Annotated in this window: 101 protein-coding genes and 3 pseudogenes (1 of these 104 only partly in view); 52 read left to right on the forward strand and 52 right to left on the reverse strand. The window is 62.3% G+C overall.

Annotation, left to right across the window (positions count from 1 at the left end; all coding sequences use genetic code 11):
• Positions 1-36: 36 nt before the first annotated feature.
• The 3 genes from CCOS864_RS27380 to moaA all read right to left on the reverse strand — a co-directional run bounded on the left by CCOS864_RS27380 (position 37) and on the right by moaA (position 3406).
• Positions 37-1238 (reverse strand): IS3 family transposase gene (locus CCOS864_RS27380; RefSeq protein WP_244211909.1). Its coding sequence is split into 2 segments (ribosomal slippage): positions 37-932 and positions 932-1238, totalling 1203 coding nucleotides; the frame shifts between segments, so codons are not numbered across the junction.
• A gap of 259 nt (positions 1239-1497) precedes the next feature.
• The gene (locus CCOS864_RS27385) at positions 1498-2397 is read right to left on the reverse strand and encodes a bestrophin family protein (protein ID WP_115089527.1); all 900 of its coding nucleotides are present in this window, start codon (positions 2395-2397) and stop codon (positions 1498-1500) included.
• A 4-nt stretch (positions 2398-2401) separates the two neighbouring features.
• Positions 2402-3406 (reverse strand): GTP 3',8-cyclase MoaA, encoded by a 1005-nt coding sequence (gene moaA, locus CCOS864_RS27390; protein WP_115089528.1) that lies wholly within the window; start codon positions 3404-3406, stop codon positions 2402-2404.
• A 342-nt stretch (positions 3407-3748) separates the two neighbouring features.
• Between moaA and CCOS864_RS27395 the strand changes: the two genes are divergently transcribed.
• The 10 genes from CCOS864_RS27395 to CCOS864_RS27440 all read left to right on the forward strand — a co-directional run bounded on the left by CCOS864_RS27395 (position 3749) and on the right by CCOS864_RS27440 (position 15555).
• Complete coding sequence (locus CCOS864_RS27395; protein ID WP_115089529.1) at positions 3749-6073, forward strand: FdhF/YdeP family oxidoreductase; 2325 nt, start codon at positions 3749-3751, stop codon at positions 6071-6073.
• Positions 6074-6172: 99 nt separating this feature from the next.
• Complete coding sequence (locus CCOS864_RS27400) at positions 6173-7549, forward strand: cytochrome ubiquinol oxidase subunit I (protein ID WP_115089530.1); 1377 nt, start codon at positions 6173-6175, stop codon at positions 7547-7549.
• 14 nt (positions 7550-7563) lie between these two features.
• Positions 7564-8580: a cytochrome d ubiquinol oxidase subunit II gene (gene cydB, locus CCOS864_RS27405; RefSeq protein ID WP_115089531.1), complete on the forward strand. Its 1017-nt coding sequence runs from the start codon at positions 7564-7566 to the stop codon at positions 8578-8580.
• Between the two features lie 102 nt (positions 8581-8682).
• The gene (locus CCOS864_RS27410) at positions 8683-9429 is read left to right on the forward strand and encodes a hypothetical protein (protein WP_115089532.1); all 747 of its coding nucleotides are present in this window, start codon (positions 8683-8685) and stop codon (positions 9427-9429) included.
• A 69-nt stretch (positions 9430-9498) separates the two neighbouring features.
• Positions 9499-9816 carry a DUF2388 domain-containing protein gene (locus CCOS864_RS27415; protein ID WP_115089533.1) on the forward strand — a complete coding sequence of 106 codons (318 nt, stop codon included), beginning with the start codon at positions 9499-9501 and terminating at the stop codon, positions 9814-9816.
• 132 nt (positions 9817-9948) lie between these two features.
• Positions 9949-12207: a sigma 54-interacting transcriptional regulator gene (locus CCOS864_RS27420; protein ID WP_115089534.1), complete on the forward strand. Its 2259-nt coding sequence runs from the start codon at positions 9949-9951 to the stop codon at positions 12205-12207.
• A gap of 45 nt (positions 12208-12252) precedes the next feature.
• Positions 12253-13458 carry an S-methyl thiohydantoin desulfurase domain-containing protein gene (locus CCOS864_RS27425; protein ID WP_115089535.1) on the forward strand — a complete coding sequence of 402 codons (1206 nt, stop codon included), beginning with the start codon at positions 12253-12255 and terminating at the stop codon, positions 13456-13458.
• Positions 13455-14171, forward strand: coding sequence for an aspartate/glutamate racemase family protein (locus CCOS864_RS27430; protein WP_115089536.1), 717 nt, complete (start codon positions 13455-13457; stop codon positions 14169-14171). Before CCOS864_RS27425 ends, CCOS864_RS27430 begins: the two co-directional genes overlap by 4 nt.
• 178 nt (positions 14172-14349) lie before the next feature.
• Positions 14350-15036 (forward strand): hypothetical protein, encoded by a 687-nt coding sequence (locus tag CCOS864_RS27435; RefSeq protein WP_115089537.1) that lies wholly within the window; start codon positions 14350-14352, stop codon positions 15034-15036.
• 75 nt (positions 15037-15111) lie between these two features.
• The gene (locus CCOS864_RS27440; protein ID WP_115089538.1) at positions 15112-15555 is read left to right on the forward strand and encodes a hypothetical protein; all 444 of its coding nucleotides are present in this window, start codon (positions 15112-15114) and stop codon (positions 15553-15555) included.
• A 29-nt stretch (positions 15556-15584) separates the two neighbouring features.
• Here the strand turns inward: CCOS864_RS27440 and CCOS864_RS27445 are convergent, their stop codons facing one another.
• The gene (locus tag CCOS864_RS27445) at positions 15585-16208 is read right to left on the reverse strand and encodes an FMN-dependent NADH-azoreductase (RefSeq protein WP_115089539.1); all 624 of its coding nucleotides are present in this window, start codon (positions 16206-16208) and stop codon (positions 15585-15587) included.
• Positions 16201-16662, reverse strand: a complete 462-nt coding sequence (locus CCOS864_RS27450) for a GNAT family N-acetyltransferase (RefSeq protein WP_115089540.1) — start codon at positions 16660-16662, stop codon at positions 16201-16203. The genes CCOS864_RS27445 and CCOS864_RS27450 overlap by 8 nt, the downstream gene beginning before the upstream one ends.
• Before the next feature lie 87 nt (positions 16663-16749).
• Here CCOS864_RS27450 and pdxR (CCOS864_RS27455) point away from each other — a divergent pair, with 87 nt between their 5' ends.
• Positions 16750-18162: a MocR-like pyridoxine biosynthesis transcription factor PdxR gene (pdxR, locus tag CCOS864_RS27455; protein WP_115089541.1), complete on the forward strand. Its 1413-nt coding sequence runs from the start codon at positions 16750-16752 to the stop codon at positions 18160-18162.
• A gap of 12 nt (positions 18163-18174) precedes the next feature.
• Here the strand turns inward: pdxR (CCOS864_RS27455) and CCOS864_RS27460 are convergent, their stop codons facing one another.
• A complete protein-coding gene (locus CCOS864_RS27460; RefSeq protein ID WP_115089542.1) occupies positions 18175-19566 on the reverse strand; it encodes an aldehyde dehydrogenase family protein in 1392 nt (463 codons plus the stop codon).
• Positions 19567-19669: 103 nt separating this feature from the next.
• Between CCOS864_RS27460 and ptrR the strand changes: the two genes are divergently transcribed.
• Complete coding sequence (ptrR, locus tag CCOS864_RS27465) at positions 19670-20557, forward strand: putrescine utilization regulator PtrR (protein WP_115089543.1); 888 nt, start codon at positions 19670-19672, stop codon at positions 20555-20557.
• Here the strand turns inward: ptrR and CCOS864_RS27470 are convergent.
• Positions 20535-20837, reverse strand: a complete 303-nt coding sequence (locus CCOS864_RS27470; protein ID WP_115089544.1) for a hypothetical protein — start codon at positions 20835-20837, stop codon at positions 20535-20537. The genes ptrR and CCOS864_RS27470 overlap by 23 nt on opposite strands.
• Before the next feature lie 138 nt (positions 20838-20975).
• Here CCOS864_RS27470 and CCOS864_RS27475 point away from each other — a divergent pair, with 138 nt between their 5' ends.
• Positions 20976-21707 carry a TraX family protein gene (locus CCOS864_RS27475; RefSeq protein ID WP_325175825.1) on the forward strand — a complete coding sequence of 244 codons (732 nt, stop codon included), beginning with the start codon at positions 20976-20978 and terminating at the stop codon, positions 21705-21707.
• An 88-nt stretch (positions 21708-21795) separates the two neighbouring features.
• A complete protein-coding gene (locus tag CCOS864_RS28305) occupies positions 21796-21942 on the forward strand; it encodes a hypothetical protein (RefSeq protein WP_166675683.1) in 147 nt (48 codons plus the stop codon).
• Here CCOS864_RS28305 and CCOS864_RS27480 read toward each other — a convergent pair whose 3' ends face one another.
• Positions 21943-23271, reverse strand: a complete 1329-nt coding sequence (locus tag CCOS864_RS27480) for a cation:proton antiporter (RefSeq protein WP_115089546.1) — start codon at positions 23269-23271, stop codon at positions 21943-21945.
• Positions 23272-23491: 220 nt separating this feature from the next.
• Here CCOS864_RS27480 and CCOS864_RS27485 point away from each other — a divergent pair, with 220 nt between their 5' ends.
• Entirely contained in the window at positions 23492-24058 is a 567-nt protein-coding gene (locus CCOS864_RS27485; RefSeq protein ID WP_115089547.1) for a cupin domain-containing protein, read from the forward strand.
• A 106-nt stretch (positions 24059-24164) separates the two neighbouring features.
• On the opposite strand, the gene CCOS864_RS27490 is transcribed toward CCOS864_RS27485, so the two are convergent.
• From CCOS864_RS27490 to CCOS864_RS27525, 8 genes are all read right to left on the reverse strand, one after another.
• Entirely contained in the window at positions 24165-26552 is a 2388-nt protein-coding gene (locus CCOS864_RS27490; RefSeq protein WP_115089548.1) for a DUF3772 domain-containing protein, read from the reverse strand.
• Between the two features lie 128 nt (positions 26553-26680).
• A complete protein-coding gene (locus CCOS864_RS27495; protein WP_115089549.1) occupies positions 26681-26869 on the reverse strand; it encodes a hypothetical protein in 189 nt (62 codons plus the stop codon).
• A gap of 233 nt (positions 26870-27102) precedes the next feature.
• Positions 27103-28014, reverse strand: a complete 912-nt coding sequence (locus CCOS864_RS27500) for a class I SAM-dependent methyltransferase (protein ID WP_115089624.1) — start codon at positions 28012-28014, stop codon at positions 27103-27105.
• 122 nt (positions 28015-28136) lie between these two features.
• On the reverse strand, positions 28137-29390 hold the full coding sequence (locus tag CCOS864_RS27505) for an OprD family porin (RefSeq protein WP_115089550.1): 1254 nt from the start codon (positions 29388-29390) through the stop codon (positions 28137-28139).
• Between the two features lie 92 nt (positions 29391-29482).
• Positions 29483-30871 (reverse strand): tripartite tricarboxylate transporter permease, encoded by a 1389-nt coding sequence (locus tag CCOS864_RS27510; protein WP_115089551.1) that lies wholly within the window; start codon positions 30869-30871, stop codon positions 29483-29485.
• Entirely contained in the window at positions 30868-31344 is a 477-nt protein-coding gene (locus tag CCOS864_RS27515) for a hypothetical protein (RefSeq protein ID WP_115089552.1), read from the reverse strand. Before CCOS864_RS27515 ends, CCOS864_RS27510 begins: the two co-directional genes overlap by 4 nt.
• A gap of 58 nt (positions 31345-31402) precedes the next feature.
• Positions 31403-32314, reverse strand: a complete 912-nt coding sequence (locus CCOS864_RS27520) for a hydroxymethylglutaryl-CoA lyase (protein WP_115089553.1) — start codon at positions 32312-32314, stop codon at positions 31403-31405.
• Positions 32314-33600, reverse strand: coding sequence for a hydroxymethylglutaryl-CoA reductase, degradative (locus CCOS864_RS27525; protein WP_115089554.1), 1287 nt, complete (start codon positions 33598-33600; stop codon positions 32314-32316). Before CCOS864_RS27525 ends, CCOS864_RS27520 begins: the two co-directional genes overlap by 1 nt.
• A 137-nt stretch (positions 33601-33737) precedes the next feature.
• Here CCOS864_RS27525 and CCOS864_RS27530 point away from each other — a divergent pair, with 137 nt between their 5' ends.
• Both CCOS864_RS27530 and CCOS864_RS27535 read left to right on the forward strand, forming a co-directional pair.
• Positions 33738-35108 (forward strand): aminotransferase-like domain-containing protein, encoded by a 1371-nt coding sequence (locus CCOS864_RS27530; protein WP_115089555.1) that lies wholly within the window; start codon positions 33738-33740, stop codon positions 35106-35108.
• A gap of 74 nt (positions 35109-35182) precedes the next feature.
• Positions 35183-35770, forward strand: a complete 588-nt coding sequence (locus CCOS864_RS27535) for a hypothetical protein (RefSeq protein WP_115089556.1) — start codon at positions 35183-35185, stop codon at positions 35768-35770.
• 42 nt (positions 35771-35812) lie between these two features.
• On the opposite strand, the gene scpB is transcribed toward CCOS864_RS27535, so the two are convergent.
• On the reverse strand, positions 35813-36616 hold the full coding sequence (gene scpB / locus CCOS864_RS27540) for a methylmalonyl-CoA decarboxylase (RefSeq protein WP_115089557.1): 804 nt from the start codon (positions 36614-36616) through the stop codon (positions 35813-35815).
• Positions 36617-36743: 127 nt separating this feature from the next.
• Here scpB and CCOS864_RS27545 point away from each other — a divergent pair, with 127 nt between their 5' ends.
• On the forward strand, positions 36744-37679 hold the full coding sequence (locus CCOS864_RS27545) for a LysR substrate-binding domain-containing protein (RefSeq protein WP_115089558.1): 936 nt from the start codon (positions 36744-36746) through the stop codon (positions 37677-37679).
• Here CCOS864_RS27545 and CCOS864_RS27550 read toward each other — a convergent pair whose 3' ends face one another.
• Both CCOS864_RS27550 and CCOS864_RS27555 read right to left on the reverse strand, forming a co-directional pair.
• Positions 37680-39032 (reverse strand): SLC13 family permease, encoded by a 1353-nt coding sequence (locus CCOS864_RS27550; RefSeq protein ID WP_115089559.1) that lies wholly within the window; start codon positions 39030-39032, stop codon positions 37680-37682. It abuts the gene before it with no gap.
• 80 nt (positions 39033-39112) lie between these two features.
• A complete protein-coding gene (locus CCOS864_RS27555) occupies positions 39113-40636 on the reverse strand; it encodes a malonate--CoA ligase (protein ID WP_115089560.1) in 1524 nt (507 codons plus the stop codon).
• Between the two features lie 249 nt (positions 40637-40885).
• On the opposite strand from CCOS864_RS27555, the gene CCOS864_RS27560 reads away from it, so the two are divergent.
• Entirely contained in the window at positions 40886-41977 is a 1092-nt protein-coding gene (locus CCOS864_RS27560; protein ID WP_115089561.1) for a bifunctional transcriptional activator/DNA repair enzyme AdaA, read from the forward strand.
• A 35-nt stretch (positions 41978-42012) separates the two neighbouring features.
• On the opposite strand, the gene CCOS864_RS27565 is transcribed toward CCOS864_RS27560, so the two are convergent.
• Positions 42013-43200 (reverse strand): MFS transporter, encoded by a 1188-nt coding sequence (locus CCOS864_RS27565; RefSeq protein WP_115089562.1) that lies wholly within the window; start codon positions 43198-43200, stop codon positions 42013-42015.
• A gap of 134 nt (positions 43201-43334) precedes the next feature.
• Between CCOS864_RS27565 and CCOS864_RS27570 the strand changes: the two genes are divergently transcribed.
• A complete protein-coding gene (locus CCOS864_RS27570; RefSeq protein ID WP_208644397.1) occupies positions 43335-44246 on the forward strand; it encodes a LysR family transcriptional regulator in 912 nt (303 codons plus the stop codon).
• A 141-nt stretch (positions 44247-44387) separates the two neighbouring features.
• The gene (locus CCOS864_RS27575; RefSeq protein ID WP_115089564.1) at positions 44388-44972 is read left to right on the forward strand and encodes an SAM-dependent methyltransferase; all 585 of its coding nucleotides are present in this window, start codon (positions 44388-44390) and stop codon (positions 44970-44972) included.
• A 32-nt stretch (positions 44973-45004) separates the two neighbouring features.
• Here CCOS864_RS27575 and pdxR (CCOS864_RS27580) read toward each other — a convergent pair whose 3' ends face one another.
• Both pdxR (CCOS864_RS27580) and CCOS864_RS27585 read right to left on the reverse strand, forming a co-directional pair.
• The gene (gene pdxR, locus CCOS864_RS27580; protein WP_115089565.1) at positions 45005-46438 is read right to left on the reverse strand and encodes a MocR-like pyridoxine biosynthesis transcription factor PdxR; all 1434 of its coding nucleotides are present in this window, start codon (positions 46436-46438) and stop codon (positions 45005-45007) included.
• A 398-nt stretch (positions 46439-46836) separates the two neighbouring features.
• Entirely contained in the window at positions 46837-47079 is a 243-nt protein-coding gene (locus CCOS864_RS27585) for a DUF2790 domain-containing protein (RefSeq protein WP_115089566.1), read from the reverse strand.
• 252 nt (positions 47080-47331) lie between these two features.
• Here CCOS864_RS27585 and CCOS864_RS27590 point away from each other — a divergent pair, with 252 nt between their 5' ends.
• The 4 genes from CCOS864_RS27590 to CCOS864_RS27605 all read left to right on the forward strand — a co-directional run bounded on the left by CCOS864_RS27590 (position 47332) and on the right by CCOS864_RS27605 (position 53781).
• On the forward strand, positions 47332-48531 hold the full coding sequence (locus CCOS864_RS27590; protein ID WP_244211955.1) for an efflux RND transporter periplasmic adaptor subunit: 1200 nt from the start codon (positions 47332-47334) through the stop codon (positions 48529-48531).
• Between the two features lie 23 nt (positions 48532-48554).
• Positions 48555-51764, forward strand: coding sequence for an efflux RND transporter permease subunit (locus CCOS864_RS27595; RefSeq protein WP_115089567.1), 3210 nt, complete (start codon positions 48555-48557; stop codon positions 51762-51764).
• 3 nt (positions 51765-51767) lie between these two features.
• A complete protein-coding gene (locus CCOS864_RS27600; RefSeq protein WP_115089568.1) occupies positions 51768-53219 on the forward strand; it encodes an efflux transporter outer membrane subunit in 1452 nt (483 codons plus the stop codon).
• Between the two features lie 121 nt (positions 53220-53340).
• Entirely contained in the window at positions 53341-53781 is a 441-nt protein-coding gene (locus tag CCOS864_RS27605) for a carboxymuconolactone decarboxylase family protein (RefSeq protein WP_115089569.1), read from the forward strand.
• 99 nt (positions 53782-53880) lie between these two features.
• Here the strand turns inward: CCOS864_RS27605 and CCOS864_RS28625 are convergent, their stop codons facing one another.
• Together CCOS864_RS28625 and CCOS864_RS27615 are read right to left on the reverse strand one after the other, a co-directional pair.
• Positions 53881-54006, reverse strand: a complete 126-nt coding sequence (locus CCOS864_RS28625) for a hypothetical protein (RefSeq protein WP_258579265.1) — start codon at positions 54004-54006, stop codon at positions 53881-53883.
• 68 nt (positions 54007-54074) lie between these two features.
• Entirely contained in the window at positions 54075-54464 is a 390-nt protein-coding gene (locus CCOS864_RS27615; RefSeq protein ID WP_115089570.1) for a MerR family transcriptional regulator, read from the reverse strand.
• A 73-nt stretch (positions 54465-54537) separates the two neighbouring features.
• Here CCOS864_RS27615 and CCOS864_RS27620 point away from each other — a divergent pair, with 73 nt between their 5' ends.
• The gene (locus CCOS864_RS27620) at positions 54538-55668 is read left to right on the forward strand and encodes an SDR family oxidoreductase (protein ID WP_115089571.1); all 1131 of its coding nucleotides are present in this window, start codon (positions 54538-54540) and stop codon (positions 55666-55668) included.
• On the opposite strand, the gene CCOS864_RS27625 is transcribed toward CCOS864_RS27620, so the two are convergent.
• The 5 genes from CCOS864_RS27625 to CCOS864_RS27650 all read right to left on the reverse strand — a co-directional run bounded on the left by CCOS864_RS27625 (position 55609) and on the right by CCOS864_RS27650 (position 61390).
• Complete coding sequence (locus CCOS864_RS27625) at positions 55609-57480, reverse strand: hypothetical protein (protein ID WP_115089572.1); 1872 nt, start codon at positions 57478-57480, stop codon at positions 55609-55611. The two genes, CCOS864_RS27620 and CCOS864_RS27625, sit on opposite strands and share 60 nt — an antisense overlap.
• A complete protein-coding gene (locus CCOS864_RS27630; protein ID WP_115089573.1) occupies positions 57473-58249 on the reverse strand; it encodes a copper chaperone in 777 nt (258 codons plus the stop codon). Before CCOS864_RS27630 ends, CCOS864_RS27625 begins: the two co-directional genes overlap by 8 nt.
• 12 nt (positions 58250-58261) lie before the next feature.
• Positions 58262-59725 carry a DUF7868 domain-containing protein gene (locus CCOS864_RS27635; RefSeq protein ID WP_115089574.1) on the reverse strand — a complete coding sequence of 488 codons (1464 nt, stop codon included), beginning with the start codon at positions 59723-59725 and terminating at the stop codon, positions 58262-58264.
• A 101-nt stretch (positions 59726-59826) separates the two neighbouring features.
• Positions 59827-60057, reverse strand: a complete 231-nt coding sequence (locus CCOS864_RS27640; protein ID WP_115089575.1) for a type 1 glutamine amidotransferase family protein — start codon at positions 60055-60057, stop codon at positions 59827-59829.
• 607 nt (positions 60058-60664) lie between these two features.
• The gene (locus CCOS864_RS27650; protein WP_115089576.1) at positions 60665-61390 is read right to left on the reverse strand and encodes a hypothetical protein; all 726 of its coding nucleotides are present in this window, start codon (positions 61388-61390) and stop codon (positions 60665-60667) included.
• 270 nt (positions 61391-61660) lie between these two features.
• Here CCOS864_RS27650 and eprS point away from each other — a divergent pair, with 270 nt between their 5' ends.
• Both eprS and CCOS864_RS27660 read left to right on the forward strand, forming a co-directional pair.
• Positions 61661-64660, forward strand: a complete 3000-nt coding sequence (eprS, locus tag CCOS864_RS27655; RefSeq protein ID WP_115089577.1) for an autotransporter serine peptidase EprS — start codon at positions 61661-61663, stop codon at positions 64658-64660.
• 173 nt (positions 64661-64833) lie between these two features.
• Complete coding sequence (locus CCOS864_RS27660) at positions 64834-67851, forward strand: autotransporter serine protease (RefSeq protein WP_115089626.1); 3018 nt, start codon at positions 64834-64836, stop codon at positions 67849-67851.
• Between the two features lie 164 nt (positions 67852-68015).
• Here the strand turns inward: CCOS864_RS27660 and CCOS864_RS27665 are convergent, their stop codons facing one another.
• Complete coding sequence (locus CCOS864_RS27665; RefSeq protein WP_115089578.1) at positions 68016-69047, reverse strand: hypothetical protein; 1032 nt, start codon at positions 69045-69047, stop codon at positions 68016-68018.
• Between the two features lie 582 nt (positions 69048-69629).
• Between CCOS864_RS27665 and CCOS864_RS27670 the strand changes: the two genes are divergently transcribed.
• Together CCOS864_RS27670 and CCOS864_RS27675 are read left to right on the forward strand one after the other, a co-directional pair.
• Complete coding sequence (locus tag CCOS864_RS27670) at positions 69630-70271, forward strand: dTMP kinase (protein WP_115089579.1); 642 nt, start codon at positions 69630-69632, stop codon at positions 70269-70271.
• Positions 70272-70348: 77 nt separating this feature from the next.
• Complete coding sequence (locus tag CCOS864_RS27675) at positions 70349-70858, forward strand: GNAT family N-acetyltransferase (protein WP_244211956.1); 510 nt, start codon at positions 70349-70351, stop codon at positions 70856-70858.
• Between the two features lie 18 nt (positions 70859-70876).
• Here CCOS864_RS27675 and CCOS864_RS27680 read toward each other — a convergent pair whose 3' ends face one another.
• Positions 70877-72145: a peptidase MATCAP family protein gene (locus tag CCOS864_RS27680; RefSeq protein WP_115089581.1), complete on the reverse strand. Its 1269-nt coding sequence runs from the start codon at positions 72143-72145 to the stop codon at positions 70877-70879.
• Between the two features lie 145 nt (positions 72146-72290).
• On the opposite strand from CCOS864_RS27680, the gene CCOS864_RS27685 reads away from it, so the two are divergent.
• Positions 72291-72767 carry a nuclear transport factor 2 family protein gene (locus CCOS864_RS27685; RefSeq protein ID WP_115089582.1) on the forward strand — a complete coding sequence of 159 codons (477 nt, stop codon included), beginning with the start codon at positions 72291-72293 and terminating at the stop codon, positions 72765-72767.
• Here the strand turns inward: CCOS864_RS27685 and CCOS864_RS27690 are convergent.
• Positions 72764-73465: an EthD domain-containing protein gene (locus CCOS864_RS27690; RefSeq protein WP_115089583.1), complete on the reverse strand. Its 702-nt coding sequence runs from the start codon at positions 73463-73465 to the stop codon at positions 72764-72766. The genes CCOS864_RS27685 and CCOS864_RS27690 overlap by 4 nt on opposite strands.
• Before the next feature lie 220 nt (positions 73466-73685).
• Between CCOS864_RS27690 and CCOS864_RS27695 the strand changes: the two genes are divergently transcribed.
• Both CCOS864_RS27695 and CCOS864_RS27700 read left to right on the forward strand, forming a co-directional pair.
• Complete coding sequence (locus CCOS864_RS27695; protein ID WP_115089584.1) at positions 73686-74129, forward strand: nuclear transport factor 2 family protein; 444 nt, start codon at positions 73686-73688, stop codon at positions 74127-74129.
• A gap of 82 nt (positions 74130-74211) precedes the next feature.
• On the forward strand, positions 74212-74697 hold the full coding sequence (locus CCOS864_RS27700) for an adenosine-specific kinase (RefSeq protein WP_115089585.1): 486 nt from the start codon (positions 74212-74214) through the stop codon (positions 74695-74697).
• 129 nt (positions 74698-74826) lie between these two features.
• On the opposite strand, the gene CCOS864_RS27705 is transcribed toward CCOS864_RS27700, so the two are convergent.
• Both CCOS864_RS27705 and CCOS864_RS27710 read right to left on the reverse strand, forming a co-directional pair.
• Positions 74827-75738, reverse strand: a complete 912-nt coding sequence (locus tag CCOS864_RS27705; protein ID WP_115089586.1) for a magnesium transporter CorA family protein — start codon at positions 75736-75738, stop codon at positions 74827-74829.
• Positions 75739-75741: 3 nt separating this feature from the next.
• Complete coding sequence (locus tag CCOS864_RS27710; RefSeq protein WP_115089587.1) at positions 75742-77322, reverse strand: RimK family protein; 1581 nt, start codon at positions 77320-77322, stop codon at positions 75742-75744.
• Between the two features lie 94 nt (positions 77323-77416).
• Between CCOS864_RS27710 and CCOS864_RS27715 the strand changes: the two genes are divergently transcribed.
• Entirely contained in the window at positions 77417-78514 is a 1098-nt protein-coding gene (locus CCOS864_RS27715; RefSeq protein ID WP_115089588.1) for a GNAT family N-acetyltransferase/peptidase C39 family protein, read from the forward strand.
• A gap of 21 nt (positions 78515-78535) precedes the next feature.
• Here the strand turns inward: CCOS864_RS27715 and CCOS864_RS27720 are convergent, their stop codons facing one another.
• Positions 78536-79840 carry an MFS transporter gene (locus tag CCOS864_RS27720; RefSeq protein WP_115089589.1) on the reverse strand — a complete coding sequence of 435 codons (1305 nt, stop codon included), beginning with the start codon at positions 79838-79840 and terminating at the stop codon, positions 78536-78538.
• Positions 79841-80016: 176 nt separating this feature from the next.
• On the opposite strand from CCOS864_RS27720, the gene CCOS864_RS27725 reads away from it, so the two are divergent.
• Positions 80017-82854, forward strand: a complete 2838-nt coding sequence (locus CCOS864_RS27725) for an AMP-binding protein (RefSeq protein ID WP_167458923.1) — start codon at positions 80017-80019, stop codon at positions 82852-82854.
• 221 nt (positions 82855-83075) lie between these two features.
• On the opposite strand, the gene CCOS864_RS27735 is transcribed toward CCOS864_RS27725, so the two are convergent.
• From CCOS864_RS27735 to CCOS864_RS27760, 6 genes are read right to left on the reverse strand one after another with little or no spacing between them, the layout of a single operon-like run.
• The gene (locus CCOS864_RS27735; protein ID WP_115089591.1) at positions 83076-84617 is read right to left on the reverse strand and encodes an ABC transporter substrate-binding protein; all 1542 of its coding nucleotides are present in this window, start codon (positions 84615-84617) and stop codon (positions 83076-83078) included.
• Positions 84618-84651: 34 nt separating this feature from the next.
• Positions 84652-85626, reverse strand: a complete 975-nt coding sequence (locus CCOS864_RS27740; protein WP_115089592.1) for an ABC transporter ATP-binding protein — start codon at positions 85624-85626, stop codon at positions 84652-84654.
• Complete coding sequence (locus CCOS864_RS27745) at positions 85623-86609, reverse strand: ABC transporter ATP-binding protein (RefSeq protein ID WP_115089593.1); 987 nt, start codon at positions 86607-86609, stop codon at positions 85623-85625. The genes CCOS864_RS27740 and CCOS864_RS27745 overlap by 4 nt, the downstream gene beginning before the upstream one ends.
• The gene (locus CCOS864_RS27750; protein ID WP_115089594.1) at positions 86606-87466 is read right to left on the reverse strand and encodes an ABC transporter permease; all 861 of its coding nucleotides are present in this window, start codon (positions 87464-87466) and stop codon (positions 86606-86608) included. The genes CCOS864_RS27745 and CCOS864_RS27750 overlap by 4 nt, the downstream gene beginning before the upstream one ends.
• Positions 87463-88410, reverse strand: a complete 948-nt coding sequence (locus CCOS864_RS27755; protein ID WP_115089595.1) for an ABC transporter permease — start codon at positions 88408-88410, stop codon at positions 87463-87465. Before CCOS864_RS27755 ends, CCOS864_RS27750 begins: the two co-directional genes overlap by 4 nt.
• Positions 88411-88413: 3 nt before the next feature.
• A complete protein-coding gene (locus CCOS864_RS27760; RefSeq protein WP_115089596.1) occupies positions 88414-89304 on the reverse strand; it encodes a proline iminopeptidase-family hydrolase in 891 nt (296 codons plus the stop codon).
• A gap of 174 nt (positions 89305-89478) precedes the next feature.
• Here CCOS864_RS27760 and CCOS864_RS27765 point away from each other — a divergent pair, with 174 nt between their 5' ends.
• The 6 genes and pseudogenes from CCOS864_RS27765 (at position 89479) to CCOS864_RS27790 (ending at position 95714) form a co-directional block, all read left to right on the forward strand.
• Entirely contained in the window at positions 89479-90240 is a 762-nt protein-coding gene (locus CCOS864_RS27765) for a LuxR family transcriptional regulator (protein ID WP_115089597.1), read from the forward strand.
• Positions 90241-90336: 96 nt separating this feature from the next.
• Positions 90337-91236, forward strand: coding sequence for a proline iminopeptidase-family hydrolase (locus tag CCOS864_RS27770; protein ID WP_115089598.1), 900 nt, complete (start codon positions 90337-90339; stop codon positions 91234-91236).
• Positions 91237-91398: 162 nt separating this feature from the next.
• Positions 91399-92259 carry a CAP domain-containing protein gene (locus tag CCOS864_RS27775; RefSeq protein WP_115089599.1) on the forward strand — a complete coding sequence of 287 codons (861 nt, stop codon included), beginning with the start codon at positions 91399-91401 and terminating at the stop codon, positions 92257-92259.
• A gap of 130 nt (positions 92260-92389) precedes the next feature.
• Positions 92390-93856: a glycosyl hydrolase family 18 protein gene (locus tag CCOS864_RS27780; protein WP_115089600.1), complete on the forward strand. Its 1467-nt coding sequence runs from the start codon at positions 92390-92392 to the stop codon at positions 93854-93856.
• 209 nt (positions 93857-94065) lie between these two features.
• A pseudogene (locus tag CCOS864_RS27785) lies at positions 94066-94242 on the forward strand (RraA family protein); the annotation flags it as partial.
• A 341-nt stretch (positions 94243-94583) separates the two neighbouring features.
• Complete coding sequence (locus CCOS864_RS27790) at positions 94584-95714, forward strand: MFS transporter (protein WP_115089601.1); 1131 nt, start codon at positions 94584-94586, stop codon at positions 95712-95714.
• A gap of 803 nt (positions 95715-96517) precedes the next feature.
• Here the strand turns inward: CCOS864_RS27790 and arsJ are convergent.
• From arsJ to CCOS864_RS28635, 6 genes and pseudogenes are all read right to left on the reverse strand, one after another.
• Entirely contained in the window at positions 96518-97750 is a 1233-nt protein-coding gene (gene arsJ / locus CCOS864_RS27800; protein ID WP_115089602.1) for an organoarsenical effux MFS transporter ArsJ, read from the reverse strand.
• 9 nt (positions 97751-97759) lie between these two features.
• Positions 97760-98764: an ArsJ-associated glyceraldehyde-3-phosphate dehydrogenase gene (locus CCOS864_RS27805; RefSeq protein WP_115089603.1), complete on the reverse strand. Its 1005-nt coding sequence runs from the start codon at positions 98762-98764 to the stop codon at positions 97760-97762.
• A 32-nt stretch (positions 98765-98796) separates the two neighbouring features.
• Entirely contained in the window at positions 98797-99300 is a 504-nt protein-coding gene (locus CCOS864_RS27810) for a cyclin-dependent kinase inhibitor 3 family protein (protein ID WP_115089604.1), read from the reverse strand.
• Between the two features lie 11 nt (positions 99301-99311).
• Positions 99312-100028 carry an arsenical resistance protein ArsH gene (arsH, locus tag CCOS864_RS27815; RefSeq protein WP_115089605.1) on the reverse strand — a complete coding sequence of 239 codons (717 nt, stop codon included), beginning with the start codon at positions 100026-100028 and terminating at the stop codon, positions 99312-99314.
• Positions 100029-100032: 4 nt separating this feature from the next.
• On the reverse strand, positions 100033-101094 hold the full coding sequence (arsB, locus tag CCOS864_RS27820) for an ACR3 family arsenite efflux transporter (protein ID WP_075046325.1): 1062 nt from the start codon (positions 101092-101094) through the stop codon (positions 100033-100035).
• A gap of 128 nt (positions 101095-101222) precedes the next feature.
• Positions 101223-101405, reverse strand: a pseudogene (locus CCOS864_RS28635) (arsenate reductase/protein-tyrosine-phosphatase family protein); the annotation flags it as partial.
• A 115-nt stretch (positions 101406-101520) separates the two neighbouring features.
• Between CCOS864_RS28635 and CCOS864_RS27830 the strand changes: the two are divergent.
• The 6 genes and pseudogenes from CCOS864_RS27830 (at position 101521) to CCOS864_RS27855 (ending at position 105403) form a co-directional block, all read left to right on the forward strand.
• Positions 101521-101859: an ArsR/SmtB family transcription factor gene (locus CCOS864_RS27830; protein WP_115089606.1), complete on the forward strand. Its 339-nt coding sequence runs from the start codon at positions 101521-101523 to the stop codon at positions 101857-101859.
• A gap of 40 nt (positions 101860-101899) precedes the next feature.
• Complete coding sequence (locus CCOS864_RS27835) at positions 101900-102991, forward strand: flavin-containing monooxygenase (protein WP_115089607.1); 1092 nt, start codon at positions 101900-101902, stop codon at positions 102989-102991.
• Between the two features lie 129 nt (positions 102992-103120).
• A pseudogene (locus tag CCOS864_RS28895) lies at positions 103121-103258 on the forward strand (hypothetical protein); the annotation flags it as partial.
• 203 nt (positions 103259-103461) lie between these two features.
• On the forward strand, positions 103462-104004 hold the full coding sequence (locus tag CCOS864_RS27845) for a DUF3455 domain-containing protein (protein ID WP_115089609.1): 543 nt from the start codon (positions 103462-103464) through the stop codon (positions 104002-104004).
• Positions 104005-104114: 110 nt separating this feature from the next.
• The gene (locus CCOS864_RS27850) at positions 104115-104675 is read left to right on the forward strand and encodes a sigma-70 family RNA polymerase sigma factor (protein WP_115089628.1); all 561 of its coding nucleotides are present in this window, start codon (positions 104115-104117) and stop codon (positions 104673-104675) included.
• Positions 104672-105403, forward strand: coding sequence for an anti-sigma factor (locus tag CCOS864_RS27855; RefSeq protein WP_115089610.1), 732 nt, complete (start codon positions 104672-104674; stop codon positions 105401-105403). Before CCOS864_RS27850 ends, CCOS864_RS27855 begins: the two co-directional genes overlap by 4 nt.
• Positions 105404-105587: 184 nt before the next feature.
• Here CCOS864_RS27855 and CCOS864_RS27860 read toward each other — a convergent pair whose 3' ends face one another.
• Positions 105588-106358, reverse strand: coding sequence for an SDR family NAD(P)-dependent oxidoreductase (locus CCOS864_RS27860; protein WP_115089611.1), 771 nt, complete (start codon positions 106356-106358; stop codon positions 105588-105590).
• 137 nt (positions 106359-106495) lie between these two features.
• Between CCOS864_RS27860 and CCOS864_RS27865 the strand changes: the two genes are divergently transcribed.
• The 5 genes from CCOS864_RS27865 to CCOS864_RS27885 are packed head-to-tail and all read left to right on the forward strand — an operon-like array spanning position 106496 to position 109597.
• Positions 106496-107044 (forward strand): chalcone isomerase family protein, encoded by a 549-nt coding sequence (locus tag CCOS864_RS27865; RefSeq protein ID WP_115089612.1) that lies wholly within the window; start codon positions 106496-106498, stop codon positions 107042-107044.
• 3 nt (positions 107045-107047) lie between these two features.
• Positions 107048-107584 (forward strand): DUF3833 domain-containing protein, encoded by a 537-nt coding sequence (locus CCOS864_RS27870; RefSeq protein ID WP_115089613.1) that lies wholly within the window; start codon positions 107048-107050, stop codon positions 107582-107584.
• The gene (locus tag CCOS864_RS27875) at positions 107581-107886 is read left to right on the forward strand and encodes a DUF6482 family protein (protein WP_115089614.1); all 306 of its coding nucleotides are present in this window, start codon (positions 107581-107583) and stop codon (positions 107884-107886) included. The genes CCOS864_RS27870 and CCOS864_RS27875 overlap by 4 nt, the downstream gene beginning before the upstream one ends.
• A gap of 20 nt (positions 107887-107906) precedes the next feature.
• Complete coding sequence (locus tag CCOS864_RS27880) at positions 107907-109421, forward strand: cryptochrome/photolyase family protein (protein ID WP_236042856.1); 1515 nt, start codon at positions 107907-107909, stop codon at positions 109419-109421.
• Positions 109418-109597: a DUF2256 domain-containing protein gene (locus CCOS864_RS27885; RefSeq protein ID WP_115089615.1), complete on the forward strand. Its 180-nt coding sequence runs from the start codon at positions 109418-109420 to the stop codon at positions 109595-109597. Before CCOS864_RS27880 ends, CCOS864_RS27885 begins: the two co-directional genes overlap by 4 nt.
• Here the strand turns inward: CCOS864_RS27885 and CCOS864_RS27890 are convergent.
• The 4 genes in view from CCOS864_RS27890 to CCOS864_RS27905 are tightly spaced (at most 17 nt apart) and all read right to left on the reverse strand, a layout consistent with a single transcriptional unit that may run on beyond the window.
• The gene (locus CCOS864_RS27890) at positions 109538-110011 is read right to left on the reverse strand and encodes a DUF2878 domain-containing protein (RefSeq protein WP_401293958.1); all 474 of its coding nucleotides are present in this window, start codon (positions 110009-110011) and stop codon (positions 109538-109540) included. The two genes, CCOS864_RS27885 and CCOS864_RS27890, sit on opposite strands and share 60 nt — an antisense overlap.
• Before the next feature lie 17 nt (positions 110012-110028).
• Positions 110029-111288: an SAM-dependent methyltransferase gene (locus tag CCOS864_RS27895; RefSeq protein ID WP_115089616.1), complete on the reverse strand. Its 1260-nt coding sequence runs from the start codon at positions 111286-111288 to the stop codon at positions 110029-110031.
• Positions 111263-112072, reverse strand: coding sequence for a DUF1365 domain-containing protein (locus tag CCOS864_RS27900; protein ID WP_115089617.1), 810 nt, complete (start codon positions 112070-112072; stop codon positions 111263-111265). Before CCOS864_RS27900 ends, CCOS864_RS27895 begins: the two co-directional genes overlap by 26 nt.
• Positions 112069-112362: the end of an NAD(P)/FAD-dependent oxidoreductase gene (locus CCOS864_RS27905; RefSeq protein ID WP_115089618.1), read on the reverse strand. The gene runs 954 nt beyond the window's last position; 294 of the gene's 1248 nt are visible here — the last part of the coding sequence; its start codon lies beyond the right edge, outside the window; its stop codon occupies positions 112069-112071. The genes CCOS864_RS27900 and CCOS864_RS27905 overlap by 4 nt, the downstream gene beginning before the upstream one ends.

Below are 112362 nucleotides of genomic sequence, written 5' to 3' on the forward strand. Positions count from 1 at the left end.
TGAACTGGTCAACAGATTTTGGACACCGGTTTAGGTTCATGCCGCAACCTTGAGCTTTTTCTCCATGGCTACCGGGGTTTCATAGCCGTTGTAGCTGTGGAGACGCTTAAGGTTGTAACGCATCAGATAAGCCTGGATGTCTAACTGTGCTTGCGCTTCGGTTTCGTAACCCTCTGCTGGTATCCACTCAGACTTCAATGCACCGAAGAAGCGCTCCATGACGGCGTTATCCCAGCACTGGCCTCGGTGACTCATGCTCTGTTCCAGACCGTACTCCTCAAGAGCAGCCCTGAATTTATGGCTGGTGTACTGACAGCCCTGATCCGAGTGGAACATCACTCCAGCCGGTCTACCTCTAGATTCGGCCGCCATTCGTAGCGCCTCGCAGGCAAGCCGGGCATCGGCGATCATTGAGAAAGCCCAGCCCACCACTCGGCGAGCATACAAGTCGATCACAGCCGCCAAGTACAGCCAACGCTTGCCTACCTGGATGTAGGTGACATCGCCGCACCACACCTGGTTGACCGTCGAGACGTTGAAGTTTCGCTTGAGCTGGTTACTCGCGATCAATGCTTCTGTGCCCGATGATCGGTAACGATGCGGCCTGCGTTGCTTGCATTGCAGACCGGCTTCCTTCATCAGCATACGTACCTTGTATCGCCCGGCTTTATGGCCAGCACGACGCAATTCCCGAACCAGCGTTCGCGACCCAGCAGAGCTACGAGAGGCCTTGAAAAGGCTGGCCATCGTTGAACGCAGATCCTCTCTGACCGGATCCTTTCGTCCCTGGCGTTTTCGCCATGCGTAGAAACTGCTGCGCCGAACTCCAAGGACGCGACAGCAGTCGAAAACACCAAATTGCTCACTCAGTTCGTTGATCAACGAGAACGATCCTTGGAGTCCCGAAGCAGGAGAGCACTGGCCTTTTTTAGGATTTCGATATCCCGGTCCTTTTGCCGGACTAGCGCTTCCAGCTCCTGGATTCGCTGCTGCTCTGGAGTGATGGCCTTGGCGCCGACTGGTGTTTGACCTTCTCGTTCCTGGCGCAGTTGCTCGACCCAGCGACGAAGCGCGGTCCGCCCTAGGCCAAGGCTCTCGCAGACATCAGGGACTGACTCACCATCGTCCAGCACCATCTCGGCAGCTTTGATTTTGAATTCGTTCGAGTAAGATTTTCGCACTGATTTTGCCTCCAATTGGGCGCCATAATAGCGCCCGACGAAGGTGTCCAAAATCATTAGGCCAGTTCAGTCTTGCCGGCGATCGAGCGCGAAGCGGTCGTAACTCAACCCACAGCTGATGTGCTGGTTTCAGTGGCCTCATCGCTGGCAAGCCAGCTCCCACAGGTATTGCGCCGACCTTGTGGGAGCCGGTCTTGCCGGCGATCGAGCGCGAAGCGGTCGTAGCTCAACCCACAGCTGATGTGCTGGTTTCAGTGGCCCCATCGCTGGCAAGCCAGCTAGCACAGGTATTGCGCCAACCCCGCGATGGGGCGCTTCAGCTCAAGACAAAATCCACCGGCAACAGCGGCGGCGGCAGGTCCTTGCGCCCGGTCGCACCCAGCAGCTCGCGCTCCAGCGTACGCACCATGGCATCGGTTGGCAGGTCGTTCTCGTCGCGGCCAAACGGGTCCTCGAGCTCGTCGCTGATCGCATCCAGGCCGAAGAAGGTGTAGCTGACGATCAAGGTGAAGATCGGTGCCAGCCAGCCCAGCGGCTCGGCCATGGCGAACGGCAGCAGGATGCAGAAGATGTAGATGGTGCGGTGCAGCAGCAGGGTGTAAGGGAAGGGCAGCGGTGTGGTCTTGATCCGCTCGCACACCGCCTGCGCCTCCGACAACCCACGCAATCGCTGCTCCAGGTTGAGGTAACGCCATTCGCTGATCTGCTGTTGCTCGGCCAGTTGCGAACAGCGCTTGCCGATGCTTTGCAGGATCCCGTCGCTGATGTTGTGCAGCGGCAAGTTCGAAGACTCTGCCACCCAGGGTTGCGCCGCTTGCAGCTCATCTTCGCCACGCAACCTGGCATTGAGCGCATGGGCATAGCCACACAGCGCCAGCAACAAGCTATCGCGGGTCTTGCGGTCGGCAATCACCACGCTCTCGCGAATGAACGAGCGCACCTCGATGATCATCTGCCCCCAGGCCTTGCGCCCCTCCCACCAGCGGTCGTAGCAGGCGTTGTTGCGAAAGCTCATGAAGATCGACAGGGAAATACCCAGCAGGGTGAAGGGTGTGGCGTTGACCTTGGCGAAGAACGCCGGATGCAGGTTCTCCACCAGCACGATCAGCGATGCCAGGGCGGTGACCATCACGCTGCGCCGGGCAATGCGTTTGGCGATCGAGCCTTTGAGGGAAACCAGGACGTTGAGCAGGTTGGGTTTGGGATGGACGATCATCGGGCTAGCCGCCAGTCATGTTCATGAAGCGCAGGATCTGCACCTCACCGTTGATATCGAAGGTGTGGCTGTAAGGTTTGAGGGTCATGGCCTGGCGGATGGCCTTGTCCAGGCGTTCAGTGTCACCCGGGTGGGCACGCAGCACCTGCTTGAGGTCGGCGGAATGTTCATTGCCCAGGCACAGCAGCAGCCGCCCTTCGACGGTCAGCCGCACACGGTTGCAGGTGCCGCAGAAATTGTGGCTGTGGGGCGAAATGAAGCCGATACGGATGTCCGGTGCTTCGGCCAGGCGCCAGTAACGCGACGGGCCCTGGGTCGATTCGGCCGATTCGAGCAGGGTGAAGTGCTCGGCGATACGCGCACGCACCTCGTCGCTTGAGCAATAGGACTCGCTGCGCTGGTGCTCGCTGATCACGCCCAAGGGCATTTCTTCGATAAACGAGATGTCCAGTTGGCGGTCGATGGCAAAGCGCACCAGGTCGACCACTTCATCATCGTTGCGGCCCTTGAGCACCACGCAATTGAGCTTGGTGCGGCGAAAGCCTGCGGCATGGGCGGCATCGATGCCGGCAATCACCTGGGCCAGGTCGCCGGTACGGGTCAGGGCCTTGAAGCGCTGGGCATCGAGGCTGTCGAGGCTGATGTTCAGGCGCGACAGGCCGGCATCGAACAGCGGCTGGGCCAGGCGGGTGAGCTGCGAGCCATTGCTGGTCATGCACAGCTCGCGCAGGCCAGGCAGGGCGGCAACCCGGGCGCACAGCTCGACGATGCCCGCGCGCACCAGCGGCTCGCCGCCGGTCAGGCGGATCTTGCGGGTGCCCATGGCGACAAAGCGTTCAGCAAGCTGATACAGCTCTTCAAGGGTGAGGATGCGCTGGCGCGGCAGGAACTGCATGTCTTCGGCCATGCAATAGACGCAGCGAAAGTCGCAGCGATCGGTGACCGACATGCGCAGGTAATCGATTTTCCGACTGTAGCCGTCGACCAGTTGTTTGCCGTTTGCACTCATGATGGGCAGGGCCTCTTATATCGCGGCAGAGATGCTGTTTGGAGAATAAACCTTTGATAGTTGTTGAGGGTAAATAGCCCATGCAAGTCGGTCAAATCACTAATAATGACCACGTGATAAGGTTCATCTATCGGTGGCTTGAGAGGCCAGTATTCAGGGACTTTCGGCGCGGTGATAGAGGGTTTTGATCGGTTCGTCATTTCTTTTGATTAGACGCAAAAGTCCACGCTCAATAGCCTGAAAGGGTAGAAAACGAAGTTCGCCATTAACTGCGATGTAACTATCAAGTTGTTAGATGGCGAAACGTTAAAGTTGTCCTGCGTGCCAAGCGAGGAAGCCCCGATGAGCCAAGATGAACATATAAAAAACTATGACGCCCCCGCCGCCGGTTGGGGCGCGCTGAAGAGCGTGACCAAGAGCTGGCTGGGCAGTGAAAACGCCTTCAAGAACCTGCGGGTGATGCTCAAGACCAACCAGAACGGCGGTTTCGACTGCCCGGGCTGTGCCTGGGGCGAGTCGCCGGAAAGCGGCATGGTCAAGTTCTGCGAGAACGGTGCCAAGGCGGTCAACTGGGAGTCCACCGGGCGCCTGGTCGATCCGGATTTCTTTGCCCGCTACAGCGTCACCGAGCTGGCCCGGCAGAGCGACTACTGGCTTGAGTACCAGGGCCGCCTGACCCACCCGATGCGCTACGACGCCGCCACCGATCACTACGTCGAAACCAGCTGGGAAGACGCCTTCGCGCTGATCGCCAAGCACCTCAACAGCCTCGAATCCCCCGACCAGGCCGAGTTCTACACCTCGGGCCGGGCCAGCAACGAGGCGGCCTTCCTCTACCAGTTGTTCGTGCGCGCCTATGGCACCAACAACTTTCCTGACTGTTCGAACATGTGCCATGAGGCCAGCGGCGTCGGCATGTCGGAAACCCTCGGGGTCGGCAAGGGCACCGTGGTGTTCGACGACCTGGAGCACGCCGACGCAATCTTCGTCATCGGCCAGAACCCTGGCACCAACCACCCGCGCATGCTCGAACCGCTGCGCGAGGCGGTCAAACGCGGTGCCCAGGTGATCTGCCTGAACCCGCTCAAGGAGCGTGGCCTGGAGCGTTTCCAGCACCCGCAACACCCGTTCGAGATGCTCAGCAACGGCTCGGAACCGACCAACACCGCGTACTTCCGCCCGGCCCTGGGCGGCGACATGGCGGTGATGCGCGGCATCGCCAAGTTCCTCCTGCAATGGGAACGCGAAGCCCAGGCCAAGGGCGAGCCCGCGGTGTTCGACCATGCCTTCATCGCCGAGCACACCTCGGGGCTGGAGGCCTACCTGGCCGAAGTCGATGCCACCCCTTGGGCGCACATCGTCGAGCAGTCGGGCCTGAACCTGGCCGAGCTGGAGCTGGCCGCGCGCATGTATCGCCGCGCCGAACGGGTGATCATGTGCTGGGCCATGGGCGTGACCCAGCACCGCCACTCGGTACCGACCGTGCAGGAAATCATCAACCTGCAACTGCTGCGCGGCAACGTCGGCAAGCCGGGTGCCGGGCTGTCGCCGGTGCGTGGCCACAGTAATGTGCAAGGTGACCGCACCATGGGCATCGATGAGCAGCCGCCGGCACGCCTGCTCGATGCCCTGGAAGCGCGCTTCGCCTTCAAGGCCCCGCGCCTGCACGGGCACAACGCGGTGCTGGCGATCCAGGCCATGGAAGAGCAGCGCGCCAAGGTGTTCATCGCCCTGGGCGGCAACTTCGCCCAGGCCACCCCGGATACCCCGCGCACCCACGATGCCCTGCGCAACTGCGAGCTGACCGCGCACATCGCCACCAAGCTCAACCGCTCGCACCTGGTGACTGGCCGGGATGCGCTGATTCTGCCGTGCCTGGGCCGTACCGAAATCGACGTGCAGGCCGAAGGGCCGCAAGGCATCACCGTCGAAGACACCTTCAGCATGGTGCATATCTCCCATGGCCAGCTCAAACCCTGCTCGGCGCTGCTGCGTTCGGAGCCGTCGATCGTCGCCGGCATCGCCAAGGCCACCCTCGGTGACCGGCCGATCGACTGGGAGTGGACCGTGGCCGACTACAGCCGCATCCGCGACCTGATTGCCGACGTCATCCCGGGCTTTGCCGACTTCAATGCGCGCCTGCAGCACCCCGGCGGCTTCCACCTGGGCAACACCGCCTCGCAGCGCGAATGGCTGACGCAAAGCGGCAAGGCGCAGTTCACCGCGAGCATGCTGCCGGCGCAACTGGTCAACGAAGAGGTGCTGGCCCGTGGCGACACCCCGGACCTGATCCTGCAGACCCTGCGTTCGCACGATCAGTACAACACCACCCTGTACGGCCTCGATGACCGCTACCGTGGGGTGTTCGGCCTGCGCGACGTGGTCTTCGTCAACGAGCAGGACATTCGCCGCCTGGGCTTCGAGCCCAACGAAAAAGTCGACATGGTCTCGCTCTGGGAAGACGGCCGCGAGCGCCGGGTCAGCGGGTTTACCCTGGTGGCCTACGACATCCCGCCAGGACAGGCGGCGGCCTACTACCCGGAAACCAACCCGCTGGTGCCGCTGGAAAGCTATGGCGATCGCACCTTTACCCCGACCTCGAAGTTCATCGCGATCAAACTCGAGAAAGCCAGTGCAGACAACCTGATTCCATCAGCGCACATCTGACACTTCACTCGACTTCCACCTACTGACTGAAACCCTGGAGCCTGCAGCCGCCATTTACTGGCGGCCGCAGGTGGGCCAGCGGTTTCTCGGGATACTGTCATGTTCAATCTGGATGCGTTGGATCTGGCGCGGATTCAGTTCGCCTTCACGGTCTCGTTTCACATCATCTTTCCGGCGATCACCATCGGCCTGGCCAGCTTTCTGGCCGTGCTCGAAGGTTGCTGGCTGAAAACCCACAATCAGGTCTACAAGGACCTCTATCACTTCTGGTCCAAGCTGTTCGCGGTCAACTTCGGCATGGGCGTGGTCTCCGGCCTGGTCATGGCCTATGAGTTCGGCACCAACTGGGCGAGGTTCTCCGACTTTGCCGGGAGCATCACCGGGCCCTTGCTCACTTACGAGGTACTCACCGCGTTCTTCCTCGAAGCCGGTTTCCTGGGGGTGATGCTGTTTGGCTGGGACCGGGTAGGGCGGCGCCTGCACTTTTTTGCCACGATCATGGTGGCGATCGGCACGCTGATCTCGATGTTCTGGATCCTCTCGTCCAACAGCTGGATGCAGACCCCGCAAGGCATCGAGATCGTCGACGGCCGCGTGGCGCCGGTGGACTGGTTCAAGATCGTCTTCAACCCGTCGTTCCCCTACCGATTGATGCACATGGCGCTGGCGGCGTTTCTCTCCACCGCGTTCTTCGTCGGTGCCTCGGCGGCCTGGCACTTGCTGCGGGGCAACGACACGCCGCAAATCCGCAAGATGCTATCGATGGCCATGTGGATGATCCTGGTGGCCACGCCCGTGCAGATCGCGGTCGGCGATGCCCATGGCCTGAACACCCTGGAGCACCAGCCGGCGAAAATCGCCGCCATCGAGGGCCACTGGGACAACAAACCCGGTGAGCCATCGCCGCTGGTGTTGTTCGGCCTGCCGGACATGCAGGCCGAAACCACCCGCTACAGCCTCGAAGTGCCGTACCTGGGCAGCCTGATCCTGACCCACAGCCTGGACAAGCAGATCCCGGCGCTCAAGAGCTTTGCCAAGGAAGACCGGCCCAACTCGACCATCATCTTCTGGAGTTTCCGGGTCATGGCCGGGCTGGGCATGTTGATGCTGCTGTGTGCCCTGGCCGCCCTGGTACTGCGCCGCAACGGCGCGCTGTACCGCAACAAGGCCTTTTTGTGGCTGGCCTTGCTGATGGGCCCCTCCGGGTTGATCGCCTTGCTGGCCGGCTGGTTCACCACCGAGATCGGCCGCCAGCCCTGGGTAGTCTACGGCTTGCTGCGCACCACCCAGGCCGCCTCGAACCATGGCGCCTTGCAGATGAGCGTGACCCTGGCGTTGTTCGTGGTCATTTACTTCTCGGTATTCACCGTCGGCATCGGCTACATGATGCGCCTGGTGCGCAAGGGCCCGAACGCCGCCGATGCACGGCACACCGATGACGCCACCGCGCGCAGACCGCTGTCTGCGGCTGATTGAGAGAGGATTTGAACATGGCAATTCAAGGCATCGACCTGTCGATCATCTGGGGCGTGATCATCGCCTTCGGGCTGATGATGTACGTGATCATGGATGGCTTCGACCTGGGCCTGGGCATCCTCTTTGCGCTGATCGAGGACTCCCGCGAGCGTGACGTGATGATGAACACCGTGGCGCCGGTGTGGGATGGCAACGAAACCTGGCTGATCCTCGGCGGCGCGGCGCTTTATGGCGCCTTTCCGCTGGCTTATGCGGTGATCCTCGAAGCGCTGTACCTGCCGCTGGTGCTGGTGCTGGCCGGGCTGATCTTTCGCGGCGTGGCGTTCGAGTTCCGCTTCAAGGCCGAGGCGCACCGGCGTCATGTGTGGGACAAGGCGTTCATTGGCGGTTCGATCGTCGCCACCTTCTTCCAGGGCGTGGCGATCGGTACCTATATCTCCGGTATTCCGGTGGTTGACCGCCAGTTCGCCGGCGGCGCCCTCGACTGGCTGGCGCCGTTCCCGCTGCTGTGCGGCGTCGGCTTGCTGCTGACCTATGCCTTGCTCGGCAGCACCTGGCTGCTGATCAAGACCGAGGGCATGCTTGAGTCGCGCATGCGCCATTACAGCCGACCGCTGACCTACCTGCTGGCCCTGGTGATTGTACTGATTTGCGCCTGGACCGCCTGGATTCACGCTGATATCGCCCAGCGCTGGCTGGCCGGTAGCCACTGGATGCGTTCGCTGCTGCTTGCTGTGCTGGCCGTCGGTGCGGTGGTGATGATCCAGAAGGCCCTGCGCAAACGCCATTCGCACCTGCCGTTCATCGGCGTGGCGGGGCTGGTGTTCCTCGGTTACCTGGGCCTGGCCATCAGCATCTGGCCGAACATCGTGCCGCCCGGCATCAGCCTCTGGCAGGCCGCTTCGCCGCCGTCCAGCCAGCTGTTTGCCCTGATCGGCGCGCTGTTCATCATCCCGGTGATCCTGGTCTACACCTTCTGGAGCTACCACGTGTTCCGCGGCAAAGTGAAAGTCGGCGACGCCTACCACTGAGGCAATATCGCCCGTCATCGCACTTTTTCGGATTTGTCGGCTCTATTCATGGCCAGGCGGCGCTGATCCCCAGCACCGCCAGAGATTTCCGACCCGGTGCCGATGGTTGATCCGTTCCTCGTCCGTTTACTGCGAAACGTGCGCCTGCCATTGATGGCGGGCGCCTTGCTTGCCAGCCTCAGCGCCTGCACCCAGCAACAGGGCCGCGACATCGCCAGCCAGTTCAGCGAAGGCCGCCCCCAGGAACTGTTCCAGACCAGCGTCGACCGCATGGCCACGCTGTCGATGCGCGACAACCTGCGCAGCCTGTACCTGCTGATGAACAAGTTGTACCTGCGCAACCCCAACCAGTGGCGCCTGTCCGGCTATGTCGACGCCACCACCGCCGAGCGGCAGATCCGCCAGGCCATCGAGCAACGCCAACCCTTGCCGCAACTGGGCGAGCGCCGCGACCTGGCAGCGCTCAGCTATGCCCTGAGCCCGGAGTTTCGCGGCGACCGGGTCGGCGCCTTCATTTATGCCATCGGCAGCATGCTGGTCACCGCCCATGGCGGGCGCAGCGAATTCTTCATGACCGATACCATCGACCCGCAGTTCGTCAGCAACGCCGCGCGCAACATCGAAAAGGCCACCTGGCTGCTCAGCCAGCGCCAGGACGCCAATGGCGTGCTGCTGTTGTTTTCCAACGAGATATCGGAGGAGGGCAGCAACCTGAGCTTTGCCGTGGAGTTCGGCAAGATCGTCGCGCGCCTGGACCTGCTGGCGCAGATGCTCGACGAGCGCTACCGGCGCATTGGCCTCAATTATGCGCAGAGCCTGTTGCTGATGAATTTCCTGCCGGTGCAGTAGGGCAGGGAACTCAGGGTGACTTGCGGCAATCCTAGTTGATGTAGGCACTCTTTATCCGGAGGCATCATCATGCGCCGTTTACTGCTCGTTTCCTCGCTTGTGTTCTGTCTGCCCTTCGGCTCGGCCCTGGCCAAAGTCGACGCCGGTGATGTCGCCACCTCGGCCGGGGTATCCGCGTCGCTGTACTCGACCTTCAAGGATGACAAACGGATCATTCCGGCGCGGGACGATGCCTCGTCGTTCATCGCCAGCGGCGGTGCAATCCGTGGGGTTTACCTGGAGTCGATGCTGCAGAGCATCCGCGCGCAGAATCCGGACCTCAACGCCAGCGATGAAGAGTTGGCCCGGGCGATTTTGCTCCAGGATGAGTTTGGCGCCGGGCAGTAACGGCGACTGCTGCGGTCGATCGCGATAGGCCTGACGCTCGCCGCACGTCTAAATCCCCCGTATAATGGCCACCTGCTACTGCGCTTCTGCTATACCTCTACCCCTGCCAATACCACTTCAGGAAGGATTCCGATGGGGGCATCCAGCAGGGAGCAGGGCGCCGCAAGCAATGGCGTAATGGGGCCTTCGCGGGCCATGCAGGCATTGCACGCACTGATGGAGCGGGTAGCGGCAAGCGACCGTCCGGTGCTGATCTGCGGCCCCACCGGGGCCGGCAAGGAAGTCATCGCCCAGCAACTGCATCGTCTTGGTGCGCCTGGCAAGCCGTTCATCGACCTCAACTGCGGGGCAATTCCGGAGTACCTGCTCGAAGCCGAGCTGTTCGGTCATGCTCGAGGGGCCTTTACCGGGGCGGTGGGTGAGCGGGCCGGGCATTTGCAGATGGCCGGTGCAGGCACCCTGTTTCTTGACGAAGTGGGTGAGTTGCCACTGACCCTGCAACCGAAGTTGCTGAGGGTACTGGAAACCCGTCAGTACCGGCCGCTGGGCAGTAGCGAGAACCGCCACTTCGCCGGGCGGGTCATCGCTGCCACGCACCGTGACCTCAAGACGCTGGTGCATGAAGAACGCTTTCGCGAGGACCTTTACTACCGCCTTGCCGTGTTCGAACTTGAGCTGCCAGGCCTGGACGCCCGGCGCGAAGATATTCCCGGCCTGATCCAGTACTTCTGCAGCCTGCAGCCACGCCCGCTGACGTTCGACGCGCGGGCGACGGCGCTGCTGTGCCAACGGGACTGGCCTGGCAATGTCCGCGAGCTGCGTAACCTCATCGACCGTATCGGCGCCCTGGCCCAGAGCCCGCTGATCGACTGTGCCGCCCTGCAGGCTTTCCTCGAGCCGGCGCAGCACTCGCCGCAGAAATGGGCGAACCTCGCCGAAGCGCTGCTGCAACTGGATGGCGGTGACAAGCTGGCAGCAACCGAGAACCTGCTGGTGGAACATGCGCTGCAACGTTGCAAGGGCAACAAAAGTGCGGCCGCGCAGTTGCTTGGGGTCAACCGCAAGGTAATCGAGCGGCGCCAGAAGTTGCGGGCCGACAAGCGCCTGGCGGTAGAACGCTACCTTGCCCAGGGGCGCCTGCTGATCGAAGACGCCGACTTCCGTGGCGCCTTGCCGGTACTGCAGAAAGGCTTGCAGGTCGCCGGTGAAGTCTTCGAATGCAAGGACCTGTGGCGCCTGCAGTTCGAACTGCACCGCTTGCTGGGCGTGAGTTTTCGCAGCATCGAGGGTTGGCTCAGCGATACCAGCCAGGCCAGCTACCGTAGCGCCCTGGCCCTCGCTGCGGAACAGGGTACTTCAGACGAGCTGTCGTCGGTGCAGTTCGGTGTCTGGACCACCCAGTTGATGAGCCTGGATCTGGGCAAGGCGCGGGCCACCGCCCAGGACATGCTGCAGCGGGCGCAACTGGCCGGGCTCAGTGCCCTGCGCATCGAGGCGCATGTGGCGATGGCCAATACCTTGTTCTGGCTCGGCGATTTCGAGGAAAGCCTGGCCTGCCTGAACCGTGGTGAGCTGCTCAGCGAATACCAGCCGGACTGGCCCCAGACCCAGGGCCTGGACCTCATTGGCCTGGCGATTACCTTCGAGGGGCTGGCCGCCTTCGAGTTGGGCCGCTTCGCTCAAGCCCGCCACGCCCAGGCCCAGCTCACCGCCCGGGCCGGGCAGACCGATGCCAACGCCTTCAACCGCGCCGTGGCCCTGCAGGGCGCTGCCTGGCTGGCGGCGCTGCTGGGCCTGCAACCCGACCTGGGCGCCCTGGCGCGGGAGCTGGAGCAGCTATCGGCATGTCACGAGTTTTCGTTCTATCAGGGCGTCGGGCAGATCCTGCGCGGTTATCACCAGGGGCTGGAAGGCTTCTACGATGAGGGTGAGCGCGCCATAGCCGACGGCTACCACCACCATGTCCTGCGCAACGGCGGGCAGTTGTTCCACGGCTTCCAGGCCTGGAAGCGCGCAGAAGTGTTGCTGCTGGCCGGACGGGTACGTGAAGCACTGGCCCTGGTCAACAGCGCCCTGGACCTTGCCCAGGACCATCAGGAGCGCGCCTACCTGTGCGAGCTGATGCTGCTCAAGGGCCGCGGATTGCTGGCCGCCGGCGAGCAGGATGAAGCCGAAAGCGCCCTGCGCAACACATTGTCCACCGCCCTGACCCTCGGCAACGTCCCGGCGCGCCTGCGCACCGGCCTGGAGCTGACCCGCCTGTTGCAGCGCGACGGTCGCCCGGAACAGGCCGCCCAGGTGCTGGAGCGGGCCTTGCGCGGCATCGAGGCGGATTGCGGCTACCCCCCGGCGCAGGAAGCCAGTGACTGGCTGGCACGGCTGCGGCGCTGACACCTCTACGGCAATTCACCCACAGACAACACCAGGAGCAAGACCATGGCTTTCGAGCTGGAACATAAGGATATGCGTGCGTTGATCGATGGCGGCTGTTTTTTCGGCAGTGGTGGGGGCGGCACGCGCACCTCGGCCCTGCACTTGCTGGAGCATTTCCAGGTCGGTGATTTTTATCCCGCCACCCGGGTCAGCGTGGTCAGCGTGGAAGAGGTAGAGGAGGGCGACGCTGGCGTATTGGCCTACATGGGGGCGCCCGAAGCCATCGCCGGTTGCCGCTACCCCCTTGGACCGGTCCAGGCCTTGCAGAGTCTTGCCCGGCGCCTGGCCAGCGAAGGTCGCAGACTGGCTTATGTGGTGCCGCCAGAGAGCGGTGCCCTGGGTTTTCTGGTGGCGTGCCTGGCGGCTGCGCGGCTTGGCCTGGCGGTGGTCGATGCCGACGGTGCCGGACGGGCAGTGCCATCGTTGCCGATGCTGACCTTCGCCGCCGCTCAGGTGCCGCCACGGCCGGCCTTCGTGGTCAGCCACAACGGCCTTGAGGTGGAGCTGAACGTGACCCCACCCGTCGACGCTGCAGATTACAACAATGATGCCAGCGTAATCGCCGAGCAAATGCTGCGGCCGATCGTCGCTTCGCCGGCATTTGGCGAGTTCGGTGGCTTGGCATTGTGGGTCATGAGCCCTGAGCAACTGCACCGGGCATTGCCGATTCGCGCCACGCTCAGCCGTGCACTGGCCTTGGGCCGGGCCTTGCACGCCGGTGAGCTGGGCAGCACCGAGGCACTGCTGGCATTCCTCGCCAACCGCTGCGGCATCCAGGCCCGGGTGCTGTGCGGGCCGGCGCGCATCGACCATGCCGGGGCCAACACCATGGGCGGCTTTGATATCGGCACCATCGACCTGCAAAGCGCCGATGCCAGCCTGCGCCTGTGCTACGAGAACGAGTCGCTGCTGTTGTGGGACAAACAGCAAGCGCAACCGCTGGCCATGGCCCCGGACAGCATCAGCTGGTTCATCCCGGGCTCCGGCCCTGGCCCGCAGGTGGCCTCCAACGGCGACCTGGTCGGCAATGACGGTGCCCTCGTCGGGCCCTACAGCGGGCGGCCTGTCTGCCTGCTCGGCTGGCAGGCCGAGGCGCCGCTGCGGGTACCTGGGGGGCTGATCCTCTGGAGCTTCCAGCAATTGCTCGCCGGCCTGGGCTACCCCGGCCCCTATCGCAGCGTCGGGCAATTGCAGGAGCTCCGCTCATGAGCCTGCGTATCGCCATGCTTGCGCCGGTCAACAGCAGTGCCTACAACACGGCCCTGATGGCCTCCATCGCCCCGGTAGTGCCGGCGGACGTAAGCGTCCAGGTGTTCAACCTCGACCAGGGCAGCCCCTGTATCGAAAACCGTTTGAACCTCAGTGAAAATACCCCGGCAGTGGTAGCGCTGGCCCGGCGCCTGGAGCAGGAGGGCTACGACGGTATCTGGCTCAGCGACTTTGACATGTGTGGGGTAGAGGCGGCCAGGGAAGTCATCGACATCCCTATCATCGGCGGCTTTCCCACCTCGGCGTTCACCGCGCTGGGGCTCTGCCAGCGGTTCTCCATCATCACCATCCTGCAGAGCACCCTGGCCCTGCAGCGTGGTCATGTGGCCAACTACGGCCAGAGCAGCAACTTTGCCTCGATTCGTGCCATCGACTGCCCGGTGGCGAGTTTGAGCGATGTCGATGTGGTCCTGGTCAAGGCACTGGAGGCTGGCCTGGCGGCAGTCCGCGAGGACGGCGCGCAGGCGCTGCTGCTGGGTTGCACCGGTTTCATGGGCGTCGCCGAACGGCTGTCGCGCCTGCTTGAGCAGGACCTGGGCTGCTATGTACCGGTACTGGACCCCAACCAGTGCGGCTTCAGTTTCCTGCTGTCGCTGGTGCGCATGGGCTTGCGCCCGAGCCGTTTGTGCTACAGCAAGGCGAGCCTGGGCTGAGGTGGCCGATTGCGTCCCCGGCCACGGGGACGCAATGGACGAAAACGGCCAACCACTTTTCGTTGTGTTTTGCCAAGTCATTGATTTTACGGTCATTAGCGACTTGGCACAGATGCTGCTCTTCTCTCCTTGCGTGGCAGACGAACTGCCCGTACCCAACACGACAATGGAGAGTGTCATGCCCAATTACTACGTGGACTTCAATAACAACACCAGCGAAACCTGGACCATGGGGGTGTATCAGGAACTGCCAGGCTCGATCGGCCTGGCGAGTGTTTCCTGGAAGCAGACCACCGTACCGCAGATGGGTGAAAGTGGCGTGGAATGGTCGGTTGACTACAACGTGACCATCGCCAACTACAAACAGATCGGCGGGATTGGTGTGTACAAGGCCAGCCAGACCCTGGAAGCCAGCCTGGGTTCGGTGTGGGATTGCGTGTTCGAAAACAACGTGCAGCAACTGCGTCTGGGCAGCGGATCCACCTCGCCGGACTCGATTCAGATCCGTAACGCCTCCAACCAGTTGGCCAACCTGGGCATTGGTATGAGCGGCCAGGGTTCGGTGTACAAGCCCGATGTCGTCGGCGGCGGCACCGCGCAGTTCCAGGTCACTCCGACCTATTACGTCGGCTTGTTCAATAAACTGGTGCTCGGTGAAGTGATCAGCAGCAACGTGGTGGTCGGCCCACTGAAACTGGTGTTCCCGTCCGGATTGAACTGCGCCACCGTCACCGCGCGGATGGACGGTGCCAACATCCGCTTGAGCATTACCTATTCGCAGGCGTCTTCGGTGTCTTACGAGGTGACCAAGCGCCTGCGTGGCATTCAGAAGGAACGTACCGGCGAGCTGCTCGAGTCCGCCTAAGCCTTGCCCTCGGTGTGCTGCGCCCGTGCGCGGCACATCCGGGGTGCGGTTTGCCCTTTTTGCAAGGAGCTGATCATGAATGAAGCTGTGAAGTCCCAAGCCCTGACCCAGGACGGCCCGCTGGCTTTCAGCAGCGGTGCGGACGTCAAGCCAACGGAGCTGCAGAAATTTGTCGCAACGGTCGACCAGCAGGCCGCCGAAGTGGCCCGCGGGCTGCTCGACAGCCTGAAGAAAGAAGGGGTGAAAGCCCGCGTGGAGCAGCGCCAGAACCAGTACCTGATAATTCAGGAAGCGCTCAACCCCAGTGTCGCCGAGCTGGCGGCGGTCGAGCCGAACAGCCGGCCATCACGGATCCGGCTGTTTATCCGCAGTAGCGATGCACCGCCGACGATCAACGCCCTGCGGCTGTTTTTCCGCGACTGGCGGGCGGTGGCCGGGCTGGTCGCTGTCGGCGCCACCTGGCAGGCCGGCCAATGGCTGATGACGGTGCGCCGGCGCGAAGGTCCTACCCAGCACTAAAGGCCTGTTGGTTACAGGTCACGCAGGGCTCAGGCAGGCGTGACCAAATCGCCGAACAACGGATGTCCTGCAAGTTGAAGCCTGGCCTGAGTAGTGGCAGCAAGCACCGCTTGCTCATTGATGGCCAGGCCTTCCAGGTAGACGAAGTGCACATTCTGCAGGCCGAGTGTACCGAGCACGTGACGCAGGTAGGCGCTCAGAAAATCCGGCTGGCGAGCCCGTGCCCCCCGATGAAAACCACCTGAACTGACGATCACGTAAACCGGCCGATCCACCAGCAGGCCGACCTTGCCGTCAGGGCCGGCAATGAAGGTACGGTTGATTCGCAACACATGATCGATCCAGAGCTTGAGCACTGCCGGTACGGTGAAATTGTGCATGGGGGTTGCGATCAGCAGTAAGTCGCAACGCTCCAGTTCGCCAACAAGTGCTTCGGAACTGGCGAATACCGGGTCGTGTGCCGGCGTCAGCCGGGTCAGCGCAGTCGCATAACCGGCGCTCAGGGGTGCCAATGGCTCTGCTGCCAGATCACGCAGGGTTACCGTGGCCTGCGCGTGGCGTTGCCTGATGCAGTCGAGCAGTTCACTGGCAAGGCGCAAGCCAATCGAGGCGCTGCCGCGCGTGCTGGCATTGATCAGCAGCACGTTATCCATGGCGCTGTGGCTCGGTGGCTGGCAATGCCTGAACGAAATGCATGCCTTTGCCCAGCAGTCCCTCGCGATAATAGAAGCGCTGGGCCAATGGCATGTGTAATCCGGTATCCAGCACCAGGTGCGCATGGCCGCAGCGCAGGCCTTCTGCGCGCGCCGCATCGAGCAACGCTGCGCCCACACGAAGGCCACGCAGTTCGGGGGCTACCACCAGATCGTCGACATAGGTAAAGCGCCCATAGAGCAGATTTTCGCTGTGGCGCACACCGGCCAGCCCAATGAGCTGCTCGCCGTAAAAAGCCCCAAGCAGCCTGTAGCCCTGCTGCGCTTGCCGCCTGACTTGCTGAGCAAACGCGTCGGCGTCAATCAGGTGCGGCCGAAGCTCGCGCATGAGCTCGAATGCGGCGTGCTGTTCGGCGCCGTCTTGCAGAAACCGGATGGTTGCCTGTTTGCCCACGGGTATCTCCCTGATCAAGTTGAGGCGTTACTTTACGGCTGTAACGGACTACCTTATAGATCCAAATAATGCACAAACGACTAGGACATGCCGAACACCTACCCGCCACTCGACCCACAGGCGGCGACGCCGATCTACCGTCAGCTCTACCTGCGCTTTCGCGATGCCATCAGTGCCGGACGCCTTCAGCCTGGCGAGCGTCTGCCGTCAGTCCGGGCCCTGGCAGCGGAACTCAACCTCGCGCGTGGGACGGTCGAGGCGGCTTACCAGATGCTTGGCGGTGAAGGCTATGTGCAAGCCCGAGGGCCGGCCGGTACGGTGGTAGCGCCCTTGCTCAGTACAACGCCGGTTGCTGTCGGTGTGCAGCGGCTCGAGCGGCCACCGACCGCTCCGGGTCCTTCCACACTTGTACCCATGCCTTTGCAGATTGGCTTGCCAGCGCTGGACGCATTCCCGCGCAAGCTGTGGACGCGCCTGGTCGGTCGCGCCTTGCGCCAGGGCGGCCTGGATGGTCTGGTGTACCCAGATCCTCAGGGGCACCTTGCACTGCGCAAGGCCCTGGCTATTTACCTGGGGGTGTCACGGGGGATTTCCTGCACAGCGGAACAAATTTTCATCTGCGCCGGGTACCGAGCCTGCCTCGACCTGATATGCCGCAGCCTGCTGCACGATGGCGATCGCTGCTGGTTCGAAGACCCGGGCTACTTCCAGGCCAGGCGCTTTCTTGAGCAAGCCCGGACGCAGTTGGTCCCGGTTCCGGTGGATGGCGACGGCCTGGATGTCGAAGCCGGTATGGCGTTGGCCCCGGACGCGCGCTTCGCCCTGGTCACTCCCCATCACCAGAGCCCCCTCGGGGCCACGCTCTCGCTGCCCCGGCGCCAACGCCTGCTGGAATGGGCCAGCAGCCAGGGCAGCTGGGTCATAGAGGACGACTACGACAGCGAATACCGCTACCGCGGCCGCCCGGTACCGGCACTGAAGAGCCTCGACACCCAGGGGCGGGTACTGTACTGCGCCACCTTCAGCAAAGTGCTGGCGCCAGGCCTGCGTCTGGCCTATCTGGTGGTTCCCCAGGCCCAGGTGGCGCGCTTCGCCACCGTGGTGGGGGACATGCAGAACCACTGCCCGCACCTGTTGCAGGCGACGGTGAGCGCCTTTATCGAAGAAGGGCACTTTGCCCGGCATTTGAGAAAAATGCGCGGCCTCTATGCCGACAGGCGCCGGTACCTGGTCGACGCCTTGCAGGCCGAGTTGGGCGAGCACCTGCAACTGGACAACAAGGCGGCGGGCATGCACCTGGTGGCGCATCTGAGCGGCGGGGGCGACGATTGCACGATCGCCAGGCGGGCGCGGGACCTTGGCCTGGCGATCGAACCCCTTTCTGGCTGGTATCGCGGGCCGGGGCAACGGCACGCTCTGTTGCTCGGCTTTACCAATGTCGCCAGCCGCGAACAGGCCGTTGCGCTGGCCAGGCAGTTACGCCTGGCGATGGACCTTTAACCGTGGCGGATGTCAGTTGCGATCCACCCACACGGTCTGCGCATTGCAGAACTCGCGCACACCGAAGTGCGACAGCTCACGGCCAAAGCCGCTTTTCTTCACGCCGCCGAAGGTCACGCGCGGGTCGCTGGCGCAGTAGCCGTTGATAAACACGCCGCCGGTGTCCAGCTCATCGGCCAGTTGCTCGGCCAGCGCGGCGTTGCTGGTGTAGATGGTCGAGGCCAGGCCGAACTCGCTGTCGTTGGCCAGTTCCAGGGCATGGCGGGGATCGCGGGCGCTGATGATCGAGGCCACCGGGCCGAACAGTTCCTGCTTGAACGAGGTCATCTGGTCGGTGACGTTGGCCAGCACGGTAGGCTGGTAGTAGTTACCGTTGCCTTCGGCCTTGCCACCGCCGAGCAGCAGCGTTGCGCCTTCGGCCAGGGTCGCCTGGACTTGCTGGTCAAGCTCCTCGCGCAGGTCGAAGCGCGCCATCGGGCCGATGTAGGTGTCGGCGGCGTGCGGATCGCCCATGACCAGGGCCCGGGTGGCCTCGACGAACTTGCGGGTGAATGCTTCGACCACGCCTTGCTCGACGATCAGGCGCTTGGCGGCGGCGCAGACCTGGCCGGTGTTCTGGTAGCGGCCGATCACCGCGGCTTTTACCGCTTCATCGAGGTTGGCATCGTTGAGCACGATGAACGGGTCGGAGCCACCCAGTTCCAGCACGCATTTTTTCAGCGCGGCACCGGCCTGGGCGCCGATGGCGGTGCCGGCCCGTACGCTGCCGGTCAGGGTCACGGCGGCGATGCGCGGGTCGGCAATGGCCTTGGAGACGCCGTCCGGAGTGACGTTGATCACCTCGAACACTCCTTCAGGGAAGCCGGCGCGCTTGAATGCATCGAGCAGCAGGTAGGCGCTGCCCATCACGTTCGGCGCGTGCTTGAGCACATAGGTGTTGCCGGCCAGCAGCGCCGGTACTGCACCGCGCAGCACCTGCCAGATCGGGAAGTTCCACGGCATCACCGCCAGCAGCGGGCCCAGCGGGCGGTATTCGATGCGCGCCTGGCCAGCAGGTACCTGGGCAGGCTCGGCCTGGAGCATGGCCGGGCCATTGGCCGCATACCATTCGCACAACTGGGCGCATTTCTCGATTTCGCCCTGGGCCTGGGCGACCGGCTTGCCCATTTCATCGGTGATCATCCGCGCCATGGCCACGATGTTGTCGCGCAGGGCGCCGGCCAGGGCCAGCAGCAGGTCGGTACGCGCCGCTACCGGCGTGCGGCGCCAGGCGGCAAAGCCGGTGGCGGCCCGGGCCAGGGCGGCATCCAGGACGGCAGCGCTTTCATAGGCGTAATGGCCGATCTGCTCGCCGCTGGCGGGGTTGATCGACAAAGCATGGGTCTGGAAGTTGATCGCGGTCATCACGGCGGTCCTGATGGGAGGAGAACGGCTTCAGACTACTGCGTTGTATCTTTGCCTGAAACTGAATAATACTGAGCAAAACATTCACGCAGAGAGAATGACGATGGACCTGGTGCAACTGGAGATGTTCAAGGCGGTGGCCGAGCAGGGCAGCATCAGTGCTGCGGCCCAGCACATCCACCGCGTGCCGTCGAACCTGACCACGCGGATCAAGCAACTGGAGCAGGAACTGGGTGCCGAGCTGTTCATCCGCGAGAAAAGCCGCTTGCGCCTGTCACCGGCGGGCTGGAATTTTCTCGACTATGCCCGGCGCATTCTCGACCTGGTGGCCGAGGCGCGGCTGACCGTGGCCGGTGACGAGCCGCAAGGCGCCTTCGCCCTCGGCTCGCTGGAAAGCACCGCCGCCGTGCGTATCCCGACGCTGCTGGCGGCTTACAACCAGGCCTACGCCAAGGTCGAGCTGGACCTGACCACCGGCCCGTCGGGGGCGATGATCGACGGTGTGCTGGCCGGGCGCCTGAGTGCCGCGTTCGTCGATGGCCCGGTGCTGCACCCGGCACTGGAGGGGGTACCGGTATTTGTCGAAGAGATGGTGCTGATCGCACCGCTGAACCATGCGCCGATTACCCGCGCCGCCGAGGTCAATGGCATGACCATTTACGCCTTTCGCGCCAATTGCTCGTACCGGCATCACTTCGAAAGCTGGTTTGCCCAGGACGAGGCGGTGCCGGGCAAGATCATTGAAATGGAGTCGTACCATGGCATGCTCGCCTGCGTCAGCGCCGGTGCCGGCCTGGCACTGATGCCGCGCAGCATGCTCGAAAGTATGCCCGGGTGCAGCACGGTGAGTGTCTGGCCGTTGTCGCAGCGCTTTCGTTACCTGCGCACCTGGCTGGTATGGCGGCGGGGTACGGTATCGCGCAGCTTGAGGACGTTTGTGCAGTTGCTGGAGGCACGCGGCGAGGTGCTCAAGGTCGAGGAGGCGCAGTGAAGTGTGCGGCGCCTGGATTTTCGAGCGCTGTGCGCTCGATCGCCGGCAAGGCCGACTCCCACAGGTTCGATGGCGCCAGGTTGTCCGCGCTGCGCACACCACGCAACTGATCCGCAAGCTGGGCATTGATCGCCACCAGCTTGGCAATGTTCTGCCGCGCCTTGAGCAATTCGGTGTTCAGGTACTCGGCTTCGTTGGTCATCAGCACCACCTGATGCTTCCACATTTCCACCAGGGTCGGTGAGTCCGGCGTGGCGAAGTCTTCATCGTAGTCGTTCATGATGGTTACTCGTTGTTGCTGTATGCATATACAGTAATCGATGTTTGCGACCTTTTGCCAGCCCAGCCGACAAACTGCAGGCGATGGACACCCGGGTGTGGCATTGTCAAATGCCGCACAGGTTCTACCGGGATGGACATGTCCGAACAGCGAACAGCCCCGCGCGACAGTGGCCTGGACCTGCTCAAGTGGCTGGCAATCATCACCATGGTCGCCGATCACCTGCGCTTTGTCTGGCCGGCCGAGCACTGGCTGTTTGTCGTTGGCCGCCTGGCGTTTCCCTGGTTCTGCCTGGCGATAGCCGCCAACGTTGCACGCAGCATGCCCGGGCAAGTGTTTAGCGCCGGCAATGTCCGGTATGTACGAGGGTTGGTGGTTTTCGCGCTGCTGTCGGAGTGGCCTTATCGCTGGCTCAATGGCCCTTCGCCGACGCTTAATGTCATGCCGACTTTGGCGTTGGGGTTGCTGATCGCCTGGGGGCTGCATCATCGCACCCGCGCGGCAGGCCTGTTGGCACTGGCAACGGCAGTGGCCGCGACGCTGGCGTCCGGTCGCTTGATGTACGGCGTGCCGGGTGTGTTGTTGCCTGGCGCTTTTCTTCTGGCCATGCGCTACCGGTCAGTGGCCTGGCTGCTGCCCGCCCTGTTGGCGCTGGCGGCGAACCTGACCGACCTGTGGCTTCGCGAGCATCCGCTGCACGCGATTGCGCTCATGGCCCTGGGCACCGCGTTTATATCTGCGCCGTTGGGGCTGATCGTGGTTCGGCTGAAATGGCAGGGGAACCTATGGCGGGTCGGCCGCTGGGGATACGGGTTCTATCCGTTGCATCTGGCGTTGATCAAACTGATTGCCGGCATTGACTATACTTGAGTTCAATGTACTGGCTCACCGGTCGATGTTGCGCGGATCCAGGTATATCGATCAGTGAGGGCTTGCTCAGGGCCCCAGGTATCGCAGCATGATGAACATTCACTGGGGCTACTTGTTGTTGGCAGCGATGCTGGTCGCTTCTGTCGGGGTACTGGCCTGGGGCGCTGCCGTGTCCCGGCGCCGTCGGCGCGAGGAGAGCATTGCTCGCCAGCATGACCGCGACAGCGATGAGTGACTAATGTGGGTACCTGGCCAGCACCGGCTGGGTCGTCAGGCCATGCACCACAATGCTCAATGCCACGATCGACAGGACCAGCCCCGTGCACTCCCGCGTAACGGATACCGGCAAGCCCAGGTTCAAGGTATAGAACAGGTAGTACAGGCTGCCGATGCCGCGAATCCCGAACCAGCCCGTCAGCAGCCGCTGCTGGCGATTGAGCAGCGTCCTCCAGGGTAGCAGGTACACAGCCAGCGGCCGGATTGCGGCAAACAGGATCAGCCCCACGGTCACCGCTCGCCAGTCCCAATGGCTCGCCAGGACGATGCCCAGCAGGGTCACCAGAAACACTTCCATCACCCGTTCCACCAGGTTACCGAAGGCCAGCATGTCGCCCATCATGATGCCGGCGGCCACTTCGCTGTCGTCCAGCGCCGCGGTATCGCCATGCACGGCCTGATCGGGTTCCAGGTGCTGGTGGCCGACTACGGGTTGCACCCGATGCTCGGCGGGCACCGAGGCGCTGCCGCTGGAGCTGACTTCGGCCTGACGCAGGCCGAGACCCGCGGCGAACACCGAGAGAAAGCCGTAACCCTCGATCATCTCCGCCCCCACGTACGCCAGGGCGATCAAGGCCAGGGTCAGGTAATCGTTGGGTGATACCGTGCTGTCTTCGTTGCGGATGCTCAAGGCCAGCGTCACCCGGCCAAGGCCACGGCCCATGGCGTAGCCGAGCATCAGGCCGGCGGGCACTGCCCAGAGCAGGTCGTACAGGGTCCAGTGCAGCAGCGTGGCGGCATTCAGTTCCCGCGGGCTGATCATCAGTAGCCCGAGCAGCACGAAAGGGAAGGCCACGCCATCATTGAGCCCGGCCTCACCGGAAAGGCCAAAGCGCACCGCGTCCACGTCCTGGGCATTGCTCACCTGCACCAGCGAAGCCAGCACCGGATCGGTAGGCGCCAGAATGGCCGCAATCAACAGTGCCACACCCCAGGGCAGGTCGAGCAACAGGTGCAACAGCAGGCACAGGCCGGCGATGGTCAACAGCATGACCGGGCCCGCCAGGCCAAAGGCAACGCGCCACAGGCGTCGGCTCAGGGCCAGGCGCAACTTGAGGCCGCTGACGAACAGTGAAAACAGCAGCGCGACTTCGGTCAGGTGCTCCATCCACGGCGCCGCTGCCACCAGGTCCAGTTGCAGCAGCCCAAGGCCCGAGGGGCCAATGGCGATGCCCAGCACCAGGCACACCGCCGAGGTGGTGACCGGCAACCAGCGCAGATAGGACGCGGCCAGGGCCAAGGCCAGCAGCACGACACCCAGTACGGCCATCCAGAGAATGAAACTCATCGCTGCGCCTCGAATGGCCGGACCCTTTCGTACAGCTTAGAGCGCTGCAGCCATACGAAATGTTCCTTTGGCCTGATGATTCCCGACCAGATGAGGGATATGGTGTGGGAGCCGGTAGCGGCCTTGCGACCAGTGACGTCTGAACGACAGGCAGGCTTCGGGGATCTTACTTATAGGAACCCGGCGAACAGTGCGGGGCAGAACCCCGTGGGGGTGCCAGATGAACCCAGCAGACAACTCTACCGAGCCGCAACCACGGCCCAGCCACCCGCGCTTTCTGTACTTTACCGACGACGGCACGACGCCGAACAGCCGTTTGCCGGTGCTGCTTTATCATTTGCCGATGAAGAAGGAGGCCGACAACGCAGGCTTCTTTGAAACCCTGTTCGCGCGCAACCGATGGACCCCACTGTGGCGGGCGGGCATCTTCGATTATCAGCATTACCACTCCAACGCCCATGAAGCCCTGGGTGTCGCCCAGGGCAATGCCCGGGTGATCCTCGGCGGGCCTAGCGGGCTCACCCTTGGCATTGGCCGTGGCGATGTTCTGGTGCTACCCGCTGGCACCGGCCACTGCTGCCTGGAGAGCAGCGAAGATTTCCTGGTGGTGGGGGCCTACCCGCAGGGCCAGGAGGCCTACGACATCCAGAGGCCCGCCAGCAGCAACCACGGGCCCAGCAAGGCGCGGATCGCCAGGGTGGCGATGCCGGATGGCGACCCGGTCACGGGCCGCGCCGGCATGCTCAACTCGGCATGGTCTGCCGCCAGCGCTCCTGAGGCTCGCTAGCCCATCCGGTCGATCTCCCGCACAAATGTATCTGTGCCCACCGAACCTGTGGGAGCGGGCTTGCCCCGTGATCGTAATCCAGGCAACACCTGAGCGGACAGGCAATTCAGGTTGCCGGGGCCGTCGGCTTGGCCAGCTCTATACCCGCCGCGCCCAACCGCTTGAGAATCTCGAACAGCAGGTCACTCTTGGTGGTGCCGACGATCCGCGGGCTGCTGACGTAGCCGGTCACCGTCAAGGTAATGCCGTCGGGCGTGAGTTTGCTGAAGCGCACGAACGGCGCAGGCTTGTCGAGGATGGTCTCGTGCTCGCAGTAGGTGTCGTAGAGCAGGGTCTGCACCTGCTCGGGGTCAATGTCCAGGGGGAACACCAGCTCCAGCGTCGCCACCCCCTGGGCGCTGCCGCCGAGGGTGACGTTGCGCAGGTTCTGCGAGATCAGCTGCGAGTTGGGCACGATGACGATGGAGCGGTCGCTCAGCTGGATTTCGGTGGCGCGCACGTTGATGCGGCGGATATCTCCCTCGACCCCGCTGATGCTGATCAGGTCGCCAACCTTGACCGGGCGCTCGGTGAGCAGGATCAGGCCGGAGACGAAGTTCTTGACGATTTCCTGCAGGCCGAAGCCGATCCCCACCGACAGGGCACTGACGATCCAGGCCAGGTTGGTCCATTTCACCCCCAGCGACGACAGGGTCAGGAGGATCACCAGGGCATAGCCGATGTTGGCGAACAGGGTGCTGAGCGAGGCGCACATGCCCGGGTCCATGTCGGTCTTGGGCAGGAACTCGTTGTCCAGCCAGCGGCGCAGGGTGCGGATCAGGTAAATGCCCAGTACCAGGGCCAATACGGCATTGAACAGGTGCCCGGGGATGATGTTGAACTGACGCAAACCGGCGCCGCCGAGAAACGCGACGATGTTGCTGATCAGTTGCCCCAGAGTGGTGCCGATGCCGCCGACGAACAGGGTGATGACCGCCAGCAGCAACAGCCCGGCGCGGCCGAAGCCGGAGATCAGCGTTTCGACCTGGTCCAGGCGCCGGTCACCGATGCCCAGCAGCTCTTTGAGCGCCTTGCCGCTGGCCTGGCGGGGCGAGAACACATACTCGCAGCCGTCCTTGAACACCTGCATCAGCAAGTAGAAACCGGCCAGCAGGATAAACACCCAGACCACCTCATAGGTGACGAAGCGCGCCAGCGACACATAGCCGGTGAGCAGGGCAATCACCGAGGTGACCATGGCGATGCTGGCAATGGTGTAGATCAGCCCGGCCATGGTCGACGCGGCTTCCGGCGCGTCCCCGGCGGCGGCCATCGCCCGGCGGGTAGTGCTGGTGCGCACCAGCAGGGCGATGATGAGGCCGGTGATCACCAGCGCGGCAATGCCTCGGCCAGCGATGACCAGCTGGTTGCTCATGCCGGCGGCATTGGAGATCTGCACCAGGGTCACCAGCACCAGCAAGGCACCGGCCAGCCAGCGGGCATAAGGCTGCAATGCCAGGGCCACCGGATCGGCGATATCCGGCAGGCGCCAGGAAGGATGCTGGGTCGACAGCAGCGCCCGGCTCAACCCGGTAATCAGCACACAGGTGTAGGCAAGTTTCTCGAACTCCTGGGAGAAGGTCGCCAGCATCGACGGCAACGGCAGGTGGCGGGTACAGGCGTAAAACAGCAGCTCCAGGGCAATGCCGGTGGCCAGCAGGGTCGCCAGCACCGAGGCCAGGGCCAGTGAACTGCGCCGCAGGCGGCCTTCGGGCACGCGGTTCATGCACGCCCAGGCCAGCCAGCGTTCCACCATCCGGCGGCCCAGGGTCCAGGTCAACAGGGCCAGCAACACCAGCACCACCGTGGAGAAACGCTGACCCGGCTGCCAGACGGCCCCGGCGGTCACGCCCAGCTCATTGAAGAACGCCTGCAAGCGTTGGCGGTCGTCAGGCGAAGGGTTGAGTACCGGCGACCAGAATGCAGGGTTGAGCAGGCTGTGGGTGCTCAGGGTCAGTTCGCTTTCGAGCATGCTGCGACGAATGCCGGAAATCTGCGTCAGCAGGTTGGTGGCGCTTTCCTTGAGCGTCTCCAGCGTTTTGAGGGTGGTATCAAGGGTGTTTTTTTGCTCGGTGAGTACCGTGCGTTGCGCGGCGATGTCCGACTTGCCCGGCACCAGGGCTTCAACCGGGGCCGGGCCGAGCACCTCCAGTTGCGCGCGCAGTTGTGCCTGCTCAGGCAGGAGCGCAGTGGACAGGCGGTCGATATCGACGATCAGCGCCTGCAGCCGGTCTTGTGGGCCTTCAAGCTGGTTGTAGTTGTTGGCCTGGGAAATCTGCTGCTTGAGGCTGTCCAGGCGCAGTTGCAAGGCTTGCAGGTCGTTCTGGGTCACCTTCACCGCAGGAACCGCAGCATTGGCCGTCGCAGGCGCTGGCGGTTCGGCTGCCTGCCCGAGGGCAAACGGCTGCAGCAGGGTAAGGGCAATGATGCCGATGATCTTCAAAGCATTGCGCATGGTAATGCCCTGTATGGTTGTTGATCTCCCAGCTTTTGAGGGTAGGCCATCAGCGGTTGATCGCGGGATCAATTTGCAGTCATCTGCACGTCAGGCAAAACCCTCATTGCCCTGGGAACCCGCGAGGTTTATGACGGGCAAGTGAAGTGGGTGGGGGCCTGGGGTGCCAGGACCAGGTGCAACGGTACAGGCTGTTGCCCATCAAGGGCAGGGGGCTCGAAACTCACCACCAACAGCGGCTGGCGCTCGGTCGTGCCGCCTGCCACTGCGTTGGTCATCCGGGCGTGGTTGGCTGCGATTTCATTGAGAGTAGACACGTTACATCTCCGGTGACCGAGCAAGGCTATTGCTGGCGTCCATAAGCGTTAGGTTGATTCGCCGTCGCGTCAGGATTACGTCGCTTCACGACGGCGAGCGCCAGCCTTTGCAATCCGTACGCCATCCTTGTCAATAAACGGGCAGGCGCTGCCGGTTTGCGATGAACGGAGGTGAGGCAGGGCATCGCTCATCGTTAACCTGAGTGTAACGATGAGCCATGTGCCCTGGGTGCTTAATGCACAGGATTGATGAACGGGCCACCTGTCATCTGGACGAAGAGCTTGCGGAACTCTTCATTTTCAGGGGTAAGGATCAACGCTTGACGCAGGAACTCAAGCCCTTCGCGAGCATTGTCCAGCTGGCAGCTGAGGGCGAAGGCCAGGTAGAGGTTATGGGGGTTGAAGAAGTCGAACGACAGCGCGACCTTGACCAGGTGCAGCGCACCTTCCAGGTCTTGCGCCTGAATCCGGGCATTGAGTTCATCGTTGAACTGACTGGACTCTTTGTATGTCAGGGCCGACAGGCCGACTTGCTTTCTCAATACAACAGTATGGCCATTGCCGACTTTCGTATCAGTCTCTTCGACGCCTTCGATCAACCAGTGCCCCAGCCCCACAGAGTTGATCAGGTTGATTGCCCGCAGCATGCTTTGCAACGAGAACACGTGGTAGTGGCCGCGCCAGTTGTATTCATCCATCTGGCTCATGTCGATGCGCTTTTCGTACGCATCGATCATGTGCTCAAGGGTGGTCAGCGCTCGAACCCGGTCATTGGGGTCGGCGTTTCTTTTCGGGAATATGCAAAAGAACACGCCGTCATTCTTTACCACCCGCGAGGCTTCGATGTAGGCCGCAAACAGGTTCGGCACATGTTCGATGACGTGCGAACTGATCAGGTAATCGAAGGTTTCGTCGGCGAACGGAATGTCGGTGAAGTCGCCCAGTGCGTCGATCCGGGCGGGCTCGGTCTGGTAGTTGGCCTGTTCGTTTGCGTAGAGCTTGAAGTCTTTCAGATCGAGCGGATACAGAAACGACTCGCCGTCACAAGGCCCCACATTGAGGCAGTCCGGCAAGTAGAAAGCATTATGGCTGCCGGCACCGATTTCCAGGCCGGAACCCTGACAATACTTGTTGGCCAACGCCATACCGTTCACGTTCATATCGACTCGTATTCCCTCTGAAAATAAATGCCAAACCGAGCATCTGGCCCACGCAACGAGGCTATCGGCAGGGATGGAAAATAGTTGAGCCATCCCCGCCGCCCGGCCTACAGAAACTTGATCGGATAATTGACGATCAAGCGGTTCTCATCAATGTCGTAGGTACTGAAGTCCCGGCGCAGGGTCGAATTGCGCCAGCGCACCGACAGGTCCTTGAGCGGGCCGCTTTGGAAAACGTAAGCCAGCTCCGACTCACGCCCCCATTCCTTGCCATGGTCGGTGGCGCTGGTGTGCACATGGTCACCGGACAGGTAGCGGTTCATCAGGGTCAGGCCCGGCACGCCCAGTACGACGAAGTCAAAGTCGTGACGCAGTTGCCACGAACGCTCGTGGGCACTGTCGTAGCTGGAGTTGTAGGTATCGTTCGCCAAAGGGTAGCCGGCCGTGCCGTTGACCCGCATCCAGCCGGTCTCGCCATATACCCGCTGCAAGCCCAGGGAGAAAGTCTGCCCGCCGGTTTTGGCGGAAAGCATCAAGGATGCGGTTTTATTGTCCATCTGCCCGGCTTTCGCCGAACCGTGTTCATCGCCAAGAAACAGACCCAGGTTGGCACCCAGCCGCCAGGTGCCGACGGCCTGGCTATGGATCACGTTCAGGTATTGCTGCTGGTAGATATCCTCAAGCTGGGCATACCAAAGGCCCACCTGCGTGGCCTTGTCATTGAACTGGTACTCGCCGCCGGCGAAGTTGAAACGGTCCGAAGTGGCGTCGGGGCGTCCGCTCATGAACAGGCGCTCCATGCTGGCGTCGTTACGCGGGCTGTTGCCGCGAAACTGGCCGGTATAGAGGGTCAGGTTCTCGATTTCCCGCGAGGTGATCTGCGCCCCGCGAAAGGTCTGTGGCAATGAGCGGCCGTCATCGGAGCGCAGGATAGGCAGCAGGGATGCCCATTCACCGACTTTCAGTTCAGTGGCCGAGTACTTGGCTTTGACCGCGACACCCAGGCGGCCGAAATCGTCTGCTGGCCTGCCGCCATCGTGTACAGGCAGCAGTTGCGTACCCGCCGTGCCGCGGCCGCCGTCCAGCTTGACCGAGTACAACCCCAGCAGGTCGACGCCAAAGCCCAGGCTGCCCTGGGTGAAGCCTGAGCGCAGATCGAAAATGAAGCTTTGCGTCCATTCTTCGGCCTTGCCCTGGGGGTAGGCGCGGTCGACGAAATTGCGGTTGTGGTAGAAATTGCGCAGGTTCAGCGATGCGCTGGTGTCGTCGACCAGGCCGGCTGCCGCCACCCCAAGCGAGGCCGTCGAGCACAGCAACAGGGTCGCAAGTTCTGGTGTTTTGCCGCGTACAAGGATTTTCATTATTGTTATTTCCTTTCTATTGAGCGCAGGACGCCCTCGCAGCGCAAAGGCTGCGAAAAATGATGGTGTCCGCGGTTACGGGGGGAGGGGGGTTACGCGCCCAGCAAGGCAACCAGGGCCGGAACGGTTAGCACGGCGGTGTAGTAGCCCATGAACTGCACGCCAATGTTGAAGCCCAGAAAGCGTGAGAGAAATCCGCCCAACAGGCCGATGGTGACAATCACCAGCAAACCGAGCAGGCCCCCTTCCCAGATGCCGATCACCAGGATCAGGCCGACAAAGGTGGCGATCACCGCTTCATGGCTGATCTTGCGCGACACATAGGAGGCCGCCCGGTGCGCGTAATTCATGGTGAAGGGGTAGGCGATCAGAATGGCCACCACCACCGCCAACATGCCGTAGCCAAGAAACTCCCAAGTGCTGAGCATCGAGTGCAGGTTGTTCACCTGGCCGGTGGCGGTATCGACGCTGAAGCGCGGCGGCGCATTGAACAGTGGCGCTGCCGGGCCGGCGGCGACCGGGCTCAGGGGCAGGCCGAAGGCAATCAGCGGAATCAGGGCTTCGGCGAGGTAGGTGGATTCGGTGACGCCATTGCGCGCCGTGATGACCGTGGTCAGGCGATGGTAGACATGCTTGACCCGTGAGCCGACGGCCTCGCCCATGATCACCGTCATGGCCACCGGGCTGAACACGAAGGTAGCGCTGGAGACGATGGCGGTGACAGCCGTCCACAGGCTCTGTTTGCTGTCCAGTACGCGCAGCGGGTTGGGAAAGAACCCGCCCCAGCTTTTTACATCCGGCGACAAGGAGAACGTGCGCAGTTCCTGGCGGCGCATGGCGGCGCGCTCGGCCGGCGCGAGCAGGGAGAACAGCGCGGCAATCAACGGGCCGATGGCAATGCCGAGGAAGTAACTGACACTGAGCTTGACTCCGTACTGCGCGGTCAGGCTTTGCAGGCCGACAATCACCATGACGAAGGGTATCAAGGTCAGTACAGCGGCCAGGCGGCCTTTGGAGAACCAGGCGATGGCAACTGCCGCCAACAGGAACACCCAAGGCGCAGCGTGTTTGATCATGTCGCCGAACGGCGCAAGCATCACCGCGAACAACACCGCCATTGGCACCGCAATCAAGGCAGCAATCACCGCACCGGAAATCATCTTGCGCAGGGCAATATGCGGGACGCCCAGGTTGCGCAAGAAATTCGCCTCGCGCATGAGTGGCGTCGCCATGGTGTCGCCCGGAATACCCAGCAATGCCGTCGGTACGGCATGGGTCATGTGCTTGGCCACGGCGCCCGCCAGGAAGAACGTCAGCACACCGGCTGCCGGCACGCCCAGCAGTACCACCAGCAAGGTCAGCGGGGCGAGGGTAGTGGTTTCATCGCTGCCGGAGATCAGGCCGATCCCGGCAAATATCACCGCGCCGAGGATACCCATGCCCAGGGCGATCAGCAGTTGATCCAGCAACAGAGCGATCATGACCGGCCTCCATTGACACTTGCTGCGCGCACAACAACGGCAGGTGACACATCAGGGTTTGGCGGGGGCGCGTTCAGGCCTTTCTCGTAATCGGCGAACAGATCATAAAGATCCATCTCCCGCAGCTCCGCAATCGTCGCCGCGGGCAGGTCAGCCAGACTGCCAAGGGGGCCGAATTCGTTCTCCAGCTCCACGAGGATTTTCGCCCGCCAGGCGGGGTCTGCCAGGTGCTCGACGACATTGCGCTTGGGCTTGAACAGCGCGGCACTGATGGCGCCGCCGGCCAGGCAGCCGACAATGCCGACCAGCATCGCGTAGGCACGGGCCATCTGCAGCGACTCTACCCAACCCACCAGCAGCTGTTGCGCGGTGAAAAAGGCGCCGAGGCTGACGGTTGCGCCGATGGCGATGGAGTAGACCAGGTGGCGACCCTCCACGGTGTCGCCCCAGACTTCGAACAGTTCGGGTTTCATCTAGATTCTCCCACTGCCCTTGCGGGCTTTTATTGTTATGAACGTGAAGAGATAGCGCTTATCGCATTGTGCCCAGGCTACGTTTGGCGAGCAGGGCACGGGCTACCCTGGATGCCGTTGGCCGGCCGAGTTCGGCACTGATGAACTCACCGGTATCGATCAGTGCCTGAAGATCGACGCCGTGGCTCAAGCCCAAGCCGTCGAGCAGGTACACCAGGTCTTCGCTGGCAACGTTGCCCGTGGCACCTGGCGAATACGGGCAACCGCCCAGGCCGGCGACCGAGCTGTCGAAGACCCGGACATCGGCCTCCAGCGCCGCATGGATATTGGCGATCGCCATGCCGTAAGTATCGTGGAAATGCCCGGCCAGCGCGCTCACCGGTACAACCTGGCGACAGGCCTGGATCAGCGCCCTGGTCGCCGCCGGTGTCCCGGTGCCAAGGGTGTCGCCCAGGCTGATTTCGTAGCAGCCCATCCCGAACAGTGAAGCACTCACGGCCGCCACGGCTTCAGGTTTGACCGGGCCTGTGAACGGGCACGCCATGACGCAGGACACGTAGCCGCGCACCCTGACGCCGGCATCGCGGGCGCGCACCATGACCTCCTGGTACTGGCGCAGGCTTTGCGCAATCGAACAGTTGATGTTCTTGTGCGAGAACGCCTCGGAGGCCGCCGCGAACACGGCAACCTCCCGGCAACCTGCCGCTATTGCCGCCTCCAGGCCTTTGAGGTTGGGCACCAGCGCCGTCCAGGTCACACCCGGGCGCACCGGCAATGCCTTGAACACTTCATCGGAACCGGCCATCTGCGGCACCCAGCGAGGCGAAACGAACGCCCCGGCCTCCAGGGTTTGCAACCCGGCGTCGGCCAACCTTTGCAGCAACCGCACCCGGGTCTGCGGCGACAGCGTCAGCGTTTCATTCTGCAGGCCATCCCTGGCGCCGACTTCGACCAGCCGTACAGCGTCCATTACTGCGCCCGCTTGTGCTTGAGCAGTTCAGCCGCTTTGTCGGCGCGCACGTCGCGGGCCTCGACCATCTGCTTGACCAGCCAGTTGACCTCTTCGCCCCGGGCGCCGGCCGATAGGGCAATGTTGCGCGCGTGCAAGGCCATGTGACCACGTTGTATGCCTTCGGTCGACAATGCCCGCAGCGCACCGAGGTTTTGCGCCAGGCCAACGGCTACGGCGATTTCGGCAAGTTCCTGGGCGGTTTTCACCCCGAGAATGCGCAGTGACAGTTGCGCCAGGGGGTGAGTCTTGGTGGCGCCGCCAACCAGCCCGACCGGCATGGGCATTTCCAGGGTGCCGACCAGATGCCCCTGGCGATCTTTTTCCCAGGTGGTCAGCGAGCCGTAATGGCCCTGGCGGCAGGCGTAGGCATGGGCGCCGGCTTCCACTGCGCGCCAGTCATTGCCGGTGGCGACGATCAACGGGTCGATGCCATTCATGATGCCCTTGTTGTGGGTGGCGGCGCGGTAGGGATCGACCACGGCGAAGTGGTAGGCATCGAGGATGCCTTCGATGACTTCCTCGCCCTTGTAGGCGGCGGTGGTCAGCAGTTCAGGGGCGATGCGCACCTGTGCCCGGGCCAGGCGCAGGTCGGCCAGGTTGGAGAGGATGCGCAGGCGTACCGTGCCGCCGGTGATTTCCTCCAGCAACGGCGCCACCGCTTCGGCCATGGTGTTGACGGTGTTGGCACCCATGGCGTCGCGCACATCGACAATCAGGTGGGCGACCAGCATCGGCCCGCGTGGGCTCTGGGCGAAGGTATGCACTTCAATGTCACGGCAGCCGCCGCCGAGCGTGTTGAGCAACTGGTCCTTGCGGTTGGCCAGCTCGATGATCTGGTCTTTGCGGCGCAGCAGGCTCAGGCGGGCATTGAAGGGGTCGTCGATATCGACGATCTGTACCTGGGCACGCATCAACGGCAGCGAGCTGGAGGTCTGGAAGCCCCCGGCGTCGCGCGCCAGCTTAGCCATGAACGAGGCCGCGGCGACCACCGAAGGCTCTTCCACCACCAGCGGCACGATGACGTCGCGGCCATTGATCTGGAAGTTGCTGGCCACCGCGTAGGGTAATTCGAATGTACCGAGCACGTTTTCGATCATGCCGTCGGCGATTTCCAGCGGCAATGCGCCGGCATCGCTCAGCAGGGCAACGTCCTCCTGAGGAAGGCCAAGCACCTCTTGCAAGTGGCTCAGGCGTTCAGTGGGCGACATGGCACGGAACATGGGCAGGCGGGAGTCGATGCTCATGGGGAGGGCTCTCTTGCAGTTATTGTTGTGAGTTGGCGCCACCCTAGTCCGATCTGTTCCGGCAAAGAAGGTACAGTTTGGACAGACAGTACCTAAGCTGTACCCTCTGTGAACCAACGCATTCAGGACTCCCGACCATGGCGCGGCTGACCCTCGCAGAGCAATTGGCAGCATCCTTGGTCGAGCAGATCGGCAACGGCACCTACCGCGTCGGCGAGCGCTTGCCGTCACTGCGCGAGTGCATGCGCTTGTTCGGCCATTCGAAAAACACCGTGATCAACGCCTATGAAGCGCTGGCTGCCCAAGGCCTGGTTGAAGCGCGACACGGGCAGGGCTTCTTCGTCAAACAAGGCGCGCCGAGCAGCAACGAGGCGGAAGAGCCACTGCCTTACGAGCGGGCGATGGACACCATCTGGCTGATGCGTCAGCAGTTCGTCCGCGAGCCCGGTCATTCACCGCTGGGGGAGGGCTTCCCCCCGGTCGAATGGTTGAAGGATATGCGCCTGGACAAGTTCACCCGGCAAATCATGCGCACCGGGGTGACCACGCTGTTCCGCTATGGCAACCGGTTGGGCAACGCCAGCCTGCGCCAGCACCTGGTGCAGAAGCTGGCCAGCTATGCGATCACCGCCAGCCCCCGGCAAATCGTCACCACCCACGGCGCCAACCACGCCCTGGACCTGATCATCCGCCGCTTCATTGCCCCGGGCGACAGCGTGCTGGTCGAAGACCCTGGTTACTACCCGCTGTTCGGCAAGCTGCAACTGCAAGGCGCGCGGATGCTCGCGGTACCCCGACTGGCGGACGGCCCGGACCTCGAGGTGCTGGAGCAACACCTGCGGGTGCATAAGCCCAAGCTGTTTTTCATTCAGTCCGTTGGCCACAACCCGACCGGCTCCGATATTTCCCCCGGCAAGGCGCATCGGCTGGTGCAGTTGGCCGAAGAGCACAACTTCATTCTGGTGGACGACGATGCCCTGGCCGATTTCAAGCCGGCCTCGGCGATCAAGGTATCGGCGCTGGATCAATTGCAGCGCTCGCTGTACGTCGGCAGTTTTTCCAAGTCTGTTTCAGCGGCCTTGCGGGTCGGCTTTATCGCCGGCAGCAAGGAGGTCATCGATGAACTGGGCGATCTGAAGATGCTCCTGCACACCAGCACCTCGGAGCTGTGCGAGCGCACCGTCGACGTGATCCTCACCGAAGGCCACTTTCTGCGGCACGTGCTCCGCCTTCAGGAACGCTTGAAAGCGGCCACCACGGCCGGCTTGCAGATGCTCGACGAGATCGGTGCCGAGGTGTTTGCGAGACCGGAGCAGAGCCTGTATCTGTGGGTCAGGTTTCCCAGGGTAGATGACGCCAGGGAGCTGACCCGGCAGTTGCTGCCCAAGGGCTTCATGATTGCGCCGGGGCATATTTTTTCGCCGGAGCAGGCCCGGGTGAATCCGTGGACGCGGTTGAACGTGGCGTACTTGAATGATGCCTTGCTCAAGGCGGTATTGAGCGAGTGAGCGGGGCGCCACTCGCGTTGGTGAAATAGTGGCAATTCGGTATCATTGGCGGCTTCGTTCAATAAGGAAGAACAATGCGTCCGTCGTTTTCACTGTCGTCCCTGAAACTGCCTGTTGTCTTGCTGATGACGGGCTTGATCAGCGCATGCTCCAACTATCACTACAAGCACTACCAGGCTGATTGGGCGCCGGAGTCCATGACCCCGTATGACGTGTCCAACAAGGCGGTCGATGCGCCTGAAGTGTATTTCGCAACCGTACGCTACCGGGCACTCGGCGTGCCTTATCATCGCCTGCTACTGGTGACGCATGTAGATGACCAGTTGCTCGAAGGCGCAGGGCGCCGCTCGATTCTCGACGTCTCTGGCCAACAGGCGCTGCGGCTGACACCCGGCAAACACTCCCTGACCTGGTGCTGGGCATCGATGAACGCGCTGGGCACCGGCGGGGCCAAGTGCGGGCTTACTGCCCGCGATGTCGAGTTCCGCGCCGGCCAGCGCTACATCGTCGACTTTTCGACCCGCGAGAGCATCAACGGCTATCCGGGGCGTGAGACCATGACCATCAGCATCGACTCCGAGATTCGAAACCTGGATACCCGGGAAGTCGTTTACCCGCCGCAGGGTGTCGGCAAGGTCATCAAGAGCCTGGAACAAGGCTGAATTCGTCGCAGCCATGCAACGCAGGTAGCCAGGCATCCGCAATCAGGCGCCAGCCCCGGTGAACACGGGGGGGCGCCGCTCCAGGAAAGCCTCGACCCCTTCACGCAGGTCACTGCTCTCGCAGGCCTGGCGGCGCAGTTCGGCGATGCGCTCCATCGCCTCCACCGGCATCGGCTGCAGGTCTTCCAGTATCCGCAGTTGTTCCTTGACCGCCTGCACCGCAAGCGGCGCCTTGGCGGCGATCTGCACGGCCATTGCATGGGCCACGTCATCGAGTTGCTCAGGGCTGGTCAGGCGATTGATCACGCCAAACTGCAGGGCGCGGTCGGCATCGAGCGGGGACGCGCAGAAGAACATCTCCTTGAGCACATGAATCGGCAGGTTGTGCATGAAGCGCAGCAGCCCGCTGGTGGTGTAAGGCACGCCCAGATTCGACGGGGTCATGGTGAAACTGGCGCTACGGTCTGCCACCACCAGGTCACAACTCATCACCAGATCGACCGCTGCGCCCCAGACGCTGCCAGACACCTTGGCGATGACCACGCCCGGATAAGCACGCACCCGTCGCAGCAAGCGGTCCAGGGGTTTGCCATGAGCCACGGGATCGCGTTCCGCCAAAACCTCGGTGATGTCGTGTCCGGCGCTCCAGACGCCCTGCAGCGGATCGCAGCCGAGGATGACAACCGCGATGCGCTGTTCAGCGAAGCTGACTAACTGCTGATCCAGTGCCGTCAGCAATTCGCAACTGAGCGCATTGCGGCAGCCGGGATTCGACATCGCTATGGTGCCGATCCGCCCCTGGAGAACACTGACCGACAGTAACGGCGACACATCATTCTGACTCATTGCAGCTCCCTTCCTTTGCGCCCCTGATATCCGGCACTCAGGACTATAGTGAGTATTCTCATAGCCATGAAATATGTTATTCCTTGGCCCCGATCTGTTTTACTTATGAACCTCGCCGAGCCGCCCTATGGACCTTCGACAGTTACGCTACTTCGTCAGGGTTGTTGAACACGGCAATGTCACCCGCGCCAGCGAAGCCCTGCATATTGCCCAGCCGGCGGTGAGTCAGCAGATCCGCAGCCTCGAGCAGGACCTGGGCATGCAGTTGCTGACCCGCAGCGTGCATGGCGTCAAGCCGACTGCCGCCGGCCAGACCCTCTACCGCCATGCCCTGGACCTGTTGCGCCAGGCCGACAGCACCCGCGAGCTGCTGCGCCAGGACGCCGAAACCCCACAAGGCAAGGTGTCGGTGGCCATGCCGTCGAGCACGTCACGGCTGGTCGCCATTCCCCTGGCGCGAATGATCCGTGATCGCTACCCGGGGATCATGCTCGAACTGATCGAAGCCCCCAGCGCCGACCTGCCGGGGCTGCTGAGCAACAGACGGGTGGCCCTGGCGGTGGTCACCGATGCGGTCGAAACGCCCAGTCTGGCCTTGCAGCCGTTGCTTACCGAAGAGCTTTACCTGATGGTCTGGCCCGAGTTCGCCCTGAGCTCGAACAAAGTCTCGATTGCCGAGCTGGCGCAGATGCCACTGGTGATGCCCAGTGCGCCCAACTCGATCCGCAGCCGGGTCGAATGGGCGCTGCGCGAACACGGGCGCCCCTGCGAGATCCTCTTCGAAGCCAGCTCGACCTCGCTCCTGTTTGCCGCGGTGATGGCCCGGCTTGGGGTTACCGTATTGCCGTGGTCTGCCGCGTACCTGGAACTGCATGAACACAAACTCAAAATGGCCAAGGTCGATCACCCGCAGTTCACCCGCGAGCTGTCATTGTCCTGGCATCGCGCCGATGTCATGAGCAATGCCGTGCAGAAGGTCAAAGCCGCGATCATCGAGCTGACTGGCGAACTGCGCCAGCGCCCCGAGTGGGCCCGGCAAGATGACCAGCCCCGGCCCCACTGATCACAGCACGCCGGGGACCACCAGGGTCAACCAGGCGACACAGGGCCCCAGCAAGGCAATCACAGCGCTGTAGACCAGCAAGCTGCGCAGCACTTTTTCCCGCTGCTCCTGGGGGGTGTTGGCCACCACCAATGCGCCATTGGTGGAGAACGGGCTGGTGTCGACGATGGTGGTTGAAATAGCGATGGCCGCGACCACGCCGATGGCGCTGATCTCGCCCTTGCTCAGGAACGGCACGGCCAGGGGAATGATCACCCCGAGCAGCGCCGTGGACGAGGCGAACGACGAGACGATTGCGGCGGTGACGCACAGCAGCAAGGCCACCAGCAGTGGCTGGCCCAGGCTGGAGATGCCATGGGCGACATAGTCGATGGTGCCGATGGCCTGCATCACCCCGATGTAGGTGATGATCCCGGTGATCAGCAGCACGGTCGACCAGCTCACCTTGTCGATGGCCGCCTTCTGCGCCTTGGGCGCGATCATGGCCAGGACCACCGCGACCGTCATCGCCACCAGCCCGACATTGAACTTGAAGACCAGCGCCGAAACCCCCAGGACCAGCAAGCCGACCAGCGTCGACAGCTTGGCCCAGTCCAGGTCATTGACCGCCTGCAGCGGCGCCCCGGCACCGGTCAGGCCGGTGCGGTGGTACGCCGGGGAAGCCGGTGTGCCGCCATGGCCGAGAATCGCCAGGGATGCGCCGGCGACATGCAGGTCGGGCCCCGGGCCGACCGCCACCAGCGCCAGGCGTGCGCTGCGCAGCCCGCCAAAAGCGACGAAGACCACCATGGCGATGCCCAGATTGAACAGCAGGCTGGTGATGAACAAGGTGATCGGCGCATAGGGCAGGCCAGAGGAGGCAACGATCTGATTGGTGATGCCACCGAATATACTCACCGGCGAGAAACTGCCGCCCTGCGCACCGTGAATCACCATCAGCCCCATGAGCACGGGATTGATGCGGTACTGCACGGCAAAGTTGAGGGCAATCGGCGCAAGGATGGCCGCCACTGCCGGGCTCAGGGCGCCGAAACCGGTGAGCAGCGCCGCCACCACGAACATGACCCAGGGTATCCAGGCCACATGGCCGCGAACCAACAGCACCGCGCGCTCGATCAGCCAGTCGATGGTGCCGTTGTTCTGGGCGATGCCGAACAGGTAAGTGACGCCGACCAGGGTTAGAAACAGGTCACTGGGAAAGCCGGCGAAGATGGTCGCCGGGGCCATCTCCAGGAGCAGCGAACCGACCACAAAGGCCGCGGCGAAGGCCAGCGCGCCCATGTTGATGGGCAGGATGCTGGCGATGCCGAAGATGATCACCAGGACGATGATCGAGAGCATTTCATTGTTCATTTCAACCTGACTCCCCGCGTTTGGACGGCCCCGCAGAGGCCGTCCTTGTTGTTATTCTTTCGGGTTTTTTGCTGGCCGGTTCAGGCCACGCCGGGTGCGCTGAAGCGATCGCGATAAGCGTCGCGCAGCAGGTTCTTTTGCACCTTGCCCATGGTGTTGCGCGGCAGCTCATCAACGAAGATGATCGCCTTGGGTTGCTTGTAGCGCGCCAGGCGCTCTTGCAATGCGTCCAGCAGCGCCTGCGCCTGCAGCCTGATGCCCGGCTTGCAGACCACCACAGCGGTGACGGCCTCGCCAAAGTCACTGTGCGGCACGCCGATCACTGCGCTTTCGGCCACGCCCTGGAGCTGGTCGATCTCGGTTTCGATTTCCTTGGGGTAGATGTTGTAGCCGCCGGAGATGACCAGGTCCTTGCTGCGCCCGACAATGTGCAGGTAACCCTTGGCATCGATTTTCCCCAGGTCGCCGCTGACGAAGTAGCCATCGCCACGAAACTCGTCGGCAGTCTTCTGCGCCATGCGCCAGTAGCCCTTGAACACATTGGGGCCTTGGATTTCGATCATCCCGACCTGGTCGACAGCCAGCGGCTCACCCGTAGCCGGGTCGGTAATACGGATCGACACGCCCGGTAACGGCATACCCACCGTATTGGCGATGCGCTCGCCGACATAGGGGTTGGACGTGTTCATCAAGGTCTCGGTCATGCCGTAACGCTCAAGGATCGCGTGTCCGGTACGGCTGAAAAACGCGCCGTGGGTTTCCGCTAACAGCGGCGCCGAACCGGAGATGAACAGCCTCATTCGCGCGGTACTCTGCCGATCCAGGCCCGGATGCTGCAGAAGGCGGACGTAGAAGGTAGGAACCCCCATCATCACCGTCGAGCGTTGCATCAGCGCAATGATTTCGAGGGGATCGAAGCGTGAGACGAAGCACATCGAGGCACCGGCCAGCATTGCGGTGTGAGTGGCCACGAACAGGCCATGGGCATGGAAGATCGGGAGCGCGTGAATCAGCCGGTCATCGGCGCTGAAGCGCCAGGCATCACACAAGGTACGGGCATTGGAGAGCAGGTTGCCATGGCTGAGCATGGCGCCTTTGGCGCGGCCCGTAGTGCCGGAGGTGTAGAGAATGGCTGCCAGGTCGTCGCTGGCACGAGGCACCGCCTCGAACTCGGTCGCGGCCATGTTGACCCGTTCGCTCAAGCTGCCTTGCCCCTGTTCAGCGAGGGTCTGCAGCGTAGCGCCATGCTCCAAGGCGATTGCCGACAGTGCATGCAGCGCCTGGGGGCGAATGACAAAGACCCGTGGCGTCGCATCGCCGAGGAAATAATCGAGCTCGGCTGGCGTGTAGGCCGTGTTGAGCGGCAGGTAGACCGCGCCGCAGCGCAACGTGCCCAGGTACAGCATCAGCGCATCGACGCTTTTATCGACCTGCACTGCCACCCGGTCACCCGGCAGTACACCGAGGCTACGCAAGGCGTTGGCAAATTGAGCGGAGCGCGCGAATGCCTGGCCATAAGTGAGTGGTTCGCCGGTGGGGGATTCCAGCAGCAGCGCAGCCGCCGGCGCGGACCTGAACAGGGCGTGGAACAGATTGCCGTCCATTAGGTGCATCCTCTTTCTTGTCGTTTTATTGAGTGTTGCGAGGTCAGCCGGCTATGGGGGCAGTGTATGAGGGCGTTCGAGAACTGAACAATATGAAATTCATTGGTCGCCATAGGAAGGGCTTATGGCAGTGGCTTGCTGATGCGCGCAGATCACTGTCGATTTGTCGGTGGAGACGTCGTGGTCGTCGGCTTAAGATCTTCAGGCCTGCACGTGTCTATCCCTCAACCAGGTCAAGGCCAATAGTCTATGAGCGCTTACAATAACCCGCTTCCGCCAAGAGCCGAGATGGTCAGAGCGATGCTTGGCAGCGACAGCGCCTATGAAGGGGTGTTTTTTACCGCGGTGAAAACCACCGGGATCTTTTGCCGCCCGACCTGTGGCGCGCGCAAGCCAAAGCCTGAAAACGTCGAGTTTTTTGCCCAGGCGAACGAGGCCATGGCCGCCGGCTATCGGCCATGCTTGCGATGCAAGCCTTTGGACCTGGCCGCGTCGGCGCCAGAGTGGGTCAGGGGGCTACTCGCCGCTGTGTCGGCATCGCCTGATGTTCGCTGGAGCGATGCTGAACTCATGCAGCGTGGTATCGACCCCCTGCGCTTACGCAGGTGGTTCAAACAAAATTTTGGCATGACCTTTCACGCCTGGCTCCGTTCTCGCCGGCTGGGCATAGCGTTGGGCCGTATTGTCGTGGGAGAAACCTTGGATGACACCGCGTTTGATTCAGGGTACGAGTCACTCAGCGGCTTCAGGGATGCGTTCAAAAAAACCTTTCAAATTACCCCTGGCAAAGCGAGCGAGACGTCGCTCCTGCTTTACCGTCACCTGACCACGCCCTTGGGCCCGATGATTGCCATGGCGGAGGAACGAGGCCTGGTGTTACTTGAGTTTCTAGACCGCCCGGCGCTCACCGCTGAACTCGATGAATTACGCCTGCGCTATGGGTATTCGATTGCGCCGGGGGAACATCGCCATATTGAGCAGATAGACCTACAGCTCAAACAATACTTTGATGGAAAACTGAGAAATTTCTCGGTGCCCCTGCACATGCCAGGCAGTTCTTTCGACCGGCTTATCTGGGGAGCGCTATTAACAATCGACTATGGGACGACCTCGACCTATGGTGCCATCGCTCGGCGCATCGGAAAGCCGGGTGCAAGCCAAGCGGTAGGCAACGCAAACGGGCATAACCGTTTATCCATCGTAGTTCCCTGCCATCGTGTGCTGGCGAGCAATGGTGCGCTCGCCGGATATGGTGGAGGCCAGCCACGCAAAGAATTTTTGCTGCGTCTGGAAAAGGCGGCCTTGCAGATGACGCAGCAGCAAGCCTTGCCATTGGCCTAGCGGCTGGTCACAGATGACGCTGCTGCGCTATGCCTTCACTCGACGTGCGCAGCGCCAGTGAAACGCATGGACGGCAAGCGCCTCTGCCAGCCCAGGGTCATCAGTGCCAGCAGCGCTGCGACGAGCCCGACCCAGGCGAGGCTGGCCAGTCCCCAACGGCTCAAGGCGACAGCCCCGAGCATCGAGCCTAAAACAACACCTGCGTTAAAGGCTGCGATGTTGAGGCCGGAGGCCACGTCCAGCGCCTGCGGTCGATGGCGGCGGGCCAGGCTCAGGATGCGCGCTTGCAAGGGCGGAATAGCGCCATAAGTGGTCAGGCCGAGCGCCATGACCAATACCAGCATGAGCAGAAAACTGTCTTGCGCCATCCCGATCAATGCCAGCACCAGGGCTATGCCACCCAGCACCCAGAACGAGGCACGGTCCATGCCGATACGATCGCTCATGCGCCCGCCGACCATGTTGCCAACCGCCGCACCCAGGCCATACGCCAGCAAGACTGCACTGATACGACGAGTATCGGCATGCGTCACCTGTAACAGCAATGGCGTAATGTAGGTGTAGAGCGCGAAAGAGCCGGTGTAGGACAACAGCGGCAAGCTGGCGCCTGCCAGCAAACGGCGGTCGAGCAACACGGACAATTGGCGCCGGCCGGGGTTGTCGCCGGTGATATCGCCTGCACCGGCCGGCATCCAGCAGGCCACACCCAGCGCCCCCACCAGCCCGCAAAGCGCAATCAGGGCGAATACCCACTGCCAAGGCAAGATGCTGCCTAGCCACGTGCCTGCCGGTACCCCCAACGCCATCGCGACGGTCACACCGCCGAATACCAGCGACAACGCCGCCCCGGCACGTTCCGGGGCCACAAGCCGCGTCGCCACGCTGGACGCCACTGCGAAGAACACGCCGTGCGCCAACCCCGACAACAAGCGGGCCGTCAACAGTTGCGGCAGCTGCGTAGCCAGCGCCGCTATCACGTTGCCCACAGTGAAAATCAGCATCGCGGCTACCAGCAGGCGCTTACGAGGCCAGCCTGCAGCCATGGCCGTCAGGACCGGCGCACCGATCACCACACCCGCCGCATACAGCGTCACTGCCAGCCCGATCTGCGCCGTGCCAGCCTCCAGGCTGCTGGCCAGCGAAGCGGCAAGACCAATACTGATGAACTCGGTAAATCCGATAGCAAACGCGCAAAGGGTAAAAATGTAGATGGCGACAGGCATGTAGTGACTCCAGGGCAGGCTTCATCGCCGGTAAGGCACGAAGGTGATGACTCAGCCGCCATTCTGGGAAACCTGAACCTATCCAAAAAGGAGTAGATTGGTGAAACATTTGTGATGATCTGGAACAAATAGCAATGCGCAACATGGATGATTTGGCGGTATTCCTTAAAGTCGTGGATTGCGCTGGTTTCTCCGCAGCCGCGCGGATGATGGACCTTGCACCTGCCACGGTGAGCAAGCAGATTGCACGGCTGGAGCAGGAGCTGGGCGCTCGATTGTTCGAGCGAAGTACACGCCAGTTACGCATCACCGACGAAGGTCGAGCCGTCGCCGAACGCGTTCGTCCAGCCCTGGCGTTACTGGCTGAGGCTGCCGAAGTCGCCAGGCAAGGCGTGCAGACGCTCACCGGAACGATACGTCTGACGGCGCCTGTCCCCCTCGGTTCGCGCTATGTGGCACCAGCGATCGCCCTGTTCCGTGAGCAGCACCCGCAGGTAGGATTTGACCTGCGATTAAGCGATCACGTCGTCGACCTTTACGATAGCGACCTCGACCTGGCCGTGCGGGTTGGCGCACTGGCCAGCTCGCGCCTCATCAGCCGCCGGCTCGCTGAAAGCCGGCGCATCCTGGTGGCAGCACCCAGCTACCTCCGGCAGATGGGATTGCCTGCCGGCCCAAGCGAGCTACACCAGCATCGCTGCCTGTTGTTCTCCTACCCAGGTCTTCGGCAAAACCACTGGACGCTCCGGCACGAAGGTCCAGGCGGCGACACCGAGCTCGTTGAGGTTTCGGGCGAGTTGCGCAGCGACAACGGCGACGCACTCAGGGCTTGGAGCAGAGCCGGGCTGGGGATCTCGTTGCGCGAGACCTGGGACGTCGCCGACGAACTGCGCAGCGGTGAGTTGGTACGTGTGCTCCCAGAATGGGAGGAGCCGGCGGTGCCGATTCAGGCAGTCCGTGTGCAACGTTCGTTAGTCCCGCGCAGGGTCAGCGCGTTCGTGGACTTTCTCGCCAGTCATTGGTGTTCACCACCTTGGGAGCACTAGGCCTGACCCGGATTGCCCGCTCATTGACAATGAAGCTTCCGTGAATTTATCTTTCATTCAATAGATTAATTGAATGAAAGATAAGACCGATGATGGGCTACCGATTCACCAAGCGCCATCAGGTCCGGGGAGCCGAATACCATGTGGGATGAATACTACGCCAGCGATGAATACATCTATGGGACAGCGCCGAATGCGTTCCTGGCGGAGCACGCGGGCCTGCTTGCGGGACCTGTGCTCAGCGTGGCCGAAGGGGAAGGGCGGAACGCTGCTTTCCTGGCCTCGATCGGGCTCGATGTGCTGGGCGTGGACAGCTCCGCCGTTGGCCTTGCCAAGGCGCACAAACTCGCCGCATTGAAAGGCGTAGCGATCCGCACCGAGATTGCCGATTTTGCCGCCTACATGCCGCCGGAAGGGGCGTTTGGCGCGGTCGTCTCGATCTTCGCCCACATGCCCAGCCGCGTGCGTAAAAGGTTGCACGGCTTGGCAGCACAGGCGCTGCGCCCGGGTGGAATCATCCTGCTTGAGGCCTACAGCAAAGCGCAACTAACACGGGATACGGGCGGCCCGGATGATCTGGACATGCTGATGGCTGGCTCGGAGATAGAGCAGGAATTCCCCCAGTGTGACGTGCTGTTGTCCCGGGAAATCGAGCGAGATGTGATCGAAGGAACCTTCCATACCGGGCTCGCCTGCGTGGTGCAATTCATTGCAAGAAGACGATAGGCCGAGCACGCTCAACGTTCGGGAAAATGCCGTCAGGCAATCTGCTGGAGGATGCCTAGCAACCGGTCGAGGGCAGGATCGATGTCCAGTGTGTCGATGCCGCCGAACCCCAGTAACAGGCCTGACCGTATTGGCGCCTGGTAGTAGAACGCGTCGATCGGGTAAACACCGACCTCGACTTTGCGGGCCAGCTCTGTGAGCAGGCGGGTATCGACGGGTACCTTGAACAGCGCCCCGATATGGAACCCGGCGGTGTTGGCGATCGGCTCCAGCCAGGCGGCCAGGTCGCCGTTCAGACGGTTGAGCAAGCGCGTTCGGCGACCGGCATAAATGGCGTGGCAACGACGGATATGCTTGTGCAGTTCGCCATCGGCGATGAACTTGGCCAGGGCCCATTGGGTGAGCGACGACGTATGCCAGTCGGTGACCTGCTTGGCCCTGATCACAGCGTCGATGAGCGAGCCTGGCAACACCGCATAGCCCAGGCGCATCTCCGGAAAGGTGGTCTTGGAAAACGTGCCAACGAAGGCCACCAGGCCATCCTGGTCCATGCTCTGCAAGCAATCGGTGGGCCGGCCCTCGAAGCGGAACTCGCTGTCGTAGTCGTCTTCGATGATAACCGCGCCCAGTGCCTTGGCACGTCGCAACAAAGCCTGTCGGCGCGCGGTGGTCATCGGCATGCCCAGGGGATACTGGTGCGCAGGGGTCACGTAGATCAACCGGGTGTTGTCGGGAATGAGGTCGACGCAGATGCCCTGGTGGTCAACAGGCACGCCGACCACGGTGGCACCCAGGGATGAAAACAGCTGGCGGGCAGGGGGGTAGCCGGGATCTTCGACAGCAACAATGCTACCCGGCTCGAGAACAACCCTGGAGATCAGGTCCAACGCCTGTTGCGTGCCGTTGCAGACCACCACATCGTGGTCCTGGCAAATCACCCCGCGAGAAAACGAAATGTGCTGGGCAATCGCGCTGCGCAGTGCCGGCAAGCCTTCGGCATGGCTGTAGAAACCGGGCGAGCGCTGCATCTGACGCAAGCCGTGCTGCACGCAGCGACGCCATTCGTCCTGGGGGAACTGCCCTTTGCTGGTGGCGCCGCCGATAAACTCGTAGCGCAGGGTGCCTTCCAGGGTCGGCGTGGGTATGGGTGCCGGCAGGTTGCGCCAGCGGTTGATCTGCGCCTCGCACGCCAACCCCATGGCACTGGCGTGACGTGGATGGGCGACGGGGCGAGCATTGACGAAGGTGCCTTTGCCGACCCGACCAATCAGAAAATTCTCGTATGTCAGCTGTGTGTAGATGTCGGAAATGGTCTTGCGAGAAATACCGAGTTGCTCGGCCAGCAGGCGGGTCGGCGGCAACTGCGTGCCTGCTGCCAGGCGACCGCTCTCGATCGCGCTGCGCAGTTGATTGTACAACTGCCCCGCGAGATCCTTTCGGCCCTTGATGACAACATGAAGTTCCATACTGCTCCCTGTAAGGGTATTTATTAACTTGGCGGCCATTGGTCTACGGAAAATAAATGCCAATGGTCTTCGACTTCACCCTGCGGGCGACCTAGCATGGTCTGCGGATCGGGGTTCCAAGGTGCAGGGAGCACATTGCCGTGGGGACTCGGTCTGCAATAGCTGTCGGTGTTGGAAATGATTTCAAGTGACTGAAAGTTTCTTGATATTTTGCCTCGACGACAGTCTCCCTTGAACCGTGAATATTATCCGGTGGGTTATTCCGGCACGCTATCGGGTTTTATTCGCGTGATTTGACTTTAGGACTCGGCCAATTTCGCGAGTCCTTTTTTTTTCTGAACATTCGAGGGTCAAAAAATACCCCGCCTGCACCACGGGGGCCTGTCAGCACAGCGGCCTCAACCGCGCTCGGACGGGTCACCCTCCTCGGACTTCACGGTGTTGCGAACATCATTTCCGGCGCTCTCGCCCTCGGATTTGACGGTATTGCCAATATTGTTCTCAGCGTTCTGCTGATCGCCAGGCAGGGCCTGCGCGCGTACCGCCATCCGTTCTATCAGACGATCACTGCCCCCTTCGGCAAAGGCGATGTTATGGATAGCGAATACGAGCAGTGCGCCAAGCGTCAGAATGTTTTTCATAAAATTCCCCTGATGGAAAGTCCGTCGAAAGTGATGGCTTCAGGTTCAGGATAAAAAATCGAGCGGCGTGATTGAATAGCCAATATGCAGTAAAAGCACGGAGCCAATCGGTGAAAAGCAACGCGAGCGCGGACTATCGGTTTTATCAATAATTGGTGCTTTCGTGGTGGGTATTAAGTTCATAAGGTGATGGCGTGAGTGAATAAACTCTCGTGTTTTTCGACATGAGTTTACTTTTCAGCGAGAACCGATATGAATGCCAATCTGCGCATGAGCTATAAGAGCCGGGCAGTGCTTGCCATCAGCACGCTAACGGTAGTGGGCGTCGCCAGTTACTACCTCAATGGCTCCATGGCAACCCCAACCCCATCGCTGCCGCTGGCACCGACACCGGTGGGGGTGGCCAGCGTGATCGAGAAGCCAGTCATCGAGTGGAGCGAGTTCTCCGGACGTGTCGAGGCGATCGAGCATGTCGAAATCAGGCCGCGAGTCACCGGCACCATCGACACGGTGAGATTCCAGGAAGGGGAGATCATTGCCAAGGGTGCGCCGTTGTTCACCATCGACCCGCGTCCTTACCAGGCGGTGCTGGCCAAGGCCCAGGCGACCCGCGAAAGTGCCGCGGTACGGTTGAACCTGGCGCGTAGCGAGCTGGCCCGCTCGAACAAGCTGATCCAGGAACGGGCGACGTCGCAACGCGAGCACGACCAGCGCGCCAACGAGCAACTCGAGGCCCAGGCTGCCCTGGCAGCGGCGCAGGCCGACGTACAGGCCGCCCAATTGAACCTGCAGTACACCACCATTACAGCGCCTGTCAGCGGGCGTGTGTCACGTGCGGAACTGACCGTCGGCAACCTGGTCGGCACCGGCCCCGATGCTCCGGTACTGACGACCATCGTTTCGGTGTCGCCGGTGTACGTGAACTTCGAACTCGATGAAGCGAGCTATATCCGCTACGCGCGCAATGGCACCCGAGGCAGCACCGGCGTCGCCGAGTTGCCGGTGCTGATGGGCCTTGCCACCGAGACCGATTATCCCTACAGCGGGCGCATCAAGTCGTTGGACAACCAACTGGACCGCAACTCTGGAACCCTGCGCGTACGCGCCGTGTTCGACAACGCCAACGGTGTACTGACCCCCGGCATGTACGCCCGTGTACGTACGGGGGACGGTGCCCCGCGCGCGGCCGTTCTGATCGACGACCAGGCGGTCGGCACCGATCAGGCGAAGACGTACGTGTTGGTGGTCACCCAGGGCAACACGGTGGAGTACCGCGAAGTGCATCTTGGGCCGTTGTTTGAGGGCCTGCGGGTGGTGCGGTCCGGGCTGGCACGCGGTGAACAGATCGTGGTGCAGGGCCAGCAGAAGGTGCGCCCCAATGACCAGGTAGACCCGCAACCGGTGGCATCGTCCATCGCACTCCAGCAACAAGATCGGCCAGGCCGGTCCTGACCTGTAGTGAAGAGGTCTTGCACATGAACATTTCCCGCTTCTTCATTGATCGGCCGATTTTCGCTGGCGTGCTGTCCGCGATCATCTTCATTGCCGGCTTGATTTCGATCTTCAACCTGCCCGTTTCTGAATATCCGGAAGTCGCGCCACCCTCAGTGGTGGTCAAGGCTCAGTATCCTGGCGCACATCCGCAGACTATCGCTGAAACCGTCGCCACGCCCATCGAAGAGCAGATCAACGGCGTCGAAGGCATGCTGTACATGAATTCCCATGCCACGGCGGATGGCCAGTTGACCCTGACCGTGACCTTCCGCCTGGGCACCGACCCCGACCTGGCCCAGCAGCGGGTGCAGAACCGCGTCAACCAGGCGCTGCCGCGGCTGCCAGAGCCGGTGCAGCGGCTGGGCGTGACCACCGTCAAGAGCGCTCCCGACCTGACCATGGTGGTGCACCTGCGCTCGCCCAACGAGCGCTACGACATGCAGTACCTGCGCAACTATGCCCTGCTCAACGTCAAGGACAGGCTCGCCCGCATCAACGGTATCGGCCAGGTGCAGGTGGCAGGTTCCGGCGACTACGCCATGCGCATCTGGCTCGATCCGCGCAAGCTCGCGGCGCGTAACCTGGCACCTGGCGATGTGGTCCAGGCCTTGCGTGAGCAGAACGTCAATGCCGCCGCCGGGGTGATCGGCGCCGCGCCTGCGGCGCCCGGAGTGGACTACCAGATCTCGGTCAATGCCAGCGGGCGTCTCAATACCGAAGAAGCGTTTCGTGAGGTGATCGTGCGCACCTCCGCGGATGGCCGCATCACCCGCCTGCGCGACGTGGCACGGGTCGAACTGGCCGCCGGGGAGTATGCGCTGCGCACCTTGGTGGACAATAAACAGGCCACGGCGCTGCTGATCTACCAATTGCCCGGCGCCAACGCACTGCAGATTTCTGACGACGTGCGCAAGGCGATGGTCGAGCTCAAGCACGCCATGCCCGAAGGCGTCGATTACCAGGTGATCTACGACCCGACCCAGTTCGTTCGTGCGTCCATCGACGCCGTCATTCACACCCTGCTCGAAGCGATCCTGCTGGTGGTCGTGGTGGTGATCGTGTTCCTGCAGACCTGGCGCGCCTCGATCATTCCATTGCTCGCGGTACCGGTTTCGGTGGTCGGCACCTTCGCCGTCATGCTGGCCATGGGGTTCTCGATCAATGCCTTGAGCTTGTTCGGGCTGGTCCTGGCGATTGGCGTGGTGGTGGACGATGCGATCGTCGTGGTGGAGAACGTCGAGCGCAATATCGGCCTGGGGCTTTCGCCTCGCGAGGCGACCTATCAGGCCATGCGCGAAGTGTCCGGGCCGATAGTCGCCATCGCCCTCACGCTGTGCGCGGTGTTCGTGCCGCTGGCGTTCGTCAGCGGCTTGTCCGGGCAGTTCTTCAAGCAGTTCGCCCTGACGATCGCCATTTCCACGGTGATCTCGGCGTTCAATTCGCTGACCCTGTCGCCGGCGCTGGCAGCGATGTTGCTCAAAGGCCACGAGGCACCCAAAGACGGCTTCCAACGGGTGTTCGACAGGTTATTCGGCGGCTTCTTCGTGCGTTTCAACCGGCTCTTCGGTCGCGCCTCCGACCATTACGGCACCGGCGTGTCGCGGATTCTCAAGCGCAAGAGCGCAGCGTTGCTGGTGTATGCGCTGCTGGCCGTCGCCGCAGTGCTGATCTTCAATCGCGTCCCCACAGGCTTCGTGCCGCCGCAAGACAAACAGTACCTGGTGGGTTTCGTGCAACTGCCCGATGCCGCCTCGCTGGATCGTACCGAGTCGGTCTTGCGCGAGATGACCACCATGGCCCTGGCCCAGCCGGGCGTGGATGCGGTCACTGGCTATGCCGGCTGGTCGATCAACGGCTTCGTCAGCAGCCCCAACTCGGGCGTCGCCTTCTTCGTGCTCAAGGATTTTGCCGAGCGCAAGGGCCCCGGCATGACGGGCAACGAAATCGCTGCGCAACTCAACACCCGGTTCGTCGGTATCAAGGGGGCCTACACGGCGGTGTTTGCGCCGCCTCCCGTGTCCGGCCTGGGGAGCGTGGGCGGGTTCAAGCTGCAACTGCAAGACCGTGCCGCCCTGGGCAATGCCGCGCTGGACCAGGGGCTGCAGGCGTTCATGGCCGAAGCGCGCAAGGCCCCGGAGCTGGCCGGGTTGTTCTCGAGCTTCCAGATCAACGTGCCGCAGTTGTATGCCGACGTTGATCGTACCCGCGCCCAGCAGTTGGGCGTCTCCATCCCGGCGGTGTTCGAAGCGTTGCAGATCTACCTGGGGTCGATCTACGTCAACGACTTCAACAAGTTCGGGCGGACGTTCCAGGTCAAGGTGCAGGCCGATGCGCAGTTCCGCGGGCATGCCGAAGACATCGGTCTGCTCAAGACCCGCAATGACAAGGGCGAGATGGTGCCGCTGGCCTCACTCCTCACGCTACGACAGAGCTACGGCCCCGACCAGGCCATGCGCTACAACGGTTTCCCCTCCGCCGACGTCAGTGGCGCGCCAGCGCCGGGCTACAGCAGCGGCCAGGCCCTGCAGGCGGTGGAGCGTATCGCCGAACGGACCTTGCCGCGCGGCATCGGCTACGAATGGACCGAGATCACCTACCAGGACAAGATGGCCGGCAACACCCTGATCATCATCCTGCCGCTGGCGATGCTGCTGGTGTTCTTCGTGCTCGCCGCGCAGTACGAGAGCCTGAGCCTGCCGCTTGCGGTATTGCTGATCGTGCCCATGGGCATTCTGTCGGCGATCACCGGCGTATGGCTGACCGGTGGCGACAACAACCTGTTCACCCAGATCAGCTTCGTGGTGCTGGTGGGGCTGGCCTGCAAAAACGCGATCCTGATCGTCGAATTCGCCCACGAACTGGAACACCAGGGGCGCTCGATCCGCCAAGCCGCGATCGAAGCCGCACGCCTGCGCCTGCGGCCGATCCTGATGACTTCAATCGCCTTCATCGCCGGAGTGGTGCCGTTGATCCTGTCCAGCGGGGCGGGCGCCGAAATGCGCCAGGCCATGGGCATCGCGGTGTTCACCGGGATGATCGGGGTGACCGTGTTCGGCCTGTTCCTGACGCCGGTGTTCTATGTGCTGTTACGTCATCTTTCGCTGCGCTTCACACGCCGTGAGCGCGTTGCCGCGCCGCCAACCGAGGGCTCGCGCGAACCGCTCGGCCAGCAGCAGACCCAGGAGGCTTGAGCCATGAAACCCATCACCTTCACATACAGCCTGCTGAGCCTGGCAGTGCTGCTCAGTGGCTGCTCCCTGGGTAAACCTGCAGAGAGCATCGAGGTCGATATACCGGCCAGCTACCGCGAGATCGCTGCGGAAAATGCCGACCGCTGGAAGTTGGCAGAACCCGCTGACGGCAAGGACCGTGGCCACTGGTGGCGGGTATTCGCCGACCCGCGACTGGAGCGTTTGATCCTCCAGGCCGAGCAGGCGAGCCCGACGTTGACTGTGGCCTTTGCGCGGGTCCAGGAGGCACGTGCGCAAGCGGGCATGGCCAGGGCCGATAGCGCCTTGCAGTTGGGAGTAGGGGCCGGGCCAACGCGCCAGGGTACAGCCCGGTCGACCCAGACCCGCCTGCGCGCCCAACTCAACGCCAGCTATGAAGTGGACCTGTTTGGCGCACTGCACGACAACTCGCGGGCTGCCGCCCTCGAGGCCATGGGCGAGGAGGCCGCTTATCGCTCGGTGTTGCTGGCCTTGCAAGCGGATGTGGCACGCAGCTATTTCAGCCTGGGTGCCTTGGATAGCGAGATCGCGGTGCTTACCCAGACCATCGGCCTGCGCCAGGAGGCGCTGCAGATGGTGCAGCGCCAGTTCGATGCCGGCGATCGAAGTGAGTTGGAAACGGCCCAGGCCCGCACCGAGCTGGCATCGGCGCAGGCCTCACTGGAAGCGGTGATGCGTCAGCGGGCCAGCCAGGATCATGCCCTGGCAGTACTGGTCGGCAAGCCGCCCGCGGCGTTCAGCCTGACGGCCGGCGGGTTGCACTCAAGCACGGTGCAGGTGCCTGCCGGGCTGCCGTCCGAGCTGCTGGAGCGGCGCCCGGACATCGCCCAGGCGCAGCGGCGAATGGCGGCTGCCAGCGCGCGTATCGGCGTCGCCAAGGCGGCGTTCTTTCCACGGCTGGTGCTGACCGCCTCGGGTGGTTTCGAGTCCTCCGATCTCAACGACCTGTTCAAGTGGTCGAGCCGCAGTTGGGTGCTCGGGCCGCTGTTAGGCACGGTGCTGAACATGCCCTTGCTCGACGGTGGTCGCAATCAGGCGGGGCTGGACAAGGCCAATGCCCGGTACGACGGGGCGGTGGCGGCGTATCGGCGGCAGGTGCTGGTGGCCTTCAAGGACGTCGAGGACAGCCTCAGCGACATCCGCACCCTCGACCGCGAGCTGGCCTTCCAGGACGAAGCGGTCAACGCTGCCGGGCGGGCTGCAGCGCTGGCCGACACGCGCTATCGCAATGGCTCGACCAGCTATTTCGAGAGCATCGATGCGCAACGCAGCAGCCTCGATGCCCAGCGTGCGCAGGTGCAGGTGGCGGGCGAGCGTTCCAGGGCCTATGTCCGCTTGATCACCGCCCTGGGCGGCGGCTGGGTGGATACGCCTGGGTCCGCTCCGGCGCAACTGGCGAAGGTCACCGAGCACTAGTGGCCGGGCGCCAGGCCGAAAGCCGGTGGCTCATTGGTCTGGCGTTTTTCCCGGTTATTGGCTGTGGTTCGCGGGCGCACCGCGTCCTACAGTTGATCGACAACGACAGTGGAGCCAACGGATGGAATCTAGACTCGATTACTACTCGGCATCACCCAAGGCGATCAAGGCGATGATCACCCTGGAGGCCATGACCAATGACCTGAGCATCGAACAGCAACTGTTGCACCTGATCAAGATTCGTACCTCGCAGCTGAACGGCTGCGCCTTCTGTACCGACATGTACTCGATTGACTCCCGTCGCTTGGGCGAGACGGATCGCCGGCTGTATTCGGTGGCCGTCTGGCGTAGCAGCGACTTCTTCAGCGCGCGTGAAAAGGCCGCTCTGGCCTGGACCGAAGCGCTCACTTCGCTGACCCAGGGCGATGTCTCGGACGAGATTTACCGTCAGGTGAAAGCGCAGTTCAGTGATGCCGAGATAGTCGACCTGACCATGGTCATCAACGCCATCAGCAGTTGGAACCGCCTGGCGGTGAGCTTCAGGCAGAAACCCAGCATCTGAGCTGGACTTACGCTTGCCTCAGACGATAGGCCGTGGCGCTATTGCCATTGCGCTGGCGAGTCCAGCCGGCAGCCTCCAGCGGCCTGGCGATCAGCTGATTCATGATTCCGTGCTGACCTTGGGTGCGGGCTGGCTGTTGATTTCGCAACGTTCGTACTGCTCGATCCAGTGCTTCATATCGCGCGCTGAAATCTTGCCGGAGGTGGCCAGCTCAACGCTGACCATGACGCATCAGGATGTTTTCCAATCCTTGATTTGCGCTTGCGTGCGGACGCGTTACTACAGGATTTCTGTCAGTTGGGAGAGCTGTTGAGCTTCTGCAGTTCAATTTGCTCGGCGGCACTGCGCTCAAGGTTGATGCGTTCCTCGTCCAGATACCGATAAATACTCTGGAGGCTGTCGATTTTCTGTTTGATCGCTGCCATCTTTTTTTCAATCAGTTTCGCGCCGGCAGCACAATCGATCAGCTTGTTGCGCTGCGCATCGAGAATCTCGCCAATCTCCCCGAGGGAAAAGCCCATGCTCTGTGCGCGCTGGATAAAGTCCAGGTCCTGCAGGGTTTGCGAGGTGTAGACGCGGTAGTTGTTGGTCCGCCGCTGGGGTGAGATCAAGCCGATTTGTTCGTAGTAACGAAGGGTGTGTCGACTCGCTCCGCTGCGGGCTTCCAGTTCGCCGATTCTCATGAAAACATCGCTTGACTGTAGAGTTGGGTCGATAGTTTACGCTTGATTTCTCACCTTACCAAGGAGCAGAGAAATGAGCGTGGAGTGCTTTGTCACGGGGGGTACTGGCTTCATCGGTCAGCATCTGGTGGCCCATTTGAGTGCCCAGGGGCACAAGGTTCGGGTCTTGATGCGTCGCCCGGAGCGACTGGCTGAGTTGCGCGAGCAAGTTGCCAGGCTGGGGGGCAATGCCGCCCAGGTGTTTGCCGTAGCCGGCGATCTGGAGCGGAGCGAACTGGGTCTGAGTGTGGCCGACCGAGCACGGCTAAGACAGGCCAGCATCGTGTTTCATCTAGGTGCCCAGTTCGCGTGGGGGCTGTCGCTGCAACAGTCACGCGCAGTGAACGTCGAGGGGGCGAGGCAGGTAGCGCTGTTGGCCGCTGAGCAAAAGAGCCGTTTGGTGATGATCGGCGGCTACATGCTGAAGAATCACGCGCATCTGCGCAACATCGGCATTGATCCCCAGCGTCCGCAACTGACCGACTGGCCCGCCGTCTACCGCCAGGTCGGTGGTTATGAGGCAAGCAAGCTGGAGGCGCATTTTGCGACCCTGCAGGTCATGTCGGCCCAGCGCGGGGAGATGACCGTTGTCCACCCCGCGACAGTGTGCGGCCACAGTCGCACCGGCCATATCCTTGAGGGACAGCCCCTGGCGGCGCTGATACGCAACCTGGTGCAGGGCAAGCTGGCGGCCGTGCCAGGTAGCCCCGAGCACTGGTTGCCACTGGTTACCGTGGATTACCTGGTTGAGCTGCTGGCAGCCTGCGCTTTTGATGACGCGATGATTGGCCAGGAACTGCTGGCCCTTGATGAGCGCACACCCCATTTGCGAGAACTGCTGGCCCAGGTGGCGCACCCGCTTGGCGTGAAACCGCCGAAGCATCACCTGTCGCTGCGGCTGATGAAAATACTCCTGAGCGTGCCTCCCATCGCGCGGTTATTGAATACCAGCGTCGAGGCCTTGGACTTTATCCAGACCACCCGTTTTGATACAGCGGCGACCGGGCAATTTGCTGGCCGGCATGGCATTGTCAAACCGGATATCCGCGAGGCGCTGCAACTCACCGCCATGTTCGTCAATGCACATTGCCTGGGCAAGGGGGGATCAACCCGGCAACAGCCCCCAGTCCTTTGCAAGCTGTCTTGCCGAGTCCGCAGGCAGTAGGGTCGATCCGCTGCGGCGAACCCGCGCCGCATGATCAGCAAGCCCTTCGACGAGTGCGGCCCACTCCAATCGAGGTTCCTTGACATAGTCCCAGCCAAGTCCGAGCCATGGGCATCGCCCGCCGATCCTGGCAAGTGTGGCGGTTGTCGCCTGCGTGGCATAGTCGGGGAGTACCGGCGCATCTTGTCGCGATTGGCAAGCCTTCACCGCCGGCACATGCAATTGCAGCGCGCCATGCTTGTCTCGTGTCACCTGCATCGCCCCGAGAAGCGCGATGTCATACGGCACCGCCTGGTCTCGGGCAGCATAAAAATAGGCCATGCGGCGAATGTTGTCGTAGTCGGCCGTGGCACGGTAGAGATAGGCGCAGATGACGCCCAGCATCGGATCGACGTGCTTTTCGTGTCGCAGGTCTGCGGCGAGTCGATCAAGGCTGTCGACTCGAAGCCGGCCGGCGGCGAATTCATTGATGGCCCTCAGGGCCGCGCGATATCTTTCGGGGGAACCTTGCGCTCCGTAGACCTGGAAAACATCCCCGTCGGTGCTGGGTGCAACGACCGCATACAGACCCACATAAGGAACGACAGGGGTAAACTGCCCATCGGCCAGCTCCACCAGGACAGGTATCCCCTTGCAGTGGTCATCAACGTGGAATGCGTTGAAGGGGGGATCGGATCTGAGGGGCTTGAGCGCAGGTTCGGACAGGAGCTTCGCCTGATCGCCCCAGACGATCAGGTTCGCGCTGCCGGGACGGTTGACTTCCATGAGTCGGCGTTCAACCTCCAAGGCGACCGACTCAGCCGTGATCTTGAGGGCGTGAATGTCTGGCCCCTTCGGCAGGACAGGCTTGAGCCCGAAACCTTTGCCGAGGAGGCGATCCCGGAAGGCGCGGTTGGTCTTTGCGCGCTCCAGGATTTGCTCGGTGGATTCCGCTACGCCAACGGTCTTCCCTGCGCCGAGGACCGCCGAATTGCTTCCAGATGGCCAGGGTTGCAGGTCGGCAGGGCCTGGCTGCGGGGTCGTGGTGTCGCAAAGCACCACGGACTCGGGATCGACCTGGCATTGCGGATCGAGTTTCAGGTGGTACTGGCTTGCACGCTCGGTTGTTCGCGAACGAACGCATTTACCCAGCGTCGTGGTGGTTATCATCCCGTTTTCGATGGCGGTTGGTTCCAGGCCCCAGAGTATGTCTGCGATGACGCCAGAGAACACGCATTTGCCCGGTGCGGCCGCGGCAGGGTCATAGACCATATAGCCGAGCTGTCCGTCCTGGCAGGATGCAAGGCGGTCGAATCTCGGGCTGTCAACGCGAGTGCCCTGTACAACGATCCCGCGCACACCATCAAGCCGCATCAGCTCCAGGCTCTGCGGCGCTTCGCGGCAGGTGTCGGTAATAAGCGTTATGCGTTTGACGCCGTGCAGAAGTAATTCCTCATAGAACCCATCGACCACGATGCGGTACTTCATGTGCAGCGAGTCGCTGAACAGCCAAAAGATCGAGCCGAAGTTCGCCCCGGTCAGTCCATGCCCGCAAAATGACAGGATCAACTGGTCAACGACCTCGGCGCCCACCGGGAACAGTTCATCGACGGCCCGCTGTACCCGCTCTCGTGTGACCGGGTTCGCTTTGCCGTCGGTTGAGCCGTCGTCGACGACTCTTACGTTGTCGACGCCGAAACCCGAGCGCAGGGCCCATTCTCCCATTGCGCGAGCGGCGAAAACGGCGCCATCCAGATAGGCGAAGTCCAGGGCCAGTTTCGCGACAGGCGTCACCGTGCTGACGCCGATTGCCAGACAAACACGCCTAACCATGGGGACGCTCCGCATTGCGCTGGGTGAGGAGGGTGTATAGGTGAGCGGGTGAAAAAAACCGGGGCCAGCACCAGCGCGCAGGGCCAGGAGGCGTGAACCGTTCAGCCAGCATGATGACGCCAGTGAACAGCATCATCGGAATGTGCCAGGCGCCGCTGACAACGGGCACCAACATCCAGGCCCAGCACGAGCCAATACAATAGGCCCCATGCGTCATGCCGAAGACCAGGCAATCCCGGTCGGCGGCCCCACCGAACAGGCCTATTCGCCGCGGTTGATGGCTGCGATTGAGTGCCGCACGGTGCCACGGGCTTGCGCTCCAAAGCAACGCGATCAGCAGGGCTATTGCCAGGGCGTTGTCCACGACAGTGATCTGTAGCAACAGCGCCAGGGCCGACAGGACCAGGCCTGCGGCCATCCACGGCGCGCAGTAGCCGAGCAGGAAACCGGCGCTCGCACGTATTCGCCTGTTTGGCAGGCTGGAGCGCCACACATGCATGAGTGGCATCGCCAGAAGGGGCGGCATCATGGTCAACAGCATCAACAACCAACCCGCCAGGATACGGTGGATCGGGTTCACCGCGAGCTCCGCTTGCAGCACCGCGGGCCAGCTGGTGAAGACCGATAGCCCATTGGTGGCCACGCAAAACGCGGGACCTTCTGTACTTGCGTCGCTGTAAATGGAAAGGGCCAGGCCGAATCCCGCCGTGGCCAGAAGCACTGGCCAAGGGGCATAAGTGAAACTGCGTAAAACCAGGCCTGGCCGCATGAGGCCGCCCCCTCAACTGACGATGCCGCTTCGCTTGAGTACGCTTATGCGTTCAACGGTTATAGGTTCTTCATCGGTTATCTGCTCTCCAGGCACCAGGGTCACCCGCAGATGATTCGGATCAAAGTCCCCGGCGTCCGCCAGCCGCTGGGCCAGATCGGTGATGTCGATCGTATAGCCCAACCCGCTGCCTGCATGGGGGCCGTCCGTTTGCGAGGCAACGTTGAGACCGAAAAGCGTAAGGCTACCGGCGTACCGGTCAGGGCTAAGTGCCGGGTCGGCGCCTTCGGGCAAGTTGACGTACACATCCAGCAGAGGCGAGGGTGCGGAGCCGCGCACAGACTCCAGGGAAAGATAGAGCCGGGCCACTTCCTTGCCTGGCGATGTCGCGCCCATCGTGGCCATGCTGTTGGCGGCGGCTGTCGGTTCGAGGTCAATATGGGTACCTACCGGCGCCCCGCCGATCTTGACGACCGCGGCATTGGCGCCGATTGGCTGAACGGTTTGTTTACTGGGCGAGCCCATATTGACGCGTGCCACAGCATGCACTCCCGGCGTTACACCCGTGCCGATGATCAAATCATCATAGGTCCGATAAAATTTGCCGCCTTTCAACGTGTCCTTACTGGTAAACGTTACTCCAGGTGCATTGTCTCCGGGTACTGGCATGATGAAACTGCGGTCTGCCGGGCCATTGAGCCAGAGCGGATCGCGAACCATTGTCTTGCCCGGCGTGTTCATCCACGCCTCCCAGAGCCGATCAATGTTGCAATGGTGAAGCCAGAAGATCGGATCAAGACCTGCGAGCAAGGCATTGCCCATGTATCCTCCGACGAGGCCATGGACCGTGTTATGCGGGTTGGTCTCCAGCTCGCCGGCTACCCCGTCGAACTGGACGAAATTGCCGGTAATCCCCCCACCAAATCCCAGGGTCCCGTTACCAACGATGAAGTCATTCTCATCCATCGCCTCAAGGCTGAACCCGCGCACCGGCTTGATCGCCTTGATTCCGGGGCGGCGAGGGTACTTGTTCAGAGGGTTTGGCTTTCCGTCGGGTAATGTCTTGGCGACAAAGGCATCGGGCAGGTACAGCGCTTGCGGGTTGCTGCTGTCGAGGTAGTTCCAGTAGGGAAGTGCCCAGTCGTCACCCGTCAGCTCCTTCACTTTAGCGGCGACGATTGCCTCGAACGCAAACAGATACGCACGGTGCCAGGACAGAAAATACCAACTGCCGTGCTGACACTGATTGCCGTAGGTATGGTTGGTCAAATCCGCTGGAATCGGGGCACCTGACTTGATCAGGCGCTCGTTGATCCATAATTGGGGATGAAATCCATGCATGGCCCCGAGGAATTTCCAGCTATTGCGGTCCGCTATTGGCTGTTCATCCAACGCTTGCATGGCCAGTGCGTAGTTCAGTAATACCTTGTTCCACCCTGGGCCGAGTTTTGCGACATCCTGACGAGAAGTACTCATGAGATTTCCCTCCGTTCCTGTTGGGTGCTGTCTGCCGGGGTGAGGCCGGACTTCATTTCGCGGCGACAGCGCTACTCTGTGTGCACCTGCCTGCAGGCCTCTCAGGAAGGGCCTGTGCGCTTGAGCACATTGGCGATGCTCTCGGCGAGAGCGCAATTGCAGGTGCTTCCGGCGCCTGGGGTGTAGACCGGCGGTTTGGCGACGGAAGGATCGCCACTGGAGAAGGGGGGGGCAGGGGTTGTACTGAACAGTTCGTAGGGGGCGCTGACGTCGAGCAGGTCGACACCGTCGTAGACCGGGATTGCAATCAAGTACTGTCCTGCGGCAGGCATGATTCCCTCCTGGGAAACACCGCGGCGAACGCGCTTGCGTCGTCAGGTGTATAGCTTTCTGCTAATCAGCGTTGCGATGCCCGGACGACAAAACCGGAGGTCGGCCCGCTCAAGGCTAATGGCCATTAGGGCTGGTTTTGGCAGCATAGTCGGCGTTGTTTTACCTGCAAGGTGTTTTTGCGGGCAGGTGCTGAGCGGTAGTGTTCGAAGCGTATCGGTCTGCAGTGCTAGCACTGTGATCAGTTCGCTGAGGGCGTCACCGGGCACTGGCTCAGAAACGCTTGCAGCCCTTGCTGATATTCCTCGGCCGGCATCAGGTCACAGTGTTTGGCAATGAGACAGGCCACGCCCTGGCGCACCATGTCCGCGCTCGCCACGAGGTAGAAGTCCGGTGTTTCCTGCAGGCGCGCGATCTGTTCCCAGACCAGGGTGCTCTTGCCGCTGCGGGCTTTGTCCAGGCTGACCAGGCCTGGATATGGGCGGGGGTGATGCTGTAGTGCAATTCCATGAGGGCTTGATCCGAGGTCCGTGTTCGGTGAGGGCGGCAGTTTAGCGAGTTTCGGGGGGGGGGGTAGCAGCGGTTTGTGCGCGTATGCGAACTCGCCGCTCAGGCTGGAAACTGCTCTATATGGCGCTCCACCCATTCGTACAGGCGCTCGTCGAGCCGAAGCTGCTGTTGGCTGAAACTGTCCCGGCAGGCGTTGAACAACGGATCCTGATTGACCTGCACGGCCAGCTCGATGGGGCTTTCGCGCTCGGCATGGGCTGCCCGTAGCTGTCGCTGGCGCTGATCGGCCTGTTCCAGGGTGTCCGCCAGGGCATCCAGTTGCAGGTGCCTGAACTGGGCGATGGCCTGCGGCAGATGAAAGTGCAGGGCACTGTCGAAGCCTTCCCAGTCCTCGAAGGCCAGCCATTCGTGGAGCACCATCAAGCAGCGCGGTGCCGGGGCCAGTTGCTCCAGCCGCTCGAAGGCCAGCCAGTACTGGCGTGGCAATTGTTCGGCGGTTTCGATGGCCTGGGCGATCAGGTCCAGGGCCCGGGCCTTGTCCTGGTGATGTTTGCGCAGGATGCGCCGGGTCAGGGTGAAGCGCGCTTGTTCCAGAGTACTCAAGGCGCGGTTCAGGTCATAGCCTGCGTTGTGCAGATATTCCTGGGCTTGATCGGGGGGCAGCCCGGACTTGTCCGCCAGCACCTGCAGCAGTTCGGTTTTATAGAGTTCGGCAGCCTGCTCGGGGTTGCTTGCGCAGCGTTCCAGCAGGATCTGGGCGTGGCGCAGGCTGATGGGGATCAAGCTGCGTAGTCGTTGCAGAGCGTGGATGTGCGTCGGGTCCATCGACTGGGGTGCCTCGGGGTGGGCTGGTGGTTGGGGATGGCGGGCCGCACCTGTCACGGCTCGGTGTGCAGGGTGTGAGCTTTTCGCCATCTTGCCGGACAACCTGGTTATCGTCACGGAACTCGACGCTAGGTGTTGCACAGATATTCGACGTGGGAGCAATATTTGCAGCCGCAGGCTGCTTCCTTGGCTTGCGGCCGAGCAATGCAGCGACACACTGGTCGACCCAGGACGGGCGACCCGACAACAAAAACAAGAGAAGTCATCGACATGGATGTTAGATGTGATCAGCTCAAGACGCTGACGGGCACCCTGTGCCTGGCGTTCGCCACCGGGCTGCCGCTGTCGGTTGCGGCGGCCTATCAAGAGACTGGCCGCCCGGGCGACCCCGCCAGCTGGCGGTCGGCCGAATACCAGCAGGACTGGGGCCTGGAACGCATGCAGGCGAGCCAGGCCTATGCCGCCGGGATCACCGGCGCCGGGGTCAGCATCGGCGCCCTGGACTCGGGGTTCGATGCCGCCCATCCCGAGGCCAGCCCCGGACGTTTTCACGCGGTTACCGCCACCGGCCAGTACCTGGACGGCACCCCGTTCAGTGTGTCCGGGGTGCTCAATGGCGCCAACGACAGCCATGGCACCCATGTCACCGGCACCATGGGCGCGGCCCGTGATGGCGTTGGCATGCAGGGCGTGGCCTTCAATGCCCAGGTTTACGTGGGCAACACCAACCACAACGACAGTTTCCAGTTCGGCCCCGGCCCCGATCCGCGGTATTTCAAGGCGGTCTACGGTGCCCTGGTGGATGCCGGTGCGCGGGCCATCAACAACAGCTGGGGCAGCCAGCCCAAGGGGGTCAGCTATCAGACCCTGGGCGACTTGCGCGCGGCCTACGCCCAGCATTTCCAGCAGGACACCTGGCTCGACGCTGCCGGCGACGTGGCGCGCCGTGGCGTGATCAACGTGTTCAGCGCCGGCAACAGCGGTTATGCCAATGCCAGCGTGCGCTCGGCGCTGCCGTACTTCCAGCCGGAGCTGGAAGGCCATTGGCTGGCGGTGTCGGGCCTGGACAAGAACAACCAGCAGAAGTACAACCAGTGCGGCATCGCCAAGTACTGGTGCCTGGCGACCCCGGGTGCGGCGATCACCAGTACCGTGCCCGGTGGCGGCTACGCCACCTACAACGGCACCTCGATGGCCGCGCCCCATGCCACCGGGGCCTTGGCCCTGGTCATGGAGCGTTATCCCTACCTGAACAACCAGCAGGCCCTGCAAGTGCTGTTGACCACCTCGCGCCAGCTCGATGGCTCGCCGACCCAGGGGCCCAGCGACCGTGTGGGCTGGGGCGTCCCGGACCTGAGCCGGGCGTTGCACGGCCCCGGGCAGCTACTGGGTGAATTCGACGTCACCCTGGGCCGCGGGCAGGGCGATATCTGGAGCAACGGTATCTCCGACCAGGCCCTGCTACAGCGTCAGGCCGAGGACGCCGCGGAACGCCAAGCCTGGCAGCAGACCCTCAAGGATCGCGGCTGGGAGAATGGCCTGGCACCGGGAGCCAGCCAGCAGGATCGCAGCGACTATGCCCTGGGCATGGCCCGGGACGCGGCTGCCGCGCAGCGGGTCTACCAGGGCAGTCTGGTCAAGTCCGGGGCCGGCTGGCTGGTGCTCACGGGTGACAGCAGCTACCGCGGCCCGACCCGGGTCGATGGTGGATTGCTGGCGGTCAACGGCAACCTGCAATCGGCGGTGACGGTCAACGCAGGCGCTACCCTGGGCGGCAACGGCCGGATCGGTGCTCTGACTGCCAGCGCCGGGGGCGTGGTGGCCCCGGGTAACTCCATCGGTACCTTGAATGTCGCCGGCAACCTGGACTTGCAGCCGGGCTCGACCTATCAGGTGGAGCTTTCGCCCATGGCCAGCGACCGGCTCGTTGTGGGCGGTCAGGCCAGTGTCGGTGGCGCCAATCTCAGCCTGGTGCCCCAGGCGCAGCCGAACCTGTTGGCCGGTGGCCCGGTATCCAGCCTGGTGGGGCGCCAGTTCGACATCCTGCAGGCAGCGGGTGGGGTCAACGGGCGTTTCGCCCAGGTCCAGCCCGGCTACCTGTTTCTGGGGACCGTACTCGATTATTCGGCCAACGACGTGCAGCTGGACGTGACGCGCAGCGGCACGACGTTCGCCAGCGTCGGTGCCACGGCCAACCAGCGCGCCAGCGGCGGCGCCGTGGAGCGCCTGGGACCGGGCAATCCCGTGTATGAAAGCCTGCTGCTCTCGACCTCGGCGGACCAGGCCCGGGACGGCCTGCGGCAGCTGTCCGGGGAGATCTACCCGGCGCTGGACTCGATGCTGCTCAGCCAGGGCTCGGTCTTGCGCGATGCCTTGGGCGAGCGTGTGCAAGGTCCTGCACTGAATGCCAACGCGCCTGGAACGACTGCGAGCGAGTCAGGCTCGACCCAGCTCTGGCTCAAGGGCCTGGGCAGCTGGGGACGCATCGAGGGCGTGCAGGGCAGCGAGTCCTATACCAGTTCCCTGGGCGGCATGCTGCTGGGCGTGGACCATGACCTTGACGAGCAGACCGGCGCCGGCCTGGCCGCAGGCTACAGCGACAGCTCCCTGGGCATGGGCGGCAGCCACTCCCGGGCCACGGTCGACAGCTACCACCTGGGCGCCTATGCCCGCCACGACCTGGACCAGTTGCGCTTGAGCCTGGGCGGCAGCTACAGCTGGCACCGTGCCGAGGTCCGGCGCGACTTGGCCTATGCCGAGGTGTCCGGCCGCCAGCGCGCACGGGTCGATGCCCGCAGCCAGCAGTTATTCGCCGAGGCGGCCTATCGCCTGGCTTTGCCGGCGCTGCAGTTGGAGCCCTTCGTCAACCTGACCTACCAGCATCTGGACCGCGATGCCTTCCATGAGAAGGGCGATGCCGCGGCGCTGCATGCTCGCGACGAGCAGCGTGATGCCTGGCTCAGCACCTTGGGCCTGCGTGGGCGCCAGCAATGGCAACTGGGCCCGCAGCAAGACCTGCAGCTGGCGGCAAGCCTGGGCTGGCAGCACCGCCTGAGCGGGACCCAGGATCGCGAGCACCTGGCCTTTGCCGGTAGCGACCTGCCGTTCCGGGTGGAGACTGCGCCGGCCTTGCGCGATGCCGCGCTGGTGGGGCTCCAGGCACGGGTGGGGCTGACCCGCGACCTGGACCTGAGCCTGGACTACCAGGGGCGCCTGGCCAGTCGTGAGCAACAGCATGGCGCGGGACTCAACCTGCATTGGCGTTTCTGAAGCGCTGTGGCGCTGGTGGGGCCAAGGGCTCGCCGGCCAGGCGTTGCAATACGGAGTTTGACCAACGCGGTTTTTTATCAATGCAACTAAGGAAGGTCGTAGTGAAGCAAGTCAGAAAGGATGACAGCGCGCTCGGGCAGGGCTGGTCCCTGGCCCCACTGGGTCGCGCATTGATGGGCTGGGCGGCGCTGATGGGCACGGCCCAGGCCGCACCCTACGTGGAGAGCGGGCGCCTCGGCGACGCCGGCAGCTGGCGCAGCAGCGAATTCAAGGCCGATTGGGGGCTTGGGGCGATCCACGCCGACAGCGCCTATGCCGCCGGCTACAGCGGCAAGGGGGTCAAGCTGGGGATCTTCGACCAGCCGGTATACGCCCAGCACCCCGAGTTCGCCGGCAAGGACAAGATGGTGACCCTGGTCACCAGCGGCATCCGCCAGTACACCGACCCCTACATCCCGGTGAAGGCCGGCGATGCTTTCCGCTATGACGGCAGCCCGTCGGTGGGCTCGGATGGCAAGCTCGGTTCCCACGGCACCCACGTCGGCGGGATCGCCGCCGGCAACCGTGACGGCGTGTCGATGCACGGCGTGGCCTTCGATGCGCAGATCATCAGCGCCGACAACGGCGACCCCGGCCCCGAGGATGGCATCGTCCTGGGCAACGATGGCGCGGTGTACAAGGCCGGCTGGGACAGCCTGGTGGCCAGCGGCGCGCGGATCATCAACAACAGCTGGGGCATCGGCATCACCGATCGTTTCGCCAAGGGTGGGCGCAATCCGGAGTTCCCGCATTTCACCGTGGACGATGCCCGGGCGCAGTTCGCGCAGATCCAGCCACTGTTGGGCACCATGCCCGGTGGCGCCTATGACGGGGCCATCGCCGCCGCCCGCAGCGGGGTCATGACGATCTTCGCCGCCGGCAACGACTACAACCTGAACAACCCCGATGCGATTGCCGGGCTGGGCTATTTCGTCCCGGAGATTGCCCCCAACTGGCTGACCGTGGCGGCGTTACAGCAGAACCCCGACACCAGCAGCGCCAACCCGTACCTGATCAGCACGTTCTCTTCCCGTTGCGGCTATACCGCGAGCCTCTGTGTATCGGCCCCCGGCACCCGGATCTACAGCGCGGTGATTGGCGGCACCAGCCTGGAAGACCTGACCCAGGGCTATGCCAACAAGAACGGTACGTCCATGGCCGCGCCCCATGCCGCCGGTGCGGCGGCGGTGTTGATGGAGCGCTTCCCCTACATGAGCGGCGCACAGATCGCCAGCGTGCTGCGCACCACCGCCACCGACATGGGCGCGCCCGGCATCGATGCCTTGTACGGCTGGGGCATGATCGACCTGGACAAGGGGCTCCGGGGCCCGGGCATGTTGGTCACCGAACAGGACATTCCCGAGGCGTTCCGCATCGCCGGTGGCTACGGCCCGAGCCAGTTCGTGGTCGATCTGCCGGGTATCGGCGCCCTGGTGGATGCCGGCAAGCCGACCCAGCGGCGCTGCAACGACCTGGGCTGCGGGCTGGACCTGTGGAGCAACGATATCGCTGGCCATGGCGGCCTGACCAAGCAGGGCATCGGAACCCTGGTGCTCACCGGTAACAGCACTTACTCCGGCCCGACCCTGGTCAACCAGGGACGGCTGGCGGTCAATGGTTCGCTGCAATCGGCGGTGACGGTCAATGCCGGCGGCGTGCTGGGCGGCAATGGCCGGGTCGGCGCGCTGCTGGCCAACGCCGGCGGCGTGGTGGCGCCAGGCAACTCCATCGGCACCTTGCACGTGAGTTCCGACGTGACCTTCCAGCCGGGCTCGACCTATGCCGTAGAGGTGGATGCCGCTGGCAGCGACCGCCTGGTCAGCGATGGCAAGGCTTCCCTGGACGGTGCGAACCTGGCCCTGGACCTGCAGAACCCCGGGGTTTCGCTGCAGTCCCAGCGGACAACCAGCCTGGTGGGGCGTCAGTTCGACATCCTGGAGGCCGCGGGCGGCGTGCAGGGCGGTTTCGCCAGTGTGCAGTCCAACTCACTGTTCCTCGGCGGTGGCCTGGCCTATACCGGCAGCGGGGTGCAGCTGGCGGTGCAGCGTAACGCCACTTCTTTCGCCAGTGTCGGCTTGACCGCCAACCAGCGTTCGGTGGCCGCGGCCGCCGATCAGCTCGGCGCGGGCAACCCGGTCTACGAGAGCCTGCTGTTGTCGGCCAATGCCGGCAGCGCCCAGCAGGCTTTCGATCAACTGTCCGGGGAAATCCACCCGGCGGTGGGCAACCTGCTGCTCAACGACAGCCGCCAGTTGCGCGACGCCGTGGGCGAGCGAACCCGTCAGCAGGGCGTCGCCGCCGCGCCGGCCGTGGAAGGCCAGGACAACGGCCTGTGGGTCAAGGCCCTGGGGGCCTGGGGCAAGGCCGAGGGTGATTCCGGTCGGGCGCGCTATAGCAGTTCCATTGGCGGCATGTTGCTGGGGATTGACGGGCAGATGAGCGAGGACACCCGCGTCGGGGTCTTCACCGGCTACAGTGACAGTTCGTTGAGCATGGGCGATGGTCGTCATTCCTCGGCCAGCGTCGATAGCTACCACCTGGGTGCCTATGCCGGCAAGGAACTGGAGCAGATGCGCCTGAGCCTGGGCGGCAGCCATAGCTGGCACCGGATCGAGACCAAGCGCGAGCTGCAGTACAACGAGGTCAGCGATCGCCAGAAGAGCAAGCGCGATGCCCAGAGCACTCAGGTGTTCGGCGAGGCCGCCTGGAAGGTCGCACTGCCGAGCATGGCGCTGGAGCCGTTCGCCAACCTGGCCTATGTGCATATAGCCAGCGACAGCTTCAAGGAACATGGCGGCGCTGCTGCGCTCAAGGGTGGGCAGGATAATCGGGATGCCTGGCTCTCGACCCTGGGCATGCGCGCCGGCAAGCAACTGCAATTGTCCAGCGGCCAGGCGGTGGAGCTTTCCGCCACCCTGGGCTGGCAGCACAACCTGAGTTCCACCGGGGCCGACCAGCACCTGGCCTTCGCTGGCCAGGGCGATACCTACACGGTCCAGGCGCTGTCCCTGGATCGTGATGCGGCGGTGGTCGGTGCACGGGCGGGGATCGCCCTGGGTCGCCAGGCCCGGGTCAACCTGGACTACAACGGACTGCTGGGTAGTCGCGACAAGAGCCACGGGGTCGGCCTGACCCTGGACTGGGCGTTCTGAGGCCCCGGCAACAGATATGCAAGGCCCTGAGTGCCCAGCCGATGCCGGGTGCTCAAGCAGTGCATGGTGCAGCTGGCGATTCTGCGGGTGGAGCTGGCCTTCTCCCGCGCATGCTTGGGCGCGATGCCCGCCACATGGCGCACCAGGTTACATCCAGGCGTTGCTCACGGCACCTGCAAGCTCGGCAGCGCTGCCCGACCCTGTGGCGACAGCAGCGGCTCCACCTGCTTCCAACTGAAGGTCACGTCTACGTCACAGCCATCGCCGCTGGGCTGGTTGGCCAGGCGCATGCCCTGGGCGTCGAAACTCAGGTCGTAGGAGTCGTAGCTCGCCACGCCGGGGCAGTCGCTGTCCGCTGTGGACTGAGTCTGGAGCCAGCTGGCGAATGCTTTCGGCAGGCTGACATGCCCGGAGTAGGGGCTGTACCACTCAAAACGCGCACCGATCCAGGTCCAGGGATCGACGCTTTCGCCGGTCTGCAGGTTCCAGGTATGCAGGCCCCAACTGATGCCGCCGCGACCATAGCCTGCGGTCCAGCGGTAAAACCTGACGGTGATCCACTGCGACGACCAGTACGTGGGGGCGACGCTGATCTCGCTGGTGTCGGCGGAGCCGCTGCGGCCCAGGTATTCGCGTCGCTCGCTGAAGAACGCTTGCTGGCCCTCGGAGCTGACCGCGAGACGTGCCAGGTGTTGATTGATCTTGCGGATAGCCGGGCCATCCCCCTCCAGCTTCAAGGTCACCTGGGCGCCTTGGGTCCTGACCTGATAGGCGTGCTCGCCGAAGGTTTCTTTCTCTACCTTGACCGGTAGCGGTGCCGCCTCCATTGGCGCGTTATAGGCGTCGCCACCACAGCCTTCGGCACTTGAACGCGTCAGCGCCAAGGGCAACGGCGTGCCGCCTGCGGCCTTGCTCCAGGTTCCGGCCAGCGTATCGCCCTGGGGCGCGTCCAGTTGCCAGAACCCCGTCTTGCCGGCTTCGGCCCAGGGTTCGCCGGCCTTTTCCCGGGTAAGCTGGATCGGCGTCAGGAAGCGTTGGTAGTAGTAACTGCCGTTGCTGTCGGGGGCGGCGTTGAAACAGGCGGTGATCGCGGTCTTGCCGAGGGTGCCTTGCCAGACGCCGACAAGGTCGCTGGGCGCGGCGTTGGCATAGCTAGAAGCACAGGCGAGCGTCAGGAGGGTCAAGGGTTTGAGCATGCGGATCGGGCTTCCAGTTGTCTGACGGGCGGGCATCATATCTTAGGGGCAAACAAGTCAGTTGCTCCCACATCTATCTGCGACAAATCGCGATGCTGTAGGTGTTTTCTGTCAGACCGTTCTGAATCATACTTCCGGCGCCGTTGCTCTGTTGTGCCGGGCCCTTCATGGCCCTAGGCTGCTGCCGTCGTTGGAAAATCCAATGACCGGATTTAGCAGTCCGAACACGCATCTAGAGTTCAACGGAAACCGCTATATGGCGGCTGTACGTGGGGCACCTTCGGGTGCGCCGGTTTTGCTCTAGGTGCCCGGTCTGCTAACCCGCGTATAGCTGCCACCCTTCGTTTAGCAGCGAAGCGTGGTCGCTCCACCGCACCTTTGGAGCACGTTATGAAAAAGTTGGTCCCCGACCCCCGTCATTTCAGTTTGCATCGACCGCCCTCTGAAGCAATGCATTGCGCACAGTGATGGGTGTCTCGCCTTCGAGCTACAGCTCGATGCTTGGCACAAACCCGAGATTCTGAGACCCGTCAGCCAGAAACCAGTAGAGTGTTCATCAATACATCAATCGATATTTGAAGAATGAATCGTCCGCTGTTTGTGTCTCTCGATGGGCCCAAGGGCACCGGTAAAACCACACTGTTGGAGGCCGTGACGAAAGCACTGCGGGCAGACAACAGGAAGGTGATCCGACTGTGCGAGAAAAAAAGCGATCCCTACAGGGGTGAAACAATGGCCCTGGTGAACAAACTCGTCAGAGACCCCTGCCGGGATCTGGAGCTGGGGGTGTGTGAGCGCTTCGCTGATAGCCGTTATTGGATTTCCCAGCACGTGCTGACTAAACAGCCTGCGGACAGCATCATCTTGATCGATCGCTGGTACCCGTCTGATGCTGCGTTTCGCCGGATAGTCCCGTTTGCAGAGATTCTACAGTTGAACATGGATCGAAACGTGCGAGTGCCAGACCTGCATGTCGGGGTTGTCACCGCCCCAGAGGTTTCATGGGCGAGGGCAGCGGCACGAAGCCGTGGGCTGAGCAGTACCGTGATGCATAAGCTGGAGGAACAAGTCGCTAGTACCGAGGCGTTCGAGCGAGCGATTGCCGATCACGGCTGGGTTTTATGCCGCAACGAAGGAACAATCGAAGACGCTACGATGCAGATGGTCTCCGAGATCTACAAGGCGCTTCGAGGGGCCGGCCAAAACCCTCCATTGCGCAGTTGAGCACAGCCGCCGAATTTCCTTCGGGACGTGTGTGATGTGGCGCTGACGATGGAGTCTTGAAGGGAGCAATGACTGAAATGGACAGCCTGGTTATCCGTCGTGCCAGCGCACTTGATGCGCCGGCGGTGTTGAACCTCTTTGATGAAGTAATTGCCTGGTTCGTCGGCATGGGCAATGTGGGGCAGTGGGGCAGTGAACCATGGTCACAGTCACCTCGGCAGATTGAGCGGGTGACGGAAGCCTGTACGCTACCTGAGGCGTGGGTGGCAGAAGATTGCGCAGGCAGGATTTGCGCCGCATTGGTCCTGGGCGAGGCCATGCCCTATGTGCCTTGTGCTAGCGCGCCGGAGATCTATGTGAGAATGCTGATTGCCTCGCGTGATACACGGGTTCGCGGAGTGGGTCGGCGTCTGTTGGCCTTTGCCGATGAACGCGCACGGGCTGTGGGAGTAAGTCGCTTGCGCGTGGACTGCTATGGCGGTGGGAAGAGGGCGCTGGTGCGCTTCTATGAATCCTGCGGGTATGAGCCGATTTCAGCTTTCAGCGTGGATGGCTGGCCAGGTCAGTTGCTGGGGCGTAGTTTGTGACGCGGGCGTTATACCGGCCTATGCATCGACTTCATGTTCATCTTCAACATCCATGAACCGTTGCAGGTCGAGCACATCCAGATTGATCCGGGCGATAAAGGCCGAAAAAGCAAGACCGGCGGCGAGCCGCCGCAGGTCGCTGGCCCAGGCCGGAATAAAGGTTGGCCCCACCAACCAGCCCGACTCAAACAGCGGTGCCAAGTGCAAGGTGTCGCCCAGGCTCAGGCGCCCGGCAAACAAATGCCCGACCAGCTCCGGGCGGTTGTCGCGGATCGCTACGCGCAGCAAAGTGTGCACGCCGAGCAGCCCAGTCAGGTACGCGGCATCCTTGGTGAACGCCGAACCACCTCGCACATTGGCGCCACGGAAAATCCGCTGCGTTGAGCGCAAGGACTCTTCCGGCGACTGGCCGGCCTTGAGAAAGCCTTCGAACACCTGGATGAAGTCGGCGCCATCGAGCGCTTGCTGCACCGCGAGCACGCGCAAGGCGAGGCGCCGCAAGCGGTTGATGTCCATGCTGCCGGTGAGCAGTTCAGCCAGCGTGGCAATGCCTTCTTGTGTCTGGGTGGTGCGTGGCGCCCCCAGGGCCAGGCATTGGAGGTTGGGCTGGCGCGCACCGTTCTGTGCGGTGGCCACGTGCACAAAAGCCTCGTGTTGCAGCAACTGCTGCTTGTCCAGTTCGCTGAACAAGGCACTGGCACGCAGGCGAATGCGGCTTGTTCCGGCAATGGCCTTGGCAGCCAGGCCAGGCTCAAGCTTGATGCTGATCTGGCCTGCACCAAAAAAGCGGTCCAGCTCCGGTTGCAGCCAGGCCGCAAATACATCGGCCGGAATGTCGGCAGGGCTGGGGGGAATATGGTTGCCACCCAACAGGGCGTCGGTGGTTTTCAGAAAAAAATGGGCGGCGTCCAGCATGCTCAGCTTTTGCCTGGGGTAGTAAAAGTCCGGGCGTCGGTACAGCGCCGAAGAGTACCGGGTAAATGCCGGGGTACCCATGGCCCCCAACATACGCCCGGCCGTGGCATAGCTGTGCGCGGTCCTGGCGAGAAAGCGGCCCGCCGGATGCCCCTGATCGCAATGCTCGACAAAGCTGTCCAGCGCCGCGATGTCGGCGCTGTGTTCGCGCGGCCTGAACTCGACCTTGGGCAATTGCGCCTTGCCGCTACGCCATTGGGCGAGGAAAACCTCCTCGCCCCCCTCGGGCCACGCCAGAGCATCGAGTACGCGGATCTTGCGGGCCAAGCCGGGCAATGCGGCATCGAGTTCAGATAGCGACAGCGCACTCATGGCATTCACCTTGAGAGTCGAAGATTCATCGTACCAGCTTAGCCCCTGCCGGGGCGTGGAGCGTCGTAGTCCGGCCGGACGATGACGCCCGTGGGCATCGACCTATCCTGTGGGCGATCCCTCCCCAGCGACAGGAGTACCACTGATGGCCATTACCCTGGACGACATTCTCGAGATCGAGCAAATCAAGCAGCTCAAGTACCGCTACTTTCGCGCGGTTGACTGCCATGACTGGGCGGCACTGGAGGAGTGCCTGGCTGAAGACCTGACCACCGCCCTGGATAGCGGCAAATACAGCTTCAACAGCCGGGCGGCCTTTATTGGAGGGCTCAAGGCGATTCTCGACCGCCCCACGTTTCTGTGCAAACACCAGGGGCATCATCCCCAGATCGAGATCCTGGGGCCGGACACGGCCCGCGGCACCTGGTACCTGGAAGATCACGCTATCGACCTTGAGGGCGACTGGATGCTGCACGGTACCGCCTTGTACCAGGACGAGTACGTCAAGCGTGACGGGCGCTGGATAATCGTTGTGACAGGCTACCGGCGCATCTTTGAAACCGTGACGTCACCGATTCCCGCACAGCTCAAGGTTACCGCCAACCTGTTTGACCAGCGCTAAAGGCGATACTGACTGGTGGGCAGCACGTCGATCTTGTCGAAATCGATAAAGCGCGCACAGCTGTCCATCATGATCGCCAGGTTGCGCTGGAATTTTGCCTCATCGCCGACCGCGTCAAAGAAGGCCAGCGGATCGGTCATCGCCGCGGGCGGGAAGCACTCTTCGACGATGGCGTCGATGGGCGGGGCGCCGTGGGTCAGCACTTGTACCACCAGATTCTGCACGTACTGGAAGTTGTCCTGGGTATCGATGGCCACTGCCGTGTGGTGGTTGCGCCAGATGTCCAGCCAGGCGTGCGGGGTCAGGCGAGGAGGGCGAGTCAGCAGGGCGATCTGCGCGAAACCGTAGGTCCGTTCGCCGGGCGCGCAGGGAAAGCGCGTGTTGCGAATGGCTTCAGACTCACACACCAGATAGGCCGCCATACGGGCCGTTGCCTCCAGGATGAGCGTGTCAAACGGATGCCTGGCACTGGCATTGGCGCTGTCCAGCCACAGCGACAGGCTGGCATCCGGCAGAGGCCGGTTGTTCTCCTGGCGCAAACCTGCCGCGGGGGTGACGTCGGTGTCGGCCAGGTTCAGTTGCAGCCTTTGGGCACCCAGGGCCTGCAGTTGCGCGGCAAGTTCGTTGCGCAGTTGCCGGGCGAAGGTTTCGCGCGGGGTCTGCGTGTCGCGCCAGAGCAGGTAGATGACTTTTTCCATGGCGATCAAGTTCCTTCGCAGTTGTTCAATGAACGGGCGGGGTATCGACTCGAAGCCATGCTGGGGTCAAAGCAAAGCGACGGAATCCTCCGAACAGACTACTGAAGCGGCGATTGGCTGACGCCTGCCCAAACGCATCGCTACAGCTAGTCCCAACAGACGATCAGCATTCGCTCGCGGCTCGATAGACTCAACTCACCCCAAGTGCGAGGTCTGCCGAATGAGCCTGGAACAACGCATTGCCCACCTGGAGGCGCTCGACGCCATTCGCCAGCTCAAGCACCGCTATTTCAATGCCTGTGACCTGAAGCAAGTGGCGGTAATCCGCGACTGCTTTGCCGAAGGCGAGATCCTGATCGACTACGGCCCGGTAGGAGTCTTTCGCGATCGCGACAGCTTCGTGGCGCTCTATCAGCAACTGGCTTGCCAGGACCGGGTGATTGACCTGCACCACGGCGCCAACCCGGAAATTCAACTGACCAGTGACGACGAAGCCCAGGGGCGCTGGGCACTGTACTACTTCAACCTGGATGGCGAGAGCGGCGCCACGCGGCAACTGGGTGGCATTTACCTGGATCGTTACCGGCGCATCGATGGGCAGTGGAAGTTGATCGAGACCTGCTTCAGCGCCCATTCCGTGGTGGTGGGACAGGCAGGTGCCTAAACGGCTGTACCTCCCCCCTGAGTAGCTAAACTTGGTCTATTGCCAGTATCTGCTACCCACATCGTGAAAGGAGGTGTTTGAGATGCAACTCATCACGTTGAAAATCGACAAGCCGGAAGCGACGAACTTCATTTTGGGCCAGACGCACTTCATCAAGTCCGTCGAGGACATCCACGAAGCGTTGGTAAATACCGTGCCGGGTATCCCGTTTGGCGTGGCCTTTTGTGAAGCGTCCGGCAAATGCCTGGTGCGCTGGTCCGGCACCGACACCGCGATGATCGAACTTGCCCGGAAAAACGCACAAGCCATCGCTGCTGGCCATAGCTTCATCATTTTTCTCGGCGACGGTTTCTATCCGCTGAACGTGTTGAACACCGTCAAGATGGTTCCGGAGGTGTGCCGGATTTTTTGTGCAACCGCCAATCCCACGGAAGTGATCCTCGCCGAGACGGAACAGGGGCGCGCAATCCTGGGCGTAGTGGATGGCTTCTGTGCCGGTGGCATTGAAGGCGACGAAGACATTTTGTGGCGCAAGGGCTTGTTGCGACAGATCGGCTACAAGTTGTGAATGAAGAGCGGGCAGGGTGGGTACACGGAGGATGCGATGAACAAATGGGCGATGTCGACTGTTCATAAGAGATCCAAACACCAGTCACGGTTTGGCTTTCGTACAGTTTTGATCCCGCGGGGCAAGTGCTTATGCCATGCGCCGCAACGCCACGGCCATGGCCCCGCCGAGTACCGCCATGCCCAGCAGCAGTGCCGGGAACGACAGCCACCAGGGCATGCCGGCGGTCATCACGCTAAACTCCGACATACCTCCGATGCTGGCCAGCAGGTTCAACGGCAGGAACACCACATTGATCAGCGTCAGATTGCGCAGGGCGTGATTCATGCCGTTGTTGGCCAGGTTTCCGCGGGCCTCGATGAGATTGGTGAAGACCTGGGCGTGGATCTTCGCCTGCTGGTAGCTCTGCTCGTTTTCGATGATCAGGTCGTTGAGCGCCTCCAGCTGGTCGGGCCCGAAGCCGTGCTTCTGGCCATGGCTGCGCAGCAGCGCCAGCACGGCACCGTTGCTCTGAATCGCATTGACGTAATAGACCAGGCTCTCGCTCAAGCTGTACATCTGCACCAGGTGCTGGTTGTCCATGGTCCGGCCGAACTGCAGCTGGATCTCGCGGGCCACCTGCTTGACGATCCGCAGGTGGCCCAGGTAGTGATGCACGCTCTCGGCCAGCATCGCCATCAGCACTTCCAACGGCGTGCTCATGCCGGCCTGAAGGTCCACCCTGGCGAGCAGCGAGTTGCTGGAACAGATCACCACCAGGCGTCTTTCGCTGAGCACAACGCCGAACGACGACACGTTGAACACCCGCCCGTCGAAGCTTTCCGGGCGCTTCCAGATCAGGAACAGGTGGTCGGGCTTGATCTCGATGCGCGCCACTTCATCTGGGTCCAGAGAGGATTCCAGAGCCTGGGCGCCAACCCCTAGGCGCTCGCACAGCCGGGACTGCTCGGCCGCGTCCGGCGCAACGCACAGCCAGACGCTGGCCTGTTCCTCGGGAGCCTCAAGGAGGGCACCGTTTTCGGTGCGAAAGCATTCGATCATCGCCTACCACGCCTGGCCTAGGTGTTTGCGTTCGAGCCTCTGCACGAAGGCCTGCAGCACGCGCCGGTAAAGCTCGTCGCCCAGCACGGCGTCTTCGGTGCCGGCATCGAGGTTGGGGTTGTCGTTGACTTCGATGACCAGCACGCGGTCGCCGGTTTGCTTCAGGTCCACCCCGTACAGCCCATGGCCGATGAGCCGGGCGGTGTCGACGGCCAGCTTCACCACCTCGGGCGGCGCCTGCTCCACCGGGACCGCGCGGCACTGGCCGTTGACTTCGCCGGCCTGGGCCTTGTGGTTGTAGATCTGCCAGTGTCCCTTGGACATGAAGTACTGGCAGGCGTACAGCGCCTCTCCATTGAGTACGCCGATGCGCCAGTCGTATTCGGTGTAGCAGTACTCCTGAGCCAATAACAGCACCGAGTGCTCGAACAGCTCCTGTGCCGCCGACACCAGCGCCTGGGCATCGGCGACTTTGATCACACCCTTCGAGAAGCAGCCGTCGGGGATCTTCAGTACCAGCGGGAAACCTAAGCGGCGGCCCACTAGTTCGAGCTCCTGCGGCCGGTCCTTGTAAAGGATTTCCGTCGCCGGCGCGCCCAGGCTGTGGCGTTTGAGCAGGTCGGCCAGATAGACCTTGTTGGTGCAGCGCAGTATGGAAGAGGGATCATCGATCACCACCAACCCTTCGCTTTCGGCCTTCTTGGCGAATCGGTAGGTGTGGTCGTCCACCCGTGTGGTTTCGCGGATGAACAACGCGTCGAACTCGGCCAGGCGCGCGTAGTCCTTCTTCTCGATCAGGTCGACGTCGATGCCGAGCTGTCTGCCGTTCTCGATGAACTGCTCCAGCGCCCGGGCGTTGGACGGCGGCAGCGCTTCTGCCGGGTCATGCAGGATCGCCAGGTCGAAGCGCGCCAGGCGTTTGGAGGCGGGCTGGCGCCAGATGCGGCGGTTGAAAGCGTCCAGGGCGTCGGCGAAGAAGTGCTGCTGCTCATCGCGCAGCTTGTGCAGGGTACCGGCCTTGATGCCGGCGATTTGCCAGACATCTGCGCGGCGGAATTCCACTAGCAGGATGGGGCAGGGGAACGACTCGAACAGCTGGCGGCCGATCTCTTGCAGGGGCTCGATGGCGGTACGGCCGAAGTAAAGGGTGAGGGTGAAGGCTTCAGTGCTGCCATAGGGATGGTTGGCCAGGGCCCGCTCCAGAGTGCGCTCCAGGTCGTCAAGCCCCACGCCGTAAAGGGACTTGCGGGTCAGTTCGCTGATCGTGCGTACCGACGGGAGCACCTTGTGTCCGCGTGCCTCGGCGAGCAAGGAGCAGTAGTAGCCCTGACCCAGGTACTTGTAGTTGCGGCACAGGTTGATCACCTGTGTGCGCCCGGCCACGTCGTCGCTGTGTTCGAGGTAGTCCTGGGCAAGCATCAAGCTCTCGCTGGGCAGGTAGCTCGCCCAATCTTCCTTGCGTTCCACCAGTATCAGCAACCGGCTACCGGCGCGAAGTTTACTGGGTGGCTCCTCGTTAAGGGTTATTGTGGAAACTTCGGTTTTGGCCAATACTTCGGCCACGTTGGCTTGCACCGCTGACATGAGTATTCGATCCCTGTTGAAGAAGATGCCCCTTCAATAAATCACGGGTTTTCCGACCTGTCCCGGTTCGTTACTCAAACATTACGGTGTTGCCATGGTTTTTGATTTTCGCTTTGCATCGGTGGCCGATATCGATGCGCTGGTCGCCCTGGAGCAGGACTGTTTCACCCTCGATCGCCTGAGCACGCGCAGTTTCAACTGGATGGTTCGACGTGCCAATGCCTGTCTGATTGTCGCCGAGCAGCAGGGGAAACTGGCAGGCTACGCGCTGCTGCTGTTCCACCGCGGCACTTCACTGGCACGCCTGTACTCGATTGCCGTAAGCCCAGCCTGGCGCGGGCATGGCCTGGGCCAGCGGCTGCTGGAACAGGCCCAGGCCAGCGCGCTGCATCGCAATTGCGCCTGGCTTCGCCTTGAGGTGCGTACCGACAACCCGGCGGCCGTCAGTCTGTACGAGAGCAATGGCTATCAACGCTTCGCCGTGGTCGACGATTACTACGAAGACCACAGCCAGGCGCTGCGCTATGAAAAGCGTATCCTGCGCAATGCGCCGGCGCCTGCCCGGCAAGTCCCGTACTACGCGCAAACCACCGAGTTCACCTGCGGAGCGGCCTGCCTGCTGATGGCCATGGCCGCTATCGAGCGTGGCCGGTCACTGCTGCGGACCGAAGAAATCCAGCTCTGGCGTGAGGCGACGACCATCTTCATGACCGCCGGCCACGGCGGTTGCAGCCCGCAGGGTCTTGCTCTCGCGGCCTGGCGTCGGGGGTTCGAGGTGCGCATGGTGCTCAGCCAGGCCGACTCGCTGTTTCTCGATGGCGTGCGCAGCGCGCAAAAAAAAGCCGTCATGAAGCTCGTGGAGGACGGTTTTGTCGAGGCGCTGAGTGAGACCGACGTGCAACAGGTCCTGGCGCCCGGCCTTGATGTGCGTTCGGCGCTGCAGGCGGGGTTCAGGCCGCTCGTGCTGATTAGCAGCTACCGCTTCACGCGTCTCAAGGCACCGCACTGGATCTTGGTGACTGGCTGCGATGATGAGTTCGTGTACCTGCATGACCCCGATGTGGACCACAGCCGCCACCGTCGCAGTCTGGATTGCCAGCACCTGCCGGTGAGCCATGCCGAGTTCGCGCGCATCAGCAGTTTCGGCAGGCAGCGGGTGAGGGCCGCCGTGTTGTTGCGCGGGCGTGGCTAATGCCAGCCAGTCAAGTGTTCATCACTGATTGAGACTCTCGGTACGGCTGACAGCTACCTGCCGCCCGCGCTCCAGGTCGACCCCGGCCAGTATCAGCAGGCCGACGACGAAATAGCTACCAGTAATCAGCATCGCCAGGCGGTGATCGCCTGCGGACAGCCAACTGGTCAGGCCGTAAGTCATGGGGCCGAGGATTGCCGACAGTTTGACCGCCAGCCCCCAGAGGCCGAAGAACTCCGCCAGCCGTGTCGGCGGCGCAAGCAAGCCAACTATCGCCCGTCCGGCCGATTGGCTGGCGCCCATGCACAGACCGGCAAGGTTGGCGGCCAGCCAGAACAGCCCGGGGCCGCGCGCGACCCAGACCAGAGCGACCATGCCGAGCCAGCCCAGCAGGGTCAGCGCCAGGGTGGCGCGATGGCCGAGGCGGTCCTGCAGCCAACCGAACAGCACTGCACCGATGGAGGCCGTGATATTCACCACTAGAATCAGCAGCAGCGTGTCTTGGGTACTGAAGCCCATGACCTGATTGGCATAGATGGCAGCCAGGGTGATCACGGCGGAGATACCGGCCTGGTAGCAGACCGTGCAGGCAAGAAAGCCCAGCAGGTCGCGATAGCGCCCGGCTTCGCGTAGCGTCTGCGCGAAGCGCGCCAGCACCGCTTGCGCGATAGGCATGTCGCCGCACACGGGCTGCGGCTGGCTGCGCTCGCGCAGGAACAGGAAGGTCGGCAGGCTGGCGACGGCGAACAAGGACGCGGTGATCAGCATGCACACCGGCACGAACTGCGCCGCAGTCTGGCCCTGCGCCTGGGCCCAGCTGACGAAGGCCAGGCAGGCGCCCAGGCTGAACAGGCCACCGATATAGCCGAATCCCCAGCCCCAGCCGGACACCTTGCCCAAGGCCTCCACACGGGCGAGTTCGGGCAGGAAGGCGGCGATCAGGTTTTCGCCGCTGCCGAAACAGAAGTTGGATAGCACGATGAAAAGAATCGCGACACCGAGTTCCCCGGGTCCTGCCAGCGCGAGTCCAGCGGTAAATACGACACAACCGACCGTACTGAACAGCAGCAGGCGTTTCTTGCAGGCGAAGGCGTCGGCATAGGCGCCAACCAGCGGCGCGCTCAGGATGATCAGGGCGTAAGAGAGGGCTATGGCGCTGGTCCAGGCCAGCGTACCCCAGGCTTCGCCTTTGGCGACCACGGCGACGAAGTAGGCGTTGAACACGGCGGTGATCACCACCGTCGTGTAACCGGAGTTGGCGAAATCAAACATCGCCCAGGCCCAGATTTCTCGGCGTGTCACTCCGGGGGCAAGGCTGGTTGGCATGGCGATCCCTCTACAGGGCTGTGGCGAGGATAAAGCCCTCGCCACAGGTGCAATGTTCGTCTCAACGTCCTTAACCGACTGGTATTGAGCCTAGCCCTGGCCCACCCTTCCTGCGAGCGTATAATGGCAATTGGCAAGGATTTATACGCAAAGTTTCCTGTCATGAGGGGCCGCCGATGTCTCGTCCGCCTCCAGACCCCCGCGCCGTTCCCCATTACGATGGGGGCGCGGAAAAATTGCTCGAAATTGTCCAGCGCACCGTGGTCGAGCTGCACCCGCAAGCGGCAGAAGGGTTGCACGTTACCTTGCACAGCGTGCTGGACCGGGACCTGGGCGTAGACAGCCTGGCTCGAGTCGAACTGTGGTCACGTATCGAGCACGAATTCGGTGTGCGCTTACCAGAACACCTGTTCGCCTCGGCGGACACCCCCGCCGATGTACTGCGCGTGCTGCACAGCCGTCATGGCGCCGAGGCCGTCCGTCCGTTGCCCGCCAGCGACGCTGGCGAAGCCCTGACAGCAGCAGGGCAGACGCCGGACGCCGCGCGGACCTTGATCGAGGTACTGGACTGGCATGTGCGTCATCAGCCGCAGCATCTCCACGTGCGCCTGCTAGGTGAACGTGACCAGCAGGAAGCGATCAGCTATGGCGCCTTGCACCAGGGCGCCCTGGCCGTTGCCGCAGGGCTGCAACGCAGTGGCTTGCGGGCCGGTCAGACCGTGGCCCTGATGCTGCCCACAGGCCGCGACTTTCTCCAGGGTTTTCTCGGCATCCTGTTGGCCGGTGGGGTGCCGGTGCCCATCTACCCACCGCTGCGCCTGTCGCAGATCGAGGATCATCTGCGCCGCCAGGCCGGCATCCTGCACAACGCCGAGGCCAAAGTGCTGATTACCGTGACGCAAGCGAAGCTGCTCGCCCGCCTGCTCCGGCCGCAGGTCCCGAGCCTGGCCCGTATCGCCAGCGTGGCCGAGTTGATGGGCGAGGGGGGCGAGTGCGTCACACCGTTGCGGCAACCGGGTGACATCGCCTTCCTGCAGTACACCTCGGGTAGCACTGGCCAGCCCAAGGGCGTGATGGTCAGCCATGCCAATCTGCTGGCCAATCTGCGCGCCATGGGCAGGGCGCTGAAGGTGGGCCCGCAGGACGTGTTCGTCAGCTGGCTTCCCATGTACCACGACATGGGCTTGATCGGTGCCTGGCTGGGCAGCCTGTATTACGGCTACAACCTGGTGCTGATGTCACCGCTGGCTTTCCTGGCACGGCCGGAGCGTTGGCTATGGGCCATCGATAGCATGCGCGGCACCTTGTCGGCGGCGCCCAATTTCGCCTACGAACTGTGTCTGAACAAACTCGCTGACAGTGACCTCGAGGGCCTGAACCTGAGCAGCTGGCGCCTGGCCTTCAACGGTGCCGAACCGGTCAGCCCGGATACCTTGCAGCGCTTTACCGAGCACTTCGTACGCTACGGCCTGGCGCCCACGGCGTTGACGCCTGTCTATGGGTTGGCCGAGGCCACGTTGGGCGTGGCCTTTCCTCCCTTGGACCGAGGGCCGCTGATCGACCGGGTGCAGCGAGAGGCGTTCCAGACCCGTGGCACTGCACTGCCCGCCGAAGCGGACGCCAGCGCAACGCTGCGCTTTGTCTCCAGCGGCCGGCCGTTACCGGGGCATCAGATTCGCATCGTCGATGGTCGCGGGGTCGAACTCCCCGAGCGCAGCGAAGGTCACCTGCAGTTCAGTGGGCCATCTACCACCGGAGGCTATTACCGTAACCCCGAAGAGACCCGCCGGGTGTTGCGCGATGGCTGGATCGACTCGCTCGACTTCGCCTACATGGCCGCTGGTGAGGTCTACCTGACCGGCCGCGCCAAGGATCTGATCATCCGGGCCGGGCGCAACATCTACCCCTACGATGTCGAAGCGGCGGTCGGCAACTTGCCCGGTCTGCGCAAAGGCTGCATTGCGGTGTTCGGCAGTCCTGACCCGGCCACCGGCACCGAGCGCCTGGTGGTGCTGGCCGAAAGCTACGAGAAGGAAGCTGCCGCGCGGCAACGCCTGCAGCAGGAGGTCAACCGCATCGTGGTCGACCTCACCGGAGTGTCGCCCGACGATATCGTGCTGGCACCGCCGCATAGCGTACTGAAAACCTCCAGCGGCAAAATTCGCCGTGCTGCCAGTCGTGAACTGTATGAGCGCGGTGAAGTAGGCCGGCCACACCTCGCTGTGTGGCGCCAGTTGCTGCGCCTGGTGCTGCAGGCCGTACGCGGGCATTTCAGTCGCAGTTGGCGGAGAGGCCGCACGGCGCTATATGCCGCTTACATCTGGCTGCTGTTCTGGCTGGTCACCCCACTGACCTGGCTGGGCGTCGCGCTCCTGCCGCGCCAGCGTTGGTGCCGCAGCTTTACCCGCGCGGCCGCACGGCTGTTCGTGTGGTTGACGGGTGTGCCGTTCAGCGTCACGGGGCTGGAGCACCTGCCTGAGTCTGGGGCGAGCGTACTGGCCGTAAACCATGCCAGCTACCTCGACGGTGTCATTCTCTGCGCGGTCCTGCCGCCGCGATTCAGCTTCGTTGCCAAGCGCGAACTGGCTGGACAGTGGGTCGCCGGCCGGTTCCTGCGCAAGCTCGGTGCCCGCTTCGTCGAACGCTTCGACCTGCAGCGCAGCGCTGCGGACACCGGGCCCCTGGCCGAGGCGCTAGAGGCTGGCCAGCCGCTGGTGTTCTTTCCCGAGGGAACCTTCACCCGCGAGCCGGGCTTGCGAACGTTCCACATGGGCGCCTTCGTGCTCGCCGCGCGTACCGGCGTGCCGCTGCTGCCGGTCGCAATCCGCGGCACGCGCAGAGTGCTGCGCGACGGTCAGTGGTTCCCGCGTTACGGTGCAATCCACGTCAACGTCTGCTCGCCGCTGTTGGCGCAAGGGCCGGACTGGACGGCGGCAATCAAGCTGCGGGATACGACGATAGCGATGCTGCTAGAGCATCTGGATGAATCGGAACGCGCCCAGCGCGCTGGATAGGCGACTACTTTGCTGTCGTCGTCTGTCCAGGGCCGGTGATAGCGTGGCACACGTCAACAGCGAAACTGGATTGGATCAATCATCACCGACACAAGCTGACCAGGGCGGCTGCAGGTGCCGAGCAATAGCACACTCCACCACCCTGGCCACCACCTGAGCAGGTCCGATGACCCTGCGGACAGCCAACACCGTGACGGTTGCAAGCCCCGGCATTGGCGGCTTCAGTTTTGCGCGGTCTTTTCACCTGCTTGCAGTTTCACCGTCTCTTCCAGGGTGAAGCGCCCCAGCGGGTTTTGCAGGAAGTTCTGGATATTGCTGCGCGAAATATTGATGTAGGGGCTGTAGTACAGATCGATCCAATGGACATCCTGTTTGGCCTGTTTCTGTAGTGCCTGGTAAATCTGCTTGCGTTTGCTCGGGTCGATCTCCACCCGGGCCGCGGCCACCAGGTCCTTGACCTTGTCGTTGTGGTAGCGGGTCATGTAGTTCATGTTGGTGTCGTGACCGAGCACGAAGGTGGTCTTCTGGTCCGGGTCCAGCACGTCGTTGGTCCAGTACATCACCGACAGGTCGTAATCGCCATCGACCAGCATCTGCCAGCTCTGGGTCGGGTCGACCTTCTGCAGGTTGGCGGTGATGCCGACATCGGCCAACTGCTTCTGCACCAGCACGGCGATCTGCTCGTCGGCCTCGTTGCCGGCGTTGACCACATAGTTGACCTTGAGCCCCTCGGCGCCAGCCTTCTTCAGCAGCTCGCGGGCCTTGGCCGGGTCGAAGGGGCGTTGTAGGTTGTTGGCGTTGTGATAGAGCGCGCCCTTGGGAATGTACGAATAGGCCACGTCGCCGTGGCCGAAGGTCACGGTGTCCACCAGGGCCTTCTTGTCGATCGCCAGGTCGATAGCCTCGCGCACCTCGACCTGGCCCAGCAACCCCTTCTCGTGGTTGATCAGCAGGTGGTCCTCACGGGTCGACGGGTCGATGTGAATGGTCAGGCTCGGGTCCTTGCGCAGGGTATCGACACGGGAGAAGGGCACGAAGATCGCCGAGTCCAGTTCGCCGGCCTGGACCTTGAGCATGCGGGTGTTGTCGTCGGGGATGGAGATCCACTCGACGCCATCCAGGCTGACCTTGTCGGCCTCCCAGAAGTGCGGGTTCTTTTCCAGGATCACCCGGTCACCGCGCAGCCACTCCTTGACCTTGAAGGCACCGGAGGTCACCGGCTCCTGGGCGTAGGCGTCTTCGCCGATCGCATCCATGGCCTTTTTCGACAGGATCGAGACGTTGGCGGTGGCCAGTTGCGAGAGGAACGGCACCGACTTGCTCTTCAGGGTCACCACCAGGGTGCGCTCGTCCGGGGCGTCGGCCTTGTCGATGATCTTGTAGGAGTCGGCCCACAGCGAGCCGGGGTTGTCGCGGATGCGCAGCAGGGAGAACGCCGCATCGCCGGCGCTCAGTGGCGAGCCATCGGAGAACTTGGCTTCGCGGATCTTGAAGGTGTAGGTCAGGCCGTCGTCGGAGACCTTCCAGCTTTCGGCCAGGCCCGGGACCAGCCGGGTGCCACTGTTGTCGACCCGGATCAGCACGTCGTAGACGTTGGCGAAGACCCAGCTGTCGCGGTTCTGTGCGCTCTTGATCGGGTCGAAGGTGGTGCTCTCCTCACGACAGCCGATGGTCAGCACGCCGGCTGCCAGGGTTGTGCCGGTGGCCAGGGTGCTGGCGGCCAGGACGGCGGCGGTGAGTAGCTTCAATGCTGTGGGTTTCATGCTCAAGCTCCGTTTGATGGTCATGGTTGTTGTGTCAGTACGGCGGTCGCGGATGGATGCAGGCATGGCGCCGGGCACCCTGTGAGTGGCTGGGCGGCGCGGTTTCGCTGCAGGTGGGCCGCGCCTGCGGGCAGCGTGGGTGGAAGGCGCAACCCGACGGCAGGTGCAGCGGGCTCGGTGGCTCGCCGGCCAGGGGGCGTTCTGGCAGGCGGCGGGCCGGGTCGATGTCGGCGATCGACTGGATCAGCGCGGCGGTGTAGGGGTGATGGGGCGCGTCGAACACCTCGTCCACCGGGCCTTCCTCGACGATCTGCCCCAGGTACATCACCGCCACCCGGTCGCACAGCCGGCGCACCACGCCCAGGTCGTGGGTGATGAACAGCAACGCCAGGCCCATGCGTTCGCGCAGCGTCAGCAGCAGGTTGATGATCTGCCCCTGGATCGACACGTCCAGGGCGGCGACGCATTCGTCGGCGACGATCAGCCGCGGCTCGATGGCCAGGGCTCGGGCGATGCCCACCCGTTGGCACTGGCCGCCGCTGAGCGAGCCGGGCTTGCGTGCGGCCAGCCCGGGGTGCAGGCCGACCAGCTCGAGCAGTTCGTCGACCCGCGCCGGGATCCGCTCGGCGGGCACCTTGCGCTGCACCTGCAGGACTTCGGCGAGGATCTGGCCGATGCGCTGGCCTGGATTGAGCGCGCTGTACGGGTCCTGGAAGATCATCGCAGTCTCGCGGCGCAGGCGGGCGATATCGACCTTGCGGCCCTGGGTCATGTCGATGCCGTCGAACAGCACCTGCCCGGCGGTGACCGGGTTCAATTGCAGGATGGCCCGGGCCAGGGTGCTCTTGCCGCAGCCCGATTCGCCCACCAGGCCGAGGGTCTGGCCGGCGGCGAGGGTCAGCGAGGCGCCGTTGACCGCGTTGACTTTGCGCGGGCGCAGGCCGAACAGGCCGCCGCCGCCGGCGGAAAACTGTACATGCAGGTCCTTGACCTGCAACAGCGTGGTCATGACAGGCCTGCGGCCAGCAGCGGGGTGTGGCAGGCCAGGCGGTGGCCGGGGCCGCTCTCACGCAGCTCCGGCAACTGCTCCCGGCATAGCGGCAGGGCCTGGGCGCAGCGCGGCTCGAAGCGACAGCCCGGGGGCAGGGCATCGAGCAGGGGCGGTTGCCCGGCAATGGTAGTCATCAGCCGCACCTGGCGTTGCGCCGCGGGGTGGCAGGCCAGCAGCCCGGCACTGTACGGATGGCGTGGATGGGCCAGCAACTGGTGCTTGGCGCCGTGCTCGCAGAGACGTCCGGCGTACATCACGGCGATGCTGTCGCAGGTCTGCGCCACCACCCCCAGGTCGTGGCTGATCAGGATCATCGACAAGCCGCGACGGTCACGCAGCTCCAGCAGCAGGCGCAGGATCTGCGCCTGCACGGTGACATCCAGGGCCGTGGTCGGCTCGTCGGCGATCAGCACTTTCGGGTTGCAGCCCAGGGCCACGGCGATCATCGCCCGCTGGCGCATGCCGCCGGAAAACTCGTGAGGGTAGTTGTCCACCCGGGCTTTCGGATCGGGAATGCCGACCTGGCGCAGCACTTCGATGGCCTCGGCCCGAGCCTCGCGGCGCGAGGCGCCCTGGTGCAGGCGGATGCCCTCGGCGATCTGCTCGCCGATACGCATCAACGGGTCCAGGTGGCTGCTGGGGTTCTGGAAGATCATGCCCAGCTCGCGTCCGCGTAGGCGGCGCATGCCGGCCTCGTCCAGTTGCAGCAGGTCGTGGCCCGCCAGGTGCACGGACTTGCCCTCGATCCGCAGGTTCGGCGAGGGCAGCAGGCGCATGAGGGCACGGCAGGCCAGGGTCTTGCCCGAGCCGCTTTCGCCCACCAGACCGAGGATCTCGCCCTGGCCAAGGTCGAAAGACAGGCGCTCGACCAGGGTGATCTCGCGCGGGCCGTTGCGGGCGATCACGCTCAGCTCCCGGACCTGCAGCAGCGGTGTGCTCATGAGCGGTCTCCAAGGCGTTCGGCGACGCCATCGGCCAGCAGGCTGAAGCCCATGGCCAGGGTCACCACGGCCAGGCCGGGGAAGGTGCAGATCCACCAGGCGCTGGTGATGAAGCTCTGGCCCTCGGCCACCATCGAGCCCCACTCCGGGGTCGGTGGCTGCACGCCAAGGCCCAGGTAGCTGACGGCGGCGCCGTTGAGCAGCACCAGCACCGCGTCCGACATGCAGAACACAACCGAGCCGAACAGGGCATTGGGCAGCAGGTGGCCGAACAGCGTGCGCCGGTGGCTGAAGCCCAGGCTCCTGGCGGCCAGGGCGAAGTCGCTTTCCTTGAGCACGAGGATCTGTGAGCGGATCAGCCGTGCATAGGACACCCAGCCGACCAGGGCCATGGCGATATAGAAGCTGCCAAGGCCCGGGCCGAGAATGGCCATGATCGCCAGCATCAGCACCAGGAAGGGGAAGGCCAGGACGATGTCGATCAGGCGCATGCAGGCGTTGTCCAGCAAGCCGCCGATGTAGCCGGAAATGGCGCCGATGCAGGTGCCCAGCAGGAACGGGAAGATCACCCCGATCAGGGCCATCTGCAAGTCGGTGCGCGCGCCCCAGATCACCCGCGACAGCACGTCGCGGCCGAAATTGTCGGTGCCGAAGGGGTGCGCCAGGCTGGGGGCGGCCAGGCGCAGCTCGCCGTTCTGCATCAGCGGGTCGAACGGGGCGATCCATGGTGCGCACAGCGCCAGCAGGCACCAGCCGAGGACGATGGCGAGGCCGCAGTACAGGGTCAGGCGACCGTTGCGCAGGTTCCAGCCCAGGCGCCAGCGGAGGGAAAGCGTGGGGCTGGGACTGTGGCTCATTGGATCTTCACCCGCGGATCGAGGGCGGTGGTCGCCACGTCGGCGATGAAGTTCACCGCCACCGTGGCACAGGCCAGCACCATGGCCACGCCCTGGACCACCATGTAGTCGCGGGTGAAGATGCCGCGCACCAGCAACTGGCCGATGCCGGGCAGGGAGAACAGGCTTTCGATCACCACGGTGCCGCTGATCAGCCAGCCGATGTTGACCGCCAGCAGGTTGATCGTCGGCACCATGGAGTTGGGCAAGATGTGCCGCCGCAGCAGCGCGCCTTCGCCAAGGCCGCGGGCGCGGGCCGCGGTGACGTGGTCGGCCTGCATCTCCAGCAGGATGCTGGCCCGCAGGTTGCGCACCAGTACCGCCGAGAGCGCCAGGGCGATGGTCAGGCAGGGCAGCACCAGGTGATGCATCTTGTCGGCCCAGGTCCGGCCATAACCGGACACCGGGAACAGCCCCCAGTGCACGCTGAACAGCAGGATCAGCATCAGGCCCAGCCAGAAGGCCGGCAGGCCCAGGCCGGCGGTGGTGAACAGGCGGATCAGGTTGTCGGTCCAGCCGCCCTTGTTGCGGGCGGCGAGAATGGCTAGCGGCACGGCGATGAGCAGCGCCAGCAGCACGCTGCCGAGCACCAGCATCAGGGTGGGCTCGATGCGGCTGGCGATCAGGGGCAGGGCGTCGATCTTGTACAGCAGCGATTTGCCCAGGTCGCCGTTGAGCAGGTTCTTCAGGAAGTACAGGTACTGCACCCAGATCGGCTCGTCCAGGCCAAACTGGGCGCGGATCTTCTGAATCGCATCCGGAGTGCTGCGCGCACCCAGCAGCACCCGCGCCGGATCGCCCGGAATCGAACGGACCAGCACGAAGGTGATGATGCTGATACCCAGCAGCACCGGCAGCAGCTGCAACGGACGGATCAGGACGAACCGGTAGCGTGCCAGGTTCATCGATCAGCCCCGGTTGCGCTGCAGGAAATCCAGCAACACCGGGAAGTAGGCTTGCGGCTCTTCGTAGAACGGCATGTGACTGCTGTTGGGGAACACGTGCAGCTCGGCCTGGTCATGCAGTGCCAGTTTCATGCGCAGGGCGCAGGCGGGGGACAGTTCGTCGTGCTGGCCGGTGGTGATCAGGACCGGCATTTGGAACTCGCGCATTTGCTCCAGGCGGTTCCAGTCCTTGAGGTTGCCGATATAGAGGAATTCGTTGGGCCCCTGCATGGTGGTGTAGGGGCCCATGTTCCAGTCGCCCAGCGAGCGTTTGACCGGCGCCGGCCACTCGTCGAGGCGGCACACGTGACGGTAGTTGAGCAGGGTGATGGCTGCCTGGTACTGGGGATGATCGAGGTTCCCCTGGGCCTCGTAGCGCTGCATCATCGCCACGGTTTCGCTGCCCAGGGCACTGCGCAGGCGTTCCAGCTCGCTGATCAGGTGCGGGATGTCGCCGACGGTGTTTTCCAGAATGAGGCTTTTCAGCGACTGCGGATGGTGGATGGCGTATTCGATCGCCAGCCAGCCGCCCCAGGAGTGCCCCAGCATATGCACGCGACCCAGGTCCAGGGCCTGGCGGACCTGCTCGACCTCGGCCACGTAGCGGGTGATGTTCCACAGGCTGTCGTCGTCGGGGCGGTCGGAGGCGCCGGTCCCCAACTGGTCGAAGGCGACCACGCGGATGCCCTTGTCCCTGAGCCAGGCATGGGCATCGCGAAGGTAGTCGCAGGGCAGGCCCGGCCCGCCGTTGAGGCACAGCAGTACCTCGTCCCCTTCGCCAAAGCTGTACACCACGAGATTGTGGCCATCGACCGATACGTTGAACTGCTGGTCAGGTTGCATCTCACGCCACATCGCTACTCTCCTGTTGGCCATGGCTTACAGCTATACCCTGCACAGGAGAGTGCGCCGCCTACAAGCTAGTATTTCTTATAGGTTTTGTCTGGCAGTCCCGCGCCGAGCCGTGGCATTCTACTCGGCGGACTTCAAGATGGAAATCCAACAGGGTATACACAGGGAGTGTAAGGAATGCAGGCCAAGCTGGCTGATCTCCATACCCGTCTGGCGTCGGACAGTAATCTGGACGAACAGATGGACAGCGTCGCCGAGCTGGCGGCGCAACTGGGCTTCGATGCCCTCGTGTACGACTACAGCCCGGTGCCGCTGGATCACCTCGGCGAATTGATCACCCCCGCCGTGGTCAGGCTGCGCCAGACCCCGAGGGATTGGCAGGACCTGTGGTGCTCCGATGGCTTCTACCAGATCGACCCGGTGCAGCAACTGGCCGTTTCCTCCATCGCGCCGTTCGCCTGGTCCTACCTGCCCAAGGGCGAGACGGTCCTGCAGCGCCTGATCGATCGCCGCCATGCGCCGGTGGTCGGTTACCTGCTCGATGCGCAACTGGCCTGCGGCGTCACCGTGCCCATCCACCTGCCGCGCGGCGGGCTGGCGACCCTGACCGGCCTGCGTCCCCAGGCCAGTCAGCGTGACCTGGACGATGCCCGGGAACACCTCGCCGACTTCAGCCTGATCGCCCATGCCTTGCAGGAGGCCGCCTATCCCCTGCTGGGCAAGGAGGCCGCCAGCCGCGCCATCCGCCTGACCCGCCGTGAGCTCGAGTGCCTGCGCTGGGCTGCCGAAGGCCTGACCGCAGCGCAGATCGCCGAGATGCTCACCCGCTCGCTGGCCACGGTCTCCCTGCACCTGACCTCGGCCATGCACAAGCTGGGGGCGAAGAACCGGGTCCAGGCGGTCGCCCGGGCGGTGCACTACCGTCTGCTCGACAATTGAGTGGTAAAAAATCCGAAAACCTAGAGAACTCTCTAGTTATGCCTCGTCGTGCGTAGCGATATTGTGTGCTTCACGATTCGCACGGAGCCGGATGAAATGGAACTCATCAAATCGCATGAAGGTTTTGCCCCGTTCGGCGACTATCAGACCTGGTACCGCGTCACGGGTGACCTGGATGGTGGTCGCACCCCGCTGGTCATCCTGCATGGCGGGCCGGGCTGCACCTACGATTATGTCGATGCCTACAAGGATGTCGCGGCCGGTGGCTACCCGGTCATCCACTATGACCAGCTGGGCAATGGCCGTTCGACCCACCTGCCGCAGATGCCGTCGTCGTTCTGGACGGTGAAGCTGTTCATGGAAGAGCTCGACAACCTGCTCGAGCACCTGGGTATCAGCGACCGCTACGCCCTGCTGGGCCAGTCCTGGGGTGGCATGCTGGCCAGCGAGCACGCGGTGCAGCGCCCGGCGGGCCTGCGTTGCCTGGTGATCGCCAACTCGCCGGCAGACATGCGCACCTGGGTCAGGGAGGCCAACCGCCTGCGCGAGAAGCTGCCCAAGGACGTGCAGGCCACACTGCTGCGCCATGAAGCCGTGGGCGACTACACCGCCGCCGACTACATTGCCGCCACCCGGGTGTTCTACGATCGTCACGTGTGCCGCCTGAACCCCTGGCCGGACGAGGTGGCCCGCACCTTCGCCCAGGTCGATGCCGACCCGACCGTGTACCACGCCATGACCGGACCCAACGAGTTCCACATCATCGGCAGCACCAAGGACTGGAGCATCGTCGACCGCCTGCCGCAGATCAACGTGCCGAGCCTGCTGATATCAGGACACTATGACGAAGCCACGCCGCTGGTGGTCAAGCCGTACTTGGACCTGATCCCGGGCATCCGCTGGGCATTGTTCGAGAACTCCAGCCACATGCCCCATGTGGAGGAGCGGGTGGCCTGCATGGGTACCGTGGTCAAGTTCCTCGACGAGAGCCTGTAGCGTTCGCGACGCGCACCATGCCAGTGTCCAGGCGGTTGGCGATCGCGCCAGCCGGCATTAAATTTGTACCGTTTGCTCGTGAACCTTGTGTTGAGGATCGCAGTCTTAGCCGAGCCATTTTTTCGGCATTACCGCTGTCATCCCATCAGAGCCGTTCGCCCCATGCGCCAAGCCGTCCGCTGCTCCCGCTTTGTCTCGCTCTGCCTCATTCCTTTGTTCCCCCTGCTTGCCAGCCCCGCCCATGCCAGCGGGGAGAGGCAACTGGTGGAGGCCATCAACGACTACCGCGCCCAGCCCCAGCGCTGCGAGAGGCGCGTGGTTCGGGGCTCGACGCCGCTGGCGTTGAAGTCGAACCTGGCGTTGCCGATCGGCTATAGCGGTGGTTTGCGGGAAAGGTTGAAGGCTGCCGGCTATCAGGCGGTGACGGTGCGAACCATCCGCCTGGTCGGCGCGCAAGATGCCGAGGAGGCCTTTGACATGCTCCAGAGCGACTACTGCGCAGCCCTGCTCGATAACCAATTTGCCGATATCGGCGTCAGTCGCGCCCGCAGCGAGTGGCGGGTGGTGCTGGCGCGCCCCTTGCTCGATGCTCAGCTTGGCGACGGGCGATCTGCGAGCAACGCGTTGCTGGCGCAGGTCAACGCAGCACGGGCGAAGCCGCGCCAGTGTGGTCGCCAGCGCTTCGCCGCAGCACGTCCGTTGACTTGGAATACTGCCTTGGGGACGGCGGCGCAGAGACACAGCCGGGCGATGGCCAACGGGAATTATTTCGCGCATCGTGCCCCCAACGGCGACTTGCCGGCAGACCGGGCGTGGGATGCCGGCTACCGTGGCCGTCAGATCGGCGAGAATATCGCCGCAGGGCAGGGCTCACCGAGCAAGGCGATGGCAGGCTGGCTGGCCAGCCCCGGGCATTGCGCCAATCTGATGAACCCGATGTTTACCCAAGTGGGCGCGGCCTATGCTGCGAACTCGCGTAGCGATGAGGGCGTGTATTGGACGATGCTGTTCGGCGCGCCTTGAGGGAGGGCGAGCCCCTTTTTATGGTGGACAATCCAAAACCTTGCGCTAGCCTGAAAGTTCTCCTCTAGGGAGGAGATCAATTGATCAAAGGAATGAACCAATCTATATACAGTTCTGAAGGAATAGAACAATGACTGATATTGACTTTTCATCGGTGAAGTCCAACGTAAATGATTCAGCATCATTGATGCCTAGTATTGCCAATAAAAAAATCCTCATGGGTTTCTGGCATAACTGGCCAGCCGGCCATAGTGATGGCTATCAAGGTGGGCAGTTTGCCAATCTGAATTTAGTGGATGTACCCAAGGACTACAACGTTGTTGCTGTAGCGTTCATGAAAGGCCAAGGTATTCCTACCTTCAAACCTTACAACCTCTCCGACGATGAGTTTCGCCGTCAGGTAGGTGTGCTGAACAGCCAGGGACGGGCTGTACTGATCTCATTGGGCGGCGCCGACGCTCACATTGAGTTGCACAAGGGGGATGAGCAGCCACTGGCGAATGAAATCATTCGCTTGGTTGAAGTCTACGGTTTTGATGGGTTGGATATCGACCTGGAGCAAAGCGCCATTGATTTTGCTGACAACAAGACGGTGCTGCCGGCGGCCTTGAAACTGGTGAAGGATCACTACAAGGGCGAAGGGAAACATTTCATCATCAGCATGGCGCCTGAGTTTCCCTACCTCAGAGTTGGCGGCAAGTACGTTGGCTACATTCAGGCCCTTGAGGGGTACTACGACTTCATCGCGCCTCAGTACTACAACCAAGGTGGCGATGGGATCTGGGTGCAGGAGGCCAACGGTGGGCAAGGTGCCTGGATTGCACAGAACAATGATCAGATGAAAGAGGATTTCCTCTACTACCTGACCGAAAGCCTGGTGACTGGCACTCGGGACTACATTGCCATCCCCGCAGATAAATTCGTCATTGGCTTACCGGCCAATAATGACGCTGCGGCCACTGGCTATGTGATCGATCCTGCTGCAGTTGTAAATGCATTCAAGCGTCTCGACGCTGCCGGCCATTCCATCAAAGGGCTGATGACCTGGTCTATCAACTGGGACGATGGCATTACCAAGGACAATGTTCCCTACAACTGGGAGTTCTACGATCGTTACTCCCCGTTGATTCACGGCGGGTCGGAGCATGGTGATCGGCCAACGGCGCCCGCGAACCTGTCCGCCAGGGACGTAACCGAGATCAGCATGACCTTGAGTTGGGGGGCTTCAAGCGGCCCTCGTCCAATCGAGACATACACGCTATACCGAAATGGGGCTGCGATAGGCCAGGTGGCAGTTTTAACGCTGAAGGACTCAGGCCTAACGCCGAACACTCAGTACAGCTACTTTGTCACGGCAACAGACTCTCAGGGTAATGAGTCGCTTCCGAGCAAGAGCCTGAGCGTTCGAACTGCTGGAGACATCCCTGATCCAGAGTTCCCCGAGTGGCAGTTGAACCATCTTTATCGCAAGGAAGATGGCGTGACGTACGAAGGTAATCATTACGTGTGCCTGCAAGAGCACACTTCAAACGCAGGCTGGACACCACCCGTCGCCTTTACCCTTTGGTCGAAGGTCGCAATCAAGCGGCGCGCTTAGAGCGCTTTGCAAAGCCCGGCTGAAATGCCGGGCTTTCATTTCCCCTCTGCCCTATACCAGGACTGCGTTTCTCGGCCTTCAATACGCAGCAAAAGAAGGTACGGCCGATGCTTCGGCCTGCATCTCCATGAGGTTTTCCTCAAGCATGTCCAGGAAGACTTTCACCCTCGCCGGCACCAGTCGGCGAGTAGGGGTTATCGACTTGGTGGTTGGCCGACGCCAATGGTGTGGTCGTGGTGCCGCGCGCGCGTGCCCAAGAGGTTGCTCAGGTGGCGCGCCAGATCGAAGCGATCGAAGCGGATATCCGCGCCTTGATCAGCCAGGGCCGCACTCTCAGACAAGCCCGTGAAGAGCTGGGTTATCACACCCTGCAACGCAAGGCATAAGCATTGTTCTGCTGACCCGCGCTAAACGAAGGCGGCAAGTGAGGCGTTCAGCTAACTGAACGTGGCACTTGCCGTTTTTTGTGCGTCCGGCGCCAGCGCCGATGTGCCCAAAAGCTGCGCCAGCAGGCATAGCTGTTATGCCCACATTGTTTAGCAGGGGTTGCTACGCCGCTCTAAGATAGGCACGCGCTATGCGCCTTTCCCTCTATACACCCTGTCGACGGTCAAAGCGGCAGAGGTTTCCTTCGCCGGCCATGCCTGCGAATCGATCGATTTGTTGAAGGTTTACCGTGCACGCTGAAGCTCGTCTTCCCGGAGCCTCGGGCATTTTTTGCCTGGGCATGCTGCAGATTCTGATCTGGGGCGGTTCGTTCTTTCTACTGGCGGTCATGGGTGACCCGATCATGCGCGACACCGGCTGGGGCAGTCAGTGGGTCTATGGCGCATTGTCGTTGAGCCTGATGATCTCGGCGCTGCTAGCGCCCATCTCGAGCCGTCTGGTGGCACGTTATGGCGGCCGCGTGCAATTGGCCTGCAGTGGCCTGATCGTCGCGCTGGGGTTGTTGATCGTTGCCGTCAGCGAAACCCTGCCAGTGTTCCTGCTGGCCTGGGCCGTGATAGGTATCGGCATGGCGGCGGGGCTCTATGAAGCCCTGTTCTCCACCCTTGGCGCGCTGTACGCGGAACGCGCTGGCAGGGCCATCATCGGCATCACGTTGATCTCGGGTTTCGCCACGACCCTGGCCTGGCCGCTGGTTGCATTGGCCATCGAGCACGTGGGCTGGCGTGCCACTTGCGTGGCTTATGCGCTGCTGTTGGTACTGGCGACACCGCTCTATCTGAAGGTGTTGCCAAGGGGTGGCAGGCTGCGCCAAGTCAAAGGCACCACAGAGCAAAGCAGCCAGCCGGTTGACCGGCATCTGTACGTGCTGTTGATCTGGATCTTCGCGTTGGGCGCGATCATCATGACGGCGATCTCGGTGCAACTGGTGGCGGTGCTGCAGGGCCTTGGCTACTCGTTGGCGGCGGCGATTGCGCTGTCGTCGCTGCTCGGCCCCAGCCAGGTAGCTTCGCGTGTTTTGCAAATGATCGCAGGTAAGCGGCATCCGATCTGGACTGCGCTGGTGTCGGCGGTGCTGGTCGCCCTCGGGATGCTGATGGTGGCCTTTGCGCCTGGCGCTACGGCAGTCGGCTTGCTGCTGTACGGCCTTGGCAACGGATTACGGGCGATCGTCCGGGGCTTGCTGCCGCTGGTGTTGATGCCGGCTTCGCAGTATGTGGCGCTGATGGGCAAGATGTCGCGCCCGTCGCTGATCGGCCAAGCGCTGACGCCCCTGGCCGGTGGCTATTTGATGCAGCACTTTGGCGCTACAGGTGTGCTCGTCACGCTGTGCAGCTTGGCGGTGATCAACGTGGTTCTGGTAGGCCTGGTATTGAGGTCTTTGCAACGTTCCCGCGCTTGGCCGGGCTGAGCAAAAACAGAGCAAATCACGATGAGCGATAACGCGTCTTGAGCAGCACGCGCGCACCTGCCACGGCGCAACAGCCATACCCATCGAGCATAGCCTACGAAATGAGAGCCGTGCAGTATCCTATGCTCAACCTCGGTCTTCCGTAAATTTTGCGTAAAAGCAGGCATAAGTGCCCGCTTCGCAGGAGCATGGGTCAGATCTTCAGCCCGGGAGTTGAATGGCCGCCTACGGCCCGCCAAAGACTGTTATCTAACTCGCGCTCTCATTATTGGGCGCATCAAATGTCCGCTTCTGGCCGATAGCAGCCGCTGGAGGTTGGAGCTGATTTGACTGTTCCGCAGCAGGGAATGGGCTCCCCAATTGGTTGAATCCTATACTGCCTTGATCAGATAGCAGGGGGCAGGGGCAATGGGATGCCAAAGCCGTGGTCAGTGACACGGGCACCTGGTGCGACCCCCATATTCCCGCGTATCCTGTTGCCGAGTTATTCCGTGGACAACAGTGTGGTCTGTGCCGATGGTTCGGAGACGGCAGTCGATGCGGTGATCTGGTGCACCAGATTTAAACCGGCTTTAGGGCACCTAGCCAGCCTTCGGATGATTACCGAGGAAGGGCGAGTGGCCGTCGAGGGGGCTCGCGCTGTGAACGAACACAGACTATGGCTGGTGGGCTATGGCGAGTGGGCGGGTTCGGTGTCGGCGATTTTGGTAGGGGTTACCCGTAGAGCCCGCAGTACTGTCGCTGAGATTGAGCAATTGCTTGTAAAGGCGGAGGTACGAGAGCTTCCGCCTGATGGTCGCTGGTCAGCTTGGCTGCTGTGTGGTGTCGCCGTGCCTGGGCAAGGCGATTGAGATGAGAGCGGCAGCCAATACAAAACCGCTCGATACCCACAAGCAAGCCTCCAGGCCATAAGTTTGGAACACCCAGCCGGAAAGCAGGGTGCCGAGCAGTCGTCCCAGAGCGTTGGACATGTAGTAGAAGCCCACGTCCAGTGAGACCCCGTCTTCCTTGGCATAGCTAACGATCAGGTAGCTGTGCAGCGATGAATTCACGGCAAACAGCACGCCGAACAGCATCAGCCCACCAAGCAATACCACCTGACCCGACCAGCCTGCGCTCAGCCCCAGAGCAATGAGTGCGGGCAGTCCGGCCAGCGCGATAGCCCAGGTGAAGGATGCTCGGCCGTCTGGCACATGGCCACGCTGCTTGCCGGTGATGCTGGGGGCAAAAGACTGCACGATGCCATAGCCGATGATCCAGGCGGCAAGAAAGCCACCGACCAGCCAGAAGTCCCAGCCAAATACGCTGCTCAGGTACACCGGCAGCGCTACGACGAACCAGACGTCACGGGCACCGAAGAGAAACAGGCGTGCGGCCGAGAGAGTGTTGATTGCCCGGCTCTTGGACAGTATGTCGCGGAATTTCGGTTTGGCTTTGGCCTTGCCCAGGTCCTTTTTCAGCAGCAGCAAGCTGCCTATCCAGATCAATGCCAGCGCCGCCGCCATCGCCAGTACCGCCATGGTGAAGCCGAGCAGCGCAAGCAGCGCACCGCCAAGGAAAAAGCCCACCCCTTTGAGCGCGTTTTTCGAGCCTGTGAGGATGGCCACCCACTTGTAGAGGGTACCTTGCTGGCTATCCGGAACCAGGAGCTTGATCGAGCTCTTGGCACTCATCTTGTTGAGGTCCTTGGCGATGCCGGACAACGCTTGGGCTCCCATCACCCAAGGTACCGTCAGCCAGGCCGCCGGTACCGTGAGCATCAGCAAGGCCAGGACCTGCATGCCCAGGCCGATGTTCATGGTGCGATTGAGACCCAGGCGGGCGCCGAGGTAGCCGCCCACCAGGTTGGTGATCACGCCGAAAATTTCGTAAAACAGGAACAGCGCTGCGATCTGCAGCGGCGTGTAGCCAAGTGTATGGAAGTGCAAAACCACCAACATGCGCAACGCGCCGTCGGTGAGGGTGAAGGCCCAGTAATTGCCGGTAACCAGCAGGTACTGACGCACTTCCGTAGACAGGGCTGACAACGCCTTCATGATCGCCGTTTACTCCGCCGTGCCGACCAGTCGGGCCAGCTCCGCTGCACGATTGGCGTAGCCCCACTCGTTGTCGTACCAGGCGTAGATCTTCACCTGGGTGCCGTTGACCACCAGGGTCGACAGCGCATCGATGATCGAAGACCGCGGATCGGTGCGGTAGTCGATGGACACCAGTGGGCGTTCTTCGTAACCCAGGATGTCCTTCAGCGGGCCTTCGGCAGCCGCCTTCAGCAGCAAGTTGACCTCTTCAGCCGTGGTTTCACGCGCCACCTCGAACACGCAGTCGGTCAGCGAGGCGTTGGCCAGCGGTACGCGCACGGCGTGACCATTCAGCTTGCCGCGCAGTTCGGGGAAGATCTCGGCGATCGCTGTGGCCGAACCGGTGGTGGTCGGGATCAGGCTCATGCCTGAGGCACGGGCGCGGCGCAGGTCCTTGTGCGGGGTATCGAGGATGCTCTGGGTATTGGTCAGGTCGTGGATGGTGGTGATCGAGCCGTGGCGGATGCCCAGGTTCTCGTGAATCACTTTGACCACCGGAGCCAGGCAGTTGGTGGTGCAGGAAGCGGCGGTGACAATGCGGTGCTGGGCCGGGTCGAACAGGTGCTGGTTTACGCCCATCACCACGTTCAGTGCGCCTTTTTCCTTCACCGGGGCACAGACCACCACGCGTTTGACGCCCTGATCCAGGTAGGCCTGGAGCACGGCTACCGACTTCATCTTGCCGCTGGCCTCGATGACCAGGTCGCAGCCCGACCAGTCGGTGTCGGCGATGGTCTTGTTCGCTGTGACCTTGATGTGTTTGCCATCGATCACCACCGAGTCGCCTTCTGCACCTGCTTCGCGGTGCCAGCGTCCGTGGATCGAGTCGAAGTTGATCAGGTGGGCGTGGGTCTCAGCGTCCCCGGCCGGGTCATTGATCTGTACGAATTCGAATTCCGGCCAGTCCCAGGACGCGCGCAGCGCCAAGCGACCGATACGTCCAAACCCATTGATGCCTACTTTGATTGCCATTTTCTTGTTCTCGAGTCGCGGTTCGCGAGCGGTCAGAGGGTACTGGTGAACTGATTGATGTAGCTGACGTGTGCAGGGTTTTGAATCGCTCGCGGGCGCAGGGCCTGAACCTGAGCGATGGCCTCGTGCACAGGGATACCGCACTCGATCATCAGGCGGGCTGCGAACAAGCCGGTACGGCCCGAGCCACCCTTGCAGTGAATAGCGATCGATTTGCCAGCCATCACCAGCTCTTTTAGGCGCTCCCGATGGGTTTCCCAGGCGGCAGCAAAGGGCTCGCCGGGAGCCTGATCATCCTCCACCGGCAGGTGGAACCATTCAAGGCCCAGCAGCTGGCATTCCTCAGGCAGTAGATCGACCTCGTTCTGCAACAGCTCTTCATCCGGCATCAGGGTTACCAGTGCGCTCGCGCCGGCATCGCGCAGTGTTGCCAGAGCCTGGGAGACCGGCGTGTCCTTGGTACCAGGGCACGGGGTGAAGATCAGTTGGCCGATCAACTGTGGAGTAGTCAGCACGGAATACGGGTGCAGTTGCATGCTCAAAAGCCTCAGATGGAGCGTTGATTGACGCGCTTCGATAGTTCTTCAGCCGACTCTTTGCGTTCGGAGTAGCGATCGACCATATAGTCGGCGCGATCACGCAGAAGCAGGGTGAATTTCACCAGCTCCTCCATCACGTCGACGACACGGTCGTAGTACGCAGAGGGCTTCATGCGGCCCGTCTCGTCGAACTCCAGATAGGCCTTCGGCACTGACGACTGGTTAGGGATGGTGAACATGCGCATCCAGCGGCCAAGCACGCGTAGTTGGTTGACCACGTTGAATGACTGCGAGCCACCGCAGACCTGCATCACCGGGAGGGTTTTGCCCTGCGTCGGCCGCACTGCACCCATGCTCAGCGGAATCCAGTTGATCTGCGACTTGAACACGCCGGTCATCGCACCGTGGCGTTCTGGTGAACACCAGACCATGCCTTCCGACCAGAGCACCAGGTCGCGCAGCTCTTTGACCATGGGGTGGTCGTCGGGTACGTCATCCGGCAGCGGCAGGCCCGACGGATTGAAGATCCGCGTCTCGGCACCGAAGTGCTCCAGCAGGCGGGCTGCTTCCTCGGTCAGAAGGCGGCTGAAAGAGCGCTCTCGGGTCGATCCATACAGCAGCAGGATGCGCGGTTTGTGAGTGGACTGCTGCTCGATAGCCAGCTTTTCGGAAGACGGCAGATCGATCAGATCACTGTCGATGTTGGGGATATGGTGTTCGGTCATGATTTCACTCCTGGGACAAGGCACCAGATGGCTGATCGAACCAGCGACGCTTGAGCCACAAGGCAACGCCGACCAGGGAGATCAGTACCGGTACTTCCACCAAAGGCCCGATGACGGTGGCAAATGCTACCGGCGAGGCAAGGCCAAAAGTGGCAATGGCCACGGCAATGGCCAGTTCGAAGTTGTTACTGGCAGCGGTAAATGCCAGCGCGGTGGTGCGTGGGTAGTCGGCCTCCAGCAGCTTGCCCATCCAGAAGCTGATGAAGAACATCACCACGAAGTAGATGGTTAGCGGGATGGCTATGCGCAGCACATCCAGAGGCAGTTGCAGCACCATGTCGCCTTTCAGGCTGAACATAGCGACGATGGTCAGCAGCAACGCCACGAGCGTCAGCGGGCTGATCTTCGGAATGAAGCGCTCCTCGTACCACGCGGAGCCCTTACGGCTGATCAGGATCTTGCGGGTCAGGAAGCCAGCCAGGAATGGGATACCCAGATAGATCAGTACCGATTGGGCAATTTCGATGAAGCTGGTTTCGATGATGCTACCTTCCAGCCCGAACAGCGGCGGCAGAAGGCCCAGGAAGATCCAGGCATACACGCTGAAGAACAGAATTTGGAAGATGCTGTTGAAGGCGACCAAGCCCGCAACGTACTGGTTGTTGCCGCCTGCAATCTGGTTCCACACCAGCACCATGGCGATGCAGCGTGCCAAGCCGATGAGGATTAGGCCGGTCATGTACTCGGGCTTGTCGGAGAGGAATACGACAGCCAACCCGAACATCAGCACCGGGCCAATCACCCAATTCTGAATCAGCGACAAGGCGAGGATGCGCTTGTCTTTGAAGACCTGTGGTAGCTCCTCGTATTTCACCTTCGCCAATGGCGGGTACATCATGACGATCAGGCCAATGGCAATGGGGATGTTTGTCGAGCCAACCGACAGGCTGTTCAGCCATGCAGGCAGTCCCTGGAAGAGACTGCCGAGGCCAATGCCAAGGCCCATGGCCAAAAAGATCCAGACCGTTAGGTAGCGATCGAGGAATGAAAGGCGGCTCTTGCTCATGGTGAATCTCCCTTAACGTCAGAGCGTTCCGATGCGTGCCAGCTCGGCCTTGAGCTGGGCGGCATCCAGTTGTTCGAAAGGCAATGCGAGAAATGCCGTAATGCGGCGCTTGATGTGTTCAAGCGTGGCGTCGAGTCGATGGCGAGGTGCTCAAGGGCGGCATAGGTTCGCGGGTCGACTTCGCCAGGCTGAGTACCTGCGCTGAAAGCCTCGAAGCGCACAGGGTCTGTGTGTCGGAGCAATGCTTCGGCGAGTTGGGAGCGAGCAGCGTTGGCGGTGCAAACAAACAGGACGCGGATCTTGCCAGTCATCACTAGATACTCTGCGTGTATATGGTTTTCCAAATATACGATTTTCCAAATGTATCGCAAGCTTGCGATGATGGGTGGCTTTACATGTGCGTCTTCATGCACATATATTGCTCTCATGACGACTCCTGACAATCTCCGCGCCCAAGCCATCGATGCTGCCATTGAGTCGCTGGATGAAGCCTTCTTCAAAGCCCTCTGCGAACCCTCTAGGGTCGCGGTGTTCAAGCGCGTGCTTCAGTTAGGGAGGGCGGATGTCGGCGAAATCGCCAAAGCTTTGCCGCAGGAGCGCTCTGTGATCTCAAGGCACTTACAGGTGCTGCACGACGCTCACATCGTGAAAGCCACCAAAGTGGGCAGACAGGTTTTCTATGAAGTGAATGGCGGGGCGATCGTCGAGCGTTTGGAGGGCCTCCTCCAGCGAACCAAGGGTCTGGTTTCGCTGTGCTGCCCGTAGCGTGGCTTTTTTCTCCTGATATATGCATGAGTGTGCACATATGAATGAATTGAGTCGTACTTTGGATGTGGTTGTCATCGGTGGTGGGCAAGCAGGTTTGGCGACTGGCTGGCACTTGCAGCAGCGCGGCTTGGAATTCCTCATCTTGGATGAGCAGGCATCTCCTGGCGGGAACTGGCGGAACTACTACGACAGCCTGCAGCTGTTCTCCCCGGCGGAATACTCGGCGTTGCCAGGGCTGCCGTTTCCTGGTGACCCCAAGAGCTATCCGCTACGAGACGAGGTGGTGCAGTACCTGGAAGCCTATGCTGCCGAGTTTCGACTGCCTTTTCAGGGCGGCATCCGAGTGGTGGGCGTAGCGCAGAAGGAAAAGGTGTTTGAGGTTCGCTGCGACACCGGAGCGATCCTCACCGCACGTTCTGTGGTCGTAGCATCGGGAGGATTTAGCCGGCCGTTCACGCCCAGCGTTCCTGGGTTAGAGGGCTTCTCAGGGACATGTCTGCATAGCTCAGCATATCGAACGCCAGAGCCCTTTACTGGCCAGCGCGTCGTAGTGGTTGGAGCCGCGAACTCAGCTGTCCAGATCGCTTATGAGCTTGCAGGCGTCGCCGAGGTAGTGCTGGCAACCCGCGAGAAAATCCGTTTCTTCCCGCAGCGAATCCTCGGACTCGATTTTCATACCTGGCTGAAATTCACCAAGCTGGAGCAAACACGATGGTTGAGTGACCAGAGCACGCCCGTGCTCGATACCGGTAAGTACCGGAAGGCTCTCAACGCCGGTCTATTCCAGCGCAGGGCCATGTTCCAGCAAGTGCTACCCGATTCTGTTGTCTGGCCGGACAGAAGCACTACTCAGGTCGATGCGCTGATTTTTGCGACGGGCTTCCAGCCAAACCTAGATTTCCTGACGGGCCTCCCGGTCGCAGACCGGAGTGGGCGTGTGCTGCAGCATAACGGTGTGGCCAGCCAGGTGCCAGGCCTGTACTTCGTGGGCTTGCCTAAACAAAGGAACTTCGCTTCGGCAACACTCAGGGGCGTGGGTGCAGACGCCAGTTACCTGATGCCCCGATTGCTTAGTCACCTGAGCAAGGGCCGCTCGCCTCACCTGTCAGCGTCGCCCCGCCAGATCTGAACTCTGGCTGGGCGACGGCGAGACGTATTGCAACGTGCCCCTAGAGCTGCCGCCATGTCGTACACCTCAACCCGGTTTGGCCGGCGGGACCTGCTTAAAGCCGGCGCTTTGATTGCTGGCGGTGTCTGGGTCAACATCAGCGAGCGGGCAGCAGTTCCCAAACGAATTGAATTCCTCGAAGCGTTGCCACTGACTGCCGTGGGCAAGATATTCAAGCCCGCTTTGCAGCAGCGGGAAATTGGGGTACTGGAGAGGGCAAACGTGAAGACCACGCGATCCTGTATCCGGTCAGAATCTGCTGCCCCCAATCCAAGAGCTGACACTCACACCGGCAAGCGATCAAGGACTTGCTCTACGGCGTTAGTTGTACTGATATTTCTAATGTAACTGCATCCAGATCGACCTCCAGCGGGTAGTACAGGTAGTAGCCATCGCGCTGCTGAGCTGATTATCCTTCTGGAGAGGCTTACATGAACGCCATACGATTCCTCTGCATGACCAGTACTACGCTCGCTGTCACCTGTTTGTCACTCATGATCCCTGCGGCCTATGGACAGGCAAATCTGCCCGACAGCATCAAGGTTCCGGACGGCCACAAGACCGTACTGGAAGCCGTAGGCGTGGGCGAAATCACTTATGAATGCCGCGACAAAGCCAACGCCGCCGGCCAGACCGAATGGGTGTTTGTCGGGCCCAAGGCGGTGCTCAATGATCGTAGCGGCAAACAGATCGGCACCTACTTTGGACCGCCTGCCACCTGGCAAGCCAATGACGGCTCCAAAGTCACCGGGACGCAACTGTCTGTTGCCCCTTCAAGCACCGGTGACCTCCCTTATCAGTTGGTCAAGGCCAACCCAGCTGAAGGCAAAGGCGCGATGAACGGTGTCAGCTATATCCAGCGGGTGGCCGTCAAAGGCGGCGTAGCCCCCAGTAGCGAATGCTCCGCCGCAAACAAGGGCAAACAAGAGATGGTCAAATATCAGGCTGACTATATTTTCTGGACAGCCAATTAAGCCAGCGATTCAGAGCAGCCTGACAGCGCACAAAGTCGTCTACGCTGCTCTGATCGAACTCCAGCTATACGGCTGGGGGCTACCCCTTGCTGACGGCGGAAAAATTGTCCTTGCCCGAGCCCGGTTTTGACTATGAATCCTGCCTGATTGCCTGCGCCAGAGGCGACCAGCAGGCACTACGGGATTTATATGAGCAGGAAAGTCCTCGGCTTTTGGGTGTCGCCAGGCGCATTGCGCGTGACAACGTTCTGGCCGAAGACATCGTGCACGATGCCTTTATCAGGATCTGGACCCGTGCCGCCAGTTTCAACCCGGCAAGAGGCTCAGCACGTGGCTGGATTTTCAGCGTGACGCGGCACCTGGCGCTTAATTTCATGCGTAATGGCGCCAGGGAAGTACAGGTCAGTGAGCAGAGCGAAACGGCGTTGCACGCTTCAGCCTCCATGGAGGCATCGCTAGAGACTGCGCAAACCTTCGATTATCACGGCCATTCAGGGCGCATTTATACCTGCCTTGAGCAACTGGAGCCGGCGCAGCGCACCTGCATACTTCATGCGTATGTCGACGGCTATTCGCATGCACAAATCGCACAGAAACTGGGTACACCACTGGGGACGGTCAAAGCCTGGATCAAACGCAGTCTGGTGGCATTGCGGGAGTGCATGGGATGACCGAGACCCCTCAAGATGAAAGCCCGGACGACATCGACGCGCTGGCCAGTGAGTATGTTCTGGGCACGCTGCAGGCCGAGCAGCGCATCGAAGTACAAAAGCGTCTGGCCCAAGACACTGAACTACGATCCGCTGTAGATGCTTGGGAGCAGCGCTTATACCCGTTGACTGAACTGGTTGAAGCGCAATCGCCTACGCCACGCCTCTGGGAGCGTATCGAGCGCAGCGTGAACAGCATTGAGCGACAAGCACCACGAGCAACGGCCGCCGCACAGCCGAACTCATGGTGGAACCGTCTTGCACTATGGCGTGGGCTGGCGGCGACAGGTCTTGTCGCATCGCTGTTGCTCGCAACCGCACTCCTGACCCAAACCGCTCAGATGAAACCGATCACCTACCTGGTCGTTCTGGTGGCGCCACAAAATCAGACGCCCGGCTGGGTGATTCAGGCGAGCAGTCCACGGGAAATCCAACTGATACCTTTGGGGGGCACGCAAGTCCCTGCCGACAAAGCACTTGAGTTCTGGACCAAAGCCGACGACTGGCAAGGACCGGTATCTCTTGGATTGGTCACACCTGGACAAACACTTTCTGTCCCTCTAGATAAACTGCCACCGCTGGAGCCCAACCAGCTCTTTGAACTGACGCTGGAAAGTCCCACTGGATCGAAGACTGGCAAACCCACAGGACCGGTGCAATTCATCGGCCGTGCCGTGAAAGTAATCTGATGGTCCCTCCAGGCTTGGTTGTAGTTGTCTGCTCCGGGTCCAAGCTGGATGAAACGTTAGAGCGAGATTGATAGTCATAACTGCAACCTAAATCGCGCTCCTACTCTAATTTCAGGCCCTGTTGGCAAACTGGATGCTGGTAGGTTTCATGCAACGCTTTCTGCTGTGACAAAGGCAGGGAGGTTCACCAGGCGACCGGCTGATGGTCCCATGCCCAGAAAGTGCCGCTGTGAGCTGGCCCGTGCCGAGCGATTAGTTCGAGGATGCACTGCGCGGCAAACGCAGGCGCGAACAGTTTGTCTGGCGGTACATTGGCCTGGAACGGTTGAGAAAGGCGGGTAGCCGTCGTGCCGGGGTGTAGCGCCAGCACCGTCGACGCGGGGTTCAGCCGCTTCAGTTCGATACTGGCGGTGCGCAACAGTTGGTTGAGCGCCGCCTTGCTGGCCCGGTAGCTGTACCAGCCACCCAGACGGTTGTCGCTGATTGAGCCGACTCTCGCCGAAAGCGCGGCGAAGGTCGTAGGCTGATGCAGCAGCAGCGGGAAGAGGTGTTTAAGCAGTAAGATGGGGGCAAAGCTGTTGGTGACGAAACTGGCCTGCAGGCTTGCTAAGTCTAACTGCGCAAGTTTTTTTTCCGCCCGTGCTGGAGCGTCGTGCAGCACGCCCAGTGTGCTGATCACTAGATGCAAACACTCGCAAGTTGCGCCGATATGACGAGTCAGTTTCTCCAGCGACTTTTCGTAGCGGGCGTCGCAATTGATGCGTATCAAACGCCGGCCATGTTGCCGGGCCAACGCCTCCAGACCCGCGCTGTGGTTAGCCTGACGCGAGACAGCAAACACCTGCCTAACGTCATCACGCGCTAGCAATTGTGAGCAAAGCGCAAGACCGATGCCTTCGCTGGCGCCGCAGACAAGAGTGTTTGCTGCCACAGCTAGATTGGTGATCAGCGTCATATTGCTCTCCCGGCAAGATGTTGCCGCGGTATTAACCCCCGGGTCATACGAAATTGATCATCACCTTCGATATTTGTACTCAAAACTGTACATTAAAATATACTTGTACAGTATTTTCTCTTCCCGGTGTCCCGCACATGGCAAGCAGAACCTCAGCACTCAGCCTATTCGCCTTGGCCTTTCTTATGACGATCACACAGCCTGCATTGTCAGACTGGAGGCCTTCGCTTTCAGAGGCGCGCGTGGTCGGCAGCGGCGAATTCACCTGGTTCGGCCTGCGTCTTTACACCGCCCGCCTGTGGAGCGCCGGTGCTGCATGGAGCTGGAATGAGCCGTTCGCCCTCGAGCTGATCTACCACCGGGCATTGACCCGGGAAACGTTGGTGCAGGCCAGCATTGATGAAATGCAGCGCCTAGCTGACCGTCCAATGGCGAGGGAAACCGTGAAGCGATGGTCAAAAGCGATGCAGGAAGCGTTTGTGGATGTGCGCCCGGGCATGCGCATCACCGGTCTGTACCTACCGGGGCAAGGTTGCCGATTCTATGTCGATGGCCAACTCAGCCTTGAAGTGACCGACCCGGCCTTCGCCCGTGCTTTCTTCGCCATTTGGGTTGATCCGCGGGCCCGTGATCCACAATTGCGCCAGCGCCTGCTCGGGCTGGCCGGGAGCGACCGAGGAGACTGAAATATGTACAAAGTGCTTCTGTTGATCGGCTGCTTGCTACTAGGTAGTTGCGGAAACGTCGGCGTTGAGCGCTACGCTGGGGAGCATCCACGCCTCAACCTGGTGGAGTTTTTCTCGCGGCCGGTGCAGGCCTGGGGCATGTTCCAAAAGCGCTCGGGGGAGGTAGTCAAGCGCTTCCATGTGCGTATCGACAGCCGCCGCGAGGGCGAACGACTGATCCTCGACGAGCATTTTCTGTACAGCGACGGTACGCGCCAGCAGAGAACCTGGACCCTAACCCCGGACGGCCCCAGTCGCTGGCGCGGCACCGCTGGTGACGTGATTGGCGAGGCCATCGGTGAAGTAGCGGGTAATACGTTGCGCTGGCGCTACCGCCTGGACCTGCCTGTTGATGGGCGGAACTGGGAGGTGGACCTGGATGACTGGATGTACCTGATGGACGATGACACCCTCCTAAACCGCTCGAGCATGAGCAAACTCGGTGTGGAGATTGGGCAGATAACCTTGTTCTTCCGCCGCTTGCCGGAGGGCACACCATGAACCTGAAGCAGCTGATCAAGTCGGCGAGCGCTCGCGATATCAATGAGCTTGAAGTTCTGTTACTTGAAGGGGGCTTTAACGTGTTGCGCGTGTTGACCGACACTGGGCCCTATTCCTTGTGCGACGCGAACGGCGAAGTTTTTCGCCTGCGCTCGACCACCGAGCTGCGGCAATTTCTGGCCGATGTGCCTCCAGTGCCGTGCATGCTGGTGCAGTATTTGGTGCACGAGGAAATATGCGGCCAGCGCGGCGGTCCTGTTGCCCCGCTGCGGGTGCCGTTTACGCTAACCAGCCAGTGGTAGCGCAGGGGAGGCGCCTGGGTTTGGTGCTGGGCGATCAGCTGTCTTTTGACCTGGCGGTGCTGCGCGCCCTGGACCCGGCACGCGACGTTCTGCTGATGGCTGAGGTCGAGGGTGAAGCACGCTATGTGCCGCATCATCCGCAGAAGATTGTGCTGATACTCAGCGCAATGCGCCATTTCGCTCAGGCCCTGCGCGAGCGAGGCTGGAATGTGCACTACCAGCAACTGGATACGCCGGGCAACAGCGGTAGTATCGCCGGGGAGCTACAGCGGTGGCAGGCGTTACTGCATGCAGACGAGGTGCATGTAACCGAATGTGGCGAGTGGCGGCTAGAACAGGCGTTACGTGATGCCGGGTTGCCGCTTGTGTGGCATCGTGACACCCGCTTTCTATGTTCGCGCGAAGCCTTCGCGCGTTGGTCCGCTGGCCGCAAGCACTTGCGAATGGAGCACTTCTATCGGGGAATGCGCAAGCGTTGTGGCCTGCTGCTGGAACCTGAAGGAAGCCCTGCCGGAGGTGCCTGGAATTTTGATGGCGACAACCGTAAGCCACTGCCGCGTGGTCTGCGCGGGCCAATTCCCGCACAATTTGCTCATGATGCGATCACAGCGGCGGTGGTGACATTAGTACGTGAGCGTTTTGCCGACCATTATGGTGCAGTCGATACCTTTGACTACCCGGTCACTCATGACCAAGCACAGCAGCTCTGGGAGCACTTTCTTGAGTTCAGTCTTGCGGCCTTCGGTGACTATCAGGATGCGATGGCTGAGGGCGAACCATACCTTTTTCATGCACGCATCAGTGCAGCACTGAATATCGGCCTGCTGGATGTGCGCCGGCTGTGTGACGATGTCGACCGAGCCTGGCGCGAGGGGAGGGTACCGCTCAACGCCGCCGAAGGCTTTATCCGCCAGTTGATCGGTTGGCGCGAGTTTGTGCGGGGTATCTACTGGCTACGCATGCCCGAATACGCGGCGCTGAATTACTTGGGCAACGACCGATCGCTGCCCGAATTTTATTGGACGGGGCAGACCCGCATGCGCTGCATGGCCCAGGTGATTGATCAGACCCTGGAGTTGGGCTACGCGCATCATATCCAGCGACTGATGGTCACCGGTAATTTCGCGTTACTGGCCGGCATCGCGCCGCCCGCGATATGCGAATGGTACCTGGCCGTGTACATGGATGCCTTCGACTGGGTCGAGCTGCCCAATACACTGGGCATGGTGATGCATGCAGATGGTGGTTACCTTGGCTCGAAGCCCTATTGCGCCAGCGGCCGTTATATTCAGCGCATGTCCGACCATTGCAAATCTTGCAGCTACAAAGTCGAACACGCCGTGGAGGAGGACGCTTGTCCGTTTAATGCACTCTATTGGCATTTCCTCATCCGTCATCGCCAGTTACTGTCGAAAAACCCTCGACTGGCATTGGTCTATCGCAGTCTGGATGGCATGTCGTCGACCCGGCGCGATGCGGTGTGGCTACGTGGCCAGAGGCTGTTGGCACACCTGGATGCGGGGGAGTCGATATGAACAAGCGATTGTTGCCGAGCAAGTTCTGCGTCGTGTGTGGCTTGCCGTTCACCTGGCGCAAGCGTTGGGCACGCTGCTGGGAGCACGTTCGCTACTGTTCTGAGCGCTGTCGCCGCTCAGCGCCACGACGCGACCCGCACGGCGAGGGGCAAGACCAGCGCCCAGATCGGCGCTAGCAGCAGGCCTGTGCCGACGTGCCCCATCGGCAGATCAACACCTGTGAGCCTGGCACCGGCCAGATATGCCAGCGGGCCACTGAACATGCCCACCAGAGCCGCCCGCCAGTAGGGGCGTCCTGTCCAAGCCAGGCTATGGCGCAAGCCGCTGGCTAACACCAGCCACAGTAATGCCAGCCACACAGGCAAGGGCCGCTGGTCAAAGCTGAACACCCCCACAGAGCCCAACAGAGTGTCCAGCAAGCACCCTGCAAGTGCCACGCGCAAAAGCGCACGCACTTCGGCGCTACGCTCCTGACAAAGGCGCAGGTGTAAAGCTAGTCCGATCGGCACAATGAGCAGAAGCCATTGAACGTGTGCACCCAAGACGCATGCCCACCAGCCGACCTGAAGCCAAAGGGCATTGCCGATCATCCACCCGCGGCCCAATTTTACGTGCCCGGCAATGGCGCCCGGCGAGCCCGCGGCGTAGCCCACAGTAACTGCGCCACGCCGATCGCGCGCTCTTCAAAGCCGCCTTGGCAGTAGCACAGGTAGAACTCCCACAAGCGCTGGAAGGAGTCGTCGTAGCCCAGTTCCGTCAGCACCGTCCGCGCTTGACGCAAGTTGTCATGCCAATGACGTAGGGTACGCGCGTAGTCCAGACCGAAGTCTTCGAGGTGTACCAGGTTCAGCGCGGTCTGGCGGCTAGCGGTTTCGAGCATCACGCTCAGCGAAGGTAGCGCGCCTCCGGGGAAGATGTAACGTTGGATGAAGTCCACCGAGCGGCGGGCCAGTGCATAGCGCTGGTCGCGAATGGTGATGGCCTGTAACAGCATCAGGCCATCGTCTTTGAGCAACGACTCACACTGGCGAAAATAGGTGGGTAGATAGCGGTGTCCGACGGCCTCGATCATCTCGATCGATACCAGTTTATCGAAACGTCCGCGCAGATCACGGTAATCCTCGCGCAACACCGTAATACGTTGCTCCAGGCCCAGCGCCTTCACACGTTGGCACGTATAAGCGTACTGCGCGTCGGAGAGTGTCGTGGTGGTAACGCGGCAGCCGTGGCGGGTAGCGGCATGGATGGCCAGGCTGCCCCAGCCGCTGCCAATCTCCAGAAGATGCTCGTGGGGTTTGAGCTCAAGCTTCTGGCAGATGCGTTCCAGCTTGTTCAGCTGGGCCGCTTCAAGGGTCTGTTCGGCACTGTCGAACTGTGCGGCGGAGTACATCATAGTCGGGTCGAGCAAACGCTCGAACAGGGCGTTGCCCATGTCGTAATGGGCGAGAATGTTGCGTCGAGCGCCTCGTCGGCTGTTCCGGTTGAGCCGGTGCAGCAAGCGCAGGACCGGGCGCCCGAGTCGAGACAGGCCTGCCTCCATGGCGTCGAGGACATCGAGGTTGGCAACGAACAGACGGGTCACAGCCGCTAGGTCAGGACTGCGCCAATAGCCGTGGATATACGCTTCCCCAGCACCAATCGAGCCATTACCGGCGATCAGGTTCCAGGTCGCGTCTTCGAGGATCTCCACCTCGGCTTGCAACTGACTCGCCGGGTCGCCGAAGCTCCACTGCTGACCCTTGCTGAGCACGCGTAGATGTCCTTGGCTCAACCGCCGTAACTGAGCGAGCACGGTGTTTCGGGTGAGGCCGCCCAGGAATGGGGTGATGCCTGTTGACTTGCTAACGCTCAGAGTGGGATTGGACATGATCGGGGTCCTTGCAAGGTTTACCGAGCACTAGGTTGCCCTGGCCGGCAGTGTGGTCGTGAATGGGGGTGCGCTTGAGCAAGAGGCGCAAGGCTTGCCAATAGATGGATGAAACGGTGCGTAGGCTCATCCACGGAAAAGCCAAAATGTGCCGATGCAAGGTGGCGCGATTGAGCGGCTGGCGTTGCAATGCTAGATCGGCCTCGAACACTTTGTGCCCCGCACGCCAGTTCTCCATATGGATGCGCACGCGTTGCTCATCGAGGAAGAAATGCAGGCGATAATCCATATCCAGCGGCATGAACGGCGAGACGTGGAACGCTTTGGCCATGGCGAATGAGCGTCCCTGACCCTCCTGTACCGGCAGCACGTAGTGAAAGCGTTCGCGCCAAGGTGTGTTACGCACCTCCAGCAGGATTGCTGCCAGGTGCCCGTCAACGTCATGGCAAAAATAGAAGCTCACAGGGTTGAACGACAGCCCCCAGCAGCGTGGTTGGGCGAGCAATTGCACGGCACCTTCGGGGCGCTGTCCGGTGGCTTGCTCCACTAATAGACGCGCGGCCTGCGCCAATGATTCTCCATCACGGGTCAGCCCCGGCAGGTAATCGGTTTCGCGCCAGCTCAGGGGCGCAAACCGCGACCGGCCCAGCCAGGGAGAGAGACCTGTTAGCCAGGCCTGCTCATCCAGATCCAGGTAGAACAAGCCGATCCGGTAGCGGAATGCATGGTGGTGCGGGGCCATCCGGCGGTGGCTGACCCAGCCCTGGCACAAACTGCTGTTCACAGGCGCTCTCCAAAGTGCTCGGCCACTTTAAGTGCGCTGAGCACCCCGTCCTCGTGAAAGCCATTGCCCCAGTAGGCTCCGCAGTAGTAACTGTTTTGCCTGCCCTGTAGTTCGCCGTGGCGGGCCTGGGCTATCAATGCTGCGAGGCTGTATTGGGGGTGGGCGTATTTGAAGCGGGCCAGAATCTGCGCGGGATCCACCAGCGCGGTCTGATTGAGGCTCACGCAGAACGTTACCGGCGCTTCGATTGCTTGAAGGATGCTCATGTTGTAGGTCAGAGCCGCGGGGGC

Source organism: Pseudomonas wadenswilerensis (assembly GCF_900497695.1).
Lineage (GTDB): Bacteria > Pseudomonadota > Gammaproteobacteria > Pseudomonadales > Pseudomonadaceae > Aquipseudomonas > Aquipseudomonas wadenswilerensis.

Coding starts and splice junctions, on each gene's coding strand:
- CCOS864_RS27385 (WP_115089527.1), bottom strand. CDS start 2,397: ATGATCGTCCATCCCAAACCCAACCTGCTCAACGTCCTGGTTTCCCTC.
- moaA (WP_115089528.1), bottom strand. CDS start 3,406: ATGAGTGCAAACGGCAAACAACTGGTCGACGGCTACAGTCGGAAAATC.
- CCOS864_RS27395 (WP_115089529.1), top strand. CDS start 3,749: ATGAGCCAAGATGAACATATAAAAAACTATGACGCCCCCGCCGCCGGT.
- CCOS864_RS27400 (WP_115089530.1), top strand. CDS start 6,173: ATGTTCAATCTGGATGCGTTGGATCTGGCGCGGATTCAGTTCGCCTTC.
- cydB (WP_115089531.1), top strand. CDS start 7,564: ATGGCAATTCAAGGCATCGACCTGTCGATCATCTGGGGCGTGATCATC.
- CCOS864_RS27410 (WP_115089532.1), top strand. CDS start 8,683: ATGGTTGATCCGTTCCTCGTCCGTTTACTGCGAAACGTGCGCCTGCCA.
- CCOS864_RS27415 (WP_115089533.1), top strand. CDS start 9,499: ATGCGCCGTTTACTGCTCGTTTCCTCGCTTGTGTTCTGTCTGCCCTTC.
- CCOS864_RS27420 (WP_115089534.1), top strand. CDS start 9,949: ATGGGGGCATCCAGCAGGGAGCAGGGCGCCGCAAGCAATGGCGTAATG.
- CCOS864_RS27425 (WP_115089535.1), top strand. CDS start 12,253: ATGGCTTTCGAGCTGGAACATAAGGATATGCGTGCGTTGATCGATGGC.
- CCOS864_RS27430 (WP_115089536.1), top strand. CDS start 13,455: ATGAGCCTGCGTATCGCCATGCTTGCGCCGGTCAACAGCAGTGCCTAC.
- CCOS864_RS27435 (WP_115089537.1), top strand. CDS start 14,350: ATGCCCAATTACTACGTGGACTTCAATAACAACACCAGCGAAACCTGG.
- CCOS864_RS27440 (WP_115089538.1), top strand. CDS start 15,112: ATGAATGAAGCTGTGAAGTCCCAAGCCCTGACCCAGGACGGCCCGCTG.
- CCOS864_RS27445 (WP_115089539.1), bottom strand. CDS start 16,208: ATGGATAACGTGCTGCTGATCAATGCCAGCACGCGCGGCAGCGCCTCG.
- pdxR (WP_115089541.1), top strand. CDS start 16,750: ATGCCGAACACCTACCCGCCACTCGACCCACAGGCGGCGACGCCGATC.
- CCOS864_RS27460 (WP_115089542.1), bottom strand. CDS start 19,566: ATGACCGCGATCAACTTCCAGACCCATGCTTTGTCGATCAACCCCGCC.
- ptrR (WP_115089543.1), top strand. CDS start 19,670: ATGGACCTGGTGCAACTGGAGATGTTCAAGGCGGTGGCCGAGCAGGGC.
- CCOS864_RS27470 (WP_115089544.1), bottom strand. CDS start 20,837: ATGAACGACTACGATGAAGACTTCGCCACGCCGGACTCACCGACCCTG.
- CCOS864_RS27475 (WP_325175825.1), top strand. CDS start 20,976: ATGTCCGAACAGCGAACAGCCCCGCGCGACAGTGGCCTGGACCTGCTC.
- CCOS864_RS28305 (WP_166675683.1), top strand. CDS start 21,796: ATGATGAACATTCACTGGGGCTACTTGTTGTTGGCAGCGATGCTGGTC.
- CCOS864_RS27480 (WP_115089546.1), bottom strand. CDS start 23,271: ATGAGTTTCATTCTCTGGATGGCCGTACTGGGTGTCGTGCTGCTGGCC.
- CCOS864_RS27485 (WP_115089547.1), top strand. CDS start 23,492: ATGAACCCAGCAGACAACTCTACCGAGCCGCAACCACGGCCCAGCCAC.
- CCOS864_RS27490 (WP_115089548.1), bottom strand. CDS start 26,552: ATGCGCAATGCTTTGAAGATCATCGGCATCATTGCCCTTACCCTGCTG.
- CCOS864_RS27500 (WP_115089624.1), bottom strand. CDS start 28,014: ATGGCGTTGGCCAACAAGTATTGTCAGGGTTCCGGCCTGGAAATCGGT.
- CCOS864_RS27505 (WP_115089550.1), bottom strand. CDS start 29,390: ATGAAAATCCTTGTACGCGGCAAAACACCAGAACTTGCGACCCTGTTG.
- CCOS864_RS27510 (WP_115089551.1), bottom strand. CDS start 30,871: ATGATCGCTCTGTTGCTGGATCAACTGCTGATCGCCCTGGGCATGGGT.
- CCOS864_RS27515 (WP_115089552.1), bottom strand. CDS start 31,344: ATGAAACCCGAACTGTTCGAAGTCTGGGGCGACACCGTGGAGGGTCGC.
- CCOS864_RS27520 (WP_115089553.1), bottom strand. CDS start 32,314: ATGGACGCTGTACGGCTGGTCGAAGTCGGCGCCAGGGATGGCCTGCAG.
- CCOS864_RS27525 (WP_115089554.1), bottom strand. CDS start 33,600: ATGAGCATCGACTCCCGCCTGCCCATGTTCCGTGCCATGTCGCCCACT.
- CCOS864_RS27530 (WP_115089555.1), top strand. CDS start 33,738: ATGGCGCGGCTGACCCTCGCAGAGCAATTGGCAGCATCCTTGGTCGAG.
- CCOS864_RS27535 (WP_115089556.1), top strand. CDS start 35,183: ATGCGTCCGTCGTTTTCACTGTCGTCCCTGAAACTGCCTGTTGTCTTG.
- scpB (WP_115089557.1), bottom strand. CDS start 36,616: ATGAGTCAGAATGATGTGTCGCCGTTACTGTCGGTCAGTGTTCTCCAG.
- CCOS864_RS27545 (WP_115089558.1), top strand. CDS start 36,744: ATGGACCTTCGACAGTTACGCTACTTCGTCAGGGTTGTTGAACACGGC.
- CCOS864_RS27550 (WP_115089559.1), bottom strand. CDS start 39,032: ATGAACAATGAAATGCTCTCGATCATCGTCCTGGTGATCATCTTCGGC.
- CCOS864_RS27555 (WP_115089560.1), bottom strand. CDS start 40,636: ATGGACGGCAATCTGTTCCACGCCCTGTTCAGGTCCGCGCCGGCGGCT.
- CCOS864_RS27560 (WP_115089561.1), top strand. CDS start 40,886: ATGAGCGCTTACAATAACCCGCTTCCGCCAAGAGCCGAGATGGTCAGA.
- CCOS864_RS27565 (WP_115089562.1), bottom strand. CDS start 43,200: ATGCCTGTCGCCATCTACATTTTTACCCTTTGCGCGTTTGCTATCGGA.
- CCOS864_RS27570 (WP_208644397.1), top strand. CDS start 43,335: ATGCGCAACATGGATGATTTGGCGGTATTCCTTAAAGTCGTGGATTGC.
- CCOS864_RS27575 (WP_115089564.1), top strand. CDS start 44,388: ATGTGGGATGAATACTACGCCAGCGATGAATACATCTATGGGACAGCG.
- pdxR (WP_115089565.1), bottom strand. CDS start 46,438: ATGGAACTTCATGTTGTCATCAAGGGCCGAAAGGATCTCGCGGGGCAG.
- CCOS864_RS27585 (WP_115089566.1), bottom strand. CDS start 47,079: ATGAAAAACATTCTGACGCTTGGCGCACTGCTCGTATTCGCTATCCAT.
- CCOS864_RS27590 (WP_244211955.1), top strand. CDS start 47,332: ATGAATGCCAATCTGCGCATGAGCTATAAGAGCCGGGCAGTGCTTGCC.
- CCOS864_RS27595 (WP_115089567.1), top strand. CDS start 48,555: ATGAACATTTCCCGCTTCTTCATTGATCGGCCGATTTTCGCTGGCGTG.
- CCOS864_RS27600 (WP_115089568.1), top strand. CDS start 51,768: ATGAAACCCATCACCTTCACATACAGCCTGCTGAGCCTGGCAGTGCTG.
- CCOS864_RS27605 (WP_115089569.1), top strand. CDS start 53,341: ATGGAATCTAGACTCGATTACTACTCGGCATCACCCAAGGCGATCAAG.
- CCOS864_RS28625 (WP_258579265.1), bottom strand. CDS start 54,006: ATGGTCAGCGTTGAGCTGGCCACCTCCGGCAAGATTTCAGCGCGCGAT.
- CCOS864_RS27615 (WP_115089570.1), bottom strand. CDS start 54,464: ATGAGAATCGGCGAACTGGAAGCCCGCAGCGGAGCGAGTCGACACACC.
- CCOS864_RS27620 (WP_115089571.1), top strand. CDS start 54,538: ATGAGCGTGGAGTGCTTTGTCACGGGGGGTACTGGCTTCATCGGTCAG.
- CCOS864_RS27625 (WP_115089572.1), bottom strand. CDS start 57,480: ATGGTTAGGCGTGTTTGTCTGGCAATCGGCGTCAGCACGGTGACGCCT.
- CCOS864_RS27630 (WP_115089573.1), bottom strand. CDS start 58,249: ATGCGGCCAGGCCTGGTTTTACGCAGTTTCACTTATGCCCCTTGGCCA.
- CCOS864_RS27635 (WP_115089574.1), bottom strand. CDS start 59,725: ATGAGTACTTCTCGTCAGGATGTCGCAAAACTCGGCCCAGGGTGGAAC.
- CCOS864_RS27640 (WP_115089575.1), bottom strand. CDS start 60,057: ATGCCTGCCGCAGGACAGTACTTGATTGCAATCCCGGTCTACGACGGT.
- CCOS864_RS27650 (WP_115089576.1), bottom strand. CDS start 61,390: ATGGACCCGACGCACATCCACGCTCTGCAACGACTACGCAGCTTGATC.
- eprS (WP_115089577.1), top strand. CDS start 61,661: ATGGATGTTAGATGTGATCAGCTCAAGACGCTGACGGGCACCCTGTGC.
- CCOS864_RS27660 (WP_115089626.1), top strand. CDS start 64,834: ATGGGCTGGGCGGCGCTGATGGGCACGGCCCAGGCCGCACCCTACGTG.
- CCOS864_RS27665 (WP_115089578.1), bottom strand. CDS start 69,047: ATGCTCAAACCCTTGACCCTCCTGACGCTCGCCTGTGCTTCTAGCTAT.
- CCOS864_RS27670 (WP_115089579.1), top strand. CDS start 69,630: ATGAATCGTCCGCTGTTTGTGTCTCTCGATGGGCCCAAGGGCACCGGT.
- CCOS864_RS27675 (WP_244211956.1), top strand. CDS start 70,349: ATGGACAGCCTGGTTATCCGTCGTGCCAGCGCACTTGATGCGCCGGCG.
- CCOS864_RS27680 (WP_115089581.1), bottom strand. CDS start 72,145: ATGAGTGCGCTGTCGCTATCTGAACTCGATGCCGCATTGCCCGGCTTG.
- CCOS864_RS27685 (WP_115089582.1), top strand. CDS start 72,291: ATGGCCATTACCCTGGACGACATTCTCGAGATCGAGCAAATCAAGCAG.
- CCOS864_RS27690 (WP_115089583.1), bottom strand. CDS start 73,465: ATGGAAAAAGTCATCTACCTGCTCTGGCGCGACACGCAGACCCCGCGC.
- CCOS864_RS27695 (WP_115089584.1), top strand. CDS start 73,686: ATGAGCCTGGAACAACGCATTGCCCACCTGGAGGCGCTCGACGCCATT.
- CCOS864_RS27700 (WP_115089585.1), top strand. CDS start 74,212: ATGCAACTCATCACGTTGAAAATCGACAAGCCGGAAGCGACGAACTTC.
- CCOS864_RS27705 (WP_115089586.1), bottom strand. CDS start 75,738: ATGATCGAATGCTTTCGCACCGAAAACGGTGCCCTCCTTGAGGCTCCC.
- CCOS864_RS27710 (WP_115089587.1), bottom strand. CDS start 77,322: ATGTCAGCGGTGCAAGCCAACGTGGCCGAAGTATTGGCCAAAACCGAA.
- CCOS864_RS27715 (WP_115089588.1), top strand. CDS start 77,417: ATGGTTTTTGATTTTCGCTTTGCATCGGTGGCCGATATCGATGCGCTG.
- CCOS864_RS27720 (WP_115089589.1), bottom strand. CDS start 79,840: ATGCCAACCAGCCTTGCCCCCGGAGTGACACGCCGAGAAATCTGGGCC.
- CCOS864_RS27725 (WP_167458923.1), top strand. CDS start 80,017: ATGTCTCGTCCGCCTCCAGACCCCCGCGCCGTTCCCCATTACGATGGG.
- CCOS864_RS27735 (WP_115089591.1), bottom strand. CDS start 84,617: ATGAAACCCACAGCATTGAAGCTACTCACCGCCGCCGTCCTGGCCGCC.
- CCOS864_RS27740 (WP_115089592.1), bottom strand. CDS start 85,626: ATGACCACGCTGTTGCAGGTCAAGGACCTGCATGTACAGTTTTCCGCC.
- CCOS864_RS27745 (WP_115089593.1), bottom strand. CDS start 86,609: ATGAGCACACCGCTGCTGCAGGTCCGGGAGCTGAGCGTGATCGCCCGC.
- CCOS864_RS27750 (WP_115089594.1), bottom strand. CDS start 87,466: ATGAGCCACAGTCCCAGCCCCACGCTTTCCCTCCGCTGGCGCCTGGGC.
- CCOS864_RS27755 (WP_115089595.1), bottom strand. CDS start 88,410: ATGAACCTGGCACGCTACCGGTTCGTCCTGATCCGTCCGTTGCAGCTG.
- CCOS864_RS27760 (WP_115089596.1), bottom strand. CDS start 89,304: ATGTGGCGTGAGATGCAACCTGACCAGCAGTTCAACGTATCGGTCGAT.
- CCOS864_RS27765 (WP_115089597.1), top strand. CDS start 89,479: ATGCAGGCCAAGCTGGCTGATCTCCATACCCGTCTGGCGTCGGACAGT.
- CCOS864_RS27770 (WP_115089598.1), top strand. CDS start 90,337: ATGGAACTCATCAAATCGCATGAAGGTTTTGCCCCGTTCGGCGACTAT.
- CCOS864_RS27775 (WP_115089599.1), top strand. CDS start 91,399: ATGCGCCAAGCCGTCCGCTGCTCCCGCTTTGTCTCGCTCTGCCTCATT.
- CCOS864_RS27780 (WP_115089600.1), top strand. CDS start 92,390: ATGACTGATATTGACTTTTCATCGGTGAAGTCCAACGTAAATGATTCA.
- CCOS864_RS27790 (WP_115089601.1), top strand. CDS start 94,584: ATGCTGCAGATTCTGATCTGGGGCGGTTCGTTCTTTCTACTGGCGGTC.
- arsJ (WP_115089602.1), bottom strand. CDS start 97,750: ATGAAGGCGTTGTCAGCCCTGTCTACGGAAGTGCGTCAGTACCTGCTG.
- CCOS864_RS27805 (WP_115089603.1), bottom strand. CDS start 98,764: ATGGCAATCAAAGTAGGCATCAATGGGTTTGGACGTATCGGTCGCTTG.
- CCOS864_RS27810 (WP_115089604.1), bottom strand. CDS start 99,300: ATGCAACTGCACCCGTATTCCGTGCTGACTACTCCACAGTTGATCGGC.
- arsH (WP_115089605.1), bottom strand. CDS start 100,028: ATGACCGAACACCATATCCCCAACATCGACAGTGATCTGATCGATCTG.
- arsB (WP_075046325.1), bottom strand. CDS start 101,094: ATGAGCAAGAGCCGCCTTTCATTCCTCGATCGCTACCTAACGGTCTGG.
- CCOS864_RS27830 (WP_115089606.1), top strand. CDS start 101,521: ATGACGACTCCTGACAATCTCCGCGCCCAAGCCATCGATGCTGCCATT.
- CCOS864_RS27835 (WP_115089607.1), top strand. CDS start 101,900: ATGAATGAATTGAGTCGTACTTTGGATGTGGTTGTCATCGGTGGTGGG.
- CCOS864_RS27845 (WP_115089609.1), top strand. CDS start 103,462: ATGAACGCCATACGATTCCTCTGCATGACCAGTACTACGCTCGCTGTC.
- CCOS864_RS27855 (WP_115089610.1), top strand. CDS start 104,672: ATGACCGAGACCCCTCAAGATGAAAGCCCGGACGACATCGACGCGCTG.
- CCOS864_RS27860 (WP_115089611.1), bottom strand. CDS start 106,358: ATGACGCTGATCACCAATCTAGCTGTGGCAGCAAACACTCTTGTCTGC.
- CCOS864_RS27865 (WP_115089612.1), top strand. CDS start 106,496: ATGGCAAGCAGAACCTCAGCACTCAGCCTATTCGCCTTGGCCTTTCTT.
- CCOS864_RS27870 (WP_115089613.1), top strand. CDS start 107,048: ATGTACAAAGTGCTTCTGTTGATCGGCTGCTTGCTACTAGGTAGTTGC.
- CCOS864_RS27875 (WP_115089614.1), top strand. CDS start 107,581: ATGAACCTGAAGCAGCTGATCAAGTCGGCGAGCGCTCGCGATATCAAT.
- CCOS864_RS27885 (WP_115089615.1), top strand. CDS start 109,418: ATGAACAAGCGATTGTTGCCGAGCAAGTTCTGCGTCGTGTGTGGCTTG.
- CCOS864_RS27890 (WP_401293958.1), bottom strand. CDS start 110,011: ATGATCGGCAATGCCCTTTGGCTTCAGGTCGGCTGGTGGGCATGCGTC.
- CCOS864_RS27895 (WP_115089616.1), bottom strand. CDS start 111,288: ATGTCCAATCCCACTCTGAGCGTTAGCAAGTCAACAGGCATCACCCCA.